This window comes from Aeoliella straminimaris (assembly GCF_024054565.1).
In the GTDB taxonomy this organism is placed as follows: Bacteria; Planctomycetota; Planctomycetia; order Pirellulales; family Lacipirellulaceae; genus Aeoliella; species Aeoliella straminimaris.
The window spans coordinates 1-90,629 of sequence record NZ_JAMXLR010000090.1; the positions used below are offsets into that span (position 1 = coordinate 1).

General features: G+C 61.2%; 61 protein-coding genes. 26 read left to right on the top strand and 35 right to left on the bottom strand.

Annotation, left to right across the window (positions count from 1 at the left end):
* Positions 1 to 179: 179 nt before the first annotated feature.
* The 3 genes from NG895_RS25000 (at position 180) to NG895_RS25010 (ending at position 2,638) form a co-directional block, all read left to right on the top strand.
* A complete protein-coding gene (locus NG895_RS25000) occupies positions 180 to 737 on the top strand; it encodes a hypothetical protein (protein WP_252855283.1) in 558 nt (185 codons plus the stop codon).
* Positions 738 to 827: 90 nt separating this feature from the next.
* Entirely contained in the window at positions 828 to 1,346 is a 519-nt protein-coding gene (gene tpx / locus NG895_RS25005; RefSeq protein ID WP_252855284.1) for a thiol peroxidase, read from the top strand.
* A 14-nt stretch (positions 1,347 to 1,360) separates the two neighbouring features.
* Complete coding sequence (locus tag NG895_RS25010) at positions 1,361 to 2,638, top strand: cytochrome-c peroxidase (protein WP_252855285.1); 1,278 nt, start codon at positions 1,361 to 1,363, stop codon at positions 2,636 to 2,638.
* 63 nt (positions 2,639 to 2,701) lie between these two features.
* Here the strand turns inward: NG895_RS25010 and NG895_RS25015 are convergent, their stop codons facing one another.
* Positions 2,702 to 3,175, bottom strand: a complete 474-nt coding sequence (locus NG895_RS25015; RefSeq protein WP_252855286.1) for an FxsA family protein — start codon at positions 3,173 to 3,175, stop codon at positions 2,702 to 2,704.
* A gap of 242 nt (positions 3,176 to 3,417) precedes the next feature.
* On the opposite strand from NG895_RS25015, the gene NG895_RS25020 reads away from it, so the two are divergent.
* Positions 3,418 to 4,455, top strand: coding sequence for a PIN/TRAM domain-containing protein (locus NG895_RS25020; RefSeq protein WP_252855287.1), 1,038 nt, complete (start codon positions 3,418 to 3,420; stop codon positions 4,453 to 4,455).
* 138 nt (positions 4,456 to 4,593) lie between these two features.
* Here the strand turns inward: NG895_RS25020 and NG895_RS25025 are convergent, their stop codons facing one another.
* From NG895_RS25025 to glnA, 11 genes are all read right to left on the bottom strand, one after another.
* The gene (locus NG895_RS25025; protein WP_252855288.1) at positions 4,594 to 5,274 is read right to left on the bottom strand and encodes a DOMON domain-containing protein; all 681 of its coding nucleotides are present in this window, start codon (positions 5,272 to 5,274) and stop codon (positions 4,594 to 4,596) included.
* 169 nt (positions 5,275 to 5,443) lie between these two features.
* The gene (gene ald / locus NG895_RS25030) at positions 5,444 to 6,553 is read right to left on the bottom strand and encodes an alanine dehydrogenase (RefSeq protein WP_252855289.1); all 1,110 of its coding nucleotides are present in this window, start codon (positions 6,551 to 6,553) and stop codon (positions 5,444 to 5,446) included.
* Between the two features lie 612 nt (positions 6,554 to 7,165).
* Entirely contained in the window at positions 7,166 to 7,501 is a 336-nt protein-coding gene (locus NG895_RS25035; protein WP_252855290.1) for a hypothetical protein, read from the bottom strand.
* A 76-nt stretch (positions 7,502 to 7,577) separates the two neighbouring features.
* Positions 7,578 to 8,645, bottom strand: a complete 1,068-nt coding sequence (locus tag NG895_RS25040) for a DUF1559 family PulG-like putative transporter (RefSeq protein ID WP_252855291.1) — start codon at positions 8,643 to 8,645, stop codon at positions 7,578 to 7,580.
* A gap of 82 nt (positions 8,646 to 8,727) precedes the next feature.
* Positions 8,728 to 9,771, bottom strand: coding sequence for a DUF1559 family PulG-like putative transporter (locus tag NG895_RS25045; protein ID WP_252855292.1), 1,044 nt, complete (start codon positions 9,769 to 9,771; stop codon positions 8,728 to 8,730).
* A gap of 80 nt (positions 9,772 to 9,851) precedes the next feature.
* The gene (locus tag NG895_RS25050) at positions 9,852 to 10,895 is read right to left on the bottom strand and encodes a DUF1559 family PulG-like putative transporter (protein WP_252855293.1); all 1,044 of its coding nucleotides are present in this window, start codon (positions 10,893 to 10,895) and stop codon (positions 9,852 to 9,854) included.
* Positions 10,896 to 11,056: 161 nt separating this feature from the next.
* On the bottom strand, positions 11,057 to 11,287 hold the full coding sequence (locus NG895_RS25055; protein ID WP_341871479.1) for a type II toxin-antitoxin system RelE family toxin: 231 nt from the start codon (positions 11,285 to 11,287) through the stop codon (positions 11,057 to 11,059).
* Positions 11,288 to 11,388: 101 nt separating this feature from the next.
* The gene (locus tag NG895_RS25060; RefSeq protein WP_252855295.1) at positions 11,389 to 11,655 is read right to left on the bottom strand and encodes a hypothetical protein; all 267 of its coding nucleotides are present in this window, start codon (positions 11,653 to 11,655) and stop codon (positions 11,389 to 11,391) included.
* A gap of 142 nt (positions 11,656 to 11,797) precedes the next feature.
* Positions 11,798 to 12,082 (bottom strand): hypothetical protein, encoded by a 285-nt coding sequence (locus tag NG895_RS25065; RefSeq protein ID WP_252855343.1) that lies wholly within the window; start codon positions 12,080 to 12,082, stop codon positions 11,798 to 11,800.
* A 311-nt stretch (positions 12,083 to 12,393) separates the two neighbouring features.
* Positions 12,394 to 13,548 (bottom strand): pectate lyase, encoded by a 1,155-nt coding sequence (pelA, locus tag NG895_RS25070; RefSeq protein WP_252855296.1) that lies wholly within the window; start codon positions 13,546 to 13,548, stop codon positions 12,394 to 12,396.
* 123 nt (positions 13,549 to 13,671) lie between these two features.
* Entirely contained in the window at positions 13,672 to 15,099 is a 1,428-nt protein-coding gene (gene glnA / locus NG895_RS25075) for a type I glutamate--ammonia ligase (RefSeq protein ID WP_252855297.1), read from the bottom strand.
* 498 nt (positions 15,100 to 15,597) lie between these two features.
* Between glnA and NG895_RS25080 the strand changes: the two genes are divergently transcribed.
* Positions 15,598 to 17,649 (top strand): ankyrin repeat domain-containing protein, encoded by a 2,052-nt coding sequence (locus NG895_RS25080; RefSeq protein WP_252855298.1) that lies wholly within the window; start codon positions 15,598 to 15,600, stop codon positions 17,647 to 17,649.
* 122 nt (positions 17,650 to 17,771) lie between these two features.
* Here NG895_RS25080 and NG895_RS25085 read toward each other — a convergent pair whose 3' ends face one another.
* Positions 17,772 to 19,097, bottom strand: a complete 1,326-nt coding sequence (locus tag NG895_RS25085; RefSeq protein WP_252855299.1) for an outer membrane protein assembly factor BamB family protein — start codon at positions 19,095 to 19,097, stop codon at positions 17,772 to 17,774.
* Positions 19,098 to 19,401: 304 nt separating this feature from the next.
* On the opposite strand from NG895_RS25085, the gene NG895_RS25090 reads away from it, so the two are divergent.
* Positions 19,402 to 23,403 (top strand): hypothetical protein, encoded by a 4,002-nt coding sequence (locus NG895_RS25090; RefSeq protein WP_252855300.1) that lies wholly within the window; start codon positions 19,402 to 19,404, stop codon positions 23,401 to 23,403.
* A gap of 205 nt (positions 23,404 to 23,608) precedes the next feature.
* Complete coding sequence (locus NG895_RS25095) at positions 23,609 to 25,015, top strand: hypothetical protein (RefSeq protein ID WP_252855301.1); 1,407 nt, start codon at positions 23,609 to 23,611, stop codon at positions 25,013 to 25,015.
* Between the two features lie 196 nt (positions 25,016 to 25,211).
* Here the strand turns inward: NG895_RS25095 and NG895_RS25100 are convergent, their stop codons facing one another.
* Positions 25,212 to 25,439: a hypothetical protein gene (locus NG895_RS25100; RefSeq protein ID WP_252855302.1), complete on the bottom strand. Its 228-nt coding sequence runs from the start codon at positions 25,437 to 25,439 to the stop codon at positions 25,212 to 25,214.
* 450 nt (positions 25,440 to 25,889) lie between these two features.
* Here NG895_RS25100 and glgC point away from each other — a divergent pair, with 450 nt between their 5' ends.
* Complete coding sequence (gene glgC, locus NG895_RS25105; protein WP_252855303.1) at positions 25,890 to 27,110, top strand: glucose-1-phosphate adenylyltransferase; 1,221 nt, start codon at positions 25,890 to 25,892, stop codon at positions 27,108 to 27,110.
* A 109-nt stretch (positions 27,111 to 27,219) separates the two neighbouring features.
* On the opposite strand, the gene NG895_RS25110 is transcribed toward glgC, so the two are convergent.
* The 3 genes from NG895_RS25110 to NG895_RS25120 form a co-directional block, all read right to left on the bottom strand.
* Complete coding sequence (locus NG895_RS25110; protein WP_252855304.1) at positions 27,220 to 33,693, bottom strand: hypothetical protein; 6,474 nt, start codon at positions 33,691 to 33,693, stop codon at positions 27,220 to 27,222.
* 37 nt (positions 33,694 to 33,730) lie between these two features.
* Positions 33,731 to 37,339, bottom strand: a complete 3,609-nt coding sequence (locus NG895_RS25115) for a hypothetical protein (protein WP_252855305.1) — start codon at positions 37,337 to 37,339, stop codon at positions 33,731 to 33,733.
* A gap of 258 nt (positions 37,340 to 37,597) precedes the next feature.
* Positions 37,598 to 38,419 carry an inositol monophosphatase family protein gene (locus tag NG895_RS25120; RefSeq protein WP_252855306.1) on the bottom strand — a complete coding sequence of 274 codons (822 nt, stop codon included), beginning with the start codon at positions 38,417 to 38,419 and terminating at the stop codon, positions 37,598 to 37,600.
* A gap of 475 nt (positions 38,420 to 38,894) precedes the next feature.
* Between NG895_RS25120 and NG895_RS25125 the strand changes: the two genes are divergently transcribed.
* Positions 38,895 to 39,551, top strand: coding sequence for a hypothetical protein (locus NG895_RS25125; RefSeq protein ID WP_252855307.1), 657 nt, complete (start codon positions 38,895 to 38,897; stop codon positions 39,549 to 39,551).
* Positions 39,552 to 39,560: 9 nt separating this feature from the next.
* Here NG895_RS25125 and NG895_RS25130 read toward each other — a convergent pair whose 3' ends face one another.
* A complete protein-coding gene (locus tag NG895_RS25130) occupies positions 39,561 to 40,871 on the bottom strand; it encodes a hypothetical protein (RefSeq protein WP_252855308.1) in 1,311 nt (436 codons plus the stop codon).
* 235 nt (positions 40,872 to 41,106) lie between these two features.
* Here NG895_RS25130 and NG895_RS25135 point away from each other — a divergent pair, with 235 nt between their 5' ends.
* Together NG895_RS25135 and NG895_RS25140 are read left to right on the top strand one after the other, a co-directional pair.
* Positions 41,107 to 43,113, top strand: a complete 2,007-nt coding sequence (locus NG895_RS25135; protein WP_252855309.1) for a glycoside hydrolase family 32 protein — start codon at positions 41,107 to 41,109, stop codon at positions 43,111 to 43,113.
* Between the two features lie 157 nt (positions 43,114 to 43,270).
* Positions 43,271 to 44,605 (top strand): S41 family peptidase, encoded by a 1,335-nt coding sequence (locus NG895_RS25140; RefSeq protein ID WP_252855310.1) that lies wholly within the window; start codon positions 43,271 to 43,273, stop codon positions 44,603 to 44,605.
* 477 nt (positions 44,606 to 45,082) lie between these two features.
* Here the strand turns inward: NG895_RS25140 and NG895_RS25145 are convergent, their stop codons facing one another.
* Together NG895_RS25145 and NG895_RS25150 are read right to left on the bottom strand one after the other, a co-directional pair.
* On the bottom strand, positions 45,083 to 49,180 hold the full coding sequence (locus NG895_RS25145; RefSeq protein ID WP_252855311.1) for a CotH kinase family protein: 4,098 nt from the start codon (positions 49,178 to 49,180) through the stop codon (positions 45,083 to 45,085).
* A gap of 644 nt (positions 49,181 to 49,824) precedes the next feature.
* Complete coding sequence (locus NG895_RS25150; RefSeq protein WP_252855312.1) at positions 49,825 to 50,475, bottom strand: TVP38/TMEM64 family protein; 651 nt, start codon at positions 50,473 to 50,475, stop codon at positions 49,825 to 49,827.
* A gap of 162 nt (positions 50,476 to 50,637) precedes the next feature.
* Between NG895_RS25150 and NG895_RS25155 the strand changes: the two genes are divergently transcribed.
* Positions 50,638 to 51,645 (top strand): hypothetical protein, encoded by a 1,008-nt coding sequence (locus NG895_RS25155; protein WP_252855313.1) that lies wholly within the window; start codon positions 50,638 to 50,640, stop codon positions 51,643 to 51,645.
* 47 nt (positions 51,646 to 51,692) lie between these two features.
* On the opposite strand, the gene NG895_RS25160 is transcribed toward NG895_RS25155, so the two are convergent.
* The 5 genes from NG895_RS25160 to NG895_RS25180 form a co-directional block, all read right to left on the bottom strand.
* Entirely contained in the window at positions 51,693 to 51,896 is a 204-nt protein-coding gene (locus tag NG895_RS25160) for a small basic protein (RefSeq protein WP_252855314.1), read from the bottom strand.
* A gap of 214 nt (positions 51,897 to 52,110) precedes the next feature.
* Positions 52,111 to 52,989, bottom strand: a complete 879-nt coding sequence (locus NG895_RS25165) for a serine/threonine protein kinase (RefSeq protein ID WP_252855315.1) — start codon at positions 52,987 to 52,989, stop codon at positions 52,111 to 52,113.
* Between the two features lie 191 nt (positions 52,990 to 53,180).
* Entirely contained in the window at positions 53,181 to 54,443 is a 1,263-nt protein-coding gene (locus NG895_RS25170) for an efflux RND transporter periplasmic adaptor subunit (protein WP_252855316.1), read from the bottom strand.
* 81 nt (positions 54,444 to 54,524) lie between these two features.
* The gene (locus NG895_RS25175) at positions 54,525 to 56,894 is read right to left on the bottom strand and encodes an ABC transporter permease (RefSeq protein ID WP_252855317.1); all 2,370 of its coding nucleotides are present in this window, start codon (positions 56,892 to 56,894) and stop codon (positions 54,525 to 54,527) included.
* Positions 56,895 to 56,977: 83 nt separating this feature from the next.
* Positions 56,978 to 57,703: an ABC transporter ATP-binding protein gene (locus tag NG895_RS25180; RefSeq protein ID WP_252855318.1), complete on the bottom strand. Its 726-nt coding sequence runs from the start codon at positions 57,701 to 57,703 to the stop codon at positions 56,978 to 56,980.
* 176 nt (positions 57,704 to 57,879) lie between these two features.
* Between NG895_RS25180 and NG895_RS25185 the strand changes: the two genes are divergently transcribed.
* From NG895_RS25185 to NG895_RS25200, 4 genes are all read left to right on the top strand, one after another.
* The gene (locus NG895_RS25185) at positions 57,880 to 59,640 is read left to right on the top strand and encodes a TIGR03790 family protein (protein ID WP_252855319.1); all 1,761 of its coding nucleotides are present in this window, start codon (positions 57,880 to 57,882) and stop codon (positions 59,638 to 59,640) included.
* Positions 59,641 to 60,104: 464 nt separating this feature from the next.
* On the top strand, positions 60,105 to 64,583 hold the full coding sequence (locus tag NG895_RS25190) for a tetratricopeptide repeat protein (protein WP_252855320.1): 4,479 nt from the start codon (positions 60,105 to 60,107) through the stop codon (positions 64,581 to 64,583).
* 240 nt (positions 64,584 to 64,823) lie between these two features.
* On the top strand, positions 64,824 to 65,915 hold the full coding sequence (locus NG895_RS25195) for a hypothetical protein (RefSeq protein ID WP_252855321.1): 1,092 nt from the start codon (positions 64,824 to 64,826) through the stop codon (positions 65,913 to 65,915).
* A 165-nt stretch (positions 65,916 to 66,080) separates the two neighbouring features.
* Complete coding sequence (locus NG895_RS25200) at positions 66,081 to 66,782, top strand: hypothetical protein (RefSeq protein WP_252855322.1); 702 nt, start codon at positions 66,081 to 66,083, stop codon at positions 66,780 to 66,782.
* 64 nt (positions 66,783 to 66,846) lie between these two features.
* Here the strand turns inward: NG895_RS25200 and floA are convergent, their stop codons facing one another.
* The gene (gene floA / locus NG895_RS25205; RefSeq protein ID WP_425267261.1) at positions 66,847 to 67,881 is read right to left on the bottom strand and encodes a flotillin-like protein FloA; all 1,035 of its coding nucleotides are present in this window, start codon (positions 67,879 to 67,881) and stop codon (positions 66,847 to 66,849) included.
* A 380-nt stretch (positions 67,882 to 68,261) separates the two neighbouring features.
* Between floA and NG895_RS25210 the strand changes: the two genes are divergently transcribed.
* From NG895_RS25210 to pheT, 5 genes are all read left to right on the top strand, one after another.
* On the top strand, positions 68,262 to 69,350 hold the full coding sequence (locus tag NG895_RS25210) for a DUF1559 family PulG-like putative transporter (protein WP_252855323.1): 1,089 nt from the start codon (positions 68,262 to 68,264) through the stop codon (positions 69,348 to 69,350).
* A 372-nt stretch (positions 69,351 to 69,722) separates the two neighbouring features.
* Positions 69,723 to 69,929 carry a 50S ribosomal protein L35 gene (gene rpmI / locus NG895_RS25215; protein WP_252855341.1) on the top strand — a complete coding sequence of 69 codons (207 nt, stop codon included), beginning with the start codon at positions 69,723 to 69,725 and terminating at the stop codon, positions 69,927 to 69,929.
* Between the two features lie 203 nt (positions 69,930 to 70,132).
* Positions 70,133 to 70,489 carry a 50S ribosomal protein L20 gene (gene rplT, locus NG895_RS25220; RefSeq protein WP_252855324.1) on the top strand — a complete coding sequence of 119 codons (357 nt, stop codon included), beginning with the start codon at positions 70,133 to 70,135 and terminating at the stop codon, positions 70,487 to 70,489.
* 74 nt (positions 70,490 to 70,563) lie between these two features.
* Positions 70,564 to 71,652, top strand: coding sequence for a phenylalanine--tRNA ligase subunit alpha (gene pheS, locus NG895_RS25225; protein ID WP_252855342.1), 1,089 nt, complete (start codon positions 70,564 to 70,566; stop codon positions 71,650 to 71,652).
* Positions 71,653 to 71,825: 173 nt separating this feature from the next.
* Complete coding sequence (gene pheT / locus NG895_RS25230; RefSeq protein ID WP_252855325.1) at positions 71,826 to 73,862, top strand: phenylalanine--tRNA ligase subunit beta; 2,037 nt, start codon at positions 71,826 to 71,828, stop codon at positions 73,860 to 73,862.
* 87 nt (positions 73,863 to 73,949) lie between these two features.
* On the opposite strand, the gene NG895_RS25235 is transcribed toward pheT, so the two are convergent.
* Positions 73,950 to 75,044 (bottom strand): hypothetical protein, encoded by a 1,095-nt coding sequence (locus tag NG895_RS25235; protein ID WP_252855326.1) that lies wholly within the window; start codon positions 75,042 to 75,044, stop codon positions 73,950 to 73,952.
* 299 nt (positions 75,045 to 75,343) lie between these two features.
* On the opposite strand from NG895_RS25235, the gene NG895_RS25240 reads away from it, so the two are divergent.
* The 3 genes from NG895_RS25240 (at position 75,344) to NG895_RS25250 (ending at position 80,253) form a co-directional block, all read left to right on the top strand.
* Entirely contained in the window at positions 75,344 to 76,948 is a 1,605-nt protein-coding gene (locus NG895_RS25240; RefSeq protein WP_252855327.1) for an AMP-dependent synthetase/ligase, read from the top strand.
* Between the two features lie 142 nt (positions 76,949 to 77,090).
* A complete protein-coding gene (locus NG895_RS25245) occupies positions 77,091 to 78,038 on the top strand; it encodes a C-terminal binding protein (protein ID WP_252855328.1) in 948 nt (315 codons plus the stop codon).
* A 235-nt stretch (positions 78,039 to 78,273) separates the two neighbouring features.
* On the top strand, positions 78,274 to 80,253 hold the full coding sequence (locus tag NG895_RS25250) for a coiled-coil domain-containing protein (RefSeq protein WP_252855329.1): 1,980 nt from the start codon (positions 78,274 to 78,276) through the stop codon (positions 80,251 to 80,253).
* Positions 80,254 to 80,311: 58 nt separating this feature from the next.
* Here NG895_RS25250 and NG895_RS25255 read toward each other — a convergent pair whose 3' ends face one another.
* The 5 genes from NG895_RS25255 to NG895_RS25275 all read right to left on the bottom strand — a co-directional run bounded on the left by NG895_RS25255 (position 80,312) and on the right by NG895_RS25275 (position 85,597).
* Entirely contained in the window at positions 80,312 to 80,905 is a 594-nt protein-coding gene (locus NG895_RS25255) for a ribonuclease E domain-containing protein (protein ID WP_252855330.1), read from the bottom strand.
* Positions 80,906 to 80,968: 63 nt separating this feature from the next.
* Complete coding sequence (locus NG895_RS25260) at positions 80,969 to 81,685, bottom strand: hypothetical protein (protein WP_252855331.1); 717 nt, start codon at positions 81,683 to 81,685, stop codon at positions 80,969 to 80,971.
* Between the two features lie 62 nt (positions 81,686 to 81,747).
* The gene (locus NG895_RS25265; protein WP_252855332.1) at positions 81,748 to 83,460 is read right to left on the bottom strand and encodes a hypothetical protein; all 1,713 of its coding nucleotides are present in this window, start codon (positions 83,458 to 83,460) and stop codon (positions 81,748 to 81,750) included.
* Positions 83,461 to 83,533: 73 nt separating this feature from the next.
* Complete coding sequence (locus NG895_RS25270; RefSeq protein WP_252855333.1) at positions 83,534 to 84,865, bottom strand: ABC transporter permease; 1,332 nt, start codon at positions 84,863 to 84,865, stop codon at positions 83,534 to 83,536.
* A gap of 42 nt (positions 84,866 to 84,907) precedes the next feature.
* Positions 84,908 to 85,597, bottom strand: a complete 690-nt coding sequence (locus tag NG895_RS25275; protein WP_252855334.1) for an ABC transporter ATP-binding protein — start codon at positions 85,595 to 85,597, stop codon at positions 84,908 to 84,910.
* A 525-nt stretch (positions 85,598 to 86,122) separates the two neighbouring features.
* Here NG895_RS25275 and NG895_RS25280 point away from each other — a divergent pair.
* Together NG895_RS25280 and NG895_RS25285 are read left to right on the top strand one after the other, a co-directional pair.
* A complete protein-coding gene (locus NG895_RS25280; protein WP_252855335.1) occupies positions 86,123 to 86,581 on the top strand; it encodes a hypothetical protein in 459 nt (152 codons plus the stop codon).
* Positions 86,582 to 86,990: 409 nt separating this feature from the next.
* Entirely contained in the window at positions 86,991 to 87,281 is a 291-nt protein-coding gene (locus NG895_RS25285; protein ID WP_252855336.1) for a hypothetical protein, read from the top strand.
* Positions 87,282 to 88,015: 734 nt separating this feature from the next.
* Here NG895_RS25285 and NG895_RS25290 read toward each other — a convergent pair.
* The 3 genes from NG895_RS25290 to NG895_RS25300 form a co-directional block, all read right to left on the bottom strand.
* Complete coding sequence (locus NG895_RS25290) at positions 88,016 to 88,399, bottom strand: hypothetical protein (RefSeq protein ID WP_252855337.1); 384 nt, start codon at positions 88,397 to 88,399, stop codon at positions 88,016 to 88,018.
* Positions 88,400 to 88,711: 312 nt separating this feature from the next.
* Positions 88,712 to 89,182 carry a hypothetical protein gene (locus tag NG895_RS25295; RefSeq protein WP_252855338.1) on the bottom strand — a complete coding sequence of 157 codons (471 nt, stop codon included), beginning with the start codon at positions 89,180 to 89,182 and terminating at the stop codon, positions 88,712 to 88,714.
* A gap of 786 nt (positions 89,183 to 89,968) precedes the next feature.
* Positions 89,969 to 90,541, bottom strand: a complete 573-nt coding sequence (locus tag NG895_RS25300) for a hypothetical protein (protein WP_252855339.1) — start codon at positions 90,539 to 90,541, stop codon at positions 89,969 to 89,971.
* Positions 90,542 to 90,629 lie beyond the last annotated feature (88 nt).

Sequence of the window (90,629 nt, forward strand, 5' to 3'; positions counted from 1 at the left end):
TTAAAGGTCTTCCCCGAGGCCATCGACCCACCGCGGAGTTCTGCTTCGCCGCGGTGGGTCTTTCCATGCGCTGAAGGTCATCGCAAGAGGGTGCCGAATCTTCCCGTGGCGCGGTATCTTTCAGGCAGTCGATGCTTCAATTTGCCAGCAGATTTCCACGAGAAGGGAGGCACTCCACCATGTCGTTCGATCCCGCCGCCTACGGACCAACCTTCGCCGATCTGCTGGCTGTGGACCGCTGTCGTCCGCTGGATGGCGGATCGCCAGATCAGCCGATGTGGAGTCGCATGAACAGCCTGACGCCCGCCGACGCGTTCAATCATACCCAGATCGCCAACCGCGAGATGGCCTCCGCCTGCTTGGCCGGTGTGTGGCTGCTGCACGACTTTCTGGACGACTCGCACCGTATCAGCCAGGACATCGGCAGCTCCACGGGTAGCTTCTGGCACGGCATCATGCATCGCCGCGAGGGCGATTTCTCCAACGCCAAGTACTGGTTCCGCAACGTGGGCCACCATCCGGTGTACGAGCCACTGGCCGCGGCCGCCGAGCAGCTGGCCGACCAGCACGACGCCATCGACGTACTGCCCACTGACGAGTGGGACGCCTTCGCGTTTGTCGACGCCTGCCAGCAGGCCGTACGGCGTGGCACGGATGCCGATTTCTGCCGTGCGGTACAGCAGGCGGAGTGGGAATTGCTGTTCGATTACTGCTACCACCGGGCGATTGGACAGTAAGCCCGGTAGCAACCCTTGCCAGCAGCCGGAGTACGGCGCGATACTGAAGCGTTGGATTTGAACATTACTCTCACGAAGAGGAGCCATACTATGTCGCGCAGTGGAGCTGTTACCTTTAAGGGCAACCCGATGACTCTTGCCGGCGATGCCGTCGAGACGGGCCAGGTCGCACCGGAATTTACGCTGCACTACTTCGAGGGAGGACTGCAGACGCTTTCGCTGGCCGACCTGAAGGGCAAGCCCACCCTCTTAAGCATCGTTCCCTCGCTCGATACGGGCGTTTGTGCCACGCAGACCAAGAAGTTCAACGAATCCCTGGCCGCGATGGGCGACTCGATCAATGCCGTGACGGTGAGCCTCGACTTGCCGTTCGCCATGAACCGTTTCTGTGGCGCCGAAGGCATCACCAATATGCGGGTTGGCAGCGACTACCAGGATCGCAACTTCAGCAATGCCTGGGGAACGTTAATGGAAGAATTGAAGATCATGTGCCGGGCCTGCTTCGTGCTCGATAGCGAGGGCAAAGTCGTGTACGCCGAGTACGTGCCCGAAGTGACCAACGAGCCGGACTACGATGCGGCCCTCGCCGCGCTGAAGTCGGCCAGCTAGCGACAAGCGTCATCATGAACAGACACCTTCGAGTTATTGTTTTTGGCGGCTTGGCGGTCGCCACCGCGCTGACGTTCTACCTGAGCCTGCAACGAGCCCTGGCGGCCGAATCTACCGAGTCTGCCAAACCAGAAGTCGTGCGGCTGGGCAGCAACGAGTTGCTGGCGGGCATCCCAGGCGAGGGCGATCTGACGCTCGACCAGATCGAGGCTTGGCTCGCCGACCCGCAAAACCACCGGCCAATCCAGCCCGAGTTGCCACTCGGGCTGGCCGCCGGGTCGACGGAGATCGAGGGGCTCGAGCAAAATCCGCTCACCCGAGCGAAGATCGAGCTGGGCCGGCAGTTGTACTTCGATGGTCGGCTGTCGAGCGACACCTCGATCAGCTGTGCCACGTGCCACGCCCCTGAGCAAGGCTATGCCGACGACACGCCGGTCAGCTTCGGCGTCGACAACCAGGCCGGCGGGCGCAACTCGCCGGTGTCCTACAACCGCATCCTCAGCGATGCGCAGTTCTGGGACGGCCGCGCGGCGACGCTCGAAGAGCAGGCCGTGGGACCGATCGCCAACCCCGTCGAAATGTCCAACACGCACGACGCTTGCGTCGGCTGCCTGGCGGGCATCGAAGGATATCGGGTGCAGTTCGAAAGCATCTTCGCCGATGGCCTGACGATCGACAACGTCGGACGCGCGATCGCCAGCTTCGAGCGCGCGATTGTCACCGGCCCCGCTCCATGGGACCACCACGAACGCCTCGCTAGCTTCGAGCGATCCTACGCGGACGACCTGGAGTACCTGGACGAGCTGGAGGAGGAAGATCCGCAGCACGTGGCCGAGTACCGTAAGCTGCAAGCCGCCAGTCGGGCCAACCCGGTAAGCGAGTCGGCCATTCGCGGCGGCGAGTTGTTCTTTGGTTCGGCAGGCTGCTCGGTCTGCCACAACGGGGCCAACTACACCGACGAGCTGTATCACAATCTGGGCGTCGGCATGGACTCCGACAAACCCGACCTCGGTCGCTACGAGGTGACCAAGGACGATGCCGATCGGGGGGCGTTCAAGACTCCCACGCTGCGCAATGTGGCGCTTACCGCGCCGTACATGCACGACGGCTCGCAGAAAACGCTGGCCGAAGTGGTCGAATGGTACGACCAGGGCGGACATCCCAACGAGTGGCTGTCCGACAGCGTCGAGCCACTGGGACTCAGCGATCAGGACAAGGCCGACCTGGTGGAGTTCATGAAGTCGCTTACAGGCAAGTTTCCCCAAGTCGAAACGGGGCGACTTCCCAAGTAGGTCCGGCGGCGCTCAACGTCCCATAGTCGACGAGCAATGCGGGGTCAGCTGAACGGAGCGAAATCAGTCTACGACCCGCGTTTCCACCACCTCCGCGTCGATGATCTCGTCGCGGTACTGCGGCGTTGGCTCGCTCGACCAGAACTGGCTGGCGGTCTGCGTGGTGCGAACTTCGATGTTCTTCCGCGCCCACCGTCGCAGCACGCCCTTGATCACGTTGCGCAACGGGGGGGTCAGCAGGGCGAAGCCGGTCAGGTCGGTCAGAATGCCTGGTGTCACCAGCAGCACGCCGGCCACCAGGATCAGCACGCCGTCGAACAGTTCGTCGCCTGGCACCTGGCCGCGGCCAATCCGCCGCTGCACTCGCATCACGGCCTTCACGCCCTGCCAACGGGCAAGGGCAGCACCGATGATGCCGGTTAGAATTACAATGCCCACCGTCGCCAGCCAGCCGATCTTCGAGCCGACATACAGCAGCAGAATCAGCTCGACCAGCGGGCCGACGGTGAACAGCAGAAATAGGTAAAGCAGTAACATGTGAGTATTCTACGGCATTCGCTTGTAAGGAATAAGTCTTTTGGCCCGGACGGCTATTACGTCAGGTTCCGTTTCTCGCCGGCAACTGGACGCTTGGTTGCATTGTAGTGGTTATCCGGCATCCAAACGGTGGCGAGGCCCCTGGTCTGCCGATTCCCGCTGTTTCGGGTCTCCGGCCTTGGGTAGAATGGAAGCAGCCCCGCTTCGAGGGCTTTTCCCCTATCCCTCCGCCGCCGATTGCCATGGCACTGGTTATACTCCGAGTAATGTTCCTGATGGTCGCCATCGCCCTAGGCGTGCAGGTGGTCCGGTCGGAGTTATTCGAAAGTACCTTCTCGGCCTTGCCCTGGATGGCTTTTTTTGGCGTACTTCTTGGCGCCGGGGCCGTGCTGGCCGGCGATGTGTTCATCCGTCGCAAGCGGCTCGACGTGATTACGGCCGTGTATTTCGGCGCCGTGATTGGCTTGTTTCTCAGCTATGTCCTGCAGCTTGGTCTCACGCCACTGATGGAGCAGATCCCCAGTGCCGACGTGGCCGACTGGGTCAAATTGGCCGTGGCAGCCATTACTTGCTATGTCTCGATCAGCGTGCTGCTGCAGACCCGCGACGACTTCCGCTTCATCATCCCCTACGTCGAATTCGCCAAGGAGATGAAAGGTCTCAAGCCCCTGGTACTGGATACCAGCGTCGTGATCGATGGCCGCATTGCCGACCTGATCGAAACCCACGCCATCGATAACCAGTTGATCATGCCGCAGTTCGTGATTGCCGAACTGCAGGGCATTGCCGACTCGAGCGATAAACTCAAACGGGGACGCGGCCGACGGGGGCTCGATATCCTCAATCGTCTGCAGAGCAATCCCAAAGTCGACCTGATGATCTTCGACCGCGATCTGCCCGAGTTCGCTGGTCAGCCGGTCGACCAAAAACTGGTGCTGTTGGCTAAACACCTCGAAGGCAAGGTGGTCACCAACGACTACAACCTCAACAAGGTGGCCAAGCTGCACAGCGTGGGCGTCGTAAACCTCAACGACATCGCCAACTCGCTCAAACCAATCTTCCTGCCCGGCGAGTCGCTCAATGTGCGGATCATCAAGCCGGGCGAGGACGTCCGCCAGGGCGTCGGCTACCTGGAAGACGGTACCATGGTCGTCATCGAAGGTGGTCGCGAGCACATCGGCGAAATGGTCAACGCCACGGTGACCAGCGTGCTGCAAACCAGCGCCGGCCGCATGGTGTTCGGCAAGTTCGAAGCCACCGCCGGCTCCAACGGGCAGTAGTCCGATCTCCACCATTCGTAGCTTCCGTCGCCAGACGGAGGACGATCTACAGACGACGGTTCACCCCATCCAATGCTTCACGCGGTCCAGCCGAATTCCACGCTCGGGCGAGCGTAGCTACATCACCAGCGGCCGCGTCTACTCCACCATCTCCAACGTTGCCCAGCAGCTTGGATCTTCGCCGAACGGAAACGCCGGACCGTTGGCGAACGTGGCCAGTCCCAGCTCGCGATCAATCACCGCGTAGGTGAAACCCAGCGAGCGATGGTTCGCCGGATCGAATCCACCCAGGGCCACCGCCGGCATGAAGGCCGCGAGTTGATAGCCATCCTTGGTGACTTTACTCGTGGCCTGTAACTCCCGCGGCCGCACCGGGCGGGCGTTCTCCCGTGCGCGGTTGATCAACATCTGGTCGGCGAGCGCCTCGTCCGAGTTCCGCCCGCCACCGGCCGGCAGGAACACAAACGAGTGGCAGTACTTGCTGGCGCGGTGAATGTTGTGCGTCGCTCGGGTGTCGACCCACACCACCAGGCCATCGCTATCTTCGAGCCGCGACTCGCGGCACCACACCGGCTGGTGCTTGCCGGTCACATTGACGGTAATCGCTACGCCCTTCACGTCCCACGCCATGCGAACATCGGCGAACAAACGTTCGGTGTTAGCCGTGCCCGCGTCGAGCGCAGCCAGGTCCGGCAGTTGGTACGACTCGTCGAGCTCCACGCCCTTGGGTCCCCAGATCGGCTCCTTCCGCTTCAGCGGCACCGAGAACTGAAACAAGAACCGCGGCGAGAGCAGCGTATTGAGTTGCGAGGCTTCCATGATTCGAAAACGCCTTCCCTTATTGAGTTCGTCGCGGACGTGTGCGGATTCAATTCGCAGCTGAATGACCACCGCGCAAGCCCGCACGACAACTTTGGTCTACAAGCCTATGCGATATCTTAAACGACTTTGCAACGATCAGCGTAGATCCGCGACCGGTTTTCTTTACTCACACCGCAAACGAGCTATCAAACTCCAGGTCGAACGTCTCGGCCACGGCTTTGTTGGTTACTTTGCGACCGTGCATGTTGATGGCGGTGGCCACCGGTTTCAGGTCGCGGGCTGCCGCTTCGATGCCACGGTCGGCGATCTCCAGCACCCAGCGGAGCGTCGCATTGCACAGGGCGAACGTGCTGGTGCGGCCCACAGCGCCGGGCATGTTGGTCACGCAGTAGTGCACCACGTCGTGCACGATGTAGGTCGGCTCGGCATGCGACGTTGGCTTGCTCGTGGCGATGCAGCCGCCCTGGTCGATCGCCACGTCGATGATCACACTGCCCTGCTGCATGATCTTCAGGTCATCTTCCTCCACCAGCATCGGCGCCTTGGCCCCGGGAATCAGCACCGCGCCAACCACCAGGTCGGCTCGTTCCAATTGCTTGCGAATGGTGTGGCGGTCGCTGTACAGGCAGGTAACGTTGGCCGGCATCACGTCGTCCAGGTAACGCAGGCGGTCGAGGTTGATGTCCAGGATGGCCACGCTCGCCTGGAAGCCCGCAGCAATGCGAGCGGCGTTCGCACCGACGATGCCGCCGCCCAGGATGGTGATGTGGGCCGGCGCCACGCCCGGCACGCCGCCCAGCAGGATTCCGCGGCCCATTTGCGGCCGCTCCAGGAACTTGGCTCCCTCCTGCACGCTCATCCGGCCGGCCACTTCGCTCATCGGCGTCAGCAGCGGCAATCGGCCTTCCGAATCGCTCAAGGTTTCGTAGGCTACGGCCGTTGCGCCGCTTGCCAGGACGGCCTCCGTGAGCGCGCGATCGGCGGCAAAGTGGAAATAGGTAAACACGATTTGGCCGTCCCGAATCAACTCCCATTCGGCGGGCTGCGGCTCTTTGACCTTCACAATCATGTCGGCTTCGGCAAACACCGACTCGGCCGACGGCAGCAAGTCGGCCCCGGCCGCCGCGTAGTCTTCGTCCGCCAGGCCCGATCCGAGTCCCGCCCCTGCTTCGACCACCACGCGATGCCCACGCCGCGTTAGCTCCTCGACCCCGACGGGCAGCATGGCAACGCGATATTCGTCTGGTTTTATCTCTTTGGGCACACCAACGATCATGGGAAACGGTCCTAAGGCGGGAAGACAGGAAGGGAGGCGGGATGGCGAAACTGCAAGTTTAAATCTGCTGACGGGGGGAAACTAGTGCACCACGCGCAGACGAATCACGCCTGAGCAGAGCGGAAATCCGCGGCGATTCCATCAAATCGCGACAACGCGAGGCCGTGCTTCACCACGCAATTCGCTCAAGTGATCCATGGGCCCAAAACAGGTTGTTCCGCAACTCTGGGGGATTTACATTCATGGGCCCAAAACCCCACGCGTTTTGGTCCACCGCTATTTCTCAAACCCCTTGTTTTCCAGCATCAATCCCTTGCGAATTGGTCCAAAACACTCCGAGTTGTTCCCCGCATGTTCAGCCAGTTGGCCCAGAACCCAGTAGTTGGCCCAAAACCGAGTTGGTGGCCGATCGCTCCGCGATCGAGCGTCAACAGCACCACCACGCTCGTTGGCAGCACAAACTCGAGCCCGGCGAGTGCGGAGAGAGCAACGACGCCCAGACCATCGGCCATTCGCCGACCGATCGGTACATCACGCCACGCACCTCCATTGGATCATACGGGTACCCGATTTCAACCGCGATTTTTTGACAAGCCGGGCGGGACACCCGGCCTACTGCTGAAACTTTGGCGGCCAGATCTTCCACCGTGCAGCCGGTACCGAAGGGAGGAGCGCAACGATAATCAGCAGAGCAGCACCGTAAACGCGCGTGTAGCTCCAACCAACTTGCGGTTGAGCTACACCGTCGTAGGCCACACTGATCAGCAATGCGAGCCACAACAGGGCCACTACTTCCGCTATAGCTCCACTCGATTGCTGCCCAGCGACAACGCGGCGCCAGTTGTTGGCAATCAACAGCCCCACGATGGCCCCCCACACTCCGCACACCGCCAGCGATGCCGCCAGTAGGGCAAACAGGTACAGCACAGTGATGAGGCGGAAGGTCATGGTGGTGTCGTTGAAACAGGAACACTAATCGACACTAATCCTCGCTAATGGAGATATTAGGGCAGATGAGCGGTTATTAGTGTTCCAAAATCTCCTCCAATACCTGCGGCTGCTCTTCAACAGCATCTTCGCTCGGCCAGATCTTCCGCCGCGCCGCCGGCACCGCGGGCAGTAGCACCAGGGCGAGCCAAACGGCCACGCCCCAGACGCGGTCCCAGTGGATGATGGTTTCGATGTGCTCGACGCCAGAATCTGTCGTTGTTTCCAAGTACTCGTCTGCCTCGGGTTCACCGTCGGCGATCGTGAGTCGCGTCCGCGCCTGATCCTCCAACGTGAACGGCCGCATTACTTCGCAATGGCCATCAACGTAGGCAGCACATCGCCAGCTGAGTCGGACTCTCTCGCTGACAAAGTACCCCTCGCGAACGAATTCGAAGCCGTCAAGTCTTCCGGTTAATAGACGAACGGCCTGGTCGGTCGTCACGTCGACAGGTTCGCTCCAGTAGACATCGTTGCATGCGATTTCAAGGAGGTTGATGGTATTGGAAGTGCCGTCGGTGATATCGCGAAGCGAGACCTTCTTGTCGGGCTGCCACATCGTCTCTGGACCAACTACTGCTACGTAGTTCGTCATGCCAGGCGCGTCTTCGCTGTTGCTCACGCGGGGGCTGCTAAAAAGGTCCATTTCGGTAAGAAACTGCTTGTTGTGAGGACTGTCCCACGGTTCGTCGTAGTGGAAGCGCTTGTGAATGGTGTCGCCTTCAACGTACGGCAGGATCAGTACCCGCCAGCTGTACAGCTTGTTGCCTTCGTCGTCCGTTACATAGGGTGGCGGAAAATGCTTGTTGGCGTCGTGATAGTTAAGCAACGCCAGCTCAATCTGCTTGAGGCTGTTGAGACTAAGGCCCGATCTGCTCGGTTCGTGTGCGTGCTGAACGGCAGGGACTAGCAGGACCAGCAGTACCAACACGACCATGGCCATGACGCAACCTTCACCGATCGTGGTCGGCTTCGGTTTGCCCATCCATGCGGACCAAAACACAAACACGAGTCCCGCCCATACTATCCCCCATGCCCCAAACACGGCCAGCGACGCCGCGAGCAGGGCGAACAGGTACAACACGGTGACGAGGCGGAAGGTCATGGTGAGTGATGCTACCAGACAGAAAGGGGAACACTAATCTACACTAATATTCGCTAATGAAATTAGTGCAGATTAGCGTAGATTAGTGTTCCAAAACTACGTCAGTTCCCTCCGTTGCCTCCTGTTCCTCACGTCCGGCAACCTCGCCCGTCGCCCAGATCTTCCGCCGCGCCGTAGGCACAACGGGCGTAAGCGCCACGATGGCGAACAGGATGGCTCCGTAGATGCGATCGTAGCGGAGTTCTGGCTGAGCGAGCTTTTCAAGTACTTCATCGCCGATGGTTTCTCCTCCATTGGCGGTCAGCAAGGCCTCGGCGGTGCTGCGATCGAGGGGGACGCGGAGGCTGTGTATGCTCGTGTCGACCATCGCGACGTTGTAAAAATAGGACCGTTTCCGCCACATACTCGGCTCGCTGTAGTGGCCGGTGAACGTCTGTGGATCGACCGGCGCGGTTAACAGTTCAACCGCTTCGTCGAAGGTTAGGTCGCGGGGCTCCTTCCAGTCGATGTCGCTCCGTCCTACGTCGATCAGGGTGATGGTTTGTGAGCGGTCGTCCGTGATGTCGGCCACCTTTCGCGGCGGTCCGTCGCTCCACACACACTGCGGGCCGACCACGGCCAGGTAGCTCGTAGCACCCTCTATGCCGTGGGTGGGACATTCAAACAGCCACCCTGCCGTAAACTTGCGATTCGTGGGCCCGTTCCAGGGCTCGTTGAAATTGTAGGCGTTGAAGATGTGATTGCTTTCAAGGTACGGCATGACCAACACTCGCCAACTTTGCGTGTCGCCAGACGTGCCTAGCGAAGCGACCGCCGGCGGAAGTGTGCCTTGGGCATCATTGTAGTTCAGCAGCGCCAATGACAATTGCTTGAGATGCCCCATACAGGAACTTCTGCGGGCCGCCTCGCGGGCGCTCTTAACGGGCTGGATAAGCAGTGCCGAGGCCAATAACGCGCACGCCACCACCGACAGCCCGCACCCTGAAGCAAGTTCGCGACTCCGCAGCGCCCCCCACAGCATCAGCACTCCGGCCGTTGCCAAGCAACCACCCCAACCTCCAAACATCGCCAAACCGGCCGAGAACAGGGCGAAGACGTAAAGCAGGGTGACGAGGCGGAAGGTCATGGGTGGGTCGTGTTAGAAGAAATGGGGAACACTAATCTACGCCAATATTCGCTAATGAAATTAGTGCAGATTAGCGTAGATTAGTGTTCCAAAACTACGTCAGTTCCCTCCGTTGCCTCCTGTTCCTCAAGTCCGGCAACCTCGCCCGTCGGCCAGATCTTCCGCCGCACCGTAGGCACAACGGGGACTATTGCCAGCACTGCAAACAGGATCAATCCGTAGACGAGGTCGTAGCGAAGTTCTGGCTGAGTGAGCTTTTCAAGTACTTCATCGCCGATGGTTTCTCCTCCATTGGCGGTCAGCAGCGCCTCGGCGGTGCTGCGATCGATCGGAACATGAATCTGGCGGATGGTCGTGTCGACCATCGCAACGTTGTAGTAGTAAGACGGTTTGAGGAATATTTCATCCACGTCAAGGTGGCCGGTGAACGTTTGAGGATCGACCGGCGCGGTTAGTAGTTCCACCGCTTCGTCGAAGGTTAGGTCGCGCGGCTCTTTCCAGTTGATGTCGCTACGCCCCACGTCAATCAACATGATCGTCCGCGAGTGGTCATCCGTGATGTCGGCCAACTTACGTGGTGGACCGTCGTTCCACACGCACTGCGGGCCGGTCACCGCGAGGTAGCTTGTGGTTGCTTCGCTACAGTGCGTGGGGCACGCGTATACCCAGTTCGACGCAAGCTTGCTGTTAGTGGGCCCGTTCCAGGGCTCGTTCATGTTGTAGGAGTTGTAGATGGTCGGTCTCTCCAAATAGGGCAGGACCAGTACACGCCAGCTTTGCGTATCGCCCGAGGTGCCCAGAGAACCCACTGCTGGGGGAAGCGTTCCGTTGGCCGATTCGTAGTTCAGCAGCGACAAAGCCAGGTACGAGAGGCTGCAGATGCAAGTATTGGCCTGCGCCGCTTCGCGCGCGTCCACCACGGCCTGGTAAAGCAACCCGGCTATCAACAGCACCCAGGCCAGCACGAACATCCCGCGCCCCCCGGCGATGTCGCTCGCTCGAAAAGCAGCCCACGACAGCAAGACCCCACCCGTCGCCAGGCACGCACCCCATGTGCTAAACACGGCCAAGCCCGCCGAGAACAGCGCGAAGGCGTAAAGCAGGGTGACGAGGCGGAAGGTCATGGGTGGGTCGTGTAAATTTAGGGGAAACACTAATTCTCGCTAATCAAGACATTAGCGTAGATCAGCGTCGATTAGTGTTCTACAACTTTTTTAGTTGTTGGTGCAGAAGTGGGCGTAAGCGTGTTCTATTCGCCCTGCGCGTGAGATTTTCTTCCCGATATCTACCCTTCAGGCGAGTTGGCAGGAAGTTTTGAAGATATCTGGCGATGATGACCATGACGGAATCCGATCACGAAGACGGTCTTGTTCGCCTCGTCGATCGTAAACAACGCCAAGTAGAAACCGATGCGTAGCCGCCTGATTTCGTAAGGGCGATGGGCGTCTTCCGCGGCAAGCGAGCACCGACGTGGGTGATCGGACAAAGTGACAAGCTCGTCAAAGATACGGTCCACTCACCGCGAGGCTGTTTCCGGAGCCTTGCGTCGCTGGGCGAACCAATGTCCGTACTGCTCGATATCCCTTACCGCCGTGGGAGTGATGCGGACCGAGTAGCTCATTTTTCCGGCGAGAGCCCAAGGCTCGATTGCACTTGGGCTTTGGCTGTTTGAAGATCAAGCGTCGCACCGGATTCGATTTCCGCGATGCTTTGATCCAGGTCTCGCAGCGTGTCTGCCAATTGCTCGGGCGTCGTGCACTCGTCGTCCAGCCAATCGAGTGTGTCGAGCGCATGCCGCACGACGTCCGCCTCGCTGAGTTCCGGATTGCCCTGTACTCGCTCGCGCAGGCGCTCGAAAAGGTCGGTTGGTAGGTCGATCTGCATGTCGTGAATCCTCATGTAGGCACTTCCAAAATAGTAGCACGCGGTGGTTCGTGCCGTCAAATTCTCACCCTATACAAACAACAAAGCCAACCGTGCCCCTGCGCGGTTGGCTTTGTATGTGCTTCAGGTTTTACAAGGCGTGTTACCAGCGGACGTAGATGCCGCCGCGGTAGCCGTTCATGTACAGGCCGCTGGGACCATACCAACCGGGGCTGTACACCCGGGGGGCGTAGTACGCGCGGCGCGGGGCATAATACCCACCACCGTAATACGCACGCCCATGCACGGGACCGCCGTAGTAACCACCGCCGTAACCGCCGCCATAACCGCAGTGGCGGTGGCGGGCTTGGGCCGAATCGGCGGTCATCAGGCTGGCCGCGCCGATCGCACCTACAAACAACATCACCATCAGAAAACGCTTAGCCATGCTTCGCACTCCTTGGGACGCCACCGTGGCGGCGTCCTGTTAACAAGAGGGGGGACTGTCCGCCCGACCCCACGTGCCCTGCCGCACCAAACAGGCTGGGCGGGGCACCACGGGATGGGTCGGGCGGACCTATCGACCAGTAACAACTACACAAGGCGTGCCAAAGTAGATTCCATTTGCCACAAGTGACTGCAGCGCAGCACTTTACGCCCCACCATGGCGGGGCGACGATTAGTAGCATCGACGAAAAGCGCCCACAAAACGACGGCGCGCGTCGTCATCTTGGTTCGCTGTGCGACGCTAGCTGGCCGCTACCGCGGGGCCGGCGATCGGTCTTTCCAGCGGTCGTAGACGCGGAGAACCGACTCGGGCGAGCGGACATACCAGGCGTAGCCGGTGCGGCGTTCCTGATCGATCTCGGCCAGCGAGTACCGGACCACCCCATCACGTCCGCAAAAGATGGGCCGAAACGTATCCAGCTCGTAGAACCTTGCCCACAGCGACGGGGCATCGGCATCCTCGACCACGAACTTGTCGCTTCGGGCGGTGTGGTACTTGTAGCGCACCGGCTCGATGCGTCGCCGCTCAACGCGAATGCCATGCAACTCGGTGTCGCGGAACCACTCGACGGCGCCATCCACCGCGGCGGTGATCTCGGGCGTTGGCTCGGGATCGTCCATGAGCAGCTTCACGATGCCCGCGCTCTCGCCGCTACAGAGGCTGGGCTTCTCGAACACGCGGGCGTCGACCGGCTCGAGCGTCTGGTAATGATGCTGCTGGCACCAGGCGGTCTTGCGGCCATCGACTTCGATCTGGCAAGCGAGGGTGCACTCGAGTCCGCGCCGATAAGCGTCCGCGCAGCGCTCGCGGAGCTCGGTGGGTAGAAAGTCGTACTCGGGTTGGTTGGTGATAATCGCTTGCAGCACCTGCATGACGCCCACCATGGCATTGTCGTTGAACGTGATGTGCCGCGAGTAGCCACGGCTGCCCGGTATCTGAGGCCAGCCCCCATTGTCGTACTGCGCGTCGAGCGTAAAATCGAGCCCCCGCAAAAATGCCTGGCGAAAGTCGTCGCGATCGGCAATCTGCTGTGCGGCGGCCAGATAGCGCAACTGCCCATGCGTGGCGCCGTTGTCGAAGGTGCTGGGATACATGCCGCGATTTTCGGCGACCTTGGCGGCTTGCTCGTCGGTGAGCTTGATGCACATGTCGAGGTTCTTGGGCCAGCCCCCGTCCGCGTTTTGATAGACGAGCAAGCTGGCCGCAATCTCTTCCACCTGCGAATTATCGTAGTGCGGCAACCGGCCAGCGTTGTTCGACGGATTGGTGCCGGTGATCTTATACCAGTCGCTGGAACTGCGGCGGAAAGCCCTGGTACTCGGAACACGAGTTTCGGCAGCCAACAAGCCCCCGTCGCTGGCCAGCAGCAAGATTGCGACGCCGAGGCAACCAAGCAGACGCGGCATGTTTGTAACCCTCCCAGGCAAAGTGGCAAATCGTCCGGCCGCATTATAGCGAAAGACCAAGAGCCCCGGCCAATGTGTGGCCGGGGCTCTTGTGCGACTTCAAATTGTGGATCCCAGCGGATTTTACATGTCGTAGTACATGCAGAATTCGTAGGGGTGCGGACGCAGCGCGAGGGCTTCGACTTCGTTCTTCATCTTGTAGTCGATCCAGGTGCTGATCACGTCTTCGGTGAAGACGTCGCCACGCAGCAGGAACTCGTGATCCTCGGACAGCGCGTTGAGCGCTTCGCCCAGCGAGCCCGGAGTCTTCGGCACGGTGGCCAGTTCTTCGGGCGACAGGTCGTAGATGTCCTTGTCCAGCGGATCGCCCGGGTCGATCTTGTTCTGGATACCATCCAGAGTGGCCATCATCAGGGCACTGAACGCGAGGTACGGGTTCGAACTCGGGTCGGGGCACCGGAACTCGATCCGCTTGGCCTTCGGGCTCGGACTGTACATCGGGATGCGGCACGAAGCACTGCGGTTACGCTGCGAGTACGCCAGGTTCACCGGCGCTTCGTAACCCGGCACCAACCGCTTGTAGCTGTTGGTCGTGGGGTTGGTGAAGGCCAGCAGCGCCGGGGCGTGCTTCAGAATACCGCCGATGCCGTACATCGCTTCGTCCGACAGACCCGCGTACCCGTTGCCGGCGAACAGCGGCTCGCCGTTCTTCCAGAACGAGATGTGGGTATGCATGCCGGAACCGTTGTCGCTGAACAGCGGCTTGGGCATGAACGTGACCGTCTTGCCGTGCTGATGGGCGACGTTCTTGATGATGTACTTATACAAGCACTGCTTATCACCCATGGTGACCAGGTCGTCGAACTTCAGGTCGATTTCGGCCTGACCGGCGGTGGCCACTTCGTGATGCTGAGCCTCGACGTCCATGCCGCAGTCGATCATCAACTGCATCATCTCGGCACGAATGTCGTTCATCTGGTCAGCCGGCGGGCAGGGGAAGTAACCTTCCTTGTGCCGCAGCTTATAACCCAGGTTCGGCCCCATGCCTTCGGCACGGTAGTCGCGACCACGGTTCCAGGCAGCCTCGACGCTGTCGAGGTAGAAATAGCCAGCCTGGGGTGTTTGGTCAAAGCGAACGTCATCGAAGATGAAGAATTCCGCCTCGGGACCGATGAAGCAAGTATCGGCCACACCCGTGCTCTTCAAGTAGTTCACCGCCTTGCGAGCGATGTTACGCGGATCGCGGCTGTAATCCTCACGAGTGATGGGGTCCTGCACGTTGCAGATCAACATCAACGTCTTGAGCTTGCAGAACGGATCGATAATGGCTGTGTCGGGCTGCGGCATCAGCAGCATGTCCGACTCGTTGATCGCCTGCCAACCGCGGATACTGGAGCCGTCGAAGCCCAGACCGTCCTCAAAGACATCTTCGTCCAGCTTATTGGCGGGAATGCCAAAGTGTTGCCAGATGCCGGGAAAGTCCATGAACCGGAAGTCGATGGCCTTTACGTCATTTTCCCGGCACATGGCCAGGACTTCTTGCGGCGTCATAGAATCAGATCCTTTCGTAAGAAGGTGTAGAAAGGTGGGACGATGTGCCACTCGCGCCTGGGATAAGTGGCGCCTCGCCCAATGGGTTTGGCCTGCTCCGGACCGCAACCGCTCGCGGTGTTTCCGTTGCACGACTCTCGCGACGTTTTGCGGAACAGACCGACGCCGCCTGACCGTCCAGCCTCCGCCATCGCTGCGTACCAGGCAGTCGCAGCGCAAAATACGTCTGTTGTAGGACTCGTCGCGCACGACGGTCCACAGCCTAAAGTTATCCGATTCAAAGGCTGCTGAAAACCGGGCGGGACCTACCTCGCGGGCCTCCCATACCGGATGGCCAGGACACCAAACCCGCCGTCCGGCATTATTTCTGCCGGCGTAGGTCGAACAATGATTGCCCCGCTTGGCGGGATGGAGCACAATACGGCCAGTGGCTCGCCGGGTGTTGACCTCGGCGGGCACCCTACTCTTCCCTCCCTCCTACCCGGCGGAGGTCTTCTGATGTCGGCGGAATCGATTACCACTCTTCCCGTCGAACAGCGACGCGGTTGCTGGGAAGACGATTGCGGAAACTCTTGGGAAGCCATCTTGCTGGCAGGCTCGGCCGAGCAGGTGGCCCAAGCGGTACAGAGCATGCCCTCGGTGGGGGTGATTCAAACCGATGTCACCCGGCAGGTACTCGCCGGCGAGTGCCCCGTGCCCGATGGACGTTGGGCGCTGTTGGTCAAACTGCGGGGCACCAACTGGGTACACGTGGCCGACCCTTCGCAATTGAACCCCTTCACCCGCAACTCGCAATTGCCGGAACGACTCGCCGCGGACACCGGCCTGCGAGTCCTGCAAACTGGCTACCAGGACACGGCCTGCGCCACGTACGTGATCGTACATCAGGATAAAGAGCACGAGCTGATGTTCGAGTCGACCGGCGCCGGGTTTGGCGCCGATCCCTTCACCAGCTCCGACCTGGAAGACGAACTCGAGGACCTGGCGGACGAACTCGACGAGGACTACGAGGAGGATTACGACGAGGCGTACGAGAACGATTTCGACGTCACCCGCCTGCAGAGCAATAAGTACCCTGCCGACTGGTGGCAGAAGTTCGCCAGCGAAACCGAGGTGCAGCAAGCGTTGCTCCGCGACCTCGAGTCCTATGTGCCGTTTGTTCAGGCTTACCCCGGTGAGGAGGGCATTCAGTTGGCGGCCTGCCACGAAGATGCGATTGCGCCGCAGCACGTCGAGCGAATCGACCTGGTGGTGTTCGGCGCGGCAGCCTCGACGACACCGAATCCTGCCAGCCGGCAACTGGCCAACGCCATCGCCGAGGGCGACCTTGCCGGAGTCGAAGCAGCGGTTGCCGCGGGTGCCAGTCTGCAATCGCTGCCGGGCATCCAGGACTCGGCCCTGCTGTTTGCCATCAGTCGGCTGGATGACGACAAACCCGACGGCGCGAAGATCGTTTCCGCCTTGCTGGCGGCCGGCGCTTCGCCAACGGCGACCGGCGACGAGCAAAGCTCGCCGTTGATCGAAGCGGTAAAGAAGTGCGACTCGTGCCTCGACCTGGCGCTCGACGCGATCAATCGTTTGATCGACGCCGGCGCCAACCTGGATCACGTAGGACCAATCACCTTCTTCGGCGGCGGCACCGCACTGCACGAAGCTGTGCAACATCGATCGCTGTCGGCCGTCATGTTGCTGCACCAACGTGGCGCCGACCTGACCGTGACCGACGGAGTCGGCAATACGCCGCTCGAGCGGGCGCGGGCGTTGCTCGAGTCGTTGGGCAAAGTCTCGTCGCTATTTGGTCTGGCCGGGGGCGATGAGGACGAGGGAGAAACGAACCGCAACGAAAAACCGGTGCAAGATATTGCCGACTACCTGGAACTAGCCGAGTCGGGCCAGGCCACTGCCGACTGGCAGACGCAGGCCACGCAAGACCAGGCGCGGCTCGACAGCCAGCGGCGGCGAATGCGGGCGAGCGGCGAACGGGCGCGGCGGGCCTTCGAGGACCTGGGGCAGCAACTGCAATCGCTGGCTGCGGATTCCGAGGACGCTATGCGCCAGGCGGTACTCGCCCAGCCCGATACCATTCAGCTGGACGAACTGATGGATCCGACGGATTGGGTCCACACCGACCAGCGCGACGAGGTAACGCAGGACCTGGAGGACCTGGGCTTCGAAACCATCGCCGACTACGCGATCGCAGAAATGCCCGGTGTGCTGGTTCGCGGCCTGATTCATCGCGGCCAGCAGCTGTACGCCGCGGTCTGCAACGCGGGGGAGGTGGATTGGATCGACCTGGTGCGTTTTCGGCACGATGGTACGACCCTGACGGTGACCAACGCCGCGATCGAACCGGGCATCGAGGAACTTTCGAAGGGAACGCCATTCGAAAAGCAGTTCACGCCCGGTGCCACCGCCGAGCAACTGTACGACCAACTGCTGCAACACGAAGGCATCCGGCCCGCCGACCCGCTCAAGCCGGGACAATTCGTCGAACGTTTCGAGTCGTTCTACGCCGAAGACATCGCGGCCAAGAAGGCGAAGCTGGGTTAGCTCACCGCTGCAGTTTCTTCATGATGGGTCCGCGCGAGCTGAGACTCGCTTGGCCCCTCCTACATCACTTACATTGTCCCGGCGCGGTGGTCGAAATTCTGCACCGCGTGCGGGACAAAGCGTTAGAAACCGAACGGGTTTTCCGTCTCGTCCGTCGCGCCGCCGCCGAAGGGATTGTCGTCCGCATCCTGGCCTCCGCCGAAGGGGTTTACGACCTCCGGTTGTGCGGCGGGCTGCTCGGCAGGTTCGGCGGGTTGGTCGGCGTCGGCCGGAGCCGCTGCATCGGCCTGATCGGCGGGGGCGTCGGCTGGGGCTGCGCCTGGGTGCACAAACGGTTGGTCGGCGCCGACCTCGTGCAGGCACTGCACCAACCCGGTATCGCTAATCAGGTAGATACGATCGTTTGCGGTGTTGACCACCGCCGTGGTGGCGGCGCTGGTCCGCAGTCGACCGAGCGGCACTCCGCTCTCGAGGTCCATGGTGACCAGATCGCTCTGGCGATTGAGCCCGTACACGCGCGACTCGCTGACGCTGGCGATGCGATCGATGCCTCCGGTGCGCCATTGCCGCTCGCCCGTGGCCAGCGAAGCGGCATGCAAAGCCGGTGCGTCGCTGACCACAAACAACTTGTCGTTCACCACGATGGGCGACTGCGAAACGGACGAGCCGGTGGAGTACCGCCACAATTGCTGACCGGTGGCCTCGTCGAGGGCGTAGGCGTAGCCATTGCTGGTGGTGAAGAACAACCGACCATCGAACGACGTTGGATGGGAATTCACCAACCCATTGGTCTCGAATCGATAGCGGACACCGTTGGCCTCGGGATTGGCGACGTACAGGAACCCTCGCTGCGTGGGCCAGGTAACGCTTTCGGGAGTTGCCGTGGCGGGCTGGAACACTCGCCCGGAAGACGAATAGTACCAGACCAAATCCTCATCGTCGGTCAGCGAGTAGGCTTCGACCTTGCCGCTAAACAACGGGGCGTAGACGTGCTCGCTGGTCAGTGCCGGTCCGCCGCCGGCACCGCCTCCTAGTTCGCGACTCAGGTGCTCGACGCCGTTATCGCGTCTCAGCACGGTGAGGGTGCTGCCATTGATCAGGGCCACGTACTGGTCGTTGGCGGCCGGGCCCAGGCTGGGATAATCGGGATTACCAATCCGCGCGATCCAGTTGGTGCGGCCGGTTTCGGCATCCATCGAATGCAACACGCCCGCGGTGGTCAGCACGAACAGCGAATCGCCATCGAGCACCGCATGCTCCACACGGTGCCGCGAACGATCGAGCTGCGCCTGCGAAAACCAGGCTCGCTGGAGGCCCGATCGCTGCGCATCGATGGAAGACACCAACCCAGAGGATGCCACGGCCTGGTTGGCCAGCACGCTGGCGACAGCCACCCCGAGCAACGCGAACGTGGACAGCGTGGTACGAAAGAGTCGAGACTTGCGCATACGAAACCAGCGGGGTAAGTAGGAACGCCCCGGCGTGTGGACCAGCGGGGCGTGAAGATATCCGTTCCGATAATTCTCCATTGTAGTCGGATTGCCCCGGGAATTCACCTTTTTTGATGCGGAAAACACTACTACGCCCCCCGCTGCCAGCACGCCAACCACCCACCGCAGGTCGAGCGGAGCCTAGATTCAAAGGGGTGTGATGGCTTACCTTACAGTTCGGGGCTGGTTCGTCTATGAATTGCCTTCGTTGTCGCCCCATTTCCTGCCGCCCGCTGACAATTTTTCCCCTTCCCCGGCCCGCATGAGCAAGGCTTCTATCCAGCCCGACGCCCACTGCCTGGCACGGCTGAAGGAGCTGGTGGGCTACCTGAACTTCTCGTCCGGGGCGCACGATCCGCGATTCCTGGCCAATTTGAACGACGTTTACCGCTTTGTTCACCAGCAAGGCGAATTAGAAACGCCAGTGGTGGAGGTCGTTCTACAGCTGATGACCACCACGGCCGAACAGCTTCACCAGCAAGGCGGGGCTTTCGCCGAAATTGGCCAGACCCGCCGCGTGTTGCAGTTGGTGGGCGAGTATTTTCTGCCCGAATACCGGCAATTCCACCGCGATTTGCTCCGCCACCGCACGGACGACGAATTGTGGCGGCCGCTGCTGCTGGCGCGGGTGTTCGAGGTGGTGCTGCCGCGAGTGCTGGAGGACGACATGCCCGAACGGGTGGTCGCCGCGGCCCGCGACCAGATGGACGACTACATCGGCTACCGCCCGGTGCCGGCGCTGGAGTCGCAGAAGATCGAGCCCTACCGCCACGAATGGGTCCGCCCCATTCCGCTGTACGTCGAAGGGGCGGGCGTCGAAGCAGGCCCCTACGAGGCGGTGATTACCAAGACGCTCGAAATCCTTCGCGACACCCCGGCCGACCTGCTGAGCGACGCCTGGTTCCAGTTGGAGATGGTCGAGGAACTGGCGCTCGACCCGCGGGCGTACGACTTCGATCACCCGGTGAACAAGCGGCCCAATTACCACTTTGGTCAGTGGGATCCCAACCGCATCGATAACAAGGGGTACTACCGCCGGTTTGTACTGCAGCCGCTGGCGCTCGACTCGCTGATGGCGCGAGTTAACCCCCATCACCCGCAAGGTCTCGACGAAGAGGACCTGCTGTTCGAGGCGGCCGCCGTGCTGGCCGGCACCATCCTGATGGCCTCGGGCACCAGTGGCAACAGCCCCAATTGCCATGGCTCGGACGTAACGCTAGGCACGCTGCTGCCGCACATCGCCGATTACCGCGACCGCTTTTACGAACAACTGCTGGCCCGCGGCGAAGGCCCCCGTGGCGAACGCTTGCGTGCCGAAGCAAAGCGAACCCGCCAACCGTTCGGCGGTGCGCGGCAACACCTGAACCAGGAACTGGCCCGCCGCCGCGCGATTCAGTTGCAGCGAGTGCACCTGGCGCAAGTGTACGCTCGCATGGGCTACACCGAAGCGGCCATGAAGCAGGCCCAGTCGGTGCGCGTTGCTTCGGCCCGGATGCTGTGCCAGATCTACTGCCGGCTGACCGCGGGCCACCACGCCATCGACCGCCGACGACTGGCCGAGGTAGCCACGTACCTGGACGAAATCACTGACCTGCTCAATCGCGGCATCGAGTGCGGCGCGCTGGTCGATCCCTGGAGCATCCTGGGTTTTGGGGCCAACTTCAGCCTGTTCCCCTCGCTCGAGGATTCGGTTCGCGATTTCCGCGTCGACGACTTGATTCAGATCGTCGAGCAAACGCTTGATCTCTGCTCGCGGGCCTGGGCCGAAGCGGCCGCCATCGATAAGCGCGACCTGGAAGACCGCTTCAGCAAGCAGCTTGCCCAACTCGCCAACTGGTGGGACTCGTTCGGTTCCACCGAAGTCGGCGGTGTCAAATCGCTCGACGCCCGGGAAATCGAGATCAGCACCAACCTGGTGGCCGGTGCCCTGAACGCCTGGCACAAGGCCGGCGCGGCGGCCGGCGACGTGAAGTTCTGGGGCCTGTTCGTCGAGCAGTTCGATACCTCCAAGGCGTTTCAATTGGTAATCGAGGCTCTGCTGGACAAGGACGACCTGATTGCCTCGATGGCCCTGATGATGCAATGGCTCAGCCAGGTGGAGTACACGCCGCTCGAGGAGGGCGACGCCGCGCTGCATCCACTGGCGCTGCGCTGGATGCGGATGGTCGAATCCAGGTCGCAACAAACCTCGGCCGAGGGCGACGACCAATGGTCGCTCGTGGCGCGGTTCTTCGGTCAACTGGAAGCCAGCGCCGAGGAATACTGGCATGTCCCGCAATTCGAACTGGGCAAGCCTTCGCACCGCTACGATGGCCCCGACGATTCGATCTTCGACGACGACTCCTATGATTCCGAAGACGAAGCGTACGACGAAATATCGCCGTACGATCAGGAGATGGACGACGAAGAAGAAGGCCTGGACAACTTGTTCCGCGCGGCCTACGAGGACGTCACCTATCGCGACAGCACCGACGACGGTTTCGACTCGGCCATCTATGATCCCGGCAGCGAAGACACCGACTACGAACTGGAAGACGAGGCCGAGCGGCTCCGCGAGCGACTGGCCTTCCTGGCCACCATCGCCCGGCTGTGGAAGCATACGGCCATAGGCTGGGACGCCACCGAATCGCCTGAGCGCCGCGACCAGTACGACGCCTGGCAGCGCGATGCCCTGGTGAAGTACGGTCAATTGGTGCAGTTGCTGGAAGAAGTTCACCAACACCGGGTACCGCCGCCCACCAGTTCGCACGAATCGATGGTGGATTACGACCGCCGGCGGATGGTGCTCGAAACGCTCATCGAACAGATCATCACGACTTGTGTCGAAATGTCCGACGCCGGACGATTGCTGCGTGCGGCGGCCGGCGTGGCGCAGGTTACCGAGGGCGCGCCCGCCTCGGCCATCACGCGTACTATCGAGATCCTTCGCTCGGTCCTCAAAGGCAATGCCGACGGCGTCCGCCAGCATTGGGACGACTTCGCCCGCTCCCTGGTCGACCAGGAACTGCTGTACGTGCCGCTCAGCAAGGGGGGCAATCCCGGTCGCATCGTCAAGGCCCGCGCCTTGCACGGGTTGATTCACGACCTACTGGGATGGCTCCCCCGCCTGGGCCTGGTCCGCGAGACCTGCGAACTGCTGGATGTGGCCCAGCGGATGGAAATCGAGCATCCCGTCGGCCAAGGCGCCATCACCGAGTACGACACGCTATTCGAACAGGGCTACCAGGCCCTGGTAGAGTGCGTAGTGGCCTCGGCCGACACCTGGGACAACACAGGCAGTGGTGGCGCACCGGGCTTGCGCCGCAGCGACCAACTACTGGTCGAAGCCCTGCAGGACCTGACCGAAGCGCAACTCGGTCGCTGGCTCCGCCACAGCCGCACGGTGCGACTGAGCGTGGTGGAAAAGTTGGCCAACGAAACCGATTGGAAGCAGTTCGTCGAGTTCGTCCAACGCTACGGCCGCGACTTGTTCACGCAGCGATTCCTGAGCCTGGGCAACTTGCGATCCATCCTGCACCAAGGGGTAGGCGTATGGCTTTCGAACCTGGAGATGGAACCTGGCGACGAACCTCTACCGCTGGTGGAGGAACTCGGCGGCCGCATCGAACGCAATGACGCGGTGGAGATGCTTACCATCGCCATCGACGCGGTGGTGGAGAACTTCCGCGAGTACCGCGACTACAACGCCACGACAACCCAGAGCGATCATGGCGAACTGTTCTACATGTTCATCGACTTCCTCCGCCTGCGGGCCAACTACGACCGCAGCGCGTGGAACATGAAGCCAGTGTTCCTGGCCCATGAAAAACTCATCCGCCAGGGGCGCGAGGCCGCGGCCGATATGTGGCGCCGGGCCATCGCCGCCCGCACCAGCGAACGGGCCGACTATTACCTGAAGGCGTTCTCGCAGATGTCCGAAGAATACGGCATGCGCCTGCCCACCATCGCTGAACGACTGGGCGAACGCTTCATTCGCTCGCTCACCGTCGATCGACTACGAGCCCTGGCCGCCCCCGCCATCGAAGCGGTCGACGCCGAACGAGAAGATGGTTCGTTCGAAGCCCTGGAAGCGGAGATCACGAGCCTCATCACCGAACCGTGCGGAGCAGGCCTCGACGTACCCGATTGGGTGGCCGCGCTCGAAGACGAAGTGACCACCATCCGCAGAATCCGCCGCCACCATCCCCCCGAAGACAGCCTGCTCGCTCGCATCGAGCAGACAACGCTGGAGTGGGAAGAATTGCGCAAGCAACTGGGCGAGTAGTTTGGCCGTCGTGTCGGGTTATGCTTGCGCCAGCCTCATCCATCGTTTCCACCGCCGGACGGCACGCAGTCCGTGATTTCACGCAGACAAAGGCACCTCCGATCGTAGTCGTTTCGGATGCAACCGCCGTGTTGTTGCATGGATAGTGCAAAACGACGACAATGCTCTGCAACACCAGTCACCATGCTCGGGAGGGATCTACCGTATGCGACTCGTACGAGGCACCATAGCCCGACTCCGTCGGTTGCATCCCTGCACCTGGCTCGTGGTGCTGATGGTCACCATAACGATGGTAGTAATCGTGGTGCCGGGCGTAGCGTCCGACCGGGATGAAACGTCGCCGTGGTATGCCGAATCGCGTAAGCAGCTGCACTGGGACACGGCGGCCAAGTACCAGGCCGATGCTCGTCGGCTGTCCACCTCGCATCGCACCACGATTTGGATCTACGATCACGGTTGGCCCTGGCCCTTCATGCTCCGCTCGCTGGGCTCTCTCGACACGTTCACCGCGGCTGGCCCCAAGCAGAGTCGAGACTGGTCGAAGCCCTTGCTCGAGTTTCAAGGAGCTCCCTCAGGCACATCGACCGGCACGCCGCTGGAAGTTGCCTGGAGCAGTCGCGACAGCTGGCCACTGGAGAGCGAGTTCTACCGATTTCGTTTCGACGTGCTGCTGCTCGACTGCCTGGCAGCGCTGCTGGTGGTGATTGGCGTCGCGGCGCTGGCCGAAGCCTGGGTGCGTTGGCGAGGCGGGCTGTTTCGCTTTCGGGTACACGACCTGCTGATCGTCTCCACTCTCTTTTCTGTCACACTGGCCTGGTACTATCACCACCTGCGAATAAGCGAAAAGGAAGGCAACGTCGTCCAGTCGATGACGAAAGAAACCTGGATTCGCGGCGCCGAGCAGCGCTACGCCGGGCCGAAGTGGCTGGCGCGGCTCGCAGGCAATCAGGAATTGCTGCCCTTCTTGTACCACTACGACAGTGTGCAGTGGCATGACAGCCGAGCCGTACAAGACTACGACTCCTGGCAGCGCGAGTTCGACGCGGTACGAAAACTGCGGTACCTGCGAACAGTAACGCTGCCCGAGAGTGTTCCGCTCGAGCTGGTCGAACAGTTGGCCGCAGAGCATCGACTGAAGACGTTCGCTTTCGAGTTCGACAACGTCGACTCCAGGCAGTTCCAAGCCGGCGACACGCCACTGGTGCAGGCACATCGGCTGGAGTTGCTCGAAGTGCTCGGTATTCGCCACCTGCAGCTTGGCGGCGAGAATGTGCTCGCGTCCGACATCGAGACGGTCGCCAGCTTGCCGACGATCAGTCGGCTCACGCTGCACGACGTATCGGCCACGGTGGCCGAGATCGAGGCCACACGCCACCGGCACCCCGATGTCGAGATACTCGCCACCTGGGGCCCCTACCACACCGAGGAGCCCGCTTCCGAGTCGACTCAAAAGCGAGTCGTGCAGCGTAGCCAGGCCGCGCGGCAGGCAGCCCGCGAAGAAGCAATCCGCCTGGCGTCGACGGACGAATCTCCGCCGGAAGACGATGAGGCCAATACCGCCTTGTCGGCACAATTGATCGACGAGGTGCGAAGAACCATCGAAGGGCAATGAACGCCCGTGGGGCTCTGCGGGAGCATGGCTGCCCAACACCGGCGAGTAGTCACGGCGTGGAAACGATTGCGATCGCTTCAAACCGGTTTCGAAACCCCACTCCCCAATGATCGCGGCTCCGAAGCGAATATGTCGATCAGTGCAGGTCCGTAAGCCGGAGCCGCGATCGTTAGGGAGTGAGTGGCGAAGTTGTTGCTCAGTCGCTCGACAGGCGGTTCATCGCCAGGCGGAAGCCGGACGTGTCGATCGTTGGTGGCGACCACGTCTCGGGGATTTCATCGGGCAGTTCCGGGCCGACGAAACGGCGGCGGCGTTCGTTCATGCTCCAGTTCTCGCGAATCGACGCACACGCGTCACTGATTTCCGCAGGAGTGGGCAAATAGTCGATACGGGTCGAGTCCAAAGTATCCAGGGCTTGAACCATCACTGCCTCGTGAGTCTCCCGATGAACATCGAAGTAGAAAAAAGGCCGAACGCCGATTGGCGGGCGGTGGGCGTAATGGAATCGACGCCGGCCTGTGGTTCCGTGAGTTGTTTGTCGGCTGCGACTTACTGGGCGGCCGACGATCAAAAAAGTATCACCCCTATGTTTGGATTGTATGTAGACCGCACAAGTTTTCCGCGAAGATGAAAATGCGGCGAGAGATTCTTCATGGCGACTTCCCTAAGTGACGACTATGAAAAGAGTAAAGACGAGTAGGCGTGACTGCTGAAAATTGGAGCTGGTGGTAGATTTTTGCCATACCCAGCGGGTAAACGCACTACCGAAGCCCTTGGTCACGACCCGGCTGCACTAGGGTGCCGGCATCCGAGGCGGTAGAATCGGCGAAGTGGGCAACCCAGAATTTGGCTTCAGGGAAGGAGGGTGCTGGCGATGAAGGACGTATTGGCAGTGGTGTTGGCCGGAGGCAAGGGCTCGAGACTGGAGCCCCTCACACGCGATCGTGCGAAACCGGCAGTCCCCTTTGGCGGCAACTACCGGATTATCGACTTTACGCTGTCCAACTGCTTGAACAGCGACATCCGCAAGATCCTGGTGCTAACGCAATACAAGGCGATGAGCCTCGACCGCCACATCACGTTGGGATGGCGGAGCTATCTGTGCCGGGAACTCGGCGAGTTTATCGACGTCATCCCGCCCCAGCAGCGCATCGACGATAAATGGTACCAGGGCACGGCCGATGCCGTGTATCAGAACATCTATGCCCTGGAACAGGAACGCCCGAAGCATGTGGTGATCCTGGCCGGCGACCACATCTACAAGATGGACTATGGCAAGCTGGTCGCCAGTCACGAGGAAAACAACGCCGACGTGACAATTGCTGCGCTCAATGTTTCGCTCGAAGAAGCCACGCAGTTTGGCGTCATGCAGGTGGACCGCGAGAACCGCATTATTGGTTTCCAGGAGAAGCCGGCCAAACCCAAGCACGTACCTGGCGACCCGAACCACGCGCTGGCGTCGATGGGCATCTACGTGTTCAACGCCCACTTCCTGTTCGACGAACTGTGCAAAGACGCCACGCTGCCCGAAAGCAGTCACGACTTTGGCAAGAACATTATTCCGGCGAACATCGACTCGCGCCGAGTATTCGCTTTCCCGTTCCTCGACGAGAACCGCAAGGAACAAGCGTACTGGCGGGACGTCGGCACCATCGACTCGTACTTCAACGCCAACCTGGAACTAACCAGCGTCGATCCGCCGCTGAATCTGTACGACCTCGACTGGCCGGTGCGGACATTCCAACCGAGCACGCCTCCGGCGAAGTTCGTATTCGATTCGGGAGAGCGACGAGGCGAGGCCCACGACAGCATCGTCTCTAGCGGCGTGATTATCTCCGGCGGCTGCGTCACCCAGAGCGTGATCGGCCCGCAATCGCGGATCAACAGCTACGCCGAAGTCGATCAGTCGATCATCTTCGGCCGAGTGAGCGTGGGTCGCCACGCGAAACTGCGGCGCACCATTGTCGACAAGGACGTGGTCATTCCCGAAGGCATCGAGATTGGCTACGACCACGCTGCCGATCGCGCGCGGGGGTTCACCGTTACCGAAAGCGGTGTGGTTGTCGTGGCACGCGGTGAGAACATCGCCACGTAGAGCGGGATGCGTGCTGGAACACTGGCCGCTGGTGGTCGGCCGATCCGCTGCCTGATTGCCGACCGGAGGACAAGCGGGCCCACCGGTCCGCCCCCTTGATGAAAGTGGCCTAGACCTGCGCCGAGAGGGTGATAGTCGAAGCTTCTTCCGTGGCCTGGGTTCGGGTGAGGGTTCTCCAACGGACCCACGCGACGAGCGCCGCCACAGCAATCACCAGCCCCAACTGCGGTGGCCAGAGGCAAAGCCACCACGCGAAACCAAGCACGGTCACCGCGGGGAACAACAGTTCGTACCCCGACACAGGCAGCGACCAATCGCGTTGCCGCGACACCAGGAACGCGCCAGCCAGCAGAGCGGCGCTCAGCGCCAGGGCCCAGCGCGTCAATCGATCGGCGGCGTTAACGCGAACTTCGGACCATACAAGCGTCTCGGCGCCTGACTGTACAAACACCTGACTGGTAGGATCGCTTGCCTTCAGCATGTCGCTGACAGCGGAGATCGAGCCAACCTGCAACTGGGCAGCCGCGCTGGTGCGTTTGATCTCGGCCGTGGCGCGAGCCAGCAGCAGATCGAACTCGTCGGTTTCCGCTTCGGGATTGACCAGCGCTGCATCGGTGGTTGATTGCGCTGCCAGCGATCGTCGCAGGTCGCTTTCGGCGGCCGCCAATTCGGCCATCCACCGCTTGGCCCACCGCGAGGGCATCGGCTGTGTGGCAGGTGGTGGACTGCCAATCGAGGCGCTTAGCAGTTGAGTCAGTCGCAAGGCCGCCGTTTCGGCAGCCGTACGTTCTTCGGCGCCAGGGGCCGTGAGGTTCACTTCGCGGCCCAGGCCCGACACCCGCCACACGGCGTGCTGCACTTCGCACCGGCGTCCGCCTGCCAGTAACTGGGGAATCTCCACCGAAGTGCTGGCGGGATTGGCGGTTTGAAGCGTAGCTACCTCCACAAAGTGCGGCAAATGGGCATCGGGCAGTTCGATGCGGAGGTGGTTGGCATCCACATCGGCCGCGTGCGCCGCCACCCCATCGATGGTGACTTGCGTCGCCCGCTGCCCGACGGGCAGATGGACATCCAGGGTCTCGAGGTCCAACGGTGGCACCACGAACTGCGTTTTCATGACGATCCGATCGCCGTCGGTACGCTGCACTGCAATGGTGGCCAGCGGTAACTGATACACTTGATCGTTGGTTCCCTTGGCCGTCCAGATGCCGACAGGCTGGGCACCGGGCGTGGCTTTGAGAAGCTTGGCCGAAGGCCACGCAGCCAGCAACCCTTCGATACTGGCCGGGGCCACATCGGGCTTGGCCCCCTGCCAGTTCCAACGCCCCGCGTCGTCGGCAAGTTCGCCGAAGTACCAACTGGTGTTCGAGGCATCGCGGACGTGAATAATGGGATATTGCATATGGTTGGACGACTGCATCCGAACGGTTGAACGCAGCGTGACCCGCAATTGCTGGTTCGGCATGGCGGCCGGGTCGAAACGCAGGTGAAGTCGCCGATCGCCGCCGGTCGAACTGGGCGGTTCCATCAAGGCCTCCACCGAGCCATCGACCTTAGCATCGTCCGCAAGCGTGGCAGGCCAATCGAGCACGATGTCGGGCAGATTTCCTTCGGCCACAGTGAGCAGCACGCCAAATTCGGCGATCCAGATGTTGTCGCGACGAATCATAGTGGTCAACACGTCGGCGTCGAAACGCACTCGATTCGGGCCGACCCGTACTTCCAATGGAATGGTGCGCTCGCTGGAAGTCATGAAGCTGCGAATCCCATACGCATGCCAGTTGGCCGGAGGGGTGGGAATCGTTGTAGACAACTGAGGCTCGACCTCGCCTTCGACGAGTTCGGCCGTACACTCGTCGGCAGCGTACAGACGAACTTGCTGGGTAACCGGCGCATCGAGGGCCGCACTTACCCTGGGCACCTGCCCCAGGGAGGTATCCACCGCTGCGTCCTGCTTTAGCGGCACCGATCCGGTCACACGCAGTTCACAGGTACCGGTCACCGGTTCAGCAAAAATGATCAGCAATCGATTCCGCTCGGGTCGAGCAAAATCTGTTGCGTGAACTTCGCCGTCCTCACGCAGTTCGATCGATTGCAGGTCCATTTCCGGCGCGCACGACAGCCATTGCGAATAGGTCTCCTGCCGGCCGTAGTCCAGGATCCCTCGATAGGTGAATTGCAGTCGATCGCTGGTGGCCAACACATCGAGCGTCTCCTCGATGCGGGGGGGCGACGACACAGGGGCAACCGTCGCCACCAACGCGGCCGCGTTGCGATCGACGGTCAGCAACTGGCTGGGCTCATCGCGACGGGGCCAGTGCTGTGCCAGCTCGGTCAACAGCTCGCTACCTTCGGATACGGTACCTGCCAGCGTCACCATCAGATCAGGCGACTCGCCGATCGCCACGTGCGAGGCCTGCAGCGTGGTTCCCTCCCAACGCAGATTGGGCAACAGCAACCGACCGTTGGTATCCGGACGCAGTTGTTCGAGCTGTGCGCTAAGCTTCCTCGATCTGTCCGCTGCTGTGGTCAGCTGCGGCGGAGCAATCAGCCGCCACTGGCCGGCTGGCACCGTGGCAGGCGGCTCGACCATGGCCGGGCGACCATCCATCGTCAAGTCACCCATCAGCTCGTCCGCCTGTGCAGCGTCGAGCTGATAAATCACGTCGAGTGTCGCGCGGTCTTTGGCCACATCCAACCACGCCCACCGCTCCACCGGTACCAGTTCCGTGGTCGGATCGGCCGCTTCTTGCGGCCAGGAAATGCTAAGCTGAGTCTCGCATCCTAGTGGCAGGCTGGAGGTCTGGGAGGAACCATTAGGCGGGCCCATTGGCTGGCCGTTGACTCGCAATCGGTTGGCCAGCGTCCCGGCTTCCAGTCGCAGTTCGGCACCGGGCAGCGAGGGCACCGCCAGTTGCACCGACCAGGTGGTATCGTCACTTTGAATCATCGGCTGAAACTCGATCTTCGCACGATAGTGCCCGGGCCGCGAAACCTGAAACTCCAGCCATTCGCCGGTGTCGTCCCACTCCAACGGAACACTCACGCCATCCAGCAACACGACCTCGGCCCAGGTAGCGTCGGCGCGGTGAAAGGGTAAGCGGACCGTGGCCGGTGCCTGTAGTACGTCCAGTTCCAAGGCGCACTGCCAACGCCCTACCGCCGCGGTCGATGCGGTGGCGCTGGTGGAGGATGATACCGAGCCGGTGTAGCGCGGTCGGGAGACCACCCAGGCGTCGGACGTGGCCTGCCGTTGTTCGCGACGCAACAACTCCGATAGCAGGCGGGCCGAGATGTAACGCCCGGAGCCGGCAATCTGCCCCTGGCCATCGACGGGGATCAGGCAGCTCTCGATGTTCTGCCCCGGGGCACCGGCAATACCATTCTGGCCCAGCAGAAAAACCAGCACCAATAACGTGCGGGTTGCTGTCGATCGTAGAGACAGCGTACTGCCATTGACCCACGCCTCGCGGGCGGAGTGCGTCGCTTGTTCGAGCGTCCGCACTGCCACGGCCAGCATTAGTCCGCCCAGGGCCGCGGTCCCCCAGGCACAACTGGCTGGCGGCAGCAACAGCGCGCCTATCACAGCCACGGCGCAGAGCCCCACCAACCAGGATGGTTGCCTCCACAGCCAGTATCCCACTGCAGCACAAAACAGCAGCCACAATCCTTGCCGCGCCTGCGTGGTGGGGTGATGCAGCAATTGGATGCTCGCCGGCTGTCCGGGCACCAACAACAGAGTCGTTTCGTGCAATGTTTGATCGCCCCCTACCGGGGTACGCGCCACTTCGGCTGCTCCCGACCCCGGAGCCAACCAGCCAAACACCCGCGTTCTCCAGCCTATTGGCTCGTCCGCATCACTGGCGGCTACCACCTCGAAGGCGTCCGGCGTGCGGACCTGCCAAACCATCTCGGTGGCGGGAACGCTCAGCTGTGGCCAAGGTGCCGCGTACCGCGCCGCGTGCCGCAGGGCCTGCCCCGGCATGGTGTATTCAATCACCAAGGTCTGTCGCCCGCTGGTGCCACTCAACGGGATGGCCACCTCATGCTGCCATGCATCGGTACTCGGTAGTGGACGACCATCGCTACCCAAAGCATGCCAGCGGATGCCGGTAGCCAGCTCGGGAAGGATGCAGTCCAACTGATCTTCTGCCTGATTGTCGACAACCAACTCCAGCCGATGCGCCGAAGCGGTCTGCGGAACGTAGGTTGAGGTGAGCACGGCACTCTGCAAGGTTGCCAAAGGCAGATTCTCTGCCTCGCCAAGCCGGCTGACCTCCAGGCTCTCGGCGGGCGACGACTGCTCGCACCACCAGGCAGAGTGAAGCGGCACCTCGCCATCGTCGGGCTCCAGGTTCGACATCTTCCATCCACGAGCCGTCACGCTCAGATCCCGGGCCTGAGAAGAACGCACTTTTACCCACTGCGTGGCATTCCTGACATCGCTCACCCGTAAGGGCTGCGGCCGACAGGTGGGGCTGGTAACTCGATAGGGTTCGATCAGCACCACAAACGGAGCCGCTTGCCGCCGGGGCAGTTCGAGCTCGACCATCCGGCCGGGTTCGGCAACACCGCTGGGCGGGACCAGATCGGGCCGCACCTTGACCGTGCGCCACTGTTCCTCACCTTGGAGCTTCCATCGCAACGGAACCTGACTCGGCGCGGCAGTGGCCAGGAGCAGCCGCTGAATGGAACCCTGCAGCGGCGTGCACTGGATGCGGTGCGAAATCTCCCACCCGTCTTGTTGGTCGTTTACGGTGGTCACCAACCGGGTGTCGAACTTCGCCGCGGCGGTACCGAGAAACACTTGGACGTTGTCGCGGAGCGCCGAACGATCGAATACGAGCCCCGAGGTCGAATCGGGCACCAGGTCGGCGGGGGCCGACTGGCCAGGCGTCGGATCGGTGGGGTTGAATTGCAGTTGATAGCCATCCTCGGCGGCAAGCGACATCCAGCTCTCCGCCACCTTGGCATCTTCCCATGACAGCACATCGTACGTCGACAGCGGCACATAGGCATCACTGGCCGGCACCGAACGCTGAGCGTCGACCTGCAGTGTCAGCATGCTGCTTTCGCTGGTCAACCTGGCGGGATCAATCGACACTCGCACCACCAACCGGCGTTGCTGCTGGTGTTGTTCGACGTACCATTCGTCCACCTCGTAGGGGCCTACGGCGGATACCAACCGGGGCTGCCAACCATCACGCAGTTGGGCCCTGAGCAAACGCACCGGCTCGGGCGAGGTCGAGTTCCAGTGGGTGACGACCTTGGCTGTGACGCCGGTGGAACTCAGCTCCAACCATCGGGCGATTCTCAGTTCGTTGCTCCCTTCACGGCGGGCGACCGCCAGATCGACGGTGCCGCGCAGGCGGAGTTTTTCGAACTCCAGTACTGCAGGCTGGCCCGTGGTAGCCGGCGAGCGTTGCACCACATCGCGAAGCCCGAGGTCGGCTACCTTGAGCAACGGATCGAGCTGCACCTGCAGCCCGCCCGACAACCAATAGAACTGTGGAAGTTCGAGTTGCGGCAATGGCTTGTCGGTTTGCAAGGGCAACGAACTCCACGCTTGGACCACCAGCCGATGAGGTCCGTTCTCGCTGAGCATCGACGCTGGTAACACCACCTCGAGCAGGTTGCTGTCGGTTCGCTCGATGTTCAAAGGCTCGTCGTCCCACGTGGCCTTGCGGACCACGATGCCAGCCGTGGTGCGGATGGCAAGCAATCGGGGCAACTCTCCCCGCGGAGCGATATCGAACCGCTGCGTGATCGCCACGCCCCCTTCTCCAACTCGATACCCCAGATGTTCGTGATACACAGCCGTATCAAGGGCCTTGGGCTTTACCTGGCCATTGGTGCGAATGCGAAAACGAAACTTCCCGTCGAATCCGGCCTGCAACAACCACCGCGATTTCCCTTCCACCACTGGCGGCAGTGGTTCGCCGAACGGCGATGGGCCGTCGTTGCTGGGATTGCTGAGGATCACCAGCGAGGTGGTTCCGATGGCTTCAACCGTTTGCCCCTCCGCCAAGTCCAGCCACAACTTGCTCGCCAGCGAAGCGGGTAGTTCCAGGCGGTACTCGCTGGCCGCCGTGGTTGTGCTGGTGGGCGCGGCATGCCAGGAAAAATCGAGCCAGTCGTCCGCCTCAACCAGGGCGGCCGTTCCTTTGTCGGGTCCCCAGTATCCAAACAATGCGGACGACTGCTGGCGACGCCACCGGGGTTGGGTGAATCCCACCCGCGTTTCTTTCAGTTGCAGCCAGGAGTCGTCGTTGGACACCTTATGCACCTCCAGCCCACCACGTCCGATTAGTCGGTCGCGCTGGTCCAGTTCGGCGTACAGTGCGGTCTGCAAGACTTGTACGCCGCTGGTCTGATCGGCGTTGGCGGAGGAGAGCAATTGTTCGAGTCGCTCCGCTTCCACCGGCAAGTAGGCTTCTCCCTGGGTGGGCCAAGCCGCCATGTCGTTGGCCGGCACGTAGACATTCCGCAGCAGCACGGAGGAACTCGCCGGTTCGTCGGCCGCCGCCCACGGCGCCATGACCGCGAGTGCCAACACCAAACACCACACGGCGCGGCCAGGCAAGGCTGGGCACGGGCGGCTACCAGGCTGGCGGCAAGCGCTACGCATTCGAGTCGGTCAGCTCCACAGAAATCGTCGGCGCGTTGGTCGACGCGCTGCCGGTGTGCACTGGCACTAGCGTCGAAGGACGATGCGACCCCGATGCCTCCTGCAACAAAACGCTGGAAGAACGGCGCGTAGATATTTCCCTGTTGCGACCGCCATACAGCAGGTACAGCAGCCACGCCAGCAAACCGCACACGACACCGTAAAGTCCCAACTGGGCCACAAACACCATGGTGGTCGGCACGGCCAGACCGATGGCCATGACCAGGCACATTCCCGCCAGCAACGCTGGCGGCTTGCGCAGCGCAGGCACGTACACCAGTCCCAACACGACGGCCAACGCCGCTGCCGAGGCGGATAGTATCAGCAACTCGCGACGGACTAGCGTGACCTCCAACTTGGCGTCGGGGCTGGTGCGATACAGCATGGCGTGCTCGCCCGAGGTGGGCCGGAACGAGGCTGGTTGCGCACCGACCCATTGTTCGAGCTCGGCCGTATTCTTCTCGCTCTCGCTACGCCAATCGCCGTCCGACCAATGAGTCTGGAAGGCCGGCACCAACCAACTGGGCGCGCTGACAGCGTGGTATTGCACCGGGGCGATCACCTGCCAGAAAAGCGGGGTCGAATCGCTGCCCGCCAGCCGAGGACGTTGCGTCGTGACCTGCGTGAACCACCCCAACTTACATGGCAAGCGGTACTTCAACTCGAGGGTATGGTAGGTGGACGATGGCCGAGCAACCAGCGGCACGTCGATCGAGCGTCCCTGAAGTCGCCAGTCGTTTGTCGGCATGCCATCCAGCACCACCTGAAAGTCGACACCCGCGGGTGTATCGCCGGGCAGCTCGATCTTGGCACGTTCGGCGGTGCCATGAAATTGAAAGCAGGTCCGCAGTTGCTGCATATTGGGGGTCAGCCAGGTTTCGACCCACACCCGGTCGATTTCCAACCGATCGGCCACGGCACTTTGCCCCACCAGCTTCAGGGGCAGGAAGTTGGTGCGCTGGGGCGCGAACAGAATGCTGGTCGATTCCTCGACCGTGGGCTTGGCCTGCCAACCGGAACCACCCGTGGCGGCAAAAGTCTGCCCTTCGGAACTCGCCAGCCGCACGGTGTGTCCATCGAACTCCGCCACGGGCACGGTGCGGCCGGCGTACTCGGCATTGGGCACCGTAAGGAACGACAGCGTGGGACTCTCGCCTGTGGACTGGGGGGAATCGAGAAAGTATCGGGCCAGCACGCGGAACTTACCCAACCGGGGATGCCCCAGGGCGATGCGCACTTCGGGCACGGTGGGCAATCGCGATGGCAGATCGGCATCCGAGGGAGGAACCTCCAGCTCGACGCCCACCTCGCTGGTGCTACGGCCGCCGGCAGGCAGCAACTCCAGCTCGACGATGCTCACCCCACTGGGGCAGGCCAGGTACAGGCCGCTAATAGGTTGATGCCGGACGTCGAACTCGAAGGTTTGCTCCACTTCGATTTCGCCCGCGTTCATGCCGACATCGGAATGACTCTGCACGACAATCCGCCGCGGCCGCTGCGACTTCTCGGCAGCGAACGCCAACACCGAGTCGCCCGCCATCGCAAGCGATGGCACCACGCCCCGATAGCGAAACTGCTGACCGGGGGGCAACCCGGCACGCAAATCGTCTCCGTCTTCGATCGGCACGGCAGCCAGCCCCCTGCTCTGTCCGGCGTCGGGCGTGAGCTGCAAACTGGTATCGGCCAGCACCGTAAGCTCGCTGGGATTGATGACCAACTGGTTCACCGGTTGATCCAATCCAGGAGCCAACGATGGCAAGTCGAGCACAAAGTGATCGGCCTCTTCCGGCTTCCAAGTACGGCGCAACTCCAACGTGACCTTGGGTTGCCGCGAAGTAGCAAACGCGGAGGAGAATCCGAAGTAGTCGGCTTTCTGATTCTCCCCCGAATCGCGCGGACCAAATGTTTCCAGATCAGGAGGCCCGCCCGACTCCTGGGTGCCCTCCAGGTTGATGGTCGAGGTAGACAGGTGTTCCCAGCCAGCCAGCTTGAATCGCGGGGCAAACGGCACCCGCTGCGATCGTCCACCTTCGATGCGGTAGTCGACCTCCATCTGCAGCAAAGCTTCGTTGGGATTGATGGTCAATTCGTAGCTAGGCGTGGCCACCACTCGCTGCTCGCGAGACATGAGCGTCACGGGCAACGACCAGGGTTGCCTGGCGAACCGCAGCGCCATGGTCAATTCGTCGACGCTCGGTGCGTCTTTCATCCAAGATAGGTCAAGTTCCGCCGGATGGATCAGCCGCACCGTATCGGTCGGGTCACAGCGAACCTGCCAGGTGTCGTCCACCTCCACGGCCACCTCACCATCCTGCGGTAGCGCACCCAGCACCTCGAATCCCGAGAGTTCGAGCGTCATGTTCTTGTCACCGGCCGGCAGCAGCTCGATCGTATCGATGATCACAGTCGCCGGCTTATTCTGGTCGGCTGGCAAAGTTACCCGAAGCTCGGATCCCTGCGGGTTGCTCCCTGCTTCCTCTCCTGTCGACGAAGCATCACGAAGCGTCGTGATCGACACATTGGAAGGAGGTGTTCCACTGGGATTGTGATGTGCTCCCGGTGGCAGGCGGACAATGAATTCGCGGAACGACGGGCCGAAGCTCTCCACGGTGATCTGTGCTCGCGACCGCACATTGCGGCCACCAATCGACACAAACACTTTGGTCGTGGCGGTCAGCATCGATTCGGCCTCGATGTTTTCGTCCGAGCTGTCGACCCAACTGACCGACGATTCGCCAGCGATACCTTCGGCTTCGACCCGCGTGCCGCCGGCGGCTAGCGACGTGCTGCGGAGCCTGACCCCTTGGCTGGCGATAACCGACTGCAGCGACCGAGTGGAGACCAGGACGAGCGAACCCTTGGTTGCCCGCGGCGCCAGCAACTTCAACGACGCCCGCCCTCCATCGCGCTGCACAGGCACTATCAGATCCATGTGCACAACCACCGTCTGTCCGGCGTCGCCGGAAAGCTGGGCAAAGTAGCCTCCCCGACTCGCATCGTAGCGTAAAAAACGTTTCGCCTGCCCTGCCGGCGACTCGGGCAACTCGCGCAGCAGCGCGCCGGCCAACGACAGTGGCACCTCGGTGGTGCCCGACTCGTGTAGCGTGATACTCAGTTCGGTGTGCAAGGAAGCATGATCGTCTTCCAACGAGCCCACTAATCGCAATTCATCCAGCGTCGGCTGATTGGCGGCCTGCTTGGTTTCGGAGGAGAGAGCCTGCTGCTGCTTCCACACCCGCATGAACTCGTCGAACGACATGTTCAGCACCGGTTGCGGCTGCCCATCGGGGCCCAGCAGCAGGAAAGTGTCGGGCCCCACCCGTTCTATCTTGCCCGACAGTTCCTGAAATACGGGCGAGACGGGCTTCGAGGGCTCCTCGGCCGCTGGGCTAGCTTCGTCGGCGGTGGCCGTCGATTCCGCTTCCATGGCAGCGTCCGCTGGGCTCGATGCGGCGGGTTCGTCCTGGCTGCGAGCTGGCGGTGACAGGCACAGCCCCAGCACGACCAGAGCGGCCAGCACCGCGGGCGGCGAATGTCGTGCTCGTGGGCCGCGTATCAACACAGTACCAGCCACTGGGTAATGGGAGCGTAACGAAAAGGATGAGAAGGCAACCGCGACCCGTGGTGCGGGCCGGTTTTTGAGCCAATCCCCCCTCGAGTCAGTCGGCTCTACAGGCTGCGGTATGCAGGTGCGTTCCGACCTCCCATTCTAGTCAGCTTGCCACCGACAAAAAAGCAATTCGGAGTCGGATTACCCGTCGCTCGACTACGGAAAAACCTAAAAATACCGGTCGAATGGCAAATACAGCCCTCCGTGCGGCTATCGGTTAACCGGTCGCGCGCCCGATTGCTGCAGCACCTGCACCAAATCGTCCTGCACGCCGGGGGCGGCAGCCACCAAATGGGCCGAAGCGAGGTCGAATTCGCCGCCATCGCTAGCAGTGACGATGCCCCCGGCCTCGCGAACCAGCAGCACGCCAGCGGCCACGTCCCAGGGATGAATGTACCGGGCCCAGTGAGCGTCCAGTACGCCCTGGGCCACGTAGGCCAGATTTAGTGCCGCTGAGCCCAGGCGACGGATCGCCCGACAACGGCCCACCATCGACACAAAATCCAGCACATCAGGCGAATCGGTCTTGGCCTGCGGAGGCAGGCTCATAGCCACCAGGGCATCGCTGAGTTGTTCGGTAGTGCGAACGCGGATCGGCTCATCGCCCAACCAGGCTCCTCCGCCGCGGGCAGCCGCGTACACCCGTTCGTGTAGCGGGTCGTAGATCACGCCAGCGGCTAGTTCGCCACCGGTGGTTACGGCCACCGACACGGCAAATGCCGGGAAATCGTGCACATAGTTGGTGGTTCCGTCCAACGGATCGACCACCCAGCAGTGCGGTTGGCTGAGCAGCGGGCGAATGTCGCCAGGGTTCTCCTCGCCGAGAAATGCGTGATCGGGGTAATGGTGGGCAACCACCTCGGCGATCGCCTTCTGCGAAGCCAGATCCGCATCGGTCACCAGATCGGCAGGCGACTTTTCGCGTGTTTTGAATTTTCCCCGCCACTCCAGCAGCTTGGCCCCGCCTGCTTTGGCGGCCTCCACAGCAACTTCTAACAACTCGGCATGGGGAGAATCGATGGCGGAATACATGGCAACGCGGGGTCAAAAGGAGGTGTCGCACCTGGCAAGCTCCGCCAATCTTACCGCGACCCGCAAAAAACTCACATGCCCTTCAGGTTCCACGAGAGAGCCGTCTCGCCCTAAGTAGTTTGCTCGCCGCAACTAAGGACATTTTGATAAAATGGGCAATTAACCAACCCTTCAAACTTCTTCATAATTCTCTGGACACGGCCGTCCGTATGAGTATCATTACGTGTGGAACGTGAGACGTGGTTTGATGGTCACGGATCGTGTACTCAACCGCTATTTGCGGTCGGGCGATTGCCTAATCTCCATCATCCCTGACTCCGCGTCATCGGCCTCTTCTCTGTTCCGGCCCCGTCGCTTCACTCCGGTGTTCGGCGGGGTTTTTTTATTGGCTTTGCAGTAGACTCACTGCATGGCCGCGCTGTTAATGTTCTCTCGACGATCTCTCTCTACTTAGCATCAGCAGGCTTCGACGCGCATGTGGCAATGGGACGGAAGCATCGCAACCGTTGACCTCAACTCGATTCAACTCGTGGTGTCCCCCGCAGCTGACGAACGCCATGTGCAGGTGAAGACGCGCGACGGGCTCTTGCTGACCACACTGTGGGATATGCCGGCGGTCAGCGCCGCGCCGCTAGTAGATGCATACGTTCGTGATGACGATTTGGTTTGCTTGGTTGCACCGACGGAATCTTTTCCGTTCCACACCCAACTTTATTGGACACTCCGCAACGTCGAAACGTTGCCCACGCCGCTCGTCGCCCTGTCGCTACTGGTGGCCGTGCGAACCGATCTGCTGGACACCCATCCCACGATTGATGTCACGACCGAAGCGGCCATTCGCTCCTCCAACGTGATAAGCGTACTGGGTGGCCCCGCTTATGTTGCTTCGTTGCGTGAGGATCTCACCCTCGTCGACTTTGCCACGGCCGAAGACTGCCAGCGGCAGTACGTGCACACCGACGACGACGGGCACAGCAAGATTCAGCGGACGCTATTCGGGCACTTCCTCGAAAAAGGCGTCATCCGCAGCGGGCGGCTGTTCGCCGCGTTGCATGTGGGCGACGTCGCCGAGCCGCAAGCGGCTGCCGTGTGCCAGGAACTGGCCGCCACCGAGTTGCCGCTCACAACGTAGCAACGCTCTTCACCTGCCGCCCAACAGCGGTGGCACGGTCAGCCGTGGATTGGCGCTGCGGCGGTCGCCCAGGTCGACGAAACGCTGGCTCCCGCGACTCTGCACCTGATACTTCTCACCGTTCACGGGATTGGTATTGTTGGTCGGCGGCGCCACACCGAGGGCATCGGACAACAAGGTCAGCCATCCCTGGATCCTGCCGCGATCGCTGGCCAGTTCGCGCTGGGCGAGTGTCAGGCTGTTATTCAGCACGAACAAATGGTTGGCGAACCAGGGAAAATCGTCCGTCTGCTCGTTGGCACGTAGCAAGCGGTCGCACTCAACCAGGTGCTTCGACCGCTCATGAAACGGCTGATCGGCAACTGCTATGATCTCGCGCATATATTCCAGGTAGGCCGCTTCGTCGGCATCCACCTGCTCGACCTCCGCCTGGCGGAGCGTCTCGTAGACGCCGTCTGCTCGCAGCTGGCTCCGTTCTTCCAACGTAAACAGCAGGTCACACAGATGCAGCCGTAGCCCTTCGTAGGTGGCGATCGCCAGCGCCCGTTCGCGCACTAGCGTTTCCTTGACTGACGGCCACGGATTGACGCTCTCCTGCAATATGGCATGCAGAGTTGTTAAGTCGTCTCGGGTAACGCCGGGGCGATTGGCAAACGCTTCGAGGACCAGCAGCGCCTCGCTGCGCAACTGCGCGGCCTGCACCCGAGCCTCCACGTGATGCGACTCAGCCAGCCAATCGGTCCACTTCCAGGCAGCCGCCAGTCGAGCCAACGCCACTTCGTCGTTCGATCCGAAGTGGTACAGCGAGTCGACCAGCAGCAACCGACAACCGGCCGCCACGCGATAGACGAACGTCAGATCGTTGAAGTAACCATGCTCCAGGCGAATCTCGAAGTCGCAATCGGGCAGCCCGGTCGCTTCGTCCACGGCGGCCGTCTGGTTGACCCACTTGGCTCCCAGCGCGCCACTCTCGCTATGGATGAATGTCGCATCCGCTACCGGCACCGCTTCCAGGAAGGCCTGGGTCTGTTCATTGATCCTGGTGATCGTTTCCAACTGCGGAAGTGCATCCTCGAGCGCTACCGCCGCATTCTGATGAGCGAGAACGGGGTCTTCATTCAGGTGCTCGGGCAACCCGCGCGACAGTTCGACCAGGCGAAACTCCTCCCGCAGGGCCGAGTGGCTACTCGACCGCACCCCTGGCAGTTCGGCCGCCCGGTCCAGCAACTCATCCAGCGTCTGGTTGTCGTCGCGGCAGCCCGTCAGCGCAGCGACCAGCCCCACGAAGAGCAATCCGCGATGAATTCGGTCGACTCGCATGGGCACACAGCACAAGATGAATAGGGACGGCCATATCCGGCCGCGAATCGTATCGCCGATGCCAGCATCGCCACAAGAGGAATTGCCGAGTGATTGCGGCCCCGCAGGCCCAGGCCGACAGCGGTACTAGCATCGGCCGATCGCCGGCTCGTTTTCCCGCACCCAGGGTCAGAAACCCCGAAAACCAGCTACACTGGAGACTCATTCCTCTAGATTCGACCCCCTGCAGGCGACCATGCGTATTACCCCCTCTCTGCTATTGCTGCTATTGTCGCTGACCACCGGTACCGCTAGCGGTGCCGAACCGCTATTTGAGAATTCCGGTTTCGAGTCCGGCACGCTCGCCAATTGGACCGCCCAGGGCGAGGCCTTCGCCATCCAGCCGACCAAGGGCGACAATCCTGCGGTCCGCGGTCGGGAGAGCAGCTGGCACGACGGCGAGTACTGGATCGGTGGCTACGAAGCTTACACCAATCGCGCCGGTGAACCCGGCGATACCCGAGGCGATCAGCTTACCGGAACACTCACTTCCCGCGAATTCGTTGTCGGCCAGCGGTACATCAGCTTTCTTGTCTCGGGTGGACGGCAGCCGGGCAAGCTGGGAGTACGACTGAAGGTCGGCAGCGAAGAGGTCGAACTGGCCACGGGCAACGACTCCGAATCGCTGGCCCGCTGCAACGCCGATGTCAGCCGGTTCCAGGGTCAGCGGGCCCAGTTAATCGTGTTCGATGACTCCACGGGTCAATGGGGCCACATCAATGTCGACGCCTTCGTGGCGTCGCCCACCCCCCTGCCCGACGACGCGCAGCAGTTTGCCTTCTCCAAGAGTGTCCGGGCCGAGTCGTATGACGACATCGATTACTCCGAGCCGCTGCGGCCGCAGTTCCATTTTTCGTCCGGCCGCAACTGGATTAACGATCCCAATGGCATGGTGTACGACGGGGAGAAGTATCACCTGTTCTTCCAGCACAATCCGCGGGGCACACAGTGGGGCAACATGACCTGGGGGCATGCCACGAGCCCCGACATGCTGCACTGGACCCAACTGCCGCACGCCCTGCTGCCGTACCGAGTCGATGGGCGGAGCGGCACCATCTACTCTGGCACCGTGGTGGTCGATCACAACAACAGCCTGGGCGTCCAACAAGGCGATGTGCCCACGCTGTGTGCGTTCTTCACATTCGCCAGCCAGCCGCGGTTCTATCAGGCCATGGCCTACAGCACCGATCGCGGCGCCACCTGGACCTACTGGAACGAAGGTCGCCCCGTGGTCGATAACCAGGGTTTCGACTCCGGCGAGCGCGACCCCAAGGTGTTCTGGCACCAGCCCAGCAAGCAGTGGGTCATGCTGCTGTGGGTGCAGCAGAACCCTGGCCGGGTCCGTTTCTTTACCTCGGACAATTTGACGGAGTGGAAGTTCGCCTCGGATCTGATGCGCGACTGGGCGTTTGAGTGCATGGACTTCGTGTCGCTCGCCGTGGATGGAGATCCGCAGCACACCAAGGCCGTGATCTACGACGCCAGCTTCGACTACGAAGTGGGCCATTTCGATGGCCGGCAGTTCCACACCGAGGCCGGCCCCTACGTGGCCGGCAGCGGAAACTTCTACGCCGCACAGACGTTCGCCAATCAGCCGCAGCAGCGGGCCGTGCAAATCGGATGGATGCGGGGCCATCCCAACTTGCCAGAGCTATACGGCCTGCCATTCAACGGACAGATGACATTCCCCTGCGAGCTCAGCCTGCACACACATGCCGACGGACCGCGGCTGCACGTATGGCCGATCAAGGAGATCGAGTCGCTCATGCGGTCGTCCTTCACCAAGTCGAATGTCGAGTTAAGCGAGGGCGACAACCTGCTGGCGGACGTCACTTCGCTCGATCTGGTCGACCTTGAGATCGACTTCGACCCGGGTACGGCCGAGCAAATCGTGTTCGACCTGGGCCACGCCGCGCTCCGCTACGACAGCCAGCAACAGGTGCTCAAGGTGCTCTCCATCGACGAGCTGGCCAACGTTCGCGAAACCGTGGCCATCCGCGATCTGGCCCCGCGCGACGGCTCAGTGAAGCTTCGTTTGCTGGTCGATCGCCTCACGGTGGAAGCCTATGCGTTTGGTGGCGAGAAGTTCCACGCTTGCTACTACTCGCCGCTGGAAGACGACGAGGACGTGTCGATCACCACCACCGGCGGTACGGCCCAGGTGCACTCGTTTACCTTGCGGCAATTGAAGCCAGCCTGGTAGATGCAGTGCCGCTGCCACACCAGGGCGGCTGTTTGGCAGGGGCATTTCTGGCCGGTATAATCACTGGTTCCCTTTCGCGGCAGCGTCAGCCAACAGGCGGACCAGGGCCAGCGGTTCGGCTGGCCACCCCTCGCAATCCTCCCCGTAGCGCACCCTTATGTCCCGTCGAAACCTCACGCTGCTGCTCGTGGCCATCGCCTTTTGTCTGTTGTGCTCCGGCCGGGGCGAGCAAGATCCGTTCGCCCGCTTCGTGGTCGATGGCTACGAAAAGATCGACCGCTACGCCTACACCCACGTGCCAGACGAGGAACTGTTCCAGGGCGCAATGCAGGGCATGGTCGACGTCCTCCACCGTCGCGGCGATGGTCATTCGCAGTTCATCACACCGGAACGGGCGAAGATGTTTCGCGAGGAGATCGATCAGGAGATCGCCGGCATCGGCGTCCGCCTGCACCTCGAAGGCGACCCCCTGACCGTGAAGGTGGCGGGACCGCCGCTGCCCGGCAAGCCGGCCGATCGCGCCGGTGTGCGTGCCGACGACACCATTCTGGCGATCGATGAGTTCGCGATTACCGAGGTCTCGCCCATGACCTTCCAGACGGACGTCATCGGTCGCATGCGCGGCATACCCGGTGAACCACTCAAGCTGACCGTCTTGCACGACGGCGACGACCAACCCGTGACGCTCGACATGGTCCGCGAAATTATCTCGCTCGACTCGGTGCGTGGCGATCGACTGCTGTCCGACCAGTCGTGGCAATTTGCTTTGGAGGAAGACCCGCGGATCGCCCTGGTACGCGTGTCGTCGTTCGGCGCGAAGACCTACGGCGAACTGGAAACCTTGCTGCCCGAACTCATGCAACAAGGCACTCAGGCAGTGATCCTCGACCTGCGTGGCGATCCCGGCGGACTGCTCGACGCCGCGGTGGCCACCTGCGAATTGTTTCTGCCGGCGAACAAACTGATCGTCGAAACACGCAACCGTCGCGGCCAGACCAAGAGCGAATGGGAAAGCAGTACCGATGGGCCGTACCTCGACATTCCGCTGGTCGTGTTGGTCGATCGCAACAGCGCCAGTGCCAGCGAGATCGTGGCCGCCTGCCTGCAGGACTACGACCGCGCCGTGGTGATTGGCGAACGCTCCTTTGGCAAAGGCACCGTGCAGGAAACGCTGAGCATGCAGGCGGGCGACAGCACACTGAAGCTCACCACCGCCAGCTTCTGGCGTCCCAGCGGCCGCAACATCCACCGCCACGAGGACGATCGCGAAACCGCCCTGGCCGACCCCGACTGGGGAGTCACGCCCAACGAAGGCCTGGATGTCGACATGACCGAGGAACAACTGATCGAATTGGCCAAGGCCCGCGCCGAACGCGATGCCACGATCTACGACCCCACCAAGCCCGACGAAGCCCCCCTGCTGAACGATCCGGCCGTCGATGTTGCGGTGGCCTACTTGCAGCAGTTGCTCGACAGTGCGTCTGGCCAGTAAGCTTCCCCCTTCGCTATCCATCACCTCCACGCCGCGGCGTAGTCCCCAGGGGTATTGGCACCATCTCAATTCATGGTACCAAAACTCCTGTGGGCCCAAAACTCTCGTGTCGCCGCAACCCCTTACCTGCAAACAACTTGCGTCATCGCCCAGGCAGTGATCGCCGGTGAGTTTTGGTACAAGGTGCCCACCGGTTGTACTACTACTCGAAAGTTGGCCCAAAACTCGAAGCTGTCCCAAAACTCGCTTCGAACCACCCCCCTGAGGAGGCCAAGCCCGGACTTCGCAGGAAACCACTAGTTGCGCCCACGCACTCGCCAGTCACTCGCCACGACCTGTTGCGCAGCAGAACCATTAGATCACATCCGCGGGCGGATTCTACGGTGAAGTTTTTACAGGGGGGCTAGTTTGTAGATTGAACTCGCCACGGCGTTTCGAGGCGAGGGAGGCTTGTCGGCGCTGCCAACCACCAACTGCTTACAGCGTGTGAATGACTTCGGTTGCCAAGTCAGCAAACACTTCTTCCACGGCATGCAATTCAGCAGACGTATCGTACCCCTCGTCGCCAAGGCTACTCCCAACGCCTACTAGCTTCGCAGGGCTCTTATTGCTTGGCTGCTCTTGTTGCTGGTTTGGATACAAAAACTGAAGAGCAACATCGGCCCGTACGGAACTCCAGGGCTGCGGTAATGGGTCCTGCGTGACTTCGGCTCGACCGGCAACTCGGCCCGCAGTCACCCCCTGCTGGATTGAATAGGGGTGCTGTGCAGACGACACGCCTTGCGTTTCCTGGTCGTTTGTCTCGGCAGCCGAAGTCGTCACGGCCGCCACCGCTGGGGATGAAGAGGACGCCTGCAGGGGCGCCGGTTCATTGAGCGCGACAGAGGCACCCAGATGATTTCGCCAGACCGTGTAGTCGGCAAGGTCAACGACGCCGTCCAGATTGCCATCGGCGCCTGCCCCAGGAGTGGGCACTTCCGTGCCGAACTGGCTTCGCCAGACGACGTAGTCGGCCTGTTCCACCGTACCATTGCCGTCGTAGTCTCCGGGAAGCGGCAGCGGTTCGAAGGTTGCCTCGTTGAGCGCCGACCACTCACCACCAATGAGCGTACGGGCTTTTACCGTGACGCCGGGTGTCACCACCACCGGTGCGATGTATGCCTGCCCCACGGCGGCTCCTCCCGTCGCTCTCGGATCAGAGCCATCCAGCGTGTAGTAGATGACGCCGCCGGTACTGGTGATTTCCAGATCAATACCGCCCGCAGCGACCGGGCCGCCGTGCTGACTGAACGTGGGGGCGTCGACAGAAGGGTACAGGCCGGCGGAACGCAACTGGTTGATAAACACATCGGTGCGACCCGTCAGGAACGTGTCGATAACCGACTGCCCCTCCGCCTCCCACTGCGCCTTGGTCAATGGTAAACCGCGGTGCATGTCGCCCCACCGGGCGCTCTCGGCCACGATGGCCTGCTCCATCTCCGCTAGAAGCGATTGGTACCGAGCGATGGCTTCGTCGGGAGTCAGGGCGCCGTCGTTGAACAGCGCGCGGTGTGCACGGTCGGCGAACCGTATCCGGAATTCTTCATTGTTTCTCAGGTAGCTGTAGGGCTGCGCCGCCTCGACATTGGCATCGAGTCGATTGGTGTTGATGTTCGAGCCGAACAGGTTCATTGTCGATTCGGCGTCCCAGCTCACGAACTTGAAGCCAGTGCTGTCCACGCCCCGCTCTCTCACGGCGTACCAGTTGCGGTGGGGCCAGTCGACATTGCCACCGTAGAAGTTGACCATTAAGTAGTCGATGTAGTTGTCGATGTCCAAGTAGTCTTCATAGGCGGGGTTGTTCGAACCATCAGGGTTGGCGCCTTGCAGACGCTGGTACGCGGCGGCGCGCGAACTCGAAGATCCACTGCCCGCCTGCTGTGCCAGATCCACCATCGCGTTCCAGGCGTCCAGGTCGCCATCCGTTGGACTGCCATCGTTGATCGCGTCCCAGTTGTCCTTGTCCCCCCCAAAGTACATTGCCGCGAACGAGGCGTCGGGACGCTCGGTTGGGTTGTAGACACCCCAATAGATGCCGTTGATATACAGATGCACTCGGTTGCTGTGCGACGCGACCTGTCCCAGGGCCGCCAGCGTCCTGCTCGCGAATGCGTCGCGTGCGTATTGGGGTTGCGTGCCTGCGCCGTCCCAGGCGTAACCGTCGTTCGATTCCATCCGCAGCGTGATAGTGTCGAAGCTTGCAACGGCGTCTTCCCCAAACAGCGGGAAATCGAGCTTCGTCGGGCCGTAGTCGTCCTTGAACAACAGGCGGAACGAGTGCTTCTTGCTCAGGTCATGGCGGCGGAAGGCGCCGCCCTGCATGCGAATGCCCGCGTTAATCTGAAACCCCTCGGACCCATCCGGATAGATGAGTTCAACCGATGTAGCTCGCTCGTAAGCCACGCCGCCATTGGTCGACAGGGTGTAGATCCCGTCAGGCCCGAACAACTCTTCCGTCTCCATCACAATCGAAAGCGTGGGAATCGCGAGGAGGTCGCTCTGGATCGTGCTCGCATACTGGCCGCCGAATCGATCGCCGCCGAGCGAGTTCCCTGCGCCGTCGAAGTTGCCGATCACGTCAGGATCCATGCCATAGTCGGGCGAGACCCCACCCCAACTGGTTGGGAACCCTGCAGCGAGCGTAGACGAGTAGCTCTGCGATACAACGTCGTTGACGAACACGTACGTGCTGCCGACGACCGTGGAATCGTAGAAGCCCTCCTGGAACGCGGCGGCGAGGATGGCCGTTGTGCCGTCGATGGTGATCGGGCCCGTGTAAAGCGAGCCGGACTCAGGTGTAGGTGTGTCGCCGTTGGTTGTGTAGTAGATCAGCGCTTCGGGCGATTCGGTGCTGATCGAGAGGCTGAACTCGTTGCTGTAGAATCCGTGCGGCACACTCAACGCCGGAGTGCTCACAAACCCGAGATTCCCTTCTCCGTTCGCCGCGCCGGGCGTGGGTGTCTTGTAGTACAACTCCGTCGCAGCCGACATGTCCAGCGACGCCGCGGTTAGCCGGGGCCGCGAGAGCAACTCGCTGCTGAAGTTGTTGTCGTTCAGCGCGTGGATCGCCAGCACGTTGTCGCCAGACACGAGCAGGTCGTGAAACTCGCTCAGGTCGAAACGCTTGGGGCTGAAGGCCTCGGAGTCTTCGCGTTCCTCGGGCGCGAGCGACTGCCAGTTCGGGTTCGCCGGGGCGTTATCCTCCACGACCTTCACGCCGTTCAGATACGCGACAAAACCATCGTTAAACTGCATGTCCATCCACAACGCGCCAAGGGCCGACGGGTCGACCACGTTGAATTCGACCCGTTGATAGATGCTGCTGCGGTTCTCCTGCCACTCGGATTGCAGGTCGAGATCGACCAGCTGATCCATGTTGAACTCCTGCGAGCTGAACAGTTCGATCTCGGCCATCTGGATCGAGTTGGGCCTGTTGTCGCCGGTTACGCCATACTCTGTCTGGAAGTCGAAGCGATAGGAGGAGTAGCCAGTCGTGTTAGAGAACTCGTAGAGCCTCGTCTCAAAGCGGTCATCAAAATCTTGGGCATTCCTGTCATCGACAATCGTATACGTTTCCCCGTCGTTGGAACCGCTCAGTGTCCAGCTATAGGGGTCGCGATTGGACGCGTCGTTCGCCGACGTGATCGTGTACCCATCGACAACGCGCGGCAGACCGTCGGTGAAGTGCATCTCGTAGTATGTGCCCGAAGGAGCGAAGGCCAACCACTTGGTTGAGTCCGTGTTGTCCAGCGCCCTGGCGGGTTCTTCGCCCGTGGGCGAGTTGCCCGAAGCCCCTGCCTCAAAGGTGACAGCCAGGATGCCGTCGTCCTCCGGGTCGGTAAGGTCGCCGCCTACCAGGTCGCTGAGTTCCATTCCGTTGGCAGGCCCAGGGGAATGCCCCGTTGAGGAGTCGAATCCCACACCAGGGCCGCTTGCGCTCTGGGCCCAGGACGAATCGTCGAATGCGATTTGGGTCCAGGCGGGTGATGCACCCGTGTCCAACACGTCCGATGTCGGCACCCACGCCGACGTGGTCGTGGAATCGTCGATCAGATCAACGACCTGCGTGTTCACGCCGTAGGAGACATCGGTCAGTTGCGATGGGAACTCTGGCGCGTACGACCAGACGATGTTCTCCAGCGGATCGGTAAGCCCCAGGAATTCTCCGTTGGCGCTCAATGCGAAGTCGGTATGGAGATTACCTTCGGGGTCAATGTATGTCTCGGTATCCTGGCTGGACGCAAAAACAACAAGGTACTCGCCAGGGGACAAGATGGACTGCGGCAGGCTGGGGAAAGTCCACTTATCGAGGTTGTCAGCCTTGTCGGTCAAGTGCCAGCCGGCCAGATCGATCACATCCTTGGTTGGGTTGTAGATCTCAATCCAATCACTGCTGTTGCCATCGCCATCGTCCAGCGAATTGTCGTTTGACGCGACGAACTCGGTGATGATGGGCGTCGAACTCAATACGACTCGCGATTCCAGCTTTTCGAAGGTAAGCGTCCGAAGCGACTTTCGAGCGATACAGATAGACATAGGAGTGCAGAATCCCAGCGGTTGCGGTTGCGAGCAAATCTGGACGCTCGCACGTTGAATCGGCCAATGGACAAGGAAAATTCGAGGCGGTAAGCCTGGCAACAACTCAGACCCCGCGCTCTATAGATACCACGAAGGCCCAAAACGTTACATTTTCTTGGCTCTCCGACCGGGAAGGGCCGTAGAGACATTACTCTTTAGCGACTGCTTCAAACTGGGCGACGATTTCGGCGTGAGTAGTCGCATTTCAACAGAAGCGGCACCGTGCGATCCGTCGTCGCGGGATTCAATCCAGCAAAGTGCAGACGACGCCCCTATTCGGGGTCGTCAGCAAACATTGCGAATCTGTCGGACTTGCGGCACATGAAATGGAGTGGCCAGCGGAAGCGGGAACCTGAGCGTCGCACAAGAACGGTGAATCCAAAACCCGCGATATCGGCGGCTCCCGCTCACCCATTGTAAGTACTGCTCGTTACTCGAGCTACCGAATTTGCTGAAGTGCAGTGACTTCGCTCAATCCGGGGACGGGCCGACTGAGAGCGATTGCAGCGGCCGACGCAATCGCGAATCCCCTTCGCCGCTGTAGGCAATTTTCACCGACCACAGCGCAGCCCGCACGCCTTCGATTGAGAACCCCAAACCGATTACCCCGCCACCTCCGCGCGCCGCTTCAAACGATGCCGCACAACCCAGGTTCCCGCGAGTGGCACCACCACCGATAGCACGATGGCGGTGGCCATCCATTCGTGCTCTTCGGCCTGGCTGCCGAGGACGGCGAATGCTGTGGCCACCGCAGCGTTGCCTACCGACAAGGTCCACAGCAGGCGCGACCAGCGGGTATCGAGCGCACCGCACAACAGCACCGTCGCTTCGGCCAGGATCGGTAGCGGACGCGTGACTAACAACAGCCACACGTCATGCTCGTGGGCGGTGGCGCGGAGGTTGTCGAGTTCCTCGGGCGCGGCCAGGCGTCTGGCAACGGCAGGGCCCCAGCGTTTGGTCACGGCGAAGGCCGCTACGCCGCCCAGCATCAGCCCCACCCAGGCACTGGCCGCGGTGAGCGCGATACCAAGTTGTCCGCCGGCCAACGTGATGACCGGTCCCGAGGGCACCGGCAACAGAATGTCGGCTGCCAGCACTGCCACCAGGGCGGCGACCAGCCAGCCGGCCGGCGGCGGCGACTGGCGCCAGGCTTCGAACCAATGCTCGAGCGGACCGCTCCACAACGAGACCGTCAGCAGCGGCAAACCCAGCAGAATCGCTACCACCAGAACCAGTCTTATGAGCGATCGCATGGCAAGTTCGGCCCTGCACGGTGGAGGTGGTTGACTTTGACTGCAGCGGGTCTAGTTTTACGTGAACCGTCAGCGTTTTTTGTTATTCTACGTTGCACACGACAACACTGGCCAGGCGACAACGCAGGCGAGGGCCGAGGCAAATTCAATATGAGCAATTCCATGTTTTTCAGATTCCTTCGTCTGGCAGTGGCAACGTTGATTCTGACGTTGGGCGCGCCGACGTTCGGGCAGACAGGCGATACCGGCCAGTTGCAGCAGTTGGTCAACGACTTTGGCTTTCAGCTCAACATGCTCCGCGACTTCGATGGCCGTGCGGCCGAAGAGCGGACCCGGGCACTGGCCGTGGCGCTCGACCGCTGGAATAGCTCGACCCGCACGGATGCCGACTATCAGAAGATGAAGCAGTGGCTGGATGCAGCCATCGACGCGACAATGCCGGGCTCGAAAGACCCGCTGCCGGCGCTGCCGTGGTTCGAGAAGCGCCTGGCCGAGGCGCCGCAGTTGCCGCTGCCCAACGAACCGCAGTTAGCCAAAGCGCCGGCCGAGGAGGCCCCCGAACCCGCCGCGACCGCGGGGCATCGCATTGCGAACAATCCCCAGGCGAAGGGCGAGCCTGAGCGCCAACCCACGCCCGAGCGCCCGGCGCCCGCCCCTGCCCCGGCCGCAGCCGAGAGCCCGCAGGTGGCGAGCTTCTGGCAGCGGCACCCCGGCGCCCGACCGTTGAAGCTGGAGAATCCATTTGAAGACGACGAACCCTTGGCCACGACTAGTTTGACCAAGCGGGTTGCGATGCGGCCCACGGCATTCAGTTCGACGAGCGATGCCCCATCGACCGTGGGCGTGAACACCGCCGAGTTGAGCGCACGCGTGCGGGGCTATACGCACGGCCTGAAGGGCGTGGAAGCCCGCCTGGTGGCTTCGCCCACGATGTCGATGGAGGAACTGCTGAGCGTGGTTCGCGAACTCCGGCAACTGGCCAGCCAACGCGATTTCGTGAGCATGTACCTGGACGTGGTGGCCCTGGACCATCCGGACCAGGTACCGCAGCTACCGACGCTGGACGACGCCAAATCGATGGCGCAGCAGCGGATCGAGCAGTTGCGCAAAAGAGATACCGGGCACACCGCGGCAATGGAATCGCTGCAGCAGATGCTTTCGGATCTGTAGAGGGCGCCGCCCGGCGCCAAGAGAGAAGCAGCCAACGCGAGCGACGATTACTCGTCTTCGTCTTCCTTGGCCTTCTTCTTTTTCTTCTTCATCGTCAGCTTCCGCACGCGGACCTTGGGCAGGCCCAGCGGCGAATCGCCTTCGTCCCAGCGACCACTGTCCTGTAGCACCTTGAGCCGCTCGACGCGCGTCAGCACGCTGCGGTTGGTGTTCATACCACGCTTGACTTTCAGGCTCTTGTCGATGGTCATCGGACGGTCTCGCTAGCTTGGCCCGTGCACCGGGGAGTACAGGGCGAAGGGTCAGAACAAATCGATAGCCCGGAAGTATAGACGGTTTTCGCGCGGTGGCAAAGGGGGCATGCGAGGGGGAATGGCCGACGTTGAAAACCCGTGCCGCAGCGGCCGAAAACGCCATTTTCGGCGAAAACCGAAGTTAAGCGGCGTCCCACCCCACTTCGGCCGGCTACGCGGCTGCATCCTCGCTCTTGAGCTGCCGGATGGCTTTGAGGAAGTCGTCGACCGACTGGTACCGCTCGTCCGGGTCGTTCTCGATGCACTTCAAGATGGCCGCGTCCAGACGGGGATCGATCTTGGGGTAGTGCTCGGCCACCGGCTTGGGCTTGGAGGCCCCATGCGACATGGCGGCCAGGCCGTCGCTGCCGCGGGCCCAGGGGAGATCGAAGGCGAACATCTCGTAGATCGACACACCCAGAGCGAAGATATCCAGCCGCTTGTCGGTCACCTTGCGGCGTACCACCTCGGGCGCCATGTAGTTGGGCGTGCCGGTGCGGATGCCGGGCTGCATGTACGATCGCTCGGCCGGTACGGTCAGGCCGAAGTCGATCAGCTTGAGCGACGTGGCGTCCTTGGCACACACGAAGTTCCGCGGGCAGATATCGCGGTGGATGTAGCCGGCGTCATGCACCACCTTCAGGGCCTCGGACATCTGCCGCAGCAGGGTCAGGCGGTTGCCGTCCAAGAGCGGGCTCTTGCCGACAATCAACGAGTTGAGGCCCGGCCCATCCAAAAACTCCATGACGATAAACTGCTCGTCATTGGTTGTGACGCCGTACTGCAGCGTGGTGACGATCAGCGGGTGATTGAACGAGCTGGCGATCTTGCCTTCGCTCGGCTTATCGAGCCCCTTAAAGCGGGCTTCGAGCGACTGGGTCTTGTTCCGGTCGAGGATCTTCAGGCCGACGATCTGCTCGGTCTGTCGGTCGCGAGCCATGTAAAACTCGCTCATCGTGCCCGAGACCGCCTCGCGCATGAACTGATACCGCTTCTGGACGTCGACCTTGCCCCCTTCGATCATCGACTTAAAGAAATTGCCAATTCCCACTGTAGGTTGCCTCGCCAGGAGCGGTTCAGTTCCGGTAATTCTCCAATATACGCAGCCTCTGGGGGGGACGGCAACGCTCTTGTTCGCTTGAGACCGGGGTTTGCCGAGGCCGAAGGGACGCTCAACTCCGTGAAAACACGGACCGCATGGCGGTCCGACTAGGTAGCGAGACCGCGGGAAAACGGTTGGGCCTACCGCTGCCGGACCTTCACGCCGTCGGCGATTTTGTCGCTGGGGTGGATGATCACCTGGTCGCCCTCGGCCAGGCCTTCGCGGATTTCGGCCTCCAGGCCGTTTTGGTAGCCGGGCACCACCTTGGTCTCGACCGCCCGGCCGTCGACCACTTTGAACACGGCCCAGCCCTCGTCGGGGCGGAACAGCGAGCTGGCGGGGATGCGGAGCACGTCCTTGGCCTCGGCCACGACGATCCGTGCTTCGACTCGGAAACCGTCGCCCAGGTTCTGCCGCTCGTCGGCGGGATCGGTCAGGTCGACAATTACGTTGACCCGCTGCTCCTCGACCCCCAGCGTAGAGATCTTGGTAAAGCCGCTGGGCTCCACCAGCCGCACTCGGCCATTAAGCACGGGCTCGCCCCCCCAGTGTTCGAGCATCACTCGGGCGCCGGGCTGGATCTTGACCGCATCGCTCGACAGCACGTCGATTTCCACTTCCAAGTCGCTGGGGTCGCCCAACTCCAGCAGCGACATGCCGGCGGTGACAACGGCCGAGCTCTCCTGAAACACCCGCAGAACCCGGCCGGTGATGGGCGAGCGAATGGTGTGGTTCCAGCTGTTGCCATTGGTGCCATTCTCGTTGGCGGCATTCTTCTCGTCGGCACCGCCATTGGGCAGCTCCTGGTTGCCGGCGTTTTCTTCGTCGCGCGGTCGGGAACGCAATAGCGCCGCCCGCGCCTGCTGCAGTTCGAACTCCGCGATTTCCTGCGCGTACTTCGCCGCACGGAGTTCTTCGCTGGCCGCCTGAAAGCGGGCTTCGGCATCGTCGATTTCCGATCGCATCACCGCCGCTTGCGAGGCGCGCAGGCGGGCCAGATAGGTTTCGGCATTGCCCAGATCGATGCGGGCCTGCGAGAGCACGGGCTCGGACTTCTTCACCGAGGCCTCGGCCGCTTTCACCCGGGCTTCGGCCTGGGCGATTGCCCGCGCGTCGAGCAGTTCGGGGTCGCGGGGTTCGATGGTCGCCAGCAACGTTTTACCCGCCACGACCACGTCGCCCGGGTCCATGTTGATTCGCAAGAGCCGCCCAGAAAGCGGCGTCGAGACAACGTATTTCTCGCGGATGCGGGTCTTGCCGTCTTCGTCCACGGTCACCAGCACGGTGCCCCGCTCGACGGTGGCCATATCGACCTCGACCGCTTCGGGGACAAACGACCAGACAATCAGCCCGACGAGCCCAAGACCAACGGCAATCAAAATCCAGGTGAGCCAGCTTTTCATGATGGTGGGGGGTAGGTCGGGGGCTGGGGACAGACGATTCAGCAGGGGGCACAACAGCGCGGCGACAAAAGCGGCCCGCGGCTACTCGCGCGATTTCAGTACGGCGATCAGGTCGAGGTGGTCGAGCTTACGACGCACCAGCAGCGCGGACAACACCGATGCAGTGAGCACCACGGACACGGCCAGCCCGTACGTCGATTTCTCGATGATGAAGGGGAAACGGAAGGCCTCCTCGTTGGCCAGGTAGGTCGACAACAGATAGGCGAACGACCAGCCGATGCCCATGCCCAGTGGCAGCGCCAGCACCGTGATCACGCCCAGTTCGCCCAGCAGGATGGCGGAGATTTCGTGGCGGGTGAAACCAATCACGCGGAGCGTTGCCAGCTCGCGACTCCGCTCCGAAAGGGCGATCCGCGCGCCGTTGTAGACCACGCCCAGGGCAATGATCACCGCAAACGTCAGATTGATCGCCTTGATGGTGCCCATGTTCTGGGCGATCGTATCCTGGAAACTCTGCAACGCGTACTCGCGGACGCTCACGCCGGCCAGCGCGGGAATCTCCTTCAGTTCCTGATAGACCTCGGCCTGTTGGTTCTGGTCGATTCGCAAGTACGCGCCGCTCGCTCGCGGGGCTTCGCGGAGCAGGCGGTTCATCGAGTCGAGACTCGTGTAGACGTTCAGCCCGGCGATGTCGTCCAGCAGCGCCAGCACGGGTAGCTTGAGCGTGGGCCGCTTGCCTTCGAGTACTTCGATCGACACCAGGTCGCCCACTTTAGCGCCCAGCTGTTCGGCCAAAATCTTCGACATCACCAGCCCCGCTGGCGGCGGCTGCCAGGTGGCGCGATGGCGGTCCATCAGCTGGGTCAGGGTTACATCGGTGGGCAGCGACTGCACGGCCACCCGGCGGTAGTGCGGACCATAGCGCACGCGGGCAGGCACCGAACGCATCGGCTCGACGTGCATCACGCCGGGAATGCTCGCCAGGGCGTGGGTGATGTCGGTCGAAAGCGGCTCGACGGTGTTCACCTGGATGTCGTACAGCTGCACGCGGTTGTACTGCAGGTCGGTGACGTAATCGATGGCGTCCTGCATGAACTGCCCTACGACGATAATGCCCACCGATAGCCCCACGGCGAAGATCGATACGCAGGTTTTGATCCGCTGCCGCTGCAATTGGCGGAGCACCATACGGGCCACGTTGGGCAGCATACGGCCGAGGCCCAGTTGCTCGATGAGGGTCGGCTTGAAGTTGGCGGGCGGCTCGGGCCGCATTGCCTCGGCGGGTGGCACTCGCACCGCTCGCCAGATGGCGGCCGACGCCCCCAGCAAGGCGGCCGTGGCGGCCACCGAGATGGCCAGCGCCACGATGCTCCAGCGGACGCGAATCAGGATCTCCGGATACTGGTACACACGAGCCAGCATCTCGGTGAAAAACCCAGCCAGCAGATTCCCCCCCACGGTGCCCAGCACCGCGCCGGCCAGCGTGATGACCAGCACGAACTTTATGTAATGCCAGGCAATGTCGAAATTTGTGTAGCCAAAGGCCTTGAGCGCAGCGATCTGCTCCCGCTGCAGGGCCAGCGTGCGGGTGAGCACCACGTTGAACAGGAACGCCGCGACGCACAGAAAAATGGTCGGCGCGATGAGCCCCGTGGTTTTCAGGCCGCGGATGTCGCCTTCGAGAATCATGTGCGAAATCTGGTCCTTGCGACCGAACGCGCCCCGACCGCCATAGGGATCGAGCAGTTCGTCCATGCGAAAGATCACTTCGTCGATGTTGGCCCCGTGCAATAGCTCGACCGCGACATCGTTGAACGCCCCTTCCATGTCGAAAGCCATGCTCAGGGCTTCCTCGTTCATCCACATCACGCCGTAGTGCTTGGGATCGGGCACGATGTCGCCCGGCTTCACCTGGAACACGTACTCGGGCGAGAGCACCACGCCAACGATCCGCAGTTGCTTGCGGCGGCCGTTGATAATGGCGGCAATCGTGTCGCCGATGTCCAACTCGTTGGCCGCGGCAAACTTCTCGCTGGCCAGCACCTCGTCGTCGGCGCCTGGCTTCAGCCAGCGGCCGCGACGCAGGTACAACTGGTTCAGCAGCGGTGGATGGGTATCGGGCACGCTAATCAGCTGGCCCAGGGCAGGCTCGTTAAGGTCGGGGATATCGAGGTTCACGCCTTCGACGATGCGTGTCTCGACATGCGCCACGCCCGGTATCTCCTCCAGGCGGCTCTTCATCGAGTCGGGCACCCGCTTCGCGCCGGCAAACACCTCGGCAAATCGCGATCGTTCGTAGAACGCCGCGCGGGTCGATTCGAGCGACCGCAGCGCATTCTGCGAATTGACGAACGTCGCCACGCCCGAGGCGATCACCAGCGCAATGGCAATTGCCTGCCCCCACAGGGCACGCAAGTCGCGGAGCAGTTTGCGATCGAGGGATAAAAGCATTTGGGAAATGACAAATCTCTGCATGACGAGTGACGAAGTGCGACCTGTTCGTTATTCGTCGTTCGGGTTTCGAACTTTATAGCTCACCATTCGAGTTCCTCCGCGCGGCGTTTGGTGGAGTTGACGTCGGTGCTGACAATCTTGCCATCGGAAACGTGAATCACCCGGTCGGCCATCTCGGCAATGATCGCGTTGTGGGTGATCACGGCCGTGGTGGTGCCGAGCTCTTCGTTGATCCGCTGAATAGCGTCGAGCACCAGAATGCCGGTATGCACGTCGAGCGCGCCGGTCGGCTCGTCGCACAGCAGCACGTCGGGCCGCTTGGCCACCGCGCGGGCAATGGCCACGCGCTGCTGTTCGCCACCGGAAAGCTGCGCGGGAAAGTGCGTCCGCCGCTTCGCCAGGTCAACCAGCGAAAGGGCCTCGAGCGGCGTCATCGGATTGCTGGCAATCTCGGTGATCAGTGCCACGTTCTCCTCGGCCGTGAGGCTGGGGATGAGATTGTAGAACTGAAACACGAACCCCACGTGGCGGCGGCGATACCCGGTGAGCGCGCTATCGTCGAAATCGGTCAGCACGTCGCCGCGATAGCGAATGGTGCCTGCGGTGGGAACGTCCAAGCCGCCCAGGATATTCAGCAGCGTGCTCTTGCCACTGCCCGAGGGTCCCAGCAGGACAACAAACTCGCCACTGTACAGTTCCAAATCGACACCCCGCAGGGCCTGCACGTCCACCTCACCCATGTGATAGGTCTTGGTGACATCGTGCGCCTCGAAGACTCGCTCGCGGTGGGGCGGGTTGGAAGACATGACGGGTGAGGTGGGCGGAAAGTACGGAAACCCTCATTCTAACGCGAAACCACACCGCGGGGGCAGAACGGCATTTTGTCGCACCGCAGGCGCTCTAATCGCGATTTGCCCTGGCCGAGCAGGTGGCGTACAACACATTGCGCCGCCTGCTATCCTATTTCGCCGGAGATTTCCGCATGTTGCCCACGCGTTTGCTGCTTGTCACTGCCCTGCTATCCATTGCGGCATCGGCAAGTCGGGTGCAAGCGGGCGGTGGGCCCGAAAACGTGCTGGTAGTGATCAACCAGAACAGCGAATCTTCGAAGACGATTGCCAACTACTATATCCGCAAACGTAATATTCCGGCCAATTGCGTGTTGTATCTCAACTGGAAGGGAGGCCAGGGCAACACGCCCGCCGGGCGGTTTCGCGATCAAATACTCAAACCGATCATCGAAACCATCGAACAGCGGCATCTGGCTGGCCAAATCGAGTACGTGGTCTACTCGTCTGCTTTTCCCTACTCCGTCGACTTTCGGGAAGAATTCAAGGACGAAAAGCTGCCCAAGCAGTTCCGCCCGATCGCTTCGCTCACTGGGGCCACCTACCTGTGGGTGTACGCGCTGACCAAGAATCCGGCGATGTGCATGCCCACGGTAAACTGGTACGTCACGCCCGAGGCTCGCAAGAACCAGACCTCCTGCGTCAACTGCAAGGAGGTGGTAACCAATGGCTTTCGGGCACAGCAGTACTGGACCAAAAAAGGCGAGCAAAGCAGCGAGGCAAAGAACGGACAAACCTATTTCCTGTCGACCATGCTGGGCGTGACCGCCCAAGGCGGCAACACCGTGGATGAAGTGGTGTCGTACCTGTCGCGAAGTTCGGTGGTGGATGCGGCCCACCCCGCTGGCACTTTCTATTTCGTGAAGAATGGCGATGTCCGCTCCAAGACACGCGACAAGTGCTATCAACAGGTCTGCGATCAGCTAAAGGCCGAAGGAGCGGAGGCCGTGGTGCTTAATGGCACGGGGCCGCCGGCCACGTCCGGGGCGATTGGCATCATGCTGGGCACCGCCAGGTTCTCGATCGATGCCAGCGAAACCTCGCTGGTACCGGGCGCCATCTGTGATCACTTCACCAGTTTTGGCGGCCGATTCAGTCAATCGGGGCAAACCACCCTGGCGACCTGGTTGCGGGCTGGCGCCGCCGGCTCCAGCGGGACGGTCACCGAGCCCTACGCCATCCAGGCCAAATTCCCGCTGCCCTCGATGCACCTGCACTACTGGCGGGGCACCTCGCTGGGCGAGGCCTTCTATCAGTCGGTATCGGGCCCCTACCAGTTGCTGGTGGTGGGCGACCCGCTGTGCCAGCCCTTCGCCCGGCCGCCCAAGGTGGAACTCGAGGGAATCAAGCCTGGACAACAGCTCTCGGGCGTGGTGGAAATCAAACCGAAGGTGACACCCCAGCCGGGCACCGAGGCCGGCATGGCCGAGTTGTACCTCGATGGCCGGCTGCTGGCCCGCTACCCGCATCAGATCTCCGCGCCGCTGAAAACGGCCGGCATCGCCCCCGGTCACCACGAATTGCGGCTGGTGGTCAGCACCGACGACAGCATTGGATATCGCGGCCGCACGATTGTGCCGGTGGTCGTTCAGCACCCAGATGCCCCCGTGGAAGAAGTGACCATCAAGGTGGAACCGACTCCCGCGGTACCCGCCGAACAACCGGTGCGAGTGACCGTGTCGGGCCCCGAGGAAGCAAAAGGGATCGAAATTCTGCAGAACCAGCGACGGGTGGGCTTCGTATCAGGCAGTAGCGGCAGCGTAGAGATCGACTCGAAGCTGCTGGGCCGTGGCCCGGTCGGGCTGACCGCACAACTGGTGGACGCCAAAAAAACAACCTCAGACAACGTGGAAGCGGGTACCCGATCGAAGACTTGCTGGGTGCTGATCCAGTAGTGGGCTGTACGCCTGTTTTGGGGGTTACAGCAGCTATGGTGGGCATCCGAAGGTCGGTTTGCGACGGCTGCCACCCAACGCGGGAAGCGACCGTAACGGTCGTGCAAGTTGCGCGGGTGGAGTCGTTTACCCCCCTGCGAGCAGGCACCGGTGGTTCGTTGACAGCCCTGGGGACGCGGCTACGATGAAGGAACGCCAAGTGCGAGGCGCCCGGCCTAGAAATACGCTATCCTAGAGACTCGCAGGGTAGCTCCCTCGTCGACCAGTCGGCACCTCGACGTTGCGCCTCATGGACGCAACAACAGGTCCCCTGCGAAAACAACTGGGACCACCCCCTCCCAACATTTACCTTTCGCCCGATGTCAAAACATCTTTAATCGGAACGCCGGAACCTCCGAATCGTGGCCCCGGGCCACCTGCACATCGGCTCCCAAGCTGCATTTTCATCCATCGAGGAATCCCTGATGCAACGCTATCGCGTTAACTATGGCCTGCTCATTGGTCTGCTGGTTGGTGGTGTGGTGGCCGCCGTTTCGGTCTACGGTATATGGCGGTGGCAGATGGTCAGCAACGCTAAGTCGATGCTCGAGCGTTCGCAACAGGCCGAAGCCGAGGGCGACTACCTGGGAGCGGCCAATGAGCTGCAAAAATACCTGGGTTTCCGTCCCAACGACGATGAAACTCGCATCAGGCAGGCCATGCTCTGGGTGAAGGTCGCCGAGCAGGCGATGAAAGATGGCGAGTGGCGCGATTTCCATCAAGTTCGCGGCCTGATCAGCAACGCCCTGTTCAAATACCCCGGCGAGACCCAACTGCGGGAAGCCTATGTCGATCTGCTGGCCAGCGACCGTCGGCTCGAGGCCGGCTTCGCCAGCGAACAGTTGCAAAACGTGCGGGTGCTGCTGAAGCAACGCCCCGGCGACGTGGAACTGCTGCTGCGCAAGGCGCGGTGCCACAACTACCTGAAAGAACCGACTCAGGCGGTGGAAGTGCTGCAGGAATTGGTAGGTTACGACACCGAGACCGACGAGTTTGTGGACGATAAGGCGCTGGCTCCCAACAACGTGGATGCCTACAGCATGTTGTCCCGGTTGCTGCTGCAGCTCGACCGCAGAGACGATGCGATTGAAGTCGAGAAGCGTCTGGTCGACACGAATCCAGAGTCGGCCGAGGCACATCTGGAGCGCGGCATCTTCTTCACCATTATCGATCAGGGCGAGGGAAGTCGCTTAGACTATGGCGACGAGGCCGACGACGAACTGAAGAAAGCCTACGAACTCGACCCCAAGGACACCAACGTCCTGCGGGCGCTGGCCGACCGCGCCCTGCGGCAGGAAGACTATGAAACCGCCCGACAGTACCTGGAGCAGGGCCTGGCGGAGGGCACCGACAACATGCTGTTCTACCGGGCACTGGCCGGCCTGGAGCGCGCTCAAGGCGACAATCCGGCCGCCTTGGAGCAGATTGAACGCGGCCTGGAGAAGGTTGGCGAAAATCAGCGTCCGTTTCTGCTGGTCGACAAGATCGATCTGCTGATCGACGAGCGGAATATCGCCGGCGCCGAAGACATCATCGAGGAGTTTGAAAAAGAGGTACCCATCACGTACCCGCCCGTCGAATTCCAGAAGGCGCGAATCATGGCGGTCCGCGAGCAGTGGCTCGAGACTTCCCGCGCGCTGGAAGATATTCGCCCTCAAGTGATCGACAACCCTCGCCTACGCATCCAGCTCGACTACCTGCTCGGCATGGCCTACTACAAGTGTGGCTTCAACGAGAAGGCGATGGAGATTTTCGAACAACTGGTCCGCGAGAACCCGAGCAACGCCCAAGCCAAGGGCATGCTCGTCGAGCTGGCTGACCGCATGGGACGCGATGCCCCCACCATCGGCGGCGAGACCATTGGCAAGGTCAGCTTCAACGACCGCCTGAAAGAAGAGTTAGGGAAGCCCGAAGACCAGCAGGACTGGGAAGCCTTCGACAATTTCCTCGTCAACTGGGCGGAAGAGAACAACAAGGACGAGGTCCAGACCAAGTTGCTGAAAATCCAGACCCTGGTTGGCCAGAAAAAATACGCCGAGGCTCGCAAGCTGTTGCTCGAAGCCTACAACATGGCCAAGGACAACTTGAACGTGCAGCGGGCTGTGGTGCGTCTGGTGGCGGTCGATCCGGAGCGTGGCCCCGAAAATGCCGTGAAGCTGCTGGACCGCACGGTGGAGAAGTTTGGTGACAACTGGCAATTGCGTCTCGATCGTGCCGATTTGATCATCGCCCAGAACGATGAGGATATGGCCGAACAACTGCTCGCGTTGACCGAGGGCATCGACGATTGGGATCGCAGCCATCAGGTGGAACTCTGGAAGGGTGTTGCCTCGCGACTGGCTCGCGTGGGCAAACGCGAGGAAGCAGAAGAAGCCTGGAACCAGGTGGCCCAAATCAACCCCGACGATCTGCCGACGCTGATGCAGGTGTTCGACCTGGCACTGGCGCGGAGCGACGACGAAGCCATGCGGGAAGCACAGAAGAAAGTGCTCGACCTGGTCGGCAGCAAGAAGGACGCCAACTGGGCCTTCACCGAGGCCGCCCGCAAGTTCGTTCAGTACCGCAACAATCCGGAGAACGAAAAGCTTCGCGAGGAAATCCTCAAGCTGGTGAACACCGCGCTGGCCGAACGGCCCGACTGGAGCCAACCCTACATCCTGCGGGCGAGCCTGGCGGTCTCCGAACGCGACTACCTGGAGGCGTTGCGGGACTACAAGGAAGGCTTTAGCCGCGGGCGTGGCAATGCCTTCGCGCTCGGACAATACGTCCGCCTGCTGGCCGCTCAGGGCAGCTTCAAGGAAGCAGCCGATCAACTGGAAGGCGTGCAGGAGAACATCAAGGTCGTGTTGCTGGGCGAGCTGTACCCTGAGATTTTGTTCCAGGTTGGCCAGTACAGCGATGCTGCCGACGCTGCCAAACGGCTCGGCAATGCCGGCGAGTCGAACGCCAAGATCCAACTCTGGTATGGCCAGTTCATGCAGCGATTGGCTGGCAATCAGAACGTTTCCAAGGACATCCGCGAAGATTGCCTGACCGAGGCGGGCGATGCCCTGGCCAAGGCCGTTGAACTGGGAGGCGAATCGCCAGCAGCCTGGCTACCCTACGTGCACTATTTGCTGGTCACCAGTGCCCATAGTGCTGCCCAAGCCAAAGAGCTCGAAGACTCGGGTGGCTCGCAAGCCGAAATCGACAAGTTCAAGGAAGAAGCGGTGGCCAAACGCCGTGAGGCTGAGTCGGCTCTGCGCGACGCGCAACTGGCATTGGAAGAGGATCAGCAGCAATTGTTGCTGGCCAACTGCTATCGCGAAATGGGTCGCTGGTTCGACGCCGAGAGCATTTACCTGCTGGCGCACGAACAGAACCCCGAAGCCGAAAACGTCAACAAGCAACTGGTCGACTTCTACCTGAGCTCCCAATACCCGCTGAAAGATGGCTTGGCCAAGGCCAAACCTTTGATCAACGACGTGCTGCGGCAGCAAGCGGAAGATCCCGATTCGGTAAGCGACAGCATCGCCGCCTGGGCTCGACGAACAGCCGCCAAGATCCTGGCCTCCAGCGGCGACTACGAGAGCCTGCAACAGGCCGAGAAGCTGTTGGCCTCCAACGCCGTGAACAACACCCTGGCGGTGGAAGACAAGCTGCTGATGGCCACCTTCCTGGCGCAGCGGCACGAACCCGTGTCGCGGAACAAAGCCATCAAATTGCTGGAAGAGGTTCAAGCACAACAACGCCTGAATCCTGCGTTCGACCTGACACTGGCCCAGCTCTATTTCAAGACGGACAATTGGGCCAAGTGCAATAGTCACATGCAGACCATTCTCACTCGGTACCCCGATTCGTTCCAGGTTCGTCGGGCTTACATCCAGATGCTGCTGCTCCGCGGCGGACGTAGCGATCTGAAGATCGCCGAGAGCCAGTTGGACCAATTGCAGCGAATTGCCCCCACGTCGCCAGCAACGTACGAATTGCAGGCGCTGGTGTACACCGAGACGGGCGATACCAACAAAGCCAAGCAAGCACTTCGCAAGATGTTGCCGGAGGACTTGAACAAGCTCGACAGCCAGGGCTACATGAGCGTGGCCCGGGTGGCGTCGTTGCTGACCAATTTGGGAGACACGGAGAACGCCGAGAAGCTACTGAAATTGGTGGTCGAACGACCCGATGCCAGCTTGGCCAATCAGCTGCAATTCACGCAATTCATCGGCGTGCACCGCGATGTCGACACCGCTTTTGACATGCTCGACAAGGCGGCCAACGACTCCAACTTGATTCCCGTGGCGGAAGTGGGGATGAACATCGTTCGCGCGAAGCGAAGCGAGATTGGTGACAAGTACGACGAGAAGATCGATGGCTGGATTTCCGCCGCCCGGCGAGAAGACCCGCTGTCGATCAACGCCGCGATGACCGAGGCCAGCTTCCGCGATCTACAGGGCCGCTACGAAGAAGCCGCCCAGATCTATCGCAAGCTGCTGAAGAACACCGATTTGGTGAGTAGCCAGCGCGCGGCCGTGCTGAACAATCTGGCCTACATGATCGCCCTGGGCGCTGCCAAGGCCGAGTCCACCAACGAGGCACTCGCGCTGCTGGAACAAGCCACCGCCATCCTGGGGCCCCGCTCCGACATCCTCGACACCAGGGCCACCATCCTGATGCGTATGGGCAAATACCAGATGGCTGTGGAAGACATGGAGGCGGCTGTTACCGATGGCCCCACCGCGTCGAAGTACTTCCATAAGGCTCAAGCCCACATGGGCCTCAACCAGAAGACCCAGGCCCTGACGGCCTGGGAGAAGGCCCAGGACATGGGGCTGACGCGGGACAGCATTGGTAGCCTGGAAGCCGACGAGTACGATGAACTGGCCGCCGAAATGGAGAAACTCCGCGGCCAAAGCAATCGACTCTAGCACCTGGCCAGCCCTGGCTTTTCGCTCGCCAAGGGCATTGTGGCTCAAATAGTACCGAATCCAGCGAGAGATCGCCTGGGCGCAGCGGGCCTATGGCCTCATCCGCAGGCTGCCGACGCCGGGGCAGAGTTTGTCGCCGTGCCCTGGGCCGATTACCATATGGAAGGAGATTCATTCCTTCGCGGGAACGCCCCGGCGGAGTTCCCCCCATTCGTGTCGTTGATATCAAGGGCAGTTGCCGTGCGATTTCTTACCTTGGCTTGTTGCCTCTCGCTGTCGTCCTGGGTCGTGGCTCAAGACACTTCCGGTCTCTCGGAATACCAGCAGGGAGCGGGCGCTTATTTTGCTGGACGCATCGACCAGGCCGAAGAGCACCTTACGGCTGCCCTCGAGAGCGATCCGAACGACATCCGCGCTTACTACCTGCGTGGCTTGAACCGACTGCATGCGGGCAATCTGCCCGGGGCCCAGGCCGATCTGGCCAAGGGGGCCGAACTGGAAGTGCAGCGGGGTCCATCGCCACTGATCGACCAGTCGCTTTCATCGGTGCAGGGTTCGGCGCGGGTCACGCTCGAGCGGATTCGCCGCGCTGCCCGTCGCAGTGCCGTAGTCCAACAGCAGCGTGCCGCGTTGGAGTCTCGCAAGCAGCAGCGCGAGCAACAGGAAAAGCGCGTGCTGCGCACCGACTACCAACTGCCCATCGAGGCGCTCGCCAGTCGCTTGACGGTGGAACAGGCGCGGCAAGTGGCTGTGAAAGCCAAGCAAGGCCCCGGTAGTGCCGTGGCCACCGCAGAACCTGCGGCCCCCCCCACGGCCGAGATCGAAACGGACAGCGACAATCCATTTGCCGACGACTCTTACAACGAAGATCAGACCTTTGCCGCGACCGCGAACGAGGCTGCCGGAACCGATGAAGCACCCGCCAGCGACGGCGTCGATATTCCCGCTGCAGCACGGGGCAGCATCAGCAGCGCCCAGTTGTTTGAAATCGTGGGCGAAGTGATCGGACAGGCTGTTCAGGACCGTGCCGGCTCGGTTACCGGCGCAGTGCCGCCGATGGGCCCGATGGGACCAGGCGGTCCGCCCCCTGGAATGATGGGTGGCGGCGAAGGCGGTTTTGGCGGACCGGCCGATGGACAGGGTTTTCCCGCCGACGAACAAGGCTCTCCCGCCGCCCAGCAGTTGTTTCCCGAAGGGGAAATGGGCAGCATGAACGACTTCTCCGCTCCGGCGGCTCAGCAAGGAGGAAGCCCCTTTAACATGCAGCAGGGAGGACAAGATGCTCCGCAGAACGAGCCCGCCGGAGGGAGTCCCTTCGACCTGGCAGAGTGATCGCCCCCCTCATCCGTTCCAATCGATGCGGCCGGCAATTCCCCCTGCAGGACAGCCAGCACACCGCCTAATCCGTTGGCGTTGGCCCGTCGTCAGTGGTATGTTGCATCCGTAGCTCCTGCAAGTGTTGTCCCCACCTTTTTCCGCAGCCGACGGACGGACGTGATGAAGCATCACGATATGAGCCAATCGATTCTTCGCAGCCTGACCAGTGTGTGCCTGCTATCACTCCTTGCGGTGTTATCCGGTTGCGAAAAAAAGCAGACCGTAAACCCGGCATTTGCGCCCCGCGAACAGTCGCCCCAGGCAAAGTTCGATCGCATTATGGCCTCGCTCAACGACAAGCTGGGCACCGATCCCATGAGTGGCAGGGATGGCATGTACGCATCTTCCCCCTCCGATGTGGGATCAGGCACCAGCGTGATCCACTACTCGATTCAAGCCCCCACCGAAATCGCGGAGCCCGCGCCTGGCGAACTTCCCACGGCGACCATCAAAATCACACAGTCTTCCAGCTACTCGTTTTTCCCGGCCAAGCCCTCAGAAGAGGAGGAGGAAGAGGAGGACGGCGAGAAGGATTCGCAAAAGAGCAGGAATTCTTTGGGGAGCACAGAAGAGGAACTGGATTCGATGGGGATCGAGATTCTCGATCCATCCAAGGTGGATAAAGACCTGGCCGAAGCGTTCGCGCCCAAGCCGAAGCTCAAACCACTGGATACCACGGCTCGCACCATCCGCAACGACACGCACGTGACCTACCAACTGGTGTACGAGAAAGATCGCTGGCGGCTCGCCAGCCCACCAGCAGCCGATGCCATGCAGGCCACCAACATGGCGATTGAACAGGCGCTCAAGCGGCAGCGGTAGATCGCCACTGCTGCAGCGGATCGACGCGGCAAGCCAACCCGGCTCACCACCTCCCAGAACCACTTTAGGGGGCCCCGTTCTTGCTGGCGTTGGACACCTGCAAGTTGCCTTGGCGGAATGCCTCGGCCATGGCCCGCGGCACGTCGGCTTCGGCCAGCACCACACCCGCTCGATTGGCGGCCACTTGGGCCCTCATCTCTTGCTCGTGGGCAATCGCGTCGGCTCGACGCTGCTCGGCCAGTGCGCGGGCTTTGCGTGTGTCGGCCTCGGCCTGATCGGCTTGCAGCCGGGCGCCAATCTGCTCGCCGATGTCGATGTCGGCAATGTCGATCGAAACGATTTCGAACGCCGTGTGGGCGTCGAGGCCCCGTTCCAGCACCGCCTTGCTGATGCGGTCGGGATTCTCCATCACTTCCAGATGGTCGGCCGCCGAGCCAATGGCCGTGATGATGCCCTCGCCCACGCGGGCGATAATGGTCTCTTCGGTGGCCCCACCAATCAGTTGAGCCAGGTTGGTTCGCACGGTCACGCGGGCACGAATCTTCAATTCCACGCCATTCTTCGCCACGGCGCTGAGCGTGGTTTTGGGCGAATTCGCCGGGTCGGGGCAGTCGATCACCTTGGGATTCACGCTGGTCTGCACCGCATCCAGCACATCGCGGCCGGCGAGATCGATGGCCGCCGCACGGTCGAAGTCCAGATCGATGTCGGCCCGATGCGCGGCGATGATCGCCAAAATCACCCGTGGCACGTTGCCGCCAGCCAGGTAGTGGGCCTCGAGACGCCGGGTGGTGATGCCGGTGGTGGGGTCGGTCCCTACGCCCGCCTGCATGGCCCGAATCTTGGCGTCCACAATGGTCTTGGGATTCACCTGGCGCAAGCTCATGCCCACCAGGCTAAAGGGGTTCATCGGCACATTGGAGACATACGCCTGGAACCACAACCGCAGGTAGTTCCAGAACAGTGCCAGCAGGGCCACCGACAAGAGCAGGCAGATGACGCCAATGATAATCATCACAGGCCAACTACTGGCCAAATCATCCAATTCGCCCTGAGGTGGCTGCTGAGCCAGTGGCAGAAGAGTGAGACGCAGCGTCATTTTTCGAACCTGAACCTTCGAGTCGCTGTGCAGTGTTTCTTGCGCGAGGGAGGCTGCGACAGGCCCGCTGGCACGATCTCCTCCCCTTGCTGATCATTCTAGCCCAGTCGGCATACCGAGAGAAGCAGCGCATGCGGTGCCACCCGCCAGCGGCCGGCTAGTACGGGCAATTCGGGTGGGGGGCGAATAAATTGCCTGGTGGGGAGCGAAAACTAGGGTTGTGGTGCCAGGTTTTGCCCTGTTTTTTGAGCAGACCGGTACGATTGACTAGCCGGGCAGGCCATTTTCGGGGATACTTAAATATTGGGTGCCCAGGGGCCGCGCCCACGCTCGTCTTACCAGAGCTTCAGGTCTACGGACATACAGAGGAGATTCGATCCATGCGCCGCATGCCCAACACCCCTCGCGGTTTTACCCTTGTCGAACTATTGGTCGTCATCGCCATCATTGGCATGCTGGTCGCCCTGCTCATCCCAGCAGTTGGCGCCGCCCGTGCGCGGATGAGGAAAGCGGCCTGCCTGAACAACATGCGCGAGATCGGCACCGCGATGATCAACTACGACAGCACCAAGCAGCGCCTGCCGGGATACATCGAGCCGGTGCAGGCGCGGGGACGCGAATCCAAGACCCGCGGCTACGTGGCCTGGATGCCCAACAACAACCCACCGCCCTACAGCCAGTCGGGCTACGTCAACACCGCCGAGAACGACCCCAGCGTGTCGCGTGTCGGCTGGCCGACGCTGATCCTGCCGCAGATCCAGCGGCAAGACATCTGGGAACTGGTGCAGTCGGCAGAGACCTCCAGCAATCAGCAAATCGTCCCGCAGATCGCCCTGTACGTCTGCCCCGACGACACTGACCTGACCAGTGCGGAAGACGCCGCGGGCATCACCTACTCGGTGAATTCCGGTGCATGGGACTGGAGCAGCAGCGGCGCCTTCCTGGGCGACAGCAAGGCCAACGGACTGTTCCAGAACCTGGTGGACGGCAACACCAAGACGCGTCTCACCGATGCCACCGATGGTGCGGCCACCACCTTGATGCTGGCCGAGAACGTCACCAAGAACGAAAATTACAGTTGGTTCGGCGTGCAAGCCGGTGGCGAGCAACAACTGGGCGTAGTGTGGGTGGTGAATCCGACGCCGGGCGCCAATTGCAACGACGTCTACCAGCAGTATCCCTTCAACGACGACGGCTCGCAGGAAACGCCCGCCGTGCGCGCCGGCCAGTGGCCCGCCGACATGCCCTGCTTCGCCCGTCCGATGTCGTACCACTTCGACGATGGGTTCAATGTCATCTTCGCCGACGGTCACGGTCAATCGCTGAATGCCAGCCTCGACCCGATCGTCTACCAGCAGTTGATGACGGCCCATGGCTCGAAATGCACCGACCCGAACGACGACTCGTCGACGGTGATCGGCCAATTCCGGAGCCTGCCACCGCTGGCGGAATCGGACCTGGACAACTAGCGACCACGCGCGCTGGTGGGCCCGCTCGTCGGGGAGCGTCGCCCTTTGCAGAACATGCCCTCACCGTTGCTGCGCGTCGGCTGGCTCCTGGGCCACCGACGGGGAGCGAAGCGGCTAGAGTCTAGCGGGTATCCGCGGCAGCACCTATGTCGATCGGGGGCACTTCGGCCCGCAGCTCGGCGTTTTTCAGCAATTCTCCTGGTTTTCCTACCACCAACGCCCCTTTTACCCTCGGCGCTTTCTGCTACAATACGGGGCTCGCAGCGGGCTAAAGGTCTGCCCACTGCCTGGCCGAAGCCATTAGAGCTCCAGATCGGCCGGGGACCCACTTGGTCCCGCACTGGCCGAAACTACGAAACACTTACTGGTGATATCATGCCGAAGCAAAAGACTCACAAGGGAACCAAGAAGCGGTTCCGCCTGACCGCCAAAGGCAAGGCCAAGCACCGCCAGTCCGGCACCAGCCACTTGGCTGCCCGCATGGACCAGAAGCGGAAGCGGAACCTGCGTGGCACCACCACCACGACCGACACCAACAGCAAGATTATCGCCCAGGCCCTGTGCGGTAACAGCTACTGATTGGCTGTCGGCTATCGGCTGTCAGCTATCGGCCAGATGCGAACGATCTTCTGGCCGATAGCTGATGGCTGAGAGCCGAAAGCCGCAAACAAGCGGGTCGGGCTCGATAACGTTTGCTCGTTCGGTGAGCAAAGGCCTGGATTCGCAACATGAGGCGCCGGTGCTAGCAGTAGCACAGGGCGCCCCCCAAGGAAACGCCTACCATGCGTACTACCAACGGTGCGACTCGGAATCGCAAAAAGAATCGTCTCTTCAAGAAGGCCAAGGGCAATCGCGGTGGACGCCGCAACCTGCTGCGTACCGTCAAAGAGACGGCCGTTCGCTCGGGTGCCTATTCGTTCCGCGACCGTAAGGTCCGCGCCCGCGAGTTCCGCAAGCTGTGGATCATCCGCATCAACGCCGCTGTGCGTGAGCGTGGCCTGCGTTACAGCGAGTTCATCAACGGCCTGACCAAGTCCGGCATCGAACTCGATCGCAAGGTCCTGTCCGAAATGGCCATCTCCGACCCCGCGATGTTCGACGCCGTGGTCGAAAAGGTCAAAGAAGCACTGGCTAAATGACCAATTAGTTAAATGACCAAGGACCAATGCGGTTTTGGTCATTGGATATTTGGACATTGGACATTCTCGCAGCCGTGTCTCTACAGGACTTCATCGCCGAACTTGATTCGCTCGCTGGCGAAGCGCAAGACGCATTCACCGGGGCGGCCGATCGCGATGCGCTCGAGGCGGCTCGCGTCGAGTTCCTCGGCGCCAAAGCAGGCCGACTGAAGGCCGTGCAAAAGGGCATGGGCAAGGTCGATAAGACCGACAAACCCGCCGCCGGTCAGAAGCTCAACTCGGTAAAGAAAGCCATCGAGCAGGCGTTCGAGCAGGCCACCGGCCGGCTTTCCGCCTCGGATGGCAAAGCGAAGCAGGACGCCTTCGACGTGACGCTGCCAGGCACTCCGGTGCGAGTGGGCCGGCTGCATCCAATCACGCAGACCATCGATCGGATGAAGGAGATCATGGGCCGGCTCGGCTTCTCGGCCGTTGAAGGTCCCGAGATCGAAGACGACTGGCACAACTTCGAAGCGCTGAACATCCCGCTCAGCCATCCGGCACGGGATCCTCTCGATAACTTCTACCTGTCGACCGCCACCAAAACGGCGGGTGCCGGCGCGGGGCCAGATGGCAAGCCGCTCTTGCTGAGGAGTCAGACTTCCACGGTGCAGATCCGCGTCATGGAGCAGTGTATTGCGAACGCCGTCGCATCCGGGGCTCAACCGCCGGTACGCATCGTCTCACTCGGCCGGGTCTACCGCCCCGACACGGCGGACGCCACGCACTACCCGATGTTCCACCAGATCGAAGGACTGCTGGTCGACAAAGGGGTCACCATGGCGGACCTGAAGAGCGTGCTGCGGATGTTCTGCCAGAGCTACTACAAGCGCGACACCGACGATGGGTCTCAAGAAGACGTCCACATCCGCTTCCGCCCCAGCTTCTTCCCATTCACCGAACCGAGCGTCGAAGTCGACATCAACTGGCAAGGTGGCTGGATGGAGATCGGCGGCGCCGGCATGGTCGACCCCAACGTGCTACGGGCTGTCGGCTACGACCCCGAAGAGGTCACGGGCTTCGCCTTTGGCATGGGCGTCGAACGCATCGCCATGCGACAACACAACATCACCGACATCCGCGACCTGTACACCAACGACGTCCGCTTCCTGGCTCAGTTTTAATTGAACCACGGAGAACACAGAGGTTACGGAGAGCCGATTGGCGCGGATGAGAGGGGCGTGTCATCCTGAGGGAGCCTAAGCGACTGAAGGATCTCGTTTGCCATCTGTAGGTACTCTGATCTCCGCCAATTCGCGACTAATTAAAACCTCCCTGCCTTGGTGGTTCATCCAAAATGATCGTCTCCAAAAACTGGCTTTCCGAATACGTCGACCTCAAGATGCCGCTCGATGAGCTGACCGAGCGGCTCACCCTTACGGGCCTGAACCTCGAAGGCGTCGAGACGGTTGGTAAGGACACCGCCATCGATCTGGAAGTCACCAGCAACCGCCCCGACTGTTTGGGGCACATTGGCGTCGCTCGCGAGGTCTCGGTGCTGTGGGGCACCGAGCTCAAAAAGCCCGACCCGCAGCCCAAAGCCTCTGGCGGCAAAGCGTCGGGCGAGATCTCCGTCGAGATCACCTGCGGTGAGCTTTGCCCGCGCTATACGGCCCGCGTGATCAAAGGGGTGAAGATCGGGCCCAGCCCGCAATGGCTGCAGGATCGGCTCAAGGCGCTCGGCTGTGGCATTGTGAACAACGTGGTCGACGTGACCAACTATGTGCTGTTCGAGTGTGGCCAGCCTCTGCACGCCTTCGACCTGGCACAGCTCAAGGGCGGTAAGATCATCGTCCGCGAGGCGAAGAAGGACGAAGAGTTCACGGCCATCGACCACAAGACCTACAAGCTTTCACCCGGCACGTGCGTGATCGCGGATGCCGAACGGGCTGTGGCCCTCGGCGGGGTGATGGGTGGCGCCGATAGTGAGGTGTCGGACGACACGGTCGACCTCTTGATCGAAGCAGCCGACTTCGACCCACTATCGATCCGCAACACGGCCCGCGCCCATCACCTGCACAGCCCGAGCAGTTATCGCTTCGAACGAGGTGTCGATCCCGAGGGGCTCGATTGGGCGAGCCGCCGCTGCTGCGAGCTGATTCTCGAACTGGCCGGCGGCACGTTGTACGACGGGGTCGTCGAGGCGGGTGCGAAACCCGAGCCGACCGGCGACATCAAACTTCGCTTCGACCAGATTCCGCGTTTGCTCGGCATCGAAGTGCCGGACGCTGAGGTTCGCAAGATCCTCACCGACCTGGGCTGTGAAGAGACTCACGTTTGCGACCACTGCGTGAAAGTCGTTCCACCGACTTGGCGTGCCGACCTCACCCGCGAGGCGGACCTGCTGGAAGAAGTCGCCCGCATTCATGGGTACGACCAGATTCCCGAGGACGTCGGTGTGCGAATGGCCCCCTCGAGCCGCAGCCGCCGCGACATCGTGCTCGACCGCGTGCGTCACGTACTCACGGCCACTGGTTTCGACGAGGCGCTCACCCTCAGCACCGTGGAGCCCGAGCAAGTCGAGGCCCACCGCGTCTGGACCGAAGAGCCACCACTTGTGACCAGCACCCCGGTGTTGCGCCGCGCAAACGCCTTGCGTCAAAGCATCGTGCCGAGCCTGCTCGCGTGTCGCAAGACAAACGTGGCGATGAGCAACCCGGTGATCGAACAGTTCGAGATCGCCAAGCTGTACCTGCCGCAGCCGGGCCAGCTGCCTGACGAACGCCTGGTGCTCGCGGTGGCGAGCGGCCGCGGGTTCCTCGACGTGAAGGGTGTACTCGAGGCCGTGGTGTCGGACACGGTCGGCCACACTAAAACTTTGTGTGCCACTGGCTCCGCCAGTGCAAAGAACCTGTCCAGCACGTTGCTCGAGTCATCCCGCACTGCGTGGCTGTCGCTGGGCGACGTGAAGCTCGGCTACATCGGCGAGCTTTCGGCCAAGGGGCTCGACCAGTTCGACCTCCGCGGACCGGTGACCGTCGCCGAGATCGACCTCGGCCCGCTGTTGGACGGAGCGGAACTGATTCCTCGCGCGTCGGCGCTCACCAACTACCAACCGATGTCTCGCGACCTGAACGTGGTGTTCGACGAAGCGGTTCAGTGGGCCGACGTCGAACAGATCGTCCACACCGCCGGCGGCGAGCTCTTGGAGAGCCTCGCGTTCCAGGAAGTCTACCGCGACGCCGAGCGGCTGGGCAAAGGTAAGAAGAGCCTGCTGTGGAGCGTCACGCTGCGGAGCAGCGAGGGCACCCTGACCAGCGAACAGGCCGACGAGGTCCGCGACGCCATCGTGAGCGGGCTCTCCAAGAAACTCGGCGGCGAACTGCGGGCTTAAGGTTCTTTTTGAACCACGACGCCGAGCGTAGCCGGATTCGCAAGAATTCGGAATCACACCGGCGCGTCCGAATTCTTGCGAATCCGGCTACGGGTGCGAGTTCTTCGCCTCCCGCTCGGCCACGCGGCGGCGGAGATCTTTGATGTAGGTTTCGAGGTCTGCAACGGTCCAATCATAGTTGGGGTTGCTGGAATGAGGGTAGTACAAATAGCTCCACAGTTCGACTAGGGAAATCTGCATTTCGCTTTGATGCAACCTTCCGTCGTGATACTCGCACAGCTGCGCCGACCTATCCGGTTCGAAGACCAGGACCTCCTCATGCACTGTAAGCCGCGCCGTCTCGACGCTTCCTTGTGAGAAGTCCACACTCCAGTGCGACGACGCATCCGCAAAAACGACAAAAACAAGGTTAGGCATCGCGGGTTCATTGGGTGATTTCTCTGCGATCCAGTGCAGCGTGGCCGAGTTTCCATCCACTCCCATCCCCTGCACACTCCACCCCACCGGACCTAGAGTGGGAATCGCAGGAGCCTTCGACGGAGCCCTCGGCGGAAAGTAAACCGGGTCGCTCATTGCCTGTTTCACCAACATCCTGGCGTGCATTGCCTTTACCGCGGGGTGAAACACAACGGTTGCGGTCGACACCGCCACAACCACGGTAAGAAAGAACAGGCTGGTCAGGCTAAATCGCCAAAGCGCCGGGTTCCACTGGATGAAGGGCCTGATAGGCGGATGGTCCAAGAACCAGTCCCCTGGGCGCACGTCTTGTGTGTAACGAAATGCCCAGTAGCTTCCCCCAGTCAATGCTCCTGCCGCCAGAATCGCGAGAGTCTTTGAGAAGAGATCGCCGACGATCAGAGTATCGGCGTTGAAAAGAAGGTTGCCAGTCGACCAGAGGGCCACGAAGAGTGCTATGCTCCCGGCAAAGCAGAACAGAAACGCCAAGATGCAGGTCAGCTTTCTTGCCCACTCTCGTCGGCGAAGCAGTCCCCAGCCGATGAGTAGGATCAAAACACTTGCAGGAAAATTGAACTCGTCCTCGATCCACCACGTGATAAACTGACGGACGGCACTCCACACCCCCATGACCAACAACACCCCCGCAATCATCCGCACCCCCAGCGGCGGACGCACGTCGGCCTGGTTGGTGGTTGACTCGATGGCCTCGGGTGATTCCTGCATGCGGATATTGTGACGTATCGAACCGCGTTGTGCAAAATGTCAGCCCCTAGCCGGAGGCACACCTGCCTCCGCGATGGAATCGACGCTGAGCGTTACCGACGTGGGTTCGCGGACCGCGTGGCGGTCCGGCTAAGGGAGGAATTCCACGCGTGGATCCTGCTGGCCGGCGGACCGCCACGCGCTATAATTATGGGTGCCGGAACACTTTTCTTTTCGCTCTTTTGCTATCGCTAGCATCCGCCGCTGGTGCGCAAAGTCCTCTGGACCTGCGGCCCGGGTTTGCTTAGTTTCTCGCCACTATGCGAAAAATGCCTACCGCCACCGCCACTCGTGCCCGCACGCTACCCGAGCTGTTCGTGGCGACGGTTCGCCGTCGCCGCCATCAGCCTGCGCTCGGCGTGATCGAAGGTGGCCAGGTGAAGTGGCATACCTGGGAAGAACTGGGCGCGGCCGTCGAAGCCCGGGCGCGGGAGTTCGAGGGCCAGGGCATCAAGCGGGGCGATCTGGTCGTACAGATCGGGCCCAACAGCGTGGCCTGGATTGTCAACGACATGGCGCTGCACTACTTGGGCGCCGTGCATGTGCCGCTGCATACGACGCTCTCGAAATCGAAACAACAGGAACTGATCGACCACAGCGGCGCGGAGCATGTGATCGAGCTCGACAAGCATGCCAACCAACTGAAGCGCTCCAGGCGCTCGAGCGAACGCATCGGCAAGTACATCCCGCCGCACAGCATTTGCGGGCCCGACTCGCTGGCCACGATTCTCTACACCTCCGGCACCACCGGCGACCCGCGCGGCGTGATGCTGACGCAGGAGAATCTGGTGGCGAACACGGTCGCCCTCAGCGAGGCGGTCGGTAGCCGCAACGAAATGCGGCTGGTGGTGCTGCCGCTGAGTCACATTTACGCCCGTACGTGCGACCTGTATAGCTGGATCGAACGGGGCTCGCGACTCATTCTGTGCGAAGACCCCCGCGAGACATTCTTGCGCGACTGCCAGCTGGTGAAACCGCTGGTCATTAACGCGGTGCCGTACCTGTATCAAAAGCTGGTCGACCTGGCCGACGCCGAACTCGAGCGGGCCGACGAGGACAAGGATTCCGGACCGGCGAAGACGATTCGCGGGCTGTTGGGTGGGCGCATCGCCCGCTGCTACTGCGGCGGCGCGGCGCTGGCCCCCACAGTGGTGGAACGTTTTGCCGAAGAGCGTCTGCCGCTGCTGCCCGGTTATGGACTGACCGAAGCCTCGCCGGTGGTAACGGTGCCTTCGCATATGGAGTTCGCTCCGTACGCGGTGGGGCGTCCGTTGTCGAATGTCGAAGTACAACTGGCCGACGATGGCGAGATCCTGGTTCGCGGTCCCAACGTGATGAAGGGCTACTGGCTGAATGAATCGGCCACCGACGAAGTGCTGCAGGATGGCTGGCTTTCGACCGGCGACCTGGGCGAGTGGGATGCCGAGGGACGACTGGCGATCGTGGGCCGCAAGAAAGAGTTGATGGCCCTGGCGACCGGCAAGAAGATCATCCCATCGGCGCTCGAAACGCTCGTTTGTGCGTCGACCTGGATCGAACAGGCAATCGTCATCGGCGAAGGGCGGCGGTACCTGTCGGCCATCATTGTGCCGAATCCCAAACGAATCAAGAGCGAGATTCGCAAGCAGAAGTTGCTGGTGTGGTCGAAGAAGCGGGGGGTCTCGCATCCGCGGATTCGCAAGATCATCGAGCGGGAAATCAACGCCATGCTGGCGCACCTGCCACCCCACCAGCAAATCAAAAAGTTCGTGATCATCGACCGCGGCTTCTCCATCGACTTGGGCGAGATGACTCCTAAGCTGAGCCTCCGCCGTATGGTGATCGAGAAGAACTTCGCCAAAGAAATCGCGGCCATGTACAGTTGAGCCGCAAGCGCTGGGCTCGGCTGCTTGGCGAATCCACCCCAGGCGACGCGCGCAGGGGGCTCGGTTCGCCGACTTCAAGCGAGCTTCGTCGGCGGGTAGGATAGCGGTTGCTGACCCACGAACTCCGACCACCCCGTCCGCCATGCCCCGCGCACTCTACACCGACTTTCCCTGGCCCGACACCTCGCTCGAAGAGTCGATGCTCGCCACGGTGAACTGCGAATTGGTTGCTGCGCCCACGGGCGACGAAGAGACGCTGGCGCGGTTAGCCGTGGATTGCGACACGATCATCACCTGCTGGGCGCCAGTGACGGCCAAGGTGCTTGAAGCGGCCACCAACTGCCGGCACGTGGCGCGGACCGGCATCGGCCTGGATAACATCGACGTAACACGGGCGACCGAGTTGGGAATGGTGGTGACCAACGTGCCCGACTATTGCATTCCCGAGGTGGCCGAGCACACGCTGGCCTTGATGTTTGCGCTCTCGCGCAGCATTCACGTTTATCATCAGCACTCGCAGGCGGGCAAGTACGACATTCAAGTCGGCACGCCGATGGAGAGAATGGAAGACCAAACGGTGGGCATCATCGGTCTGGGGCAGATCGGCAAGCTCTTCGCGGAAAAGTGCCAGGCCCTGGGCATGCGGGTGTTGGGGAACAATCGCTCGCAGCAGGTTCCCGAAGGGGTCGAATGGCGACCACTAAACGAGTTGCTGGCCGAGAGCGATTACGTGGTGCTGCTGTGCCCTTTGACCGAGGAGACGCAGAACCTGATGAGCCACGAGCAGTTCGCCTTGATGAAACCTACGGCCTTCCTGATCAATACCTCGCGGGGTGGACTGGTGGATCACGGTGCGCTGGCCCAGGCGCTGGACGAAGGTCAGCTGGCGGGGGCGGGGCTCGACGTTCAGGTTCCCGAACCTCCCGATATGAATCAGGCGCCCTACAACGATCCCAAGGTGATCGTCACCCCTCATGCGGCCTTTCTTTCCACCCGCGCCGTGGAAGAACTTCGCTCGCGTGTCGCCAGACAGGTAGTAGACTTCTTGGAGGGTAAGACCCCCGAGAACATCGTCAACGCTGCTGGTTAAGAGCGACGGTGGCCTCACAATCGGCTAACCGGTCATACTGCTCGCACTACCGCTACAAGCGGAACGAGTTCAAAAAGAGTTTTTGACCCTTGCCGATGCTCGGCCTATATATTTGCGTAGAGATTTTGACGCCAAACACTGGCGGTTATCGCACACGGTGCGTCGCCGCCCCATTGCAGTAGGAAGGCTTGCGCCCACCAGTATGGACACTTCAAACTCGCCACCGGATAGCCCCATGGAGGGCTCTACTCGCGAATCGCTTCGCGAGTTGCGGCAGCGTGCGCAAGACTCGCTTGCCAAACAGCGCGAGCGAATGCAGGACCTGGAGTCTCGTTTCTCTGATCGGCTGCAGTCGGTCGCCGACGAACTGGCCGATGAATTTTCGGTCGACCTGGAAGGTCGCCCGGTCGAATCTGCCGAAGCGCAGGAGCAACTCGATCAGCACTGCCAGCAGTGGCAACAGGAGCTGGAACAGACCGATGCGGAACTGAACCAGCGGATGGCGGATCTGGAATCGAAGCTGGCTGATCTGGCCGAGCGAGAACTGCAGTTCGAACAGCGGGAGAGTGAACTCGCCGTCCGGCAGCAGTCGCACGAAGAGCAATCGCAGGAAGTGGCCGCTCAATTAGAGTCGATTCAGCAGCAAGAAGCCGAACTGGCCAGCGAGCGGGAAACGCTGGAACAAGCCAAATCAGAACTGGAAAGCAGTCGAGAACAGCTCGCAGCCGCCCAGGCCGAACTCGAGCAAGCGCGGACCGAGCTGGAACAACAGCGGGGTGAAAACAACCACGAAGTTGAGCAGCGAATAGCGGAGCTGGAAGCGCAGCTCGGCGAAAGCCACGCGCAGCGTGAGGCCGCGCAGCAAGAACGGGACGCCCTGGCCGCGGAGCGGGATCATCTTCACGGCGAACGGGATTCGCTGTCGGCCGAGCGCGATCAACTGAGTGGCGACATTGCCCGCTTGCAGGAAGAGGCACACAACCGCGAAGAGAGCTTTGCTGCCGAGCGCGAGGCGTGGCAGCAGAGCCAGGCTGGCGACTCCGAACAACTGGCCCAACGCATCGCGGAGCTCGAAGGCCAACTGGCCGGCGAGGCCTCGGCGCATGAGCAACAACAGCAAGACCTGCAACAGCAGTTGGCCGAGGCCCATGCACGGGTTGAAGGCCTGGAAGCGACTCTGCAATCGAGCGAGCATTCGGAGGGCTCACTGGAAGAAGCCCAAGCCGGCTGGCACCAGGAACGCGAAGCGCTGGTAGCCGAGCAGGAACGACTGGCCGCGACGCTAGAGAAGGTGACCACGAAGCTGGCCGAAGCCGAGGCCAACAGCGAACCACTGGAGGAAGTGCAGCGCAAGTTTGACTTGGCCGTGGAGGACGTGCAAGAACTGCGTGAACGCAATGCCCAACTCGAACAGGAGCTGGCTCACCGCCCGATGCAGGGCGAGGACGAATCGGAAGAGTTGATCTCGCTGCGGGCGGAACGAGACGCCTTGATGGCGGAGGTCGAAGACCTGCGCAATCGCCCTGCATTGTCTGTCGAGTCCGGCGACGAAGCCATGGCCGACCTGCAACGGCGGTTCGAAATGGCCGTGGATGACGTGCGGGAACTGCGGGCCGAGAAAGAAAAACTCGAAAACCAACTGGCCGACCGCCCCGAGCGAGGAGGCGCCGGCGGCGGCGGCGCGGAAAAGTGGGAAGATCTCAAACGCAAGTTGCTGATCAGCCTGGAGGACGAAACGGGCGAGTTCACCGAGGAACGTCGCGAAGAGCGGGCCTCGATCGAGCATACCATTCGCATTACCGACGATGTCGTGGCCTCGAAGGATCGCGAGATTCACCGGCTCCGTGAGAAGCTCGACGCGGGACCGGAAGCCCAGCCGATGGCGATGAACGAAGATCAGGCGGCCGAGCACGCGGCCCAGGAAGTCATCCAAGGAGCGGTGGATGCCGACGAAGTAGTCCAGCAGCACCGCGAAAACCTGGCCCGCATGGAAGAAGAGCTGACCGACAAGCTTCGCAAGGCGGAGCTGGAGATCTCGGTGGAACGAGCGAAGATCTCCCGCGAACAAACGGAGTTGGCCGAGTGGCGAATCGAGCTGGAAGCCCTCCGCGATTCCTTGCCGCAAAAAGGCGAAGCGGGCCCAAGTGGCAATGGCAATGGCGGTGGCGGCCGCAGCCGCTGGTTCAGAAAAATGGGCCTGGGCGGCGACGATTAACGCTTCGCGGTAGGCAATGAGCCGTAAGCCCTGCCCTGCTCCGCCCTACCCTGTCGGGTCAGCGGACCTTCTCGCCCTTCATCAAGAACACGGCCCTGGTGATGCCATCGAACTCGAGTTCGTCGATCAGAAACTCACCTTCCACCGAGACCGGCTTGGTGGAAAACGAGGCCGTGTTGCCTGGCACCATCTCGACTCGAATGCAATCGTAGAGCGCGGCCCCCGGTCCGAAACAACACTCCTGGTTGTCGCGGACCAGCACAAACGCCTTCAGCCCGTCGCGTTGCAGTGTCGGATAGATGTAGCCCCGGATGCGAATCCGCTGGCCGACCAGCTCTTCAATCTCGTCTGTCAGCATCTCCCGCTCGTACGGGGCGTCGGGCTCGATGTCGAACTTAATGTCGTCGAACGTCTTGTCGACGATTCGGGCCGGTTTGGCCGCAGCGTTTTCTGCCGATTTGGTCGGCTTGTCCGTGGGCGATGTTGTGCTTGGCGGCGTGGCGGGATCGGCGTCCGGCATGGTGTAGGCGGTTTCTTCCGGCTGGCAACCAACGGCAACCATGATAGCCAGGGCCGCCACCATGCCAATTGCAGACCGCGGGCAGAGCTTGCAGGAGGCAACGTCGCATTGAGTGTGTCTCTTCTCAGCCATCGCTATCCGCAGATTCCTTTGTGGTAGTGGCGATCGGAGGCAAGCGGAACGAGCCAGGGGGGACTACTCGACGTAGTCGGCTTCGATTCCATACACGGGACTTTGCGGGCCGGCGCCCAGATTTTCGGGTGCGCAGATCAACCGGCCACCGATACGGAACACGCCCGCATCGTAGTCGACCTTCAAACCCGGTCCCAGTTTCACGGCCACCTGATCCCAGTACTTCACCGATTGCAGATCGCCAAAGCAGCAAGTGTTGTTGTCGCGCACCAGCAGGAACCTGTCGATGTTCTTTCGGGATTGGATGGAGTCGGGCCGAATGTATCCCTTGATGAATACCTTCTGATCGAGTTGCTCGCCGGCTTCCTGGGGAATGGGCCGCCCGGCGATCTTGTCCTTTTCGTCCGGCTGCAGCGTGGCGAACGAAATGCGGTTGTAGCCGTCCGGCACTTCCGTGGCGTGGGTGTAGGCGGCCTTGCCGATGCCTGCGACCAGCATCACGGCCGACATGGCGAGTCCGAACAAGGCGAAACCCTTGCCGGTGTAGATGTCGCGATTGTGGTTAATCTTGCGAATCGCCAGCAGCGACATCACGATGCCGAGCGCCGGTATCACGCCCACCAGGATGGCGACATCCAGAAAGTCGGTAACCGCCAGCATGAACAGCGATACCAAACCCAGCAGCGCTGCCACCAACGCCCCGGAATACAGGGCGCGGTACTCGATCGTGGCGTCGTTGCCAGAGTGCTCGGTCGGAGGTTCGAGGACAGTACTGCTCATGGAAGTGAGTATGGGCGTGGGGGAGTAAGTGAGGGGGGATTCAGCACATCGAGTCAAACTGGTCAATTGCCGCCGCGAAGCACCAGCCATACCAGACCAATCATCACGGCCGCGGCCACCAGCGGGATGCCCATCACCAACATGGGACTGGGAACCTCCTCCAGCGTGGCAACTTCGGCCTCGGAAGTAACGGGTTCCGAAACAACGGGCTCACTAGCCTCGGCCGGCTCCGACTCGCTCGGGGCCAACTCGTCCTGGGCCACCTGAGTGTCGGCGGGCGTTTGGTCGTCGGTCGTCTCTGTCTCAGGTTCAGGTTCGGTGGTTGCGGGTTCCGTCGGCTCGGCAACTACCAACTCGGTGTCGGCGGTCTCCTCTATTGTATCCTCCACCGCGGGCGAGGATTCCGCCAATTGTTCTACGGACTCTGGCTTATCGAGTTCTTCGGAATTCTGTGCGTCTCTCGGCGAATTCAGCGGCGGTGCCTGGTCGGCCGGACGGCTGCCGGGCCGCGCGAATCCCAAAAAGCCGAACGACATCAGGCTCCGCGCTCGTTTGACCGTTTCCGGCTCCATTTCCTCGATCTTCGCCAGCGCGTCGGTCGCCCGCTGGCCGACGTCTCCCTGCTGCTGGGCGGCCTGGTCCAGGTAAGCGACGATGGGCTCTTTGACGTAGGTCTTGGGGTCGGCCTCGGTGAACATGGTCACCAGCCGGTCGAGCACTGTCCAGTCCTGCCACCGCGACAGATCGCGAATCGCCTGCTCGGCGAAGTCGGGCTTCTCCAGCACCAACCGCATCGATTCCTTCAGACGATCCATCGATACCTCGTCGGTCTCCTCGGCCAGGAACCGCAGCGCCAGGAGCACTCCATACACCTTGGTGGGGTCCTCGGAGGGATCGGTCAGAAACTCTTCGTCCAGGCGGTCGAGCCCTTCGGAGCCGGTGAGCTTCAGGTAACAACCCACCATGGCATTGAAGCCCAGTTGCTTCTGCCGCTGCTGCATGGCGACCATCTCGGGCAGGATCGGCAGGGTAATGCCACCACCCAGGCCCAGGCTCATCGCGGCCGAGGCCTCGGCCGTGGCCTTCAGCACCCGGCCATCGGCCAGCATCATCTGCTCGAGCTTGGCCACGTCCTCGTCGTCGCCGACGATGCCGAGCATGACGAAGTACAAACTGCGACGACTGGGGCTGACTTGGGGATCTTCGATCCATTGCCATAGTTGGTCGCGCTGAATCTTATCGGAAATGGCCACCACGTCGGCATAGGGCGTACGCGCGAATTCATCGTACGAGTCTTGCGCGAGCAGCGGATCTTCGTGCTCCAGGTAGTCGTAGAAGTAGCGTGCCCGCTCGGGGCCCTTCTCCGGCAACGTGCGAATCTCCTGCACATACTTGGCGGCGGTCTCCGACACAGGGATGGGAATGGTCCAATCAAGCTCCTCGGCGCCGAGACCGCGAATCAGGTAGGTCTGGCCCTGGATGGGTTCGCCAAAGAAGACCGCCTCCATCTGGTCGGCACCATTGAGGAGTTTCTCGCCCAGCAGCACCTTTTCGACATGGAACTTCGCCTTGCCGGTTTCCGGGTCGATCACCCCGCCGGGACCCTGATCGCCGGTGGGTTCGACCAGCTTGGCGAGCACCACGACATCGCTGCCGTCCATTTCCTCGGCCAGGGTGGCTCGCTCCACCGTGCAATAGGGACATGCCAGCACCGGTGCGGTAATCAGCGACAGCGCCGATAGCAGCAACAACGGAATTTTGGGGATGCGGTTCATAGAGATATTGTTTCGCTGGGAGGGCAATAGGCGAATCGGGGGAGCCGCGGCAGGGCCCTTCATTGTACCGAATCTATCGCGTGCCGCTGAGGGCTTTTGCCACGTCCGTGCGATAGGCGGTTATAGCAGGCAGAATTCCCGCCAAAACGGCCAAAAGCACCAGGGACGGCAGGACAATTAGCTCTTTGGGGTCCATCGCTAGCATGTCCAGGGCCACGCCGGTTTTCGCTTCCACGTACGGACTGGCCAGGCCCACCATCAGGTGCCCCAGCACCCAACCCGCCAGCCCCCCCAGCACGGCCAGCAGCACGGCCTCGAGCAGGACAATGCTCTGCACCGCGGCGCGACTGGCACCCAGCGCCCGCATCACGGCAATGTCGTGCGCCCGGTCGGACATCGAATTGTAGATGCTCACCAGGATCCCGATGGCGGCCACCAACACGATTAGCGCGGTCAGCACAAGCAACACCGTCCGCACGGGGCCCACGATGTTCTCCAACATCTGAGCGACCACCTCGCTGGGGGGCACCGCCTGGGTGCCACTGCCCGATTTGTTGATGCTGAGGTTCAGTTGCATGGCCTCGGTGGGCCCCTTGGCCTTCACCAGGATGGAGGTGACCTCGCGCTGGTCGTCGGGCAATGGCTCGAGCGTGGCGCCATCGTTGTCGAAACCCACCGTCGGCGCACCAGGCTCGGGCGTGTTGCTTGCCGCGGTTTGGTCGCTGCGCTCGGACTTGGCCGACAGCGAATGGCCGGGCAGCAGGTAGAAGCCTTCCATGTTCACGTACAACGCGCGGTCGTTGGCCGTGTTGGTGGGGGCCAGGATGCCGACCACCACGAAGTCGCGGTGCGCCGCGTCGGGGTCACCGCTCAGTCCGTGCGTGGGATTCACGACGTCGCCGACCTTGATGTTGCCCTGCCTGGCAACGGCCGAACCGATGACCGCCTCGTAGAAGTTTTCGCGTTTGAAGTTGCGTCCCTCGTCAAACTCGTAGGGATGCTCGCCATCGTACCTCAATTTTTCGAACAGGTCGGGCGTGGTGCCAATGGCGCGGTACTTGTAGTCGCCCACCACGAACGTATCGCCCAGGCAGTATGGCACCACCGCATCGACGTACTTGGCATACTCGCCGTCGACGAACTTGCGATAGTAGTTGTACGAAATGGGATAGAGCGGTTTGCCCAGGTGATACACGGTGCTCATCACCAACTCGGTCCGCCCCCCGGTACCGCCAACGATGAAGTGATACCCCTGGGCGTCTTGCTCAAACTGCTCGACCGCCACGCGATGGATCACCAGCACCACGATCACGGCCGCAACGCCCAGCGCCATCGACAATCCGGTCAGGAACGATGCCAACGGGCGTTCGCACATATTGCGCCAGGCGATGGATAGGTAACTCATGTTCGAGGCTTCGTGCTTGTTCGGTGTTGTTTGAAGGGAGAGCTATGCGACGCCCACCACCCGGTTTACTTCTTCCAGGGCCACAACGTGCTCGAACTGGTTGGAGACCTCCGGCGAGTGGGTCACCATCAGCATCGCCACGTTCTCGTGGTGGCACACTTCGCGCAGCATGTCGACCACTTGCTGCTGGTGGCCGGGGTCGATGTTGGCGGTCGGCTCGTCGGCCAACAGCAGCACTGGCTTGTTCACCAGCGCCCGAGCCACGGCCGTCCGCTGTTGCTCGCCTACGCTCATGTGCGAAGGCTTGTGGTTCAGGCGATGCCCCAGGCCCACTTCTTGGAGCAGGGCCGCCGCCCGGTCGCGATCCTTGGCCCGCTTGGTAAACGTCATGCCGAGCATCACGTTCTCCAGCGCCGTGAACGCCGGCAGCAGATTGAACGTCTGAAACACGTAGCCGATGTTGTTTGCGCGAAACTTGTCGCGCCCCGCCTCGGCCAGCTTATGAAGTTTCACGGGCCCGAAGATGATCTCGCCCGAGTCGATGGGCGTCAGTCCGGCAATCGAGTGCAGCAGCGTGGTCTTGCCGCAGCCGCTCCGCCCCCGAATCACCACCTGATCACCCGGCCGGACGGCAAAGTGTTCGATATCCAGAATTGGCAACACCTCGCCGTTGGGCTGACGGTAGTTCTTCTGAACGTTCTTCAGCTCGACGAGATAGGGAGAGTCGGGCATGGGGAGGGACAGCGGTATGGAGGGATTTTGAACCCACGACTTCCGTCATGGGCTGGGGCTGAAACCATTCATCATACCCCCGGGCCGGTGGTGACGAAAATGGCCCACACCACGAGGGAGAACGGACAGATCGCGCGCTCCGTGGTTATACGCGACAAATAGAAGCGTTGTTCGTCGAGAATCTTCAGCCGCTCCGGGGGCGCGCAGGGCTTATCCTCGGATCGCACCGGCGCGGTGAAGCTGCAATCCGTTGTCGAAACGGCCCAGCGAATCTGCTAAAATCCCGCGGCCGTAGCGCATGTGGGCTTAGTATGTCCCCCTACTATTTGAGAGGGCCTCTGACATGGTGCCTGGAAAGCCGAACTCGGTGTTCTCGCACCGTTTGAATTCACTACGGTCCGCGGCGAGGTTTCGCCTCATGACGCTCCCAGTCGGCATGCTACTCGTGGCCGTCTGCGCCGCCGAACAGCGCCGCAACTGAAGCGATCCGGCCCGCTGGGTACGACTCTTGGAGGCCGCTCTACGATGCAACGCGTGCTGAGCGAATGGGGCTTCATCGCGTCGGCAGGCTGCTGCCTGCTGCTGGTGGTGTACGGCCTCTGCAACTGGCTGACCAATAGCTGCGACTATGAACTGTCGTTCGGCCAGCACCTGGAAGTCGGATGCCGGGACGGGCGGATGATAGTTGCCAGGTCGCTGGTTAATGCCGAATTGCTGGACGCCTCTGCCCAAGCGAACACCTTCAAACCGCCGCCGCAGTATAACTGGCACTTCGACCTGCTGGGCGTCAGCATTCGCTATTTAAGGTGGAACGATGCCTCCACCGACTGGTTAGTCCGCTTACCCCTGCTCATGCTGGCGGCGTTCTTCGCGGTGGTAGCCTGGCTGTGCCTGCTGTGGTTCCGCCGCGCAGTGCGACCGGGCCGCCAAAAGGGCCCACCCCCACCGAGTCCCTCAGGCCCCCATCCACTCGATCCAGATTAGCATCGCCTGCAGTCCCGCAGAGTCCTACCGAATCGCGCGTGCAAAATAATCGTCATGGAAACGGCCCGCCGGTTTGATCCAATAGAGGTACGGCACTTTGTAGCTCGCGTGGATGTCTGGCCATTCGGAATGGCGTTAGGCGGTGGGCTATAAACTGTAGGCCAGAGGTCGTTAGTGGCCGTTCGCTCCGCGAACGAGCGTAATGCCGGAGGCGCTCATTCGCGGAGCGAATGGCCACTATCGGCTCGATGAGTATGGGGACAACTCTGGGGACATGCGGAGAACAACGCGGTGGGTTTTGTCCCCGTCACCTCTTGCCACCGGAAGTGCGGAAAACGCGGCTCGCACTGCAATATTAGTGTTCGGTGTTCACCGGGCAACTGGTCTAGTTGTTTCATGAAGGGCCTAAATGGTCCTGGAGGAGGTGTACGTACACCCGGGGGCGTACACCCGCCAGCAGATTCAGCAACTGGAATCGACCCTGACTAGCACGGGCATTCGGAAAGTCGAAATCAATCGCCAGCAGTCATTGAAGGATCAGGGACACGACCTGTACGAAGCTCTGTCCGATGCTGGGCTCGGCTTCAAACACCTGGACCGCGTGTTCAACGCCAACCAAGCGTTGGAAGCTGGTGACAGCAGCCAGCTAGAGTCCCTGCCTGATACCTATGCGGTTGGCGACAACCAGACCTTGGAGTAATCCTCCAGGCCACGCTCCATTCGGGAAGGTCGGTTCCTCGGGGCGTGGTCTTTATCCATCGGTCGCGAGACTGTGAATTCTGCTACGGCGTGCAGCCGCGACCATACCACAAGCCACACCGAATCTGGGCACCATACGGATCGGTGTGGCTATGTGGGCCTCGCGATGCTTCGGTGTTATCGTTCAGCGGTTCTTCGCTTCGGTGAGCCAATCGAAATTGCCTGAGTGTCAGCCCTGGTGGTGTTCGCTACTCCTAGAATTCCGATGGTTTACGGGTCGGTTTGGTTTTTGGACCATACGGGATCATTTACTCTTGCACCCTACGCCATCGCGTCTTGTTGGCCTTTTATACTACTCGACTGGTTCGGTTGTGATCTCTGAAGTTGCGGAGTTTGTTTTCTCGTTTTCGGGTCGAGTCATTGGCGAATACGCCACTCGTAGATAGCCTCCATTAATTAGGTCGGATCGCACTGAACTCACGTCAATCGCAGTATCGAAGAGTTGCTTCAACTGTTCAGTGGGGATCGGCTTTAGTTGTCTTGCTATCATCCCATCGGAAAACAATATACCACGGTTGCATGAGTGTGAGATAGGAAACATGCCATTGCCACACATCTCCTCAACAAGCTGGTTTAGAGTCAAGTCCGTTGCCTTGCCTAGTGGCATGGAGCGTTCCGGTAACTCAACAATCACCGCAACGCATGAATCCAACCTCCTTTCAAATTGCTCATCTCTTAGTCGGTCGAGATTGTCGTCACCGGTTGCCACATGAAAATACGAGGTGTAGTATCCGCCAACTTCTGTTGGTGAATGCACATGCGAACAACAAAAAGTGACTCAAGCTGGCTTTGGAACAGCATTTCACTTGGAGTGGTATTGGGCAGCAATTCGGACTTAGCGAGTGCAACACGCCAATTGTCATCAGTGAACGGGCTGTCCGCATATCGTGTTTCATATTCCTTAAGAGCCGAGCGCAACTTGTATAGATGGGCCGTGCAATCAAGTTCTTTGACATGCTCCCTTCGGTTCGATACTGCCGTGACTCCTGCAATCGCTGCAAACATGAGGAGCGCTAAGGCCGCCATTATCCAGATAAGGTGGTTAGCGGATTTCTTCACTGTATGAACTCCATGCTCGTCTCCTGCGTGGAAAAACCAGCAGCTTGACCTATCGGCGGATCAGCAAGAAGATGCGTTTGGCGGAACGCACACGAAGAAGCCTTGGGAGTCATTCAGCAGGCGAGAGTAAGGTGAGGCTCTGTGGGTAATAGGTCAGATAGCCAGATTCGGTTACGCCCGTCACACCTTCGCGTGTGGCGGGTTTTATTTATGAATGGCTAGAACCACGTGATCCTTCGGCCCGACAGTTTTATCGTTCAGCGGTTCTTAGCTTCAGGGGGAGTCGAATCGCTATCGTACCTGGGAGGATTCCTACATGGCATTAATACGCGTAGGACTGGACCTTACGCGCTTGCGTGCCAGAATCACGCCTACCATCTGCAATAGTACAAACATGAAGAAAGACGTTGTTCTATCGCCAAACCTATAAAGACTATTTTCCTCTATGAGTAATCTCAATTGACGCTCACCCATTGCGACCCTTGAACTAAATGCAGTTGTCACCAAAAAGGCGATCACGCACATTCCTGCTGGCCAGACGCTCGACAGCCGATTGCGCAATGCGTAGCCGACAGCAAAAATAGTCACAAGTAACTTCCCAAGATTCAGCAGCTTTGAGTGCAAATGAAATGCTATCCAAGGGGCGAAACCAGCCGTCGAGGCGAACAAGCCAAACGCCCCAAGCCAATAGAAGGCACTTAGAACGATGATAAGGACTGCTACTACCATTCGTGCAAAGAGCGAGTCCCATCCACGACTGGCCAGAATGTTTTTGATACGCAATTGCTTTAGTCTCCTTCGAGAAACGGGAACCCGACCCCAGGCTTGATTTGGTCTTTCCAATCTGGATTACTGGGCCAAAACCGATGATCGTCCCCACCAAATTGGCCCGTGTAGGATTCTGATCCAACGTCAAAGTACATGCATTTACGATTGTTGCCCTTTCCGCGCGGGTGCCACTGCTGGCTGGTCGTGGTTTGCTTCTTCGGAATCATCAGTTAGTCACACAGTTCTCAACTCGTTCGCCAGCTTGCGGAGGACCAGCAGTGCTCTGTGGGCAGCCTCAGTAGCTCGTAAAGTTAGATTCTCCAGCAAACCAATCCGGTGGCACGGCCGATCACCTCGGCAGTCGTCGTCTAACAAAGGCCATCGGTGGTAGCACGAGAATGTCAACTCGTGAATCTCGCCCTGCTGGTCGAAGTGCCGGACTCGTTTTCGATGAGGCCTGGCAGAGGACATGCACTAAGCATAACACCGTGGCGAGTTACACGCCAAAGCTTACGCACACTGCTGGTCCAGGGACAACGTGGCGGACCGTGTTTGGCCCAACTAGCCGCTGCGACTCACTCCATGGGTCCACACCCGACAAGCCAGCAGTGGCACCCGAAACGTGCCGGCAGTGCCACTCTGCCGCGTAAGGGCAATGTCCTGCACGAATTAGAGCGAATCGTGGTGCAGGGATGTAGATGGGCGTCCCCATTTGTCGTGGTGTTCGCTACTCCTAGGATTCCCGTGGTTTGAAGGTCGGCCGAGTTTCTGGACCGTACGCGGTCTACAAAAAGCCATAGCTTATGGTATGGGCCAGTACATATCGAACAGCTCATCTAGAAGGTCGTCATCATGGGGCTTCCATCCATCAACTGGCGGATCGTCTACTGTAAGGTGACGAAAGATGTTCCTCACTCGGCGAATGCACACCTTGTTGTTGACATTTCTGCAGAAGTCTGATTCCCAGCTTCCCAGTTTTACGCTTGGTCGAATCTTGCTTCTGGAAGTCCACCCGTTGCAGAATTTCTCCTGGAGTGCACGGACCAATAGCTCCTTGGCTGTCTTCCGGACAGAATCACACTGAATTGCCTCTCTGTACATTGCCGCGACCAAGCCTCTCGCATTCGCACCGTGGTTCAGCCGTTCAGCTAACCTGACTGGCGAAAGATCCGGATTGGAGGCAAGGAACTCCAGAGCACTGTAACCTGACACCGATAGCGCACGAAGTGCAGTGGAAGTGAACTTGTGTTCAATAGCTTCTTTTTCAGGAGTAGGTTTCAACCTCTCTAGCATTTCCTCAGTCCAGCCTTTGGACTTTAAAATCGCCCATTCTTCTTCATCTAGCCAATGAGGTAGCCAATGTGGTGCACTCATTCTGGACTCCAGCCTTTAATTTCCATCAACAACTCTTCTACTATACTCAGGGGAACTAAAGGGGACATTCGGCAGGCGAACGGGGGGC

What these genes read in the sequence shown, in the direction of transcription:
- NG895_RS25000 (WP_252855283.1), top strand. Translation starts at nt 180, where the DNA reads ATGTCGTTCGATCCCGCCGCCTACGGACCAACCTTCGCCGATCTGCTG.
- tpx (WP_252855284.1), top strand. Translation starts at nt 828, where the DNA reads ATGTCGCGCAGTGGAGCTGTTACCTTTAAGGGCAACCCGATGACTCTT.
- NG895_RS25010 (WP_252855285.1), top strand. Translation starts at nt 1,361, where the DNA reads ATGAACAGACACCTTCGAGTTATTGTTTTTGGCGGCTTGGCGGTCGCC.
- NG895_RS25015 (WP_252855286.1), bottom strand. Translation starts at nt 3,175, where the DNA reads ATGTTACTGCTTTACCTATTTCTGCTGTTCACCGTCGGCCCGCTGGTC.
- NG895_RS25020 (WP_252855287.1), top strand. Translation starts at nt 3,418, where the DNA reads ATGGCACTGGTTATACTCCGAGTAATGTTCCTGATGGTCGCCATCGCC.
- NG895_RS25025 (WP_252855288.1), bottom strand. Translation starts at nt 5,274, where the DNA reads ATGGAAGCCTCGCAACTCAATACGCTGCTCTCGCCGCGGTTCTTGTTT.
- ald (WP_252855289.1), bottom strand. Translation starts at nt 6,553, where the DNA reads ATGATCGTTGGTGTGCCCAAAGAGATAAAACCAGACGAATATCGCGTT.
- NG895_RS25035 (WP_252855290.1), bottom strand. Translation starts at nt 7,501, where the DNA reads ATGACCTTCCGCCTCATCACTGTGCTGTACCTGTTTGCCCTACTGGCG.
- NG895_RS25040 (WP_252855291.1), bottom strand. Translation starts at nt 8,645, where the DNA reads ATGACCTTCCGCCTCGTCACCGTGTTGTACCTGTTCGCCCTGCTCGCG.
- NG895_RS25045 (WP_252855292.1), bottom strand. Translation starts at nt 9,771, where the DNA reads ATGACCTTCCGCCTCGTCACCCTGCTTTACGTCTTCGCCCTGTTCTCG.
- NG895_RS25050 (WP_252855293.1), bottom strand. Translation starts at nt 10,895, where the DNA reads ATGACCTTCCGCCTCGTCACCCTGCTTTACGCCTTCGCGCTGTTCTCG.
- NG895_RS25060 (WP_252855295.1), bottom strand. Translation starts at nt 11,655, where the DNA reads ATGCAGATCGACCTACCAACCGACCTTTTCGAGCGCCTGCGCGAGCGA.
- NG895_RS25065 (WP_252855343.1), bottom strand. Translation starts at nt 12,082, where the DNA reads ATGGCTAAGCGTTTTCTGATGGTGATGTTGTTTGTAGGTGCGATCGGC.
- pelA (WP_252855296.1), bottom strand. Translation starts at nt 13,548, where the DNA reads ATGCCGCGTCTGCTTGGTTGCCTCGGCGTCGCAATCTTGCTGCTGGCC.
- glnA (WP_252855297.1), bottom strand. Translation starts at nt 15,099, where the DNA reads ATGACGCCGCAAGAAGTCCTGGCCATGTGCCGGGAAAATGACGTAAAG.
- NG895_RS25080 (WP_252855298.1), top strand. Translation starts at nt 15,598, where the DNA reads ATGTCGGCGGAATCGATTACCACTCTTCCCGTCGAACAGCGACGCGGT.
- NG895_RS25085 (WP_252855299.1), bottom strand. Translation starts at nt 19,097, where the DNA reads ATGCGCAAGTCTCGACTCTTTCGTACCACGCTGTCCACGTTCGCGTTG.
- NG895_RS25090 (WP_252855300.1), top strand. Translation starts at nt 19,402, where the DNA reads ATGAGCAAGGCTTCTATCCAGCCCGACGCCCACTGCCTGGCACGGCTG.
- NG895_RS25095 (WP_252855301.1), top strand. Translation starts at nt 23,609, where the DNA reads ATGCGACTCGTACGAGGCACCATAGCCCGACTCCGTCGGTTGCATCCC.
- NG895_RS25100 (WP_252855302.1), bottom strand. Translation starts at nt 25,439, where the DNA reads ATGGTTCAAGCCCTGGATACTTTGGACTCGACCCGTATCGACTATTTG.
- glgC (WP_252855303.1), top strand. Translation starts at nt 25,890, where the DNA reads ATGAAGGACGTATTGGCAGTGGTGTTGGCCGGAGGCAAGGGCTCGAGA.
- NG895_RS25120 (WP_252855306.1), bottom strand. Translation starts at nt 38,419, where the DNA reads ATGTATTCCGCCATCGATTCTCCCCATGCCGAGTTGTTAGAAGTTGCT.
- NG895_RS25125 (WP_252855307.1), top strand. Translation starts at nt 38,895, where the DNA reads ATGTGGCAATGGGACGGAAGCATCGCAACCGTTGACCTCAACTCGATT.
- NG895_RS25130 (WP_252855308.1), bottom strand. Translation starts at nt 40,871, where the DNA reads ATGCGAGTCGACCGAATTCATCGCGGATTGCTCTTCGTGGGGCTGGTC.
- NG895_RS25135 (WP_252855309.1), top strand. Translation starts at nt 41,107, where the DNA reads ATGCGTATTACCCCCTCTCTGCTATTGCTGCTATTGTCGCTGACCACC.
- NG895_RS25140 (WP_252855310.1), top strand. Translation starts at nt 43,271, where the DNA reads ATGTCCCGTCGAAACCTCACGCTGCTGCTCGTGGCCATCGCCTTTTGT.
- NG895_RS25145 (WP_252855311.1), bottom strand. Translation starts at nt 49,180, where the DNA reads ATGTCTATCTGTATCGCTCGAAAGTCGCTTCGGACGCTTACCTTCGAA.
- NG895_RS25150 (WP_252855312.1), bottom strand. Translation starts at nt 50,475, where the DNA reads ATGCGATCGCTCATAAGACTGGTTCTGGTGGTAGCGATTCTGCTGGGT.
- NG895_RS25155 (WP_252855313.1), top strand. Translation starts at nt 50,638, where the DNA reads ATGTTTTTCAGATTCCTTCGTCTGGCAGTGGCAACGTTGATTCTGACG.
- NG895_RS25160 (WP_252855314.1), bottom strand. Translation starts at nt 51,896, where the DNA reads ATGACCATCGACAAGAGCCTGAAAGTCAAGCGTGGTATGAACACCAAC.
- NG895_RS25170 (WP_252855316.1), bottom strand. Translation starts at nt 54,443, where the DNA reads ATGAAAAGCTGGCTCACCTGGATTTTGATTGCCGTTGGTCTTGGGCTC.
- NG895_RS25175 (WP_252855317.1), bottom strand. Translation starts at nt 56,894, where the DNA reads ATGCTTTTATCCCTCGATCGCAAACTGCTCCGCGACTTGCGTGCCCTG.
- NG895_RS25180 (WP_252855318.1), bottom strand. Translation starts at nt 57,703, where the DNA reads ATGTCTTCCAACCCGCCCCACCGCGAGCGAGTCTTCGAGGCGCACGAT.
- NG895_RS25185 (WP_252855319.1), top strand. Translation starts at nt 57,880, where the DNA reads ATGTTGCCCACGCGTTTGCTGCTTGTCACTGCCCTGCTATCCATTGCG.
- NG895_RS25190 (WP_252855320.1), top strand. Translation starts at nt 60,105, where the DNA reads ATGCAACGCTATCGCGTTAACTATGGCCTGCTCATTGGTCTGCTGGTT.
- NG895_RS25200 (WP_252855322.1), top strand. Translation starts at nt 66,081, where the DNA reads ATGAAGCATCACGATATGAGCCAATCGATTCTTCGCAGCCTGACCAGT.
- floA (WP_425267261.1), bottom strand. Translation starts at nt 67,881, where the DNA reads ATGACGCTGCGTCTCACTCTTCTGCCACTGGCTCAGCAGCCACCTCAG.
- NG895_RS25210 (WP_252855323.1), top strand. Translation starts at nt 68,262, where the DNA reads ATGCGCCGCATGCCCAACACCCCTCGCGGTTTTACCCTTGTCGAACTA.
- rplT (WP_252855324.1), top strand. Translation starts at nt 70,133, where the DNA reads ATGCGTACTACCAACGGTGCGACTCGGAATCGCAAAAAGAATCGTCTC.
- pheT (WP_252855325.1), top strand. Translation starts at nt 71,826, where the DNA reads ATGATCGTCTCCAAAAACTGGCTTTCCGAATACGTCGACCTCAAGATG.
- NG895_RS25235 (WP_252855326.1), bottom strand. Translation starts at nt 75,044, where the DNA reads ATGCAGGAATCACCCGAGGCCATCGAGTCAACCACCAACCAGGCCGAC.
- NG895_RS25240 (WP_252855327.1), top strand. Translation starts at nt 75,344, where the DNA reads ATGCGAAAAATGCCTACCGCCACCGCCACTCGTGCCCGCACGCTACCC.
- NG895_RS25245 (WP_252855328.1), top strand. Translation starts at nt 77,091, where the DNA reads ATGCCCCGCGCACTCTACACCGACTTTCCCTGGCCCGACACCTCGCTC.
- NG895_RS25250 (WP_252855329.1), top strand. Translation starts at nt 78,274, where the DNA reads ATGGAGGGCTCTACTCGCGAATCGCTTCGCGAGTTGCGGCAGCGTGCG.
- NG895_RS25255 (WP_252855330.1), bottom strand. Translation starts at nt 80,905, where the DNA reads ATGGCTGAGAAGAGACACACTCAATGCGACGTTGCCTCCTGCAAGCTC.
- NG895_RS25260 (WP_252855331.1), bottom strand. Translation starts at nt 81,685, where the DNA reads ATGAGCAGTACTGTCCTCGAACCTCCGACCGAGCACTCTGGCAACGAC.
- NG895_RS25265 (WP_252855332.1), bottom strand. Translation starts at nt 83,460, where the DNA reads ATGAACCGCATCCCCAAAATTCCGTTGTTGCTGCTATCGGCGCTGTCG.
- NG895_RS25270 (WP_252855333.1), bottom strand. Translation starts at nt 84,865, where the DNA reads ATGAGTTACCTATCCATCGCCTGGCGCAATATGTGCGAACGCCCGTTG.
- NG895_RS25275 (WP_252855334.1), bottom strand. Translation starts at nt 85,597, where the DNA reads ATGCCCGACTCTCCCTATCTCGTCGAGCTGAAGAACGTTCAGAAGAAC.
- NG895_RS25280 (WP_252855335.1), top strand. Translation starts at nt 86,123, where the DNA reads ATGCAACGCGTGCTGAGCGAATGGGGCTTCATCGCGTCGGCAGGCTGC.
- NG895_RS25285 (WP_252855336.1), top strand. Translation starts at nt 86,991, where the DNA reads ATGGTCCTGGAGGAGGTGTACGTACACCCGGGGGCGTACACCCGCCAG.
- NG895_RS25300 (WP_252855339.1), bottom strand. Translation starts at nt 90,541, where the DNA reads ATGAGTGCACCACATTGGCTACCTCATTGGCTAGATGAAGAAGAATGG.